Annotated in this window: 95 protein-coding genes and 7 pseudogenes (1 of these 102 running past the window's edge); 58 read left to right on the top strand and 44 right to left on the bottom strand. The window is 68.0% G+C overall.

Going from position 1 to position 95,534, the window contains the following annotated elements:
- The 3 genes in view from zwf to tkt are tightly spaced (at most 4 nt apart) and all read right to left on the bottom strand, a layout consistent with a single transcriptional unit that may run on beyond the window.
- Nucleotides 1–1,455, bottom strand: the 5' portion of a protein-coding gene (zwf, locus tag ABZ909_RS24220; protein WP_357003311.1) for a glucose-6-phosphate dehydrogenase. 108 nt of this gene lie to the left of the window's left edge; the window shows 1,455 of its 1,563 coding nt (coding positions 1–1,455); it begins with the start codon at nucleotides 1,453–1,455; its stop codon lies beyond the left edge, outside the window.
- A 2-nt stretch (nucleotides 1,456–1,457) separates the two neighbouring features.
- The gene (tal, locus tag ABZ909_RS24225) at nucleotides 1,458–2,588 is read right to left on the bottom strand and encodes a transaldolase (RefSeq protein WP_357003313.1); all 1,131 of its coding nucleotides are present in this window, start codon (nucleotides 2,586–2,588) and stop codon (nucleotides 1,458–1,460) included.
- A gap of 4 nt (nucleotides 2,589–2,592) precedes the next feature.
- Nucleotides 2,593–4,737 (bottom strand): transketolase, encoded by a 2,145-nt coding sequence (gene tkt, locus ABZ909_RS24230; RefSeq protein WP_357003315.1) that lies wholly within the window; start codon nucleotides 4,735–4,737, stop codon nucleotides 2,593–2,595.
- 430 nt (nucleotides 4,738–5,167) lie between these two features.
- Here tkt and ABZ909_RS24235 point away from each other — a divergent pair, with 430 nt between their 5' ends.
- Nucleotides 5,168–6,106: a heme o synthase gene (locus ABZ909_RS24235; protein ID WP_357003501.1), complete on the top strand. Its 939-nt coding sequence runs from the start codon at nucleotides 5,168–5,170 to the stop codon at nucleotides 6,104–6,106.
- Between the two features lie 104 nt (nucleotides 6,107–6,210).
- Nucleotides 6,211–6,420: a dihydrofolate reductase family protein gene (locus ABZ909_RS24240; protein WP_357003317.1), complete on the top strand. Its 210-nt coding sequence runs from the start codon at nucleotides 6,211–6,213 to the stop codon at nucleotides 6,418–6,420.
- A gap of 42 nt (nucleotides 6,421–6,462) precedes the next feature.
- Here the strand turns inward: ABZ909_RS24240 and ABZ909_RS24245 are convergent, their stop codons facing one another.
- The gene (locus ABZ909_RS24245) at nucleotides 6,463–7,059 is read right to left on the bottom strand and encodes a helix-turn-helix domain-containing protein (protein WP_357003319.1); all 597 of its coding nucleotides are present in this window, start codon (nucleotides 7,057–7,059) and stop codon (nucleotides 6,463–6,465) included.
- A 71-nt stretch (nucleotides 7,060–7,130) separates the two neighbouring features.
- Between ABZ909_RS24245 and ABZ909_RS24250 the strand changes: the two genes are divergently transcribed.
- Both ABZ909_RS24250 and ABZ909_RS24255 read left to right on the top strand, forming a co-directional pair.
- The gene (locus ABZ909_RS24250; protein WP_357003321.1) at nucleotides 7,131–8,084 is read left to right on the top strand and encodes a TauD/TfdA family dioxygenase; all 954 of its coding nucleotides are present in this window, start codon (nucleotides 7,131–7,133) and stop codon (nucleotides 8,082–8,084) included.
- Nucleotides 8,085–8,401: 317 nt separating this feature from the next.
- Nucleotides 8,402–9,631, top strand: a complete 1,230-nt coding sequence (locus tag ABZ909_RS24255) for an FAD-dependent monooxygenase (RefSeq protein ID WP_357003323.1) — start codon at nucleotides 8,402–8,404, stop codon at nucleotides 9,629–9,631.
- Nucleotides 9,632–9,636: 5 nt separating this feature from the next.
- On the opposite strand, the gene ABZ909_RS24260 is transcribed toward ABZ909_RS24255, so the two are convergent.
- The 3 genes from ABZ909_RS24260 to ABZ909_RS24270 form a co-directional block, all read right to left on the bottom strand.
- Nucleotides 9,637–10,503 carry an alpha/beta hydrolase gene (locus ABZ909_RS24260; RefSeq protein ID WP_357003325.1) on the bottom strand — a complete coding sequence of 289 codons (867 nt, stop codon included), beginning with the start codon at nucleotides 10,501–10,503 and terminating at the stop codon, nucleotides 9,637–9,639.
- A 421-nt stretch (nucleotides 10,504–10,924) separates the two neighbouring features.
- Complete coding sequence (locus ABZ909_RS24265) at nucleotides 10,925–12,310, bottom strand: hypothetical protein (RefSeq protein ID WP_357003327.1); 1,386 nt, start codon at nucleotides 12,308–12,310, stop codon at nucleotides 10,925–10,927.
- 214 nt (nucleotides 12,311–12,524) lie between these two features.
- Nucleotides 12,525–13,991: an FAD-dependent monooxygenase gene (locus ABZ909_RS24270; protein WP_357003329.1), complete on the bottom strand. Its 1,467-nt coding sequence runs from the start codon at nucleotides 13,989–13,991 to the stop codon at nucleotides 12,525–12,527.
- 80 nt (nucleotides 13,992–14,071) lie between these two features.
- On the opposite strand from ABZ909_RS24270, the gene ABZ909_RS24275 reads away from it, so the two are divergent.
- Nucleotides 14,072–14,680: a TetR/AcrR family transcriptional regulator gene (locus tag ABZ909_RS24275; protein ID WP_357003331.1), complete on the top strand. Its 609-nt coding sequence runs from the start codon at nucleotides 14,072–14,074 to the stop codon at nucleotides 14,678–14,680.
- Nucleotides 14,681–14,688: 8 nt separating this feature from the next.
- On the opposite strand, the gene ABZ909_RS24280 is transcribed toward ABZ909_RS24275, so the two are convergent.
- Entirely contained in the window at nucleotides 14,689–15,654 is a 966-nt protein-coding gene (locus tag ABZ909_RS24280) for a quinone oxidoreductase (RefSeq protein WP_357003333.1), read from the bottom strand.
- A gap of 107 nt (nucleotides 15,655–15,761) precedes the next feature.
- Here ABZ909_RS24280 and ABZ909_RS24285 point away from each other — a divergent pair, with 107 nt between their 5' ends.
- Both ABZ909_RS24285 and ABZ909_RS24290 read left to right on the top strand, forming a co-directional pair.
- Complete coding sequence (locus tag ABZ909_RS24285; protein WP_357003335.1) at nucleotides 15,762–16,112, top strand: hypothetical protein; 351 nt, start codon at nucleotides 15,762–15,764, stop codon at nucleotides 16,110–16,112.
- Nucleotides 16,113–16,165: 53 nt separating this feature from the next.
- Nucleotides 16,166–16,864, top strand: a complete 699-nt coding sequence (locus tag ABZ909_RS24290; RefSeq protein WP_357003337.1) for a GntR family transcriptional regulator — start codon at nucleotides 16,166–16,168, stop codon at nucleotides 16,862–16,864.
- Between the two features lie 84 nt (nucleotides 16,865–16,948).
- Here ABZ909_RS24290 and ABZ909_RS24295 read toward each other — a convergent pair whose 3' ends face one another.
- Together ABZ909_RS24295 and ABZ909_RS24300 are read right to left on the bottom strand one after the other, a co-directional pair.
- Complete coding sequence (locus ABZ909_RS24295) at nucleotides 16,949–17,398, bottom strand: PTS glucose transporter subunit IIA (protein WP_357003338.1); 450 nt, start codon at nucleotides 17,396–17,398, stop codon at nucleotides 16,949–16,951.
- A 5-nt stretch (nucleotides 17,399–17,403) separates the two neighbouring features.
- Nucleotides 17,404–17,634 (bottom strand): PTS glucose/sucrose transporter subunit IIB, encoded by a 231-nt coding sequence (locus ABZ909_RS24300; protein ID WP_354846627.1) that lies wholly within the window; start codon nucleotides 17,632–17,634, stop codon nucleotides 17,404–17,406.
- Between the two features lie 125 nt (nucleotides 17,635–17,759).
- Here ABZ909_RS24300 and ABZ909_RS24305 point away from each other — a divergent pair, with 125 nt between their 5' ends.
- The 5 genes from ABZ909_RS24305 to nagB are packed head-to-tail and all read left to right on the top strand — an operon-like array spanning nucleotide 17,760 to nucleotide 22,881.
- Nucleotides 17,760–19,043, top strand: a complete 1,284-nt coding sequence (locus ABZ909_RS24305) for a PTS transporter subunit EIIC (RefSeq protein WP_357003341.1) — start codon at nucleotides 17,760–17,762, stop codon at nucleotides 19,041–19,043.
- Nucleotides 19,040–19,303, top strand: a complete 264-nt coding sequence (locus ABZ909_RS24310; protein WP_357003343.1) for an HPr family phosphocarrier protein — start codon at nucleotides 19,040–19,042, stop codon at nucleotides 19,301–19,303. Before ABZ909_RS24305 ends, ABZ909_RS24310 begins: the two co-directional genes overlap by 4 nt.
- Nucleotides 19,293–20,948 carry a phosphoenolpyruvate--protein phosphotransferase gene (gene ptsP / locus ABZ909_RS24315; protein ID WP_357003345.1) on the top strand — a complete coding sequence of 552 codons (1,656 nt, stop codon included), beginning with the start codon at nucleotides 19,293–19,295 and terminating at the stop codon, nucleotides 20,946–20,948. Before ABZ909_RS24310 ends, ptsP begins: the two co-directional genes overlap by 11 nt.
- Nucleotides 20,945–22,111 carry an amidohydrolase family protein gene (locus ABZ909_RS24320; protein WP_357003347.1) on the top strand — a complete coding sequence of 389 codons (1,167 nt, stop codon included), beginning with the start codon at nucleotides 20,945–20,947 and terminating at the stop codon, nucleotides 22,109–22,111. The genes ptsP and ABZ909_RS24320 overlap by 4 nt, the downstream gene beginning before the upstream one ends.
- Entirely contained in the window at nucleotides 22,099–22,881 is a 783-nt protein-coding gene (gene nagB / locus ABZ909_RS24325; protein ID WP_357003349.1) for a glucosamine-6-phosphate deaminase, read from the top strand. Before ABZ909_RS24320 ends, nagB begins: the two co-directional genes overlap by 13 nt.
- A 125-nt stretch (nucleotides 22,882–23,006) precedes the next feature.
- Here nagB and ABZ909_RS24330 read toward each other — a convergent pair whose 3' ends face one another.
- A complete protein-coding gene (locus ABZ909_RS24330) occupies nucleotides 23,007–23,915 on the bottom strand; it encodes a sigma-70 family RNA polymerase sigma factor (protein ID WP_357003351.1) in 909 nt (302 codons plus the stop codon).
- A 170-nt stretch (nucleotides 23,916–24,085) separates the two neighbouring features.
- On the opposite strand from ABZ909_RS24330, the gene ABZ909_RS24335 reads away from it, so the two are divergent.
- Both ABZ909_RS24335 and ABZ909_RS24340 read left to right on the top strand, forming a co-directional pair.
- Nucleotides 24,086–24,610 (top strand): cupin domain-containing protein, encoded by a 525-nt coding sequence (locus ABZ909_RS24335; protein ID WP_357003353.1) that lies wholly within the window; start codon nucleotides 24,086–24,088, stop codon nucleotides 24,608–24,610.
- 7 nt (nucleotides 24,611–24,617) lie between these two features.
- Nucleotides 24,618–25,490 carry a class I SAM-dependent methyltransferase gene (locus tag ABZ909_RS24340; protein ID WP_357003355.1) on the top strand — a complete coding sequence of 291 codons (873 nt, stop codon included), beginning with the start codon at nucleotides 24,618–24,620 and terminating at the stop codon, nucleotides 25,488–25,490.
- Nucleotides 25,491–25,496: 6 nt separating this feature from the next.
- Here ABZ909_RS24340 and ABZ909_RS24345 read toward each other — a convergent pair whose 3' ends face one another.
- The 3 genes from ABZ909_RS24345 to ABZ909_RS24355 form a co-directional block, all read right to left on the bottom strand.
- Nucleotides 25,497–25,883 (bottom strand): hypothetical protein, encoded by a 387-nt coding sequence (locus tag ABZ909_RS24345; RefSeq protein WP_357003357.1) that lies wholly within the window; start codon nucleotides 25,881–25,883, stop codon nucleotides 25,497–25,499.
- Between the two features lie 446 nt (nucleotides 25,884–26,329).
- On the bottom strand, nucleotides 26,330–27,295 hold the full coding sequence (locus tag ABZ909_RS24350) for a DUF1152 domain-containing protein (RefSeq protein ID WP_357003359.1): 966 nt from the start codon (nucleotides 27,293–27,295) through the stop codon (nucleotides 26,330–26,332).
- 352 nt (nucleotides 27,296–27,647) lie between these two features.
- A complete protein-coding gene (locus ABZ909_RS24355; RefSeq protein ID WP_357003361.1) occupies nucleotides 27,648–28,463 on the bottom strand; it encodes an alpha/beta hydrolase in 816 nt (271 codons plus the stop codon).
- A 173-nt stretch (nucleotides 28,464–28,636) separates the two neighbouring features.
- On the opposite strand from ABZ909_RS24355, the gene ABZ909_RS24360 reads away from it, so the two are divergent.
- Nucleotides 28,637–29,185: a TetR/AcrR family transcriptional regulator gene (locus tag ABZ909_RS24360; RefSeq protein ID WP_357003363.1), complete on the top strand. Its 549-nt coding sequence runs from the start codon at nucleotides 28,637–28,639 to the stop codon at nucleotides 29,183–29,185.
- 382 nt (nucleotides 29,186–29,567) lie between these two features.
- Here ABZ909_RS24360 and ABZ909_RS24365 read toward each other — a convergent pair whose 3' ends face one another.
- The 5 genes from ABZ909_RS24365 to mptB all read right to left on the bottom strand — a co-directional run bounded on the left by ABZ909_RS24365 (nucleotide 29,568) and on the right by mptB (nucleotide 34,360).
- Nucleotides 29,568–29,816, bottom strand: coding sequence for a hypothetical protein (locus ABZ909_RS24365; RefSeq protein WP_357003365.1), 249 nt, complete (start codon nucleotides 29,814–29,816; stop codon nucleotides 29,568–29,570).
- Between the two features lie 65 nt (nucleotides 29,817–29,881).
- Nucleotides 29,882–30,859, bottom strand: coding sequence for a heme A synthase (locus tag ABZ909_RS24370; RefSeq protein ID WP_357003367.1), 978 nt, complete (start codon nucleotides 30,857–30,859; stop codon nucleotides 29,882–29,884).
- A 110-nt stretch (nucleotides 30,860–30,969) separates the two neighbouring features.
- On the bottom strand, nucleotides 30,970–31,752 hold the full coding sequence (locus tag ABZ909_RS24375; protein ID WP_357003369.1) for an ABC transporter permease: 783 nt from the start codon (nucleotides 31,750–31,752) through the stop codon (nucleotides 30,970–30,972).
- Nucleotides 31,749–32,681, bottom strand: a complete 933-nt coding sequence (locus ABZ909_RS24380; protein WP_357003371.1) for an ABC transporter ATP-binding protein — start codon at nucleotides 32,679–32,681, stop codon at nucleotides 31,749–31,751. Before ABZ909_RS24380 ends, ABZ909_RS24375 begins: the two co-directional genes overlap by 4 nt.
- Nucleotides 32,678–34,360, bottom strand: a complete 1,683-nt coding sequence (gene mptB, locus ABZ909_RS24385; protein WP_357003373.1) for a polyprenol phosphomannose-dependent alpha 1,6 mannosyltransferase MptB — start codon at nucleotides 34,358–34,360, stop codon at nucleotides 32,678–32,680. The genes ABZ909_RS24380 and mptB overlap by 4 nt, the downstream gene beginning before the upstream one ends.
- A 164-nt stretch (nucleotides 34,361–34,524) precedes the next feature.
- On the opposite strand from mptB, the gene ABZ909_RS24390 reads away from it, so the two are divergent.
- From ABZ909_RS24390 to ABZ909_RS24415, 6 genes are all read left to right on the top strand, one after another.
- Nucleotides 34,525–36,678 carry an MMPL family transporter gene (locus tag ABZ909_RS24390; RefSeq protein ID WP_357003375.1) on the top strand — a complete coding sequence of 718 codons (2,154 nt, stop codon included), beginning with the start codon at nucleotides 34,525–34,527 and terminating at the stop codon, nucleotides 36,676–36,678.
- A gap of 98 nt (nucleotides 36,679–36,776) precedes the next feature.
- Nucleotides 36,777–37,046: a metal-sensitive transcriptional regulator gene (locus ABZ909_RS24395; RefSeq protein ID WP_357003377.1), complete on the top strand. Its 270-nt coding sequence runs from the start codon at nucleotides 36,777–36,779 to the stop codon at nucleotides 37,044–37,046.
- Nucleotides 37,047–37,107: 61 nt separating this feature from the next.
- Entirely contained in the window at nucleotides 37,108–37,344 is a 237-nt protein-coding gene (locus ABZ909_RS24400) for a DUF2892 domain-containing protein (RefSeq protein ID WP_357003379.1), read from the top strand.
- The gene (locus tag ABZ909_RS24405; protein WP_357003381.1) at nucleotides 37,344–37,739 is read left to right on the top strand and encodes a DUF302 domain-containing protein; all 396 of its coding nucleotides are present in this window, start codon (nucleotides 37,344–37,346) and stop codon (nucleotides 37,737–37,739) included. The genes ABZ909_RS24400 and ABZ909_RS24405 overlap by 1 nt, the downstream gene beginning before the upstream one ends.
- Nucleotides 37,740–37,798: 59 nt before the next feature.
- On the top strand, nucleotides 37,799–38,401 hold the full coding sequence (locus tag ABZ909_RS24410; protein WP_357003383.1) for a TetR/AcrR family transcriptional regulator: 603 nt from the start codon (nucleotides 37,799–37,801) through the stop codon (nucleotides 38,399–38,401).
- Between the two features lie 31 nt (nucleotides 38,402–38,432).
- On the top strand, nucleotides 38,433–39,452 hold the full coding sequence (locus ABZ909_RS24415) for an alcohol dehydrogenase catalytic domain-containing protein (RefSeq protein ID WP_357003385.1): 1,020 nt from the start codon (nucleotides 38,433–38,435) through the stop codon (nucleotides 39,450–39,452).
- Here the strand turns inward: ABZ909_RS24415 and ABZ909_RS24420 are convergent.
- On the bottom strand, nucleotides 39,442–40,338 hold the full coding sequence (locus tag ABZ909_RS24420) for a sigma-70 family RNA polymerase sigma factor (protein ID WP_357003387.1): 897 nt from the start codon (nucleotides 40,336–40,338) through the stop codon (nucleotides 39,442–39,444). The genes ABZ909_RS24415 and ABZ909_RS24420 overlap by 11 nt on opposite strands.
- A 29-nt stretch (nucleotides 40,339–40,367) precedes the next feature.
- Here ABZ909_RS24420 and ABZ909_RS24425 point away from each other — a divergent pair, with 29 nt between their 5' ends.
- The 7 genes and pseudogenes from ABZ909_RS24425 to ABZ909_RS24455 all read left to right on the top strand — a co-directional run bounded on the left by ABZ909_RS24425 (nucleotide 40,368) and on the right by ABZ909_RS24455 (nucleotide 44,205).
- The gene (locus ABZ909_RS24425; protein ID WP_357003389.1) at nucleotides 40,368–40,799 is read left to right on the top strand and encodes a DoxX family protein; all 432 of its coding nucleotides are present in this window, start codon (nucleotides 40,368–40,370) and stop codon (nucleotides 40,797–40,799) included.
- A 47-nt stretch (nucleotides 40,800–40,846) separates the two neighbouring features.
- Nucleotides 40,847–40,918 (top strand): annotated as a pseudogene (locus tag ABZ909_RS24430) (hypothetical protein); the annotation flags it as partial.
- A 1-nt stretch (nucleotide 40,919) separates the two neighbouring features.
- A pseudogene (locus tag ABZ909_RS24435) lies at nucleotides 40,920–41,096 on the top strand (hypothetical protein); the annotation flags it as partial.
- Complete coding sequence (locus ABZ909_RS24440) at nucleotides 41,033–41,353, top strand: FAD-binding domain-containing protein (protein WP_357003503.1); 321 nt, start codon at nucleotides 41,033–41,035, stop codon at nucleotides 41,351–41,353. The pseudogene ABZ909_RS24435 and the gene ABZ909_RS24440, both read left to right, overlap by 64 nt.
- A gap of 116 nt (nucleotides 41,354–41,469) precedes the next feature.
- On the top strand, nucleotides 41,470–43,212 hold the full coding sequence (locus ABZ909_RS24445; RefSeq protein ID WP_357003391.1) for a pyruvate dehydrogenase: 1,743 nt from the start codon (nucleotides 41,470–41,472) through the stop codon (nucleotides 43,210–43,212).
- Nucleotides 43,213–43,281: 69 nt separating this feature from the next.
- A complete protein-coding gene (locus ABZ909_RS24450) occupies nucleotides 43,282–43,851 on the top strand; it encodes a peptide deformylase (RefSeq protein ID WP_357003393.1) in 570 nt (189 codons plus the stop codon).
- Between the two features lie 56 nt (nucleotides 43,852–43,907).
- A pseudogene (locus tag ABZ909_RS24455) lies at nucleotides 43,908–44,205 on the top strand (antibiotic biosynthesis monooxygenase).
- Nucleotides 44,206–44,233: 28 nt separating this feature from the next.
- Here the strand turns inward: ABZ909_RS24455 and ABZ909_RS24460 are convergent.
- The 3 genes and pseudogenes from ABZ909_RS24460 to ABZ909_RS24470 form a co-directional block, all read right to left on the bottom strand.
- Nucleotides 44,234–44,509 (bottom strand): annotated as a pseudogene (locus tag ABZ909_RS24460) (DUF418 domain-containing protein); the annotation flags it as partial.
- Nucleotides 44,510–44,913: 404 nt separating this feature from the next.
- The gene (locus ABZ909_RS24465) at nucleotides 44,914–45,921 is read right to left on the bottom strand and encodes an LLM class flavin-dependent oxidoreductase (RefSeq protein WP_357003395.1); all 1,008 of its coding nucleotides are present in this window, start codon (nucleotides 45,919–45,921) and stop codon (nucleotides 44,914–44,916) included.
- Nucleotides 45,922–46,052: 131 nt separating this feature from the next.
- The gene (locus ABZ909_RS24470; protein ID WP_357003397.1) at nucleotides 46,053–46,880 is read right to left on the bottom strand and encodes an NAD(P)H-binding protein; all 828 of its coding nucleotides are present in this window, start codon (nucleotides 46,878–46,880) and stop codon (nucleotides 46,053–46,055) included.
- A gap of 146 nt (nucleotides 46,881–47,026) precedes the next feature.
- Between ABZ909_RS24470 and ABZ909_RS24475 the strand changes: the two genes are divergently transcribed.
- Genes ABZ909_RS24475 through ABZ909_RS24505 form a run of 7 tightly spaced genes read left to right on the top strand, consistent with a single transcriptional unit; the run spans nucleotide 47,027 to nucleotide 53,381 of the window.
- Complete coding sequence (locus ABZ909_RS24475) at nucleotides 47,027–47,869, top strand: metalloregulator ArsR/SmtB family transcription factor (RefSeq protein WP_357003399.1); 843 nt, start codon at nucleotides 47,027–47,029, stop codon at nucleotides 47,867–47,869.
- Complete coding sequence (sufB, locus tag ABZ909_RS24480) at nucleotides 47,866–49,302, top strand: Fe-S cluster assembly protein SufB (protein ID WP_357003401.1); 1,437 nt, start codon at nucleotides 47,866–47,868, stop codon at nucleotides 49,300–49,302. Before ABZ909_RS24475 ends, sufB begins: the two co-directional genes overlap by 4 nt.
- A complete protein-coding gene (gene sufD / locus ABZ909_RS24485; RefSeq protein ID WP_357003403.1) occupies nucleotides 49,302–50,480 on the top strand; it encodes a Fe-S cluster assembly protein SufD in 1,179 nt (392 codons plus the stop codon). The genes sufB and sufD overlap by 1 nt, the downstream gene beginning before the upstream one ends.
- A gap of 37 nt (nucleotides 50,481–50,517) precedes the next feature.
- The gene (gene sufC / locus ABZ909_RS24490; protein ID WP_357003405.1) at nucleotides 50,518–51,291 is read left to right on the top strand and encodes a Fe-S cluster assembly ATPase SufC; all 774 of its coding nucleotides are present in this window, start codon (nucleotides 50,518–50,520) and stop codon (nucleotides 51,289–51,291) included.
- A complete protein-coding gene (locus tag ABZ909_RS24495; protein ID WP_357003407.1) occupies nucleotides 51,292–52,545 on the top strand; it encodes a cysteine desulfurase in 1,254 nt (417 codons plus the stop codon).
- A 3-nt stretch (nucleotides 52,546–52,548) separates the two neighbouring features.
- Entirely contained in the window at nucleotides 52,549–53,022 is a 474-nt protein-coding gene (gene sufU / locus ABZ909_RS24500; RefSeq protein ID WP_357003409.1) for a Fe-S cluster assembly sulfur transfer protein SufU, read from the top strand.
- 2 nt (nucleotides 53,023–53,024) lie between these two features.
- Complete coding sequence (locus ABZ909_RS24505; RefSeq protein ID WP_357003411.1) at nucleotides 53,025–53,381, top strand: metal-sulfur cluster assembly factor; 357 nt, start codon at nucleotides 53,025–53,027, stop codon at nucleotides 53,379–53,381.
- A 644-nt stretch (nucleotides 53,382–54,025) separates the two neighbouring features.
- Here ABZ909_RS24505 and ABZ909_RS24510 read toward each other — a convergent pair.
- On the bottom strand, nucleotides 54,026–55,210 hold the full coding sequence (locus tag ABZ909_RS24510) for an ADP-ribosylglycohydrolase family protein (protein ID WP_357003413.1): 1,185 nt from the start codon (nucleotides 55,208–55,210) through the stop codon (nucleotides 54,026–54,028).
- 106 nt (nucleotides 55,211–55,316) lie between these two features.
- On the opposite strand from ABZ909_RS24510, the gene ABZ909_RS24515 reads away from it, so the two are divergent.
- The 4 genes from ABZ909_RS24515 (at nucleotide 55,317) to ABZ909_RS24530 (ending at nucleotide 58,250) form a co-directional block, all read left to right on the top strand.
- Nucleotides 55,317–56,291 (top strand): nitronate monooxygenase, encoded by a 975-nt coding sequence (locus ABZ909_RS24515; protein ID WP_357003415.1) that lies wholly within the window; start codon nucleotides 55,317–55,319, stop codon nucleotides 56,289–56,291.
- Between the two features lie 53 nt (nucleotides 56,292–56,344).
- Complete coding sequence (gene lexA / locus ABZ909_RS24520; protein WP_357003417.1) at nucleotides 56,345–57,007, top strand: transcriptional repressor LexA; 663 nt, start codon at nucleotides 56,345–56,347, stop codon at nucleotides 57,005–57,007.
- Between the two features lie 52 nt (nucleotides 57,008–57,059).
- A complete protein-coding gene (locus ABZ909_RS24525) occupies nucleotides 57,060–57,515 on the top strand; it encodes a DUF4189 domain-containing protein (RefSeq protein WP_354846753.1) in 456 nt (151 codons plus the stop codon).
- A 111-nt stretch (nucleotides 57,516–57,626) separates the two neighbouring features.
- Nucleotides 57,627–58,250: a hypothetical protein gene (locus ABZ909_RS24530; RefSeq protein WP_357003419.1), complete on the top strand. Its 624-nt coding sequence runs from the start codon at nucleotides 57,627–57,629 to the stop codon at nucleotides 58,248–58,250.
- A 2-nt stretch (nucleotides 58,251–58,252) separates the two neighbouring features.
- Here the strand turns inward: ABZ909_RS24530 and ABZ909_RS24535 are convergent, their stop codons facing one another.
- From ABZ909_RS24535 to ABZ909_RS24555, 5 genes are all read right to left on the bottom strand, one after another.
- On the bottom strand, nucleotides 58,253–59,245 hold the full coding sequence (locus ABZ909_RS24535) for a hypothetical protein (protein ID WP_357003421.1): 993 nt from the start codon (nucleotides 59,243–59,245) through the stop codon (nucleotides 58,253–58,255).
- A 102-nt stretch (nucleotides 59,246–59,347) separates the two neighbouring features.
- Entirely contained in the window at nucleotides 59,348–59,842 is a 495-nt protein-coding gene (locus ABZ909_RS24540; RefSeq protein WP_357003423.1) for a hypothetical protein, read from the bottom strand.
- Between the two features lie 30 nt (nucleotides 59,843–59,872).
- Nucleotides 59,873–60,127: a hypothetical protein gene (locus ABZ909_RS24545; protein ID WP_357003425.1), complete on the bottom strand. Its 255-nt coding sequence runs from the start codon at nucleotides 60,125–60,127 to the stop codon at nucleotides 59,873–59,875.
- Nucleotides 60,128–60,202: 75 nt separating this feature from the next.
- Nucleotides 60,203–61,102, bottom strand: a complete 900-nt coding sequence (locus tag ABZ909_RS24550; RefSeq protein ID WP_357003427.1) for a Ku protein — start codon at nucleotides 61,100–61,102, stop codon at nucleotides 60,203–60,205.
- Nucleotides 61,103–61,328: 226 nt separating this feature from the next.
- A complete protein-coding gene (locus ABZ909_RS24555; protein ID WP_357003429.1) occupies nucleotides 61,329–61,793 on the bottom strand; it encodes a YbaK/EbsC family protein in 465 nt (154 codons plus the stop codon).
- A 111-nt stretch (nucleotides 61,794–61,904) separates the two neighbouring features.
- Here ABZ909_RS24555 and ABZ909_RS24560 point away from each other — a divergent pair, with 111 nt between their 5' ends.
- Nucleotides 61,905–62,243 carry a hypothetical protein gene (locus ABZ909_RS24560; RefSeq protein ID WP_357003431.1) on the top strand — a complete coding sequence of 113 codons (339 nt, stop codon included), beginning with the start codon at nucleotides 61,905–61,907 and terminating at the stop codon, nucleotides 62,241–62,243.
- Here the strand turns inward: ABZ909_RS24560 and ABZ909_RS24565 are convergent.
- The 3 genes from ABZ909_RS24565 to ABZ909_RS24575 form a co-directional block, all read right to left on the bottom strand.
- On the bottom strand, nucleotides 62,161–63,150 hold the full coding sequence (locus tag ABZ909_RS24565) for a diiron oxygenase (protein WP_357003433.1): 990 nt from the start codon (nucleotides 63,148–63,150) through the stop codon (nucleotides 62,161–62,163). The two genes, ABZ909_RS24560 and ABZ909_RS24565, sit on opposite strands and share 83 nt — an antisense overlap.
- 146 nt (nucleotides 63,151–63,296) lie before the next feature.
- Nucleotides 63,297–63,467, bottom strand: coding sequence for a hypothetical protein (locus tag ABZ909_RS24570; protein WP_357003435.1), 171 nt, complete (start codon nucleotides 63,465–63,467; stop codon nucleotides 63,297–63,299).
- 423 nt (nucleotides 63,468–63,890) lie between these two features.
- Nucleotides 63,891–65,450: an MFS transporter gene (locus ABZ909_RS24575; RefSeq protein WP_357003437.1), complete on the bottom strand. Its 1,560-nt coding sequence runs from the start codon at nucleotides 65,448–65,450 to the stop codon at nucleotides 63,891–63,893.
- Nucleotides 65,451–65,540: 90 nt separating this feature from the next.
- On the opposite strand from ABZ909_RS24575, the gene ABZ909_RS24580 reads away from it, so the two are divergent.
- Complete coding sequence (locus tag ABZ909_RS24580; RefSeq protein ID WP_357003439.1) at nucleotides 65,541–65,972, top strand: MarR family transcriptional regulator; 432 nt, start codon at nucleotides 65,541–65,543, stop codon at nucleotides 65,970–65,972.
- Between the two features lie 159 nt (nucleotides 65,973–66,131).
- On the opposite strand, the gene ABZ909_RS24585 is transcribed toward ABZ909_RS24580, so the two are convergent.
- Nucleotides 66,132–67,640 carry a PucR family transcriptional regulator ligand-binding domain-containing protein gene (locus tag ABZ909_RS24585; protein ID WP_357003441.1) on the bottom strand — a complete coding sequence of 503 codons (1,509 nt, stop codon included), beginning with the start codon at nucleotides 67,638–67,640 and terminating at the stop codon, nucleotides 66,132–66,134.
- Between the two features lie 164 nt (nucleotides 67,641–67,804).
- Between ABZ909_RS24585 and uraD the strand changes: the two genes are divergently transcribed.
- The 10 genes from uraD (at nucleotide 67,805) to ABZ909_RS24635 (ending at nucleotide 77,660) form a co-directional block, all read left to right on the top strand.
- Nucleotides 67,805–68,320 (top strand): 2-oxo-4-hydroxy-4-carboxy-5-ureidoimidazoline decarboxylase, encoded by a 516-nt coding sequence (uraD, locus tag ABZ909_RS24590; protein ID WP_357003443.1) that lies wholly within the window; start codon nucleotides 67,805–67,807, stop codon nucleotides 68,318–68,320.
- Nucleotides 68,317–68,616 carry a hydroxyisourate hydrolase gene (gene uraH, locus ABZ909_RS24595; protein WP_357003445.1) on the top strand — a complete coding sequence of 100 codons (300 nt, stop codon included), beginning with the start codon at nucleotides 68,317–68,319 and terminating at the stop codon, nucleotides 68,614–68,616. Before uraD ends, uraH begins: the two co-directional genes overlap by 4 nt.
- 42 nt (nucleotides 68,617–68,658) lie before the next feature.
- Entirely contained in the window at nucleotides 68,659–69,531 is an 873-nt protein-coding gene (locus tag ABZ909_RS24600; protein WP_357003447.1) for an FAD binding domain-containing protein, read from the top strand.
- Nucleotides 69,531–70,001: a (2Fe-2S)-binding protein gene (locus ABZ909_RS24605; protein ID WP_357003449.1), complete on the top strand. Its 471-nt coding sequence runs from the start codon at nucleotides 69,531–69,533 to the stop codon at nucleotides 69,999–70,001. The genes ABZ909_RS24600 and ABZ909_RS24605 overlap by 1 nt, the downstream gene beginning before the upstream one ends.
- Nucleotides 69,998–71,404 carry an 8-oxoguanine deaminase gene (locus tag ABZ909_RS24610; protein WP_357003451.1) on the top strand — a complete coding sequence of 469 codons (1,407 nt, stop codon included), beginning with the start codon at nucleotides 69,998–70,000 and terminating at the stop codon, nucleotides 71,402–71,404. Before ABZ909_RS24605 ends, ABZ909_RS24610 begins: the two co-directional genes overlap by 4 nt.
- Nucleotides 71,401–73,734, top strand: coding sequence for a molybdopterin cofactor-binding domain-containing protein (locus tag ABZ909_RS24615; protein WP_357003453.1), 2,334 nt, complete (start codon nucleotides 71,401–71,403; stop codon nucleotides 73,732–73,734). The genes ABZ909_RS24610 and ABZ909_RS24615 overlap by 4 nt, the downstream gene beginning before the upstream one ends.
- Before the next feature lie 134 nt (nucleotides 73,735–73,868).
- Nucleotides 73,869–75,305: an NCS2 family permease gene (locus ABZ909_RS24620; protein ID WP_357003455.1), complete on the top strand. Its 1,437-nt coding sequence runs from the start codon at nucleotides 73,869–73,871 to the stop codon at nucleotides 75,303–75,305.
- Nucleotides 75,306–75,307: 2 nt separating this feature from the next.
- Complete coding sequence (locus ABZ909_RS24625; protein ID WP_357003457.1) at nucleotides 75,308–76,447, top strand: XdhC/CoxI family protein; 1,140 nt, start codon at nucleotides 75,308–75,310, stop codon at nucleotides 76,445–76,447.
- A gap of 35 nt (nucleotides 76,448–76,482) precedes the next feature.
- Nucleotides 76,483–76,866: a gamma-glutamylcyclotransferase gene (locus tag ABZ909_RS24630; RefSeq protein WP_357003459.1), complete on the top strand. Its 384-nt coding sequence runs from the start codon at nucleotides 76,483–76,485 to the stop codon at nucleotides 76,864–76,866.
- The gene (locus ABZ909_RS24635; RefSeq protein ID WP_357003461.1) at nucleotides 76,863–77,660 is read left to right on the top strand and encodes a TIM barrel protein; all 798 of its coding nucleotides are present in this window, start codon (nucleotides 76,863–76,865) and stop codon (nucleotides 77,658–77,660) included. Before ABZ909_RS24630 ends, ABZ909_RS24635 begins: the two co-directional genes overlap by 4 nt.
- A 178-nt stretch (nucleotides 77,661–77,838) precedes the next feature.
- Here ABZ909_RS24635 and ABZ909_RS24640 read toward each other — a convergent pair whose 3' ends face one another.
- The 5 genes from ABZ909_RS24640 to ABZ909_RS24660 form a co-directional block, all read right to left on the bottom strand.
- Nucleotides 77,839–78,129, bottom strand: coding sequence for a hypothetical protein (locus ABZ909_RS24640; protein ID WP_357003463.1), 291 nt, complete (start codon nucleotides 78,127–78,129; stop codon nucleotides 77,839–77,841).
- A 278-nt stretch (nucleotides 78,130–78,407) separates the two neighbouring features.
- Complete coding sequence (locus ABZ909_RS24645; protein ID WP_357003465.1) at nucleotides 78,408–80,051, bottom strand: glycosyltransferase family 39 protein; 1,644 nt, start codon at nucleotides 80,049–80,051, stop codon at nucleotides 78,408–78,410.
- Nucleotides 80,048–81,643, bottom strand: coding sequence for a glycosyltransferase (locus ABZ909_RS24650; protein ID WP_357003467.1), 1,596 nt, complete (start codon nucleotides 81,641–81,643; stop codon nucleotides 80,048–80,050). The genes ABZ909_RS24645 and ABZ909_RS24650 overlap by 4 nt, the downstream gene beginning before the upstream one ends.
- A gap of 263 nt (nucleotides 81,644–81,906) precedes the next feature.
- Entirely contained in the window at nucleotides 81,907–82,854 is a 948-nt protein-coding gene (locus tag ABZ909_RS24655; protein WP_357003469.1) for a glycoside hydrolase family 6 protein, read from the bottom strand.
- An 80-nt stretch (nucleotides 82,855–82,934) separates the two neighbouring features.
- Entirely contained in the window at nucleotides 82,935–84,095 is a 1,161-nt protein-coding gene (locus tag ABZ909_RS24660; protein WP_357003471.1) for a lycopene cyclase family protein, read from the bottom strand.
- Nucleotides 84,096–84,183: 88 nt separating this feature from the next.
- On the opposite strand from ABZ909_RS24660, the gene ABZ909_RS24665 reads away from it, so the two are divergent.
- Complete coding sequence (locus tag ABZ909_RS24665; protein WP_357003473.1) at nucleotides 84,184–85,152, top strand: hypothetical protein; 969 nt, start codon at nucleotides 84,184–84,186, stop codon at nucleotides 85,150–85,152.
- 66 nt (nucleotides 85,153–85,218) lie between these two features.
- On the opposite strand, the gene ABZ909_RS24670 is transcribed toward ABZ909_RS24665, so the two are convergent.
- The 3 genes from ABZ909_RS24670 to ABZ909_RS24680 all read right to left on the bottom strand — a co-directional run bounded on the left by ABZ909_RS24670 (nucleotide 85,219) and on the right by ABZ909_RS24680 (nucleotide 87,195).
- Complete coding sequence (locus ABZ909_RS24670; protein ID WP_357003475.1) at nucleotides 85,219–85,983, bottom strand: SDR family oxidoreductase; 765 nt, start codon at nucleotides 85,981–85,983, stop codon at nucleotides 85,219–85,221.
- Nucleotides 85,984–86,047: 64 nt separating this feature from the next.
- Entirely contained in the window at nucleotides 86,048–86,707 is a 660-nt protein-coding gene (locus ABZ909_RS24675) for a site-specific integrase (RefSeq protein ID WP_357003477.1), read from the bottom strand.
- Between the two features lie 104 nt (nucleotides 86,708–86,811).
- Complete coding sequence (locus ABZ909_RS24680; protein ID WP_357003479.1) at nucleotides 86,812–87,195, bottom strand: hypothetical protein; 384 nt, start codon at nucleotides 87,193–87,195, stop codon at nucleotides 86,812–86,814.
- 211 nt (nucleotides 87,196–87,406) lie between these two features.
- Here ABZ909_RS24680 and ABZ909_RS24685 point away from each other — a divergent pair, with 211 nt between their 5' ends.
- Complete coding sequence (locus ABZ909_RS24685) at nucleotides 87,407–87,952, top strand: hypothetical protein (RefSeq protein ID WP_357003481.1); 546 nt, start codon at nucleotides 87,407–87,409, stop codon at nucleotides 87,950–87,952.
- On the opposite strand, the pseudogene ABZ909_RS24690 reads toward ABZ909_RS24685, so the two are convergent.
- Nucleotides 87,858–88,934: pseudogene (locus ABZ909_RS24690) on the bottom strand (RNA polymerase sigma factor); the annotation flags it as partial. The gene ABZ909_RS24685 and the pseudogene ABZ909_RS24690 overlap by 95 nt on opposite strands.
- 785 nt (nucleotides 88,935–89,719) lie before the next feature.
- On the opposite strand from ABZ909_RS24690, the gene ABZ909_RS24695 reads away from it, so the two are divergent.
- From ABZ909_RS24695 to ABZ909_RS24710, 4 genes and pseudogenes are all read left to right on the top strand, one after another.
- Nucleotides 89,720–89,938, top strand: a complete 219-nt coding sequence (locus ABZ909_RS24695; protein ID WP_357003483.1) for a hypothetical protein — start codon at nucleotides 89,720–89,722, stop codon at nucleotides 89,936–89,938.
- A 27-nt stretch (nucleotides 89,939–89,965) separates the two neighbouring features.
- A complete protein-coding gene (locus ABZ909_RS24700) occupies nucleotides 89,966–90,295 on the top strand; it encodes a hypothetical protein (RefSeq protein WP_357003485.1) in 330 nt (109 codons plus the stop codon).
- 662 nt (nucleotides 90,296–90,957) lie between these two features.
- Complete coding sequence (locus ABZ909_RS24705) at nucleotides 90,958–92,370, top strand: wax ester/triacylglycerol synthase family O-acyltransferase (protein ID WP_357003487.1); 1,413 nt, start codon at nucleotides 90,958–90,960, stop codon at nucleotides 92,368–92,370.
- Between the two features lie 118 nt (nucleotides 92,371–92,488).
- Nucleotides 92,489–93,045: pseudogene (locus tag ABZ909_RS24710) on the top strand (TetR/AcrR family transcriptional regulator).
- Nucleotides 93,046–93,351: 306 nt separating this feature from the next.
- Here the strand turns inward: ABZ909_RS24710 and ABZ909_RS24715 are convergent.
- A pseudogene (locus ABZ909_RS24715) lies at nucleotides 93,352–94,122 on the bottom strand (integrase core domain-containing protein).
- A 64-nt stretch (nucleotides 94,123–94,186) separates the two neighbouring features.
- A complete protein-coding gene (locus tag ABZ909_RS24720) occupies nucleotides 94,187–94,522 on the bottom strand; it encodes a hypothetical protein (RefSeq protein WP_357003489.1) in 336 nt (111 codons plus the stop codon).
- Between the two features lie 444 nt (nucleotides 94,523–94,966).
- Between ABZ909_RS24720 and ABZ909_RS24725 the strand changes: the two genes are divergently transcribed.
- On the top strand, nucleotides 94,967–95,230 hold the full coding sequence (locus tag ABZ909_RS24725; RefSeq protein ID WP_357003491.1) for a hypothetical protein: 264 nt from the start codon (nucleotides 94,967–94,969) through the stop codon (nucleotides 95,228–95,230).
- The last annotated feature ends 304 nt before the right edge of the window (nucleotides 95,231–95,534 follow it).

Raw genomic sequence — 95,534 nt, forward strand, 5'->3', positions numbered from 1 at the left:
CGCGAGCGCGGGATCGAGGATGCGCCAGGACAATTCGACCTCCTCGTTGACCGGGAACAGCGACGGCACCCCGAGCAGCACATCCAGGATGAGCCGTTCGTAGGCCTCGGGGGAGTCCTCGGTGAAGGCTTCGCCGTAGCTGAAGTCCATGTTCACGTCGCGCACCTCCATCGACGACCCGGGCACCTTGGACCCGAATCGCATGGTGATGCCCTCATCCGGCTGCACCCGGATGACCAGCGCGTTCTGCCCGAGCTCCTCGGTCATGGTCTGGTCGAACGGCAGGTGCGGGGCCCGTTTGAACACCACCGCGATCTCGGTGACCCGGCGGCCCAGCCGTTTTCCGGTGCGCAGATAGAACGGCACCCCCGCCCAGCGGCGGGTTTCCACGGCCAGGGTGATGGCCGCGTAGGTCTCGGTGCGGGAGTTGGGGTCGAAACCCTCCTCCTGCAACAGGCCCACCACCGGCTCACTGCCCTGCCAGCCCGCGGTGTACTGGCCGCGCGCCGTCGTCTCGTCGAGCGGCTCGACGAGTTTCGTCGCCGAGAGCACCTTGATCTTCTCGATCTGCAGCTGCTTGGGCTGGAAGCTCACCGGCTCTTCCATGGCCGTCAGCGCCAGCAGCTGCAACAGGTGGTTCTGGATGACGTCGCGCGCCGCCCCGATGCCGTCGTAGTAGCCCGCGCGACCACCCAGGCCGATGTCCTCGGCCATGGTGATCTGCACATGGTCCACATAGTTGGCGTTCCAGATGGGATCCCACAGCTGGTTGGCGAAGCGCAGCGCCAGAATGTTCTGCACCGTCTCCTTGCCCAGGTAGTGGTCGATGCGGAACACCGAACGCTCCGGGAACACCGTGTTCACCAGGGCATTGAGCTCCTGGGCGCTCTTCAGGTCGTGTCCGAAGGGCTTCTCGATCACCACCCGCCGCCACGGTTCGGGCTGTCCGGCGGGCGAATCCGCCGGCTGGGCCAGACCGTTCTTGGACAGCTGCTCCAGCACGATCGGGAAGTCACTGGGCGGAATCGACAGATAGAAACCGGTATTGCCGCCGGTCCCGCGATCCCGGTCCAGATCCTTGAGGGTGGTGGCCAGCTTGTGGAAGGCCGCGTCGTCCTCGAACGTGCCGCGGACGAACCGCAGGCCCTCCTTCAGCTGCTGCCACACCTCCTCCCGGAAGGGAGTGCGCGCCGAGGAGGACACCGACTCGTGAACCAGGTTCGCGAAGTCCTCGTCGGTCCAGTCCCGGCGCGCGAAGCCGATCAGGGAGAAACCCGGGGGCAGCAGCCCCCGGTTCGCCAGGTCGTAGATGGCCGGCAGCACTTTGCGCCGCGACAGGTCACCGGTAACGCCGAATATCACCAAGCTGCACGGTCCAGCGATGCGCGGAACCCGGCTGTCGCGTGTATCGCGCAGCGGGTTCGGCGTCGCGACCGTCGTCGCTGCGCCTGCCACCGTCAGTTTCCTCCCGCCACCTGCAGCTTTTCGGTGGTGGCCGCGAGCAGATCGTCCCAGGAGGCGACGAACTTGTCGACACCCTCGGTCTCGAGGACACCGAACACGTCGGCCAGGTCGATGCCCGCCGCGACCAGCTGGTCGAACACCTGCTGCGCCTCGGCGGCCAGGCCCGCGAGCCGATTGCCTTCCAGCACACCGTGATCGGCGAAGGCCTCGAGGGTCTTCTCCGGCAGCGTGTTGACCGTGTTCGGGCCCACCAGTTCGGTGATGTACATGGTGTCCGGGTACTCCGGGTTCTTCACACCGGTCGAGGCCCACAGCGGACGCTGCGCGTTACCGCCCGCGGACGCCAGCTTGCCGTAGACCGAGGCGTGCGCACCGCCGTCGAACACATCCTGGTAGGCGGCATAGGCCAAGCGCGCGTTGGCGATTCCGGCCTTGCCGCGCAGGGCGAGCGCCTCCGCGGTGCCGATGCCCTCCAGCCGCTTGTCGATCTCGGTGTCCACGCGGGAGACGAAGAACGAAGCGACGGAATGGATTCCGGCGATGTCGTGCCCGGCGGTGTGCGCGTTGCGCAGACCGTCGAGGTAGGCGCCCATCACCGAGATGTAGCGCTGCACCGAGAAGATCAGCGTCACGTTCACGCTGATGCCCTCGGAGATCACCCGGGTGATGGCGGGCAGACCCGCCTCGGTGGCCGGGATCTTGATCAGCAGGTTGGGCCGGTCCACGATCTTCCACAGCTCGATGGCCTGGGCGACCGTGCCGTCGGTGTCGAAGGCCAGGCGCGGGTCCACCTCGATGGAGACGCGGCCGTCGACGCCCTTGGTCTCGGCGAAGATGTCGGCGAAGAGGTCGCAGGCCGCGCGCACGTCATCGGTGGTGATGGTGCGAATGGCCGAATCGACGTCCGCGCCGCGGGCGGCGAGCTCGGTGACCTGCTCGTCGTAGGCGTGGCCCTTGGCGAGCGCGCCCTGGAAAATGGTCGGGTTGGTAGTGACACCGACGACATTGCGAGAGTCGATCAGGCCCTGGAGGTTTCCGGACTTGATGCGATCGCGCGACAGATCGTCCAGCCACACCGATACCCCGGCGGCCGACAGGGCCGCGGTGTTCGTGTTCTGGGTCATGGACTTATCCCTTCACCTTGGCAAGCGAGCGGGTGGCAGCGGCGACGACGGCATCAGCGGTGATGCCGAACTCGCGGAACAGCGTCTTGAAGTCGGCCGAGGCACCGAAGTGCTCGATGGACACGTTCTCACCGGCGTCACCGGTGAAACGGTGCCACGGCATCGCGATACCGGCCTCCACCGAAACGCGGGCCCGCACCGACGGCGGCAGGACCTCATCGCGGTAGGACTGGTCCTGCGCGTCGAACCACTCCACACACGGCATGGACACCACGCGGGTACCGATGCCCTGTGCCTCGAGCGTAGCGCGCGCCTCGACGGCGAGCTGCAGTTCCGAACCGGTGGCGATCAGGATTACCTGCGGTGCGCCGGTGGAGGATTCGGCCAGGATGTAGCCGCCCTTGCGGACGCCCGCGTAGCTGGTGCCCTCCTGGATCGGCAGGTCCTGGCGGGTCAGGGCCAGCGCGGACGGGCCGTCCTGGTGCGGCGGCTCGGAGACCAGGAAGTGCGAATGCCGTTCGGCGCTATCGCGTTCCAGGATGGTGCGCCAGGCGTAGGTGGTCTCGTTGGCGTCGCCGGGACGGACCACGTTCAGGCCCGGGATGGCGCGCAGGGCGGCCAGGTGCTCGATCGGCTGGTGGGTCGGGCCGTCCTCGCCGAGGCCGATGGAGTCGTGGGTCCATACGTAGGTGACCGGGGTGCGCATGAGCGCGCCCAGGCGCACGGCCGGGCGCATGTAGTCGGAGAACACCAGGAAGGTGCCACCGTACGGACGGGTCGGTCCGTGCAGCGCGATGCCGTTGAGGATCGAACCCATCGCGTGCTCACGCACACCGAAGTGCAGGGTGCGGCCGTACGGGTTGGCCTTCCACGCACCGGTGGAAATGGACTCGGGGCCGAAGGACGGCACACCCGGCATGGTGGTGTTGTTGGACTCGGCCAGGTCGGCCGAACCGCCCCACAGCTCCGGCAGCACCGGAGCCAGCGCGGCGAGCACCTTGCCCGACGCCTTGCGGGTGGCCATACCCTTCGGGTCCGCCTCGTAGGTCGGCAGGGTCTCGGCCCAGCCCTCGGGCAGGCGGCGCTCCTGCATGCGGTCGAACAGCGCCTTGTTCTCCGGGTTGGCGGCGGCCCAGGCGTCGAACTGCTCCTGCCAGACGGCACGCGCGGCCTTGGCGCGGTCGGCGACATTGCCGCGCGAGTGCGCGACGACCGCGCCGTCCACGTCGAAGCTCTTCTCCGGGTCGAAGCCCAGGATCTTCTTGGTGGCCGCGACCTCGTCGGCGCCCAGTGCGGCGCCGTGCGAAGCGCCGGTGTTCATCTTGTTCGGGGCCGGGTAGCCGATGATGGTGCGCAGCAGAATGATCGACGGCTTGTCGGTCACGGCCTGCGCCGCGGCGATGGCCGCCTCGATGGCGGTCACGTTCTCGCCGCCGTCGACGGTCTGCACGTGCCAGCCGTAGGCGCGGTAGCGCGCGGCGGTGTCCTCGGTGAAGGCGATGCGGGTGTCGTCCTCGATGGAGATCTTGTTGTCGTCGTAGAAGACGATGAGGTTGCCCAGCTGCTGGGTGCCCGCCAGCGAGGACGCCTCGGAGGTGACGCCCTCCTCCATGTCACCGTCGGAGGCCACCACATAGATGAAGTGGTCGAACGCCGACTTGCCCTGTGCCGCTTCGGGATCGAACAGCCCGCGCTCGCGCCGCGCCGCCATCGCCATGCCGACCGCCGACGCCAGGCCCTGGCCCAGCGGGCCGGTGGTGATCTCGACGTGGTCGGTGTGGCGGTACTCCGGGTGGCCCGGGGTCAGCGAACCCCACTTGCGCAGGTGCTCGAGGTCGGTCAGCTCGAGACCCATGCCCGCCAGGTACAGCTGGATGTAGAGGGTGAGGCTGGAGTGACCGCAGGAGAGCACGAAACGGTCGCGGCCCGCCCAGGCCGGATCACTCGGATCCAGCCGCATCACACGCTGGAACAGCGTGTACGCCAGCGGGGCCAGGCTCATCGCGGTGCCCGGATGGCCGTTGCCGGTGTTCTGGACCGCATCGGCGGCGAGGACCCGGGCCGTATCGACGGCTCTCGTGTCCAGATCGGTCCAGTCGGTGGGGTGGTTCGGCTGAGTGAGCGCGCGGATGTCGTCTGTGACTGACACGACCGAGGTTCTCCTGACCTTCTCGTCAACGATGCGGTTGGGCGGCGGGGATTCGCTGCGTTCGATCCGAGTGCGACGCGGCCGCACCGATCTACAACCACCCTAAAGGGCGGCGTTTCGTGGTCATACGGGAACCCGCAATCACCGCCCGCCGTGTCTCTGGTTCGTGGCGTTTCCCGGACCTGTTCGTGACTGCCCGGTGTACGCATCGCGAACCGGTCTCGGGCCGCGCCGGGGTGGACCTGGTCGGGAGCATGGTCGCCGTGGGTCTACCATGCTCTGTAGTAGTGGCCGCGCCGCACTGGGCTGTGTCTGGAGATCGGCAGAGCGCGCTGCTAGTTCCAGACCGGATCGGATAGTGCACGGCGTGCGAGGAGAAACAGTGGGGATTGGGCAACAGCCGGGTGGCGCTCATGGCTCCTCCGGGGCGGTGCTCGCCGACCGCGTGACGGGCAGCGGCCCGCTGGCGGTGGCGGCCAGGCGGGTGCTCGCCTACATCGCGCTGACCAAGCCCCGGGTCATCGAATTGCTGCTCGTCGCAACGATTCCCACCATGCTGCTGGCCGCCCGCGGCCACGTCGACATCCGGCTCATCCTGGTCACCCTGTTCGGCGGCTGGATGGGCGCGGCCAGCGCCAACACCCTCAACTGTGTCGCCGACGCCGATATCGACAAGGTGATGAAGCGGACCTCCAAGCGTCCGCTGGCCCGCGAGGCCGTGCCCACCCGCAATGCCTTCGTCTTCGGCGTCACCCTCGGCCTGGCCTCCTTCGCCTGGCTGTGGTGGCAGGCCAATCTGCTCTCGGGCGCGCTGGTCGTGGCGACCATCCTGTTCTACGTCTTCGTCTACACCCTCGGTCTCAAGCGCCGGACCTCGCAGAACGTGGTGTGGGGCGGAGCCGCCGGCTGCATGCCCGCCCTGGTCGGCTGGTCCGCGGTCACCGGAAACATCGGCTGGCCCGCCATCGTGCTGTTCCTGGTGATCTTCTTCTGGACGCCGCCGCACACCTGGGCGCTCGCGATGCGGTACAAGGAGGACTACAAGGCCGCGGGCGTGCCGATGCTCCCGGTCGTCGCCACGGAGCAGGCGGTCACCAAGCAGATCGTCATCTACACCTGGCTGACCGTCCTGGCCACCTTCGCCCTGGTCCCCGCCGCCGGTGTGATCTACGCCGCCGTCGCGCTGGTGGCGGGCGCATGGTTCCTGCTCATGGCCCACCAGCTGTACTCCGGTGTGCGCAAGGGCGAATCGGTCAAGCCCCTGCGACTGTTCCTGCAGTCCAACAACTATCTGGCCGTCGTCTTCTGCGGCCTGGCCGTCGACTCGGTGCTCGGCTGGCACACCCTCGGCCACACCCTCTTCGGCTGATCCTGATGCGCGTGTCGATTCGACTCACCGCCGTTTCGACTCGCCGCCGTTCGATGACCGGGTAGGGGCGGAACCGCCGCCCGCTCACCCGAGAGGACCGCGTCATGCCGAAACTTCGCGTCCACAATTTCGTGGGCGCCATCCGGCAGTTCCTGGCGGCGGGCCTGATCGACGAGCTGCACGTGGTGCTGGTCCCGGTTCTGCTCGGGTCCGGTGAACGGCTGTTCCAGGACCTCGGCACCCGGCCCGGCTACCGCCTGTCGGACATGATCAGCACCAAGGCCGTCACCCGCCTCTGGTTCACCCGGCAATGACCCCAGGCCGGCGCGCGGGCCAGGACCTGTTCGCGCACCGGCTCATTCGCTCGCGGTGGTGGGGCCGGGGAGCGGACCGCGCAGGATCGACGCCGCCTCGGTGCCGATGGCGTGTCGCAGTTGCTCGTTCGGCATGTCGTCGAGTCCGGCGGCATTGCGCAGGAACGGTTCGAACAGCTGCCAGCCGAGCATGAACGCGGCCACATTCGCGACGGCCAGAGCGGCGTCCTGGTCGTCGGCGTGCTGCGTCCGAGCCTGATCGATCAGGGATTCGATGACCGGGAACCGGCTCTGCATCTGTCCGACCGGGTAGCCGTCGAGGATCGCGCGGGCCAGCACACTCCAGTGCCGGCGCAGGCGCGGGTCGTCCGGTGAGAGCGCGCCTGCCGCGGCGAGTGCCGCGGTTTCGGCGGCCAGGTGATCGAGCACAGCCGTCACCACCTTGTCCTTTGCCCCGAGGTGGCGGAAGACCAATCCGTGGTTGACCCCGGCCCGGTCGGCGATGTCGCGGATGGAGGTCGCGGCCGGACCGCGCTCGGCGAACAGGTCGGCGGCGTGGGTGAGCACGGCCGAGACGACGGCGTCGCGCCCGAGCGGTCCGCGTTCGTCCGACGAAGTCCTTGCGGCGGGTGCAGTCATGCGACTACAGTAGCGCCCACCAGGTGTAGTCAATTGACTACAGTCCGTTCGATCAGCGAAAGAAGACCGTCATGACTGTGATCGCCGACAAAGACCCCGCCGCCGATTTCGCGCCCCGAACCGTTCAGCTCCCTGGATATCCGGTGTGGTCGGGCCCGTTCACCCACCTCGCCGCCGAGCGCGACCGGCTGGCAGGGCTGCGCTGGCAGAGCTTCGACGCCCGTCCCGTCGGTGCCACGCTCGGCGCTGAGATCTCCGGTGTCGATCTGGCTCGTGAGCAGCCGGATGCGGTGATCGCCGAAGTGCGGCGCGCGCTGCACGAATACAAGGTGCTGTTCTTCCGTGACCAGCCGCTGACCCCGCAGCAGCAGGTGGCCTTCGCGCGCCGCTTCGGCGAGCTCGAGGTCCACCCCTTCATCCCCTCCAACACCAGCTGCCCCGAGCTGGTCCGGTTCGAGAAGAGCGCTCAGGTCAGCGGATTCGAGAATGCCTGGCATCACGATGTCACCTGGCGCAAGCAGCCGTCGATGGGCGCTGTCCTGCACGCGATCTCGGTTCCCGCGATCGGTGGCGACACCCTGTTCGCCGACATGTACGCCGCCTACGACGTACTCGACGCCGAGACCCGGGCCCGCATCGAAACCCTCGACGCCGTCCACGATTTCACTCGCGCATTCGGCCACGCGCTCAACGACGAGCAGCGGGAGAAGATGCGCGCGGAGCATCCGGCGGTCCGCCACCCCGTGGTCTGCACGCACGCGGTCACCGGCCGCAAACACCTCTACGTCAACCGCGTCTTCGCCGACCATATCCACGGTCTCGATCTCGACGAGAGCCGCGCCCTCATCGATCGCCTGTGCCGCACCGCCGATGCCCCCGAACACCAGGTTCGCCTGCACTGGGAGCCGCACACGGTCGCCTTCTGGGACAACCGTGCCGTCCAGCACTACGCCGCCAGCGACTACTGGCCGCAGGTGCGGATCATGGAGCGCGCCTCCATCATCGGCCCGCGCCCCAGCCGCTGACCCTGCGATCGCCCGCCGATCGGGGGCGACCGGCGACACCACGAATGGCCTCCCCGACGACTCGCCCGGTATGTGATCGATAGCAGCCCTTCGCTTTTCGAGCCGATCATCCCGTCCGGCCCTGAGTATCAGGAGTCGTCCCAATGCCGGTGGTAGCTCTGCGGAGGCAGGCGTGTCCGAGGGAGCGGCCGGTGCCGGTGCGGCGAGGGGAGCGGCGGATAATCGATTGATCCGATTCGGAATTCGCTGGAACACTGGCTTGGCTCGACTCCTGGAACGTCGGCTTCACCGAAAAGCACTGTGAGGGAGGGTTCGGAATGTCTCGGTCGGTTCGCATTCTGGTGTGTGGCGGCGGGATCGCGGGGAACGCGGTCGCGTTGGAGCTGTTGCGGGGCGGGATGGCCGTCACCGTCGTGGAGCGGGCGCCGGTCCCGCGGCCGGGTGGGCAGGCCGTCGACCTGCGCGGGCCCAGCCGCAAGGTGGCCGAGCGGATGGGGCTGATGCCCGGGATCCGCCGGCGGCAGCTCGACGAGCGGGGGATGGTGTTCGTCGACGAGGCAGGGCGGCAGCGGTCCCGGATGCCGGCGGAGATGTTCGGCGGTCAGGGGTTCGTCGCCGATATCGAGATCGCCCGCGGCGAGCTCAATCAGGTGCTGCTCGACGAGATCGCCGGTCTGCCCGCGGAATCCGGTGCCCTCGACTATCGATACGGGGAATGGGTCGAGGCGCTGGAGCAGGACGGCGACGGGGTGAAGGTCCGGTTCGCCTCCGGCGCGGCGGACGAGTTCGATGTCGTGATCGGCGCGGACGGCCTGCATTCGGCCCTGCGGGAGCGGGTGTTCGGCCCGGAGGAGCGGCACTGCGAGTATCTCGGGGCCTACATCGCCTTCTTCACCGTTCCGACGCCGCCGGGTACCGGTCTGGAAACCGGCTGGGTCGGGGTCCTGCCGGTGCCGGGCAGCATGGTCGCACTACGGCCCGATCCGGATCCGGCGACCTCGATGGCCATCTTCTCCACCCGGGTACCCGCCGATCCCGCCCTGCGCGGGAATATCACGGTGCAGCAGAACCTGATTCGCGAACGGTTGACCGGTCACGGCTGGGTGATTCCGGCGATTCTGGACGCCATGCCCGCGGCGCCCGACTTCTACTTCGACGAGGTGACCCGGGTCCGGATGCCGCGCTGGTCGCAGGACCGGGTGGTGCTGCTCGGCGACGCCGCCTACTGCGGATCGCCGATGACCGGTATGGGCACCGCGCTCGCACTGATCGGCGCGTACCTGCTCGCGGGTGAACTCCTCAGCACGCCTGCGGATTTCGAGCGGGCCTTCGATCGATACGAGCAGATCCTGCGGCCGCTGGTGACCGAGGTGCAGAAGGGCACCGAGACATCGGTGCGGCTCCGCCATCCCGAGACCCGTCGCGGCGTCGCGATCATGCAGACCCTGATGCGGGTGCTGGTGTCGCGACCGTTGCACCCGGCGCGCGCCCTGCTCACCCGTCTGATCGGCAAGCAGGGCGAATATCCGCTACCGGACTATGCCTGAGCCTGTCAGCTCTCGTCGAGGACCTCGCGCAGTCGCTCGGCGAAGGCCTCCGGCTGCCCCGGATACCCGCCGTCGGGACCGGTGAATCCGCCGTGGTGACTGGGGAATACGACCGGGCTGCTGCCCAGGACGGCCGCGGTGGCCTCGGCGGTGCGGCCGGTGAAGACGCCCTTGGACTCCTCGCCGACGGCGATCAGCACCCGCGTGCTCGCGGCCTGCAGCGCCGCCACATCGGGGGCATAGTCGGTCACCGCCCAGGAGGCCTCCGACAGCAGCGGGTCGTCGCGGGTGCCGTCGTCGATGGTGGGCATGCCGAACATGGCCGGATCGGCCGGCGGCTGGGCGAAGTAGGCGTCGGTGAGCTCGCCCTGCCAGGACGTCCAGGCGATGAACGCCGCCATGCCCGCGAAGGATCCCTTGGCCTGGTACGCGTCGCGGACCGCGGCACGGGCGCGCTCGGCGGCCGCCGCGTCGGGCAGCACCGGGATCATCGGCGGCTCGTGCGCCACCAATGTGGCGACATCGTCCGGATGCGCGGTGACCAGGGCCAGTGCGGTGACCGCGCCGCCGCTGCTGGCGAACAGGTCCACCGGACCCACGCCGAGCGCGGTGATCAGCGCGTGCACATCTTCGGCCTGCACGGTCGGTGAATTGTCGGTGCGCCCGTCCTTGCGGACGCTCCGGCCGAGCCCGCGCGGATCGTAGGTGATCACGGTCCGCTCCGGGAAATACGAAGCCAGCGTGGCGAATCCGTCGGCGGTCATGGGCTGGCCGATCATCATGAGCGGCCGGTGCGGGCTCGCAGCCGGTGCGGGTCCCAGCAGGTCGTAGGCGAGATCGACTTCGGGCGTTTCGAGGATGTGTTCGGTCATATCGGTAGTGACGGTACCGCGCGGCGGAATTCATCGGTGCCTCCTCGGCGGTGTGTCACGATGGCGGAGTACAGCCGGGCCGGTCGCGGGTGATGTGGCCTACCTGCCATGTGCCAACGGCACCATGGCGATTCGCGTGACCGCAACGGACGCTGCCGCGGTGCTGTGGCGCACCACCGCTCCCGCGAATGGCCCGCCCGCGGTCGCCGCCGGGCGTGTCTGGGCGACCGATTGGCACGCCGGCACGTTCTACGCCCTCAACCCTGCGGTCGGAAAAGCGCTCGCCCAGTACGGAACCGGGCCGCTTCCGCACTTCGTCACCCCCGCGGTCGGACACGGCGTGCTCATCCTCGGCACCATGACCGGCGCGGAGACCTTCCGGCTTCCCTGGCCCCGCACCGGATTCCGGGGCGGGGAGCGGTCAGTTGCAGGGCTGCAACGGGAAACAGGCGGGCGCGATGGTGGTCGACGGCAGCGTCGGGTCGACCGAATGCGTCGAGGTGGTCGCCTGGACGACCGTGGAGTGCGGCGGCTGTTGCTTGCTGGGCGTCGGGGTGGTCCGGCCCGTGCAGGCGATGGCGATCACCAGGATGATCACCGCCAGTACCAGGCCGCCGATGATCGGCAGATCCTTGCGCCGCTTCTTCCCGGTCCCGCTCGTGGCCTGCCGCTCGTTCCACAGTGGGAACCTCTCGCGTTCCTGCGACGGACCGGAAGCACCAGGCTGCGGCCAGGATTGGGGGCCCGGCCCGAAACCCGGCGGCGCGGGTTGACGCGGCTGCGGCGGTTGCCCGAATTGCGGCGCACGGGGCGGTACGGGCAGGGGCTGGGTCGGTGCGGGCGGTGTCGGCCGCCCGGCCGGGGCGGCGCCCGGGATCGGTGTCGGAGGCGGTGGCGTGCCCCGGCTCGGCGCCTGCGGCTCGGACCTGCCCGCCAGCGCTCGGTAGGCCCGTTCGGCCACGCTCGCCGAGGTAGCACCCGCGATCGCGGCCGCGGCGGCACTGCCTCGGCTGGTGCGGGGAGTCGGATCCTGCTGTACGACAGGACCATCACCCCCACCCGCCGATTCGGCAGCGGGTCCTGGCTCGGTCGCGCCGGGCGCGCCCGCGCCCTCGGCGGAGTGGACGGGCACCGACGGAACCGACGGCACCATCACCTCGGTCGGCCGGTTCGCGAACGGCAGCGGAGCGTCCCGTGCCGAGTCCGGCACGGGGAATCCCTCCGACACCAGATCGGAATAGGTTGCGGCGGCCGCGAACCCGAGCGCCCCCAGCGCCTGCCCGACCTGTCCCGCATCCCACGACGCCGGGGCGCCCTCGGCGAGCGTGGTGAAATAGGCGCGCAGCGAGGACGGCCCGTCACCGATCAGTACGTCGATGCCGGTGGGCAGCGCGCCCTTCTCCAGCTTCACGCGACTGCCCAGCTGCGGCACCAGCAGCACCAGCCCGCTGACCGGTACCTGCTCGCGTCCGGGCGCGGAACGCAATTGCCCGGCGAGGTCCACGGTCTGGCGGCGCACCCGCTCCAGCGGATCGGCGTCCCCGTCGATGGGTGCGGGCTTGCCGTCCACGGTCCACGGCTGATCCTGCGCGCATGCCAGGGTCCCGGTCACCCGCTCGGTGAACCCGTGCACACCGACCACCACACAGGTCTGCGGCGTCCACACCACCACATCGGCGTCCTGGCACTGCACGATGGCGATACCGGGTACGGCGTGCGGTCCGCTCCAGGATTTGAGCCAGTTCACCACGGTGCGTTCGGTACTCGACAGCCGCGACGGGTCGTCGTTACGGACCTTCACCAACATCCCAGAACCACCTCTGACCGATGCGCCTCTACCTGCCGGCCGCCCGAACCCTCGCCGCGACCACCATACGGGGTCGCGGCACCCTCGTGTGGCCGAAAATGTACAGTCACATCGAATCGTCTTGCGCGGCAGCATGATCATTCTGCACCGTGGGCCCCGGACTCGGGATCCCAGGGGCTTCGGCCCGTTACGCCCGGAATGCGAACTCCCGCAGCTACCGCTCGGTAGGCGTGCTGCGCGATCCGACATACCCGTCGGGGCGGACGACCACCCAGCTGCCGTCGGCCGCGTCGTAGGCCCGCCGCGCGTCCCCCGCGGCGTCGGTGAATTCACCATTGCCGGAGGCGGATTCCGGCCGGACCACGCGCACGGTCCGCAGGTCTGTCGCGGGGGATCCGGCCTGATCGGCCGTCGTGTCCGGGCCGAACAGCAGCAGCGTGGCCCGGGGGCCGCGGAACAGGTCGAACAGCCGCACGGTCTTTCCGTTGGCATCGACCAGGGGTGCGTCGGGGGCGCGATCACCGGCCCGGAGCCTTGCCGCGTCGTCGCCGCTCTCCCGGTAGCCGATGTCGAGCTGGTGAGTGCCCTCGCGATCCATGGCATCCGGATCGCCCTTCACGGTCTTGTCGAGCAACTCACTGCTCAACCCGAGGATCCGCGCGGCCACGGTGCGGCGCTCGGTCTCGTAGCTGTCCAGTAGCGCCTCACTCGCGGGCCCCGGATGACGCAGCGCGGCTTCGAGTTTCCAGCCGAGGTTGTAGGCGTCCTGCACGCCGGTGTTGAGCCCCTGCCCGCCGGTCGGCGGATGCGCGTGTGCGGCGTCTCCGGCCAGGAACACCCGGCCCGACCGATACCGCTGTGCGAGACGGACATTCGGCCGCCACACCGTCGACCAGGTCAGGTCGCTCAGGATGATGTCGTCACGGCGGGAACGCCGCGTGAGGTGGTCCTGCAGATCCGCCAGCTCGGTGCCGGACTCGGTGGTCAGGCCGGTCGCGAACTGGAACTTTCTCCCACCCGGCAGCGGCATCAGCGCGATGCCGTCCATGGGGGAGGAGGTGTCGGCGAACCAGTACCCGGCCGAGTGATCGAGTGCATCCGCGCACACGTCGCCCAACAGCATGCGGATCGACTCGTCGGTGGTGCCCTCGAACGGAATCCCCAGCGTCTTGCGCACGATGCTGCGGCCGCCGTCCGCTCCGACGAGATAGCCGGCCCGCACAGTCTCGGTCGCACCCGCGTGCTCGAGGATCACGGTCACTCCGTCGGCGTCCGCGTTGAAATCGACCACGGCCGTGGCGGTTTCGACGCGTACCCCGAACTCGGCCAGCCGCTCGCGCAACACCCGCTCGGTATCGGCCTGGGCCAGTACCCACGGATTCGGATGCGGCACCGCGGATGTGGGCTCCCGCCAGGCGCTCATCCGCCGCTCCATCACGAACTGCCCGTCCAGGTGCACCAGCAGCGGCGCCTGCGGCGCGCCCTGTGCGAGTACCGCGTCGAGTACCCCGAGATCGTCGAACACCTCGAGGGTGCGCGGCTGCAGCCCGTCCCCGCGCGACCCGGCGAAGAACTCCCCGGCCTTGTCGACAATGCGGACCCCGATGCCGCGACGCGCCAGATCGATGGCGAGGGCGAGCCCGGTCGGACCGGCTCCCGCGACGAGGACCTGCGGATTCATGGCAACTCCAATACTGAATCGAAATTCACTGAATGTTGATTCAGTATTCTGGGTGGTACCTTCCGCTGTCAAGGAGGTGGATGGTGGCAGCCCGCCGCAGTGCGAAGTCGGCCGAGACCGAACAGGCGCTCAAGCACGCCGCCCGGCAGCTGTTCGCCGACCGCGGCTACCTCAATACCAAGATCACCGACATCACCGCGGCCGCCGGCCGGGCCGCGGGCTCGTTCTACAACCACTTCGCGAGCAAGGAGGAGCTGCTCCAGTCGCTGCTGAAAGACCTTGCCGACGAGAGCGATACCTCCGCCGAGGACCCGGCGCACACCGCCGACTTCACCGACCCGGAGTCGGTGCGATACCACATCGCGAGCTACTGGTCCTTCGCCCGCACGAACTGGCCGGTCCTGCGCGCCGTCCAGCAGGCGGCCCTGGTCAATGACGACTTCGCCCGCATCGCAGCGCGATTCGCCACCGAGCAGCGCGACGAGGTGGCCGACCACCTCGACGGCTTCGCCCCCGCCGGCCTGCGCCTACCCGGCTCGGCCGACGCCAGCCTGGCCATGATGTTCCTCGCGGCCACCGGCCTGTTGCAGGCGGTGGAGGAGGGCGGCCTGGCGCTCACCGACGAGCAGGCCGTGGACGCCCTCACCCGATTCGTCTACCGCGGCCTCACCGGCCGCGATCTCGGCTGACGAAAACCTCAGGGCACCAACACGATCGAACCGGTGGTCCGGCGCCCCTCGAGATCCCGGTGCGCCTGCTCGGCCTGCGCGAGCGGATAACTGCCGCCGATCCGGATGTGCAGCGTGCCGTCGGCGATCGCGTTCATGATGTCGCCTGCGCGCCACAGCAATTCGGCGCGATCCCGGGTGTAGTGCGCCAGCGTCGGACGGGTCACGAACAGTGAGCCCAGCGGATTGAGTCGCTGCAGATCGAACGGCGGCACCGGCCCGCTGGCCGCGCCGAACAGCGCCACCGTGCCGCGAATCCGGGTGGCCGCCAGGCTGGACTCGAAGGTGGACGCGCCCACGCCGTCATAGGCCGCGGCCACGCCCGCTCCGTCGGTCAGCTCCCGCACCCGCGCCGCGATGTCCTCGTCGTAGCGCAGCACCTCGGCCGCCCCGGCGTCCCGCGACAGCTTCTCCTTGTCGTCGGTCGACACCGTGGTGATCACCCGGACCCCGCGCGCCGCCAGCAGCTGCGTCAGGATCAGCCCGACACCGCCGGCTCCGGCGTGCACCAGCACGCTCTCGCCCGGCTCGGGCCGGTAGATGGACTCGATCAGATAGTGCGCCGTCATGCCCTGCAACAGCGCCGACGCCGCCACCGGCGCGTCCACCCCGTCCGGCACCGGAATCGCCACGGCCGCAGGCACGACCACCTGCTCGGCGTAACTGGCCGGCGCGGCCGCCCATGCCACCCGATCCCCGACCCGGAACTCGGTGACCTCGGGTCCGACCGCGGTGACCACACCGCTGCCCTCGGATCCCGGAATGTAGGGCACCGCCTGCGGGTACCGCCCGGTCCGAATGTAGGTGTCGATGAAGTTGATTCCGCTCGCCTGCGTCCGCACCAGCAACTGCCCGGGTCCGGCCTGCGGGTCCGGCACCTCCACGTACCGCAGGACTTCGGGACCGCCGTGCTCGGAAACCTGGATGGCGCGCATGGAATCAGTCTTACATCGCCGCGGCCACGCGGTGCGCGGCGGCTCGCGGAGTGTGAGATGTGCGGCGGTTCATGGACGCTGAATTACCCGTGGGTAAACTGCAGCGCATGAGCGCTACCACCGCCCCGGCATCCGAGAAGCTGTCGCCGTCCGTCGTGGATTCCGTGAAGGGATTCGTCGCCGAGCATGGCGGCTCCGCGACCGCGGTACTGCAGCCCATCGGCCGAGTCGGCGTCCGCATCACCCTGGTCGGCGCCGACGGCACCCTGGGTGACCGCGTCGTCGGGTCCATGGCGGCCGCCAAGTCCCTCGTGGAGACCGTGAACGGCCTGTCCGAGACCGAGGAGTGGGACCGCGAGCTCATCTCCAAGGTCACCCCGGCGCAGGGCCACTGGGCCAAGATGGCAGGCTGGGTCGCACACCAGAAGCGATTCCCCAAGGCGCGCAACGAGAAGTGACCGCGCCCGCAGCCGGCGGGGGCGGAAAGGACCGGATCGACGTGTCAGGGCGCGTGACCAAGCAAGCGCAACTGCGTTCGGCGCTCACCACCCTGTGCGCGAATCTACGTCCCGGCGAAATGCTGCCCAGCGAACGCCAGTTGTGCGACGACTACCGGGTCAGCCGCATGACCGTGCGCGAGGTGCTGGGCCAGCTCGAATCCGAGGGCGTCATCACGCGCGTCCCCGGCAAGGGCACCTTCGTGGCCGAGCGGGTGGCTCGTTCCCGGCTGCACATGGCCTCGTTCACCGACGACATGCGCCGGCTGGGCCGCACCCCGAGCACGGTGGTGCTGCATACCGATCATGCGGTGCCGCCCCCGGCCTCGGCGACCGCGCTGGGGCTGACCGCGAATACCAAGGCGTACCACCTGGTTCGCCTGCGGCTGGCGGACGGACTGCCCATGTCCATCGACGACGGCTGGTACCGCGCCGATCTGCTGCCGGAGCTGCTGGATCACGAACTGACGCAGTCGCTCTACGCCCTGTTCTCCCGCGAGTACGACTGCCCGATCGACCGGGCCGAGCAGAGCGTGCGCGCGGTGGCCGCCGACGAGCGGCACGCGGGCTGGCTGGGCACCGAAACCGGTTCGCCGCTACTGGCTTTCGACCGGATCTCGTATTCGCGCGACCGGGCCGTGGAACACGCGCAGTCCTGGTACCGCGCCGATCGCTATCAGGTCTACATGACCGTCTCGGCCGAGGACAGCTGACCGGCCTACCGGCGATGAATGAGCCGCCGCCCGATCGGGCAGCGGCTCAATTCTTTTCCCGTCTTGCGTGGAATCCCTCCCGTCTCACATGGAGAACAACACCGAGCCTGTGGTGACTGGGCCGGTGAGGGCGTTCCGCGCCGATCCCGGGCTGCTGTCCATGACCACCACCGGCACGGCCGCGCTCAGGCCGCGGCGGCGAACGGCGTTGGGGGAGAAGGTGATCAGCGGATCACCCGCGGTGATCCGATCGCCCTCGGCGGCCTTCATCTCGAAGAGGTCCGGCTTGCCGACGGTGTCGATGCCGACGTGCAGCAGCACGCCGGTGCCGTCGTCGGTGACGATGACCGCGGCGTGCGGGTGCAGCTTCACGATCGATCCGGTGACCGGGGCGACCACGGTGGTGGCGGCATCGGTGTCGAGGGGTTCGATGGCCACGCCCGCGCCCACCATCTCGGCCGAGAAGACCGGATCGGGGACTTCGGACAGGGGCATGGCACGGCCGTCGAGCGGCGCGAGAATCTCGGTGCTCACGGCGGTCAGATGAGGTCGTTGATGTCTTCTGCCAGGGCGTCGGCGCTGGGTCCGACCACGACCTGAACCGCGTCACCCATCTTGACGACGCCGTGCGCACCGGCGGCCTTCAGTGCCTTCTCATCGACGAGGTTCGCGTCCTTCACCTCGCAGCGTAGGCGGGTGATGCAGCCCTCCACCTCGACGATGTTGTCCGCGCCACCCAGTCCGGCGATGATCTGATCCACCTTCGACATTTTTCCTCCGTGCGTGTCGAGTAGACAAAGCTGGTTATAACCAGTATATGTCTGGTTATAACCAGTGACGCTAACTGATCGTGAACAGTACGCGTGACTCCATTCACAGACTGAGGACCACTTTCATGGCCGATGCCGTCGAGAGCTCCCGCAAGAAGCTCGATCTATCCGGACTGCAGAAGCTCGGCCGCAGCTTGATGCTGCCGATCGCCACGCTACCCGCTGCCGGACTGTTGCTCCGGCTAGGACAGGACGACATGCTCGGCCGGTTCTCGCCGCTGCGGTCCGTCGCCGCCGTGCTCGCCGGCGCGGGCGGCACCCTCATCGACAATCTGCCGCTGCTGTTCGCGGTCGGCATCGCCATCGGCTGGGCGAAGAAGGCCGACGGTTCCACCGCGCTCGCGGCGGTGGTCGGCTACCTCGCCTTCACCGGTGTCCTCAAGGCCATGTCACCGGTGGTGCTGGACGGCAGCTGCGGCCCGATCCTGGGCTGGCTGTTCCGGGCGGCGCACTGGAACTGCCCGGTCGTCGACGTCGCAAAGGCCCCGGCCGCACAGCTCGTCAACTTCGGCGTCCTCGGCGGCATCGTGATGGGCCTGACCACGGCCGCGCTGTGGCAGCGCTTCCACCGCACCCAGCTACCCGACTACCTGGGCTTCTTCTCTGGCCGCCGGCTGGTGCCGATCCTGACCGCGTGCGCGGCCGTCGTGATCGGCGTGCTCATGTCGTTCATCTACCCCGCCTTCAATTCCGCGCTGACCTGGCTGGGCACCACCGTCGCCGACAACTCGGTCGTGGGCGGCGGCATCTTCGGCTTCGCCAACCGCATGCTGCTGCCGCTGGGCCTGCACCACATCATCAACTCGGTGGTCTGGTTCGTCATCGGCGACTACCACGGCGCGCACGGCGACATCCCGCGCTTCCTGGCCGGCGACCCCTCGGCCGGCACCTTCATGACCGGCTTCTTCCCGATCATGATGTTCGGCCTGCCCGCCGCGGCCATCGCCATCTGGCGCCACGCGCGCCCGGAGCACCGCAAGATGATCGGCGGCATCATGCTGTCCACCGGCCTGACCGCGTTCCTCACTGGCATCACCGAGCCGCTGGAGTTCTCGTTCATCTTCGTGGCCTGGCCGCTGCTGGTGATCCACGCGTTCTTCACCGGTACCTCGCTGGCGCTCACCAATGCGCTCGGGATCCACGACGGGTTCACCTTCTCGGCCGGTGCCATCGACTTTCTGCTGAACTTCGGCAAGGCCACCCATCCGCTGCTGCTGATCCCGATCGGACTCGGCTACGCGGCCCTGTACTACGTCACCTTCAGCTTCATCATCAAGCGCTGGAACCTGCCGACACCCGGGCGGGAACCGGACGAGTCCGAGATCGAGAAGGAGAACATCGCAGCATGATCACCCGCACCGCCGTAGTCGCGTCCGAGACCGGACTGCACGCCCGGCCCGCTGCCCTGTTCGCCAAGGCCGCCGGGGAAGCCGGTGTGCCCGTACAGATCTCGGTCGGCGGCAAGGACCCCGTCGCCGCCAACAGCCTGCTGCAGGTGATGACCCTGGGCGTCAAGCAGGGCGACACCGTCACCCTGCACGCCGAGGACGGCGCCGACGCGGCCCTCGATACGCTGGTCGCGATGCTGGAGACGGATCTTGACGCGTGAGGTGCGCGGTGTCGCCGCCGCCCCCGGGATCGCCGTCGGATCGGTGAAGTGGCTGGCGCCCGCGCCGGTCACCAGCCCGGACGACCCACCCGGGAGTGACGTCGAGGCCGAAATCGCCCGCGCGGAGGCCGCTTTCCAGACGGTTGCCGGCCGGTATTCCGCGCAGGCCCTCGAGGCACAGGGCCCGGCGGCGGACATCCTGTTCATGACCTCGGCGCTGGCCGCGGACCCGGCACTGCTGGATCAGGTGCGCACCGAGATCCGGAGCGGGACGCCGACCGCGCACTCGGTCACCGAGGCGGTGGCGCACTTCGGGGCGCAGCTGGCCGCGCTCGGCGGCATGATGGCCGAACGGGCCGCAGATCTGCGGGACGTGGGCCAGCGGGTGGTGGCCGAGTTGCTCGGGGTGGATCCGCCCGGGATCCCGGACAGTGCAACGCCTTTCGTGCTCGCCGCACAGGATCTGGCGCCCGCCGACACCGCGACGCTGGACCCGGAGCGGGTCATCGGGCTGCTCACGGTCGCGGGCGGGCCGACCTCGCACACCGCCATTCTGGCCAAGGCGCTGGGGATTCCGGCCGTGGTCGCCGCACCGGACGCGGCCGGGATCGCCGAGGACACCGAAGTCGTGCTGGACGGCACGGCCGGCGTGGTCGAGGTCGAGCCGACCGCCGCGCGTCGCGAGGAAGTGCGCGCTCTGCGCGCCCGGCAGGTGGACACGCCGACCGGTCCGGGTCGTACCGCCGATGGCCACGCCGTACCGCTGCTGGCCAATGTCGGCTCCGCGGCCGATGCGCGGCTGGCGGTCGAACTCGGCGCCGAGGGTGTCGGCCTGTTCCGGACCGAATTCCTGTTCCTGGACCGCAAGTCGGCCCCGACGGTGGCCGAGCAGACCGAGAGGTACGCCGAGATCTTCCGTGTCATGGGCAACCGGCCCGTCACGGTCCGCACCCTCGATGCCGGATCCGACAAGCCGCTGCCGTTCCTCGACCTGCCGGACGAGGAGAACCCGGCGCTGGGCGTGCGCGGTCTGCGGTTGAGCAGCGTCGATGAGGGGACGCTACTCGACCAGCTCACGGCCATCGACTCCGCGGCAGAGCAGACCGGCACGCCGGTTCAGGTCATGGCGCCGATGGTCGCCACCACGGAGGAGGCGGGCTACTTCGCCGCCCGCGCCCGGGACGCCGGGATCGACACCTGCGGCATCATGGTCGAAATCCCCGCCGCCGCACTGCGTTCGGAGCAGCTCGGTGCGCAGGTGGCCTTCTTCTCCATCGGCACCAACGATCTGTCGCAGTACCTGTTCGGCGCCGACCGCATGGCGTCGTCACTGGCGGCGCTGCACAATCCGTGGCAGCCCGCGCTGGCCGCGACCATCGCCTTGACGGTGACCGGCGCGGGTAAACACGGCGTCAAGGTCGGCGTCTGCGGCGAATCCGCGTCGAATCCCGAATTCGCCTGTGTACTGGTGGGTCTCGGCGTCGAGACGCTGTCCATGGCGCCGCGCTCGATCGGCGGGGTCCGGGCCCGGCTCGCCGAGGTCACCCTGGAGCAGTGCAGAGCGGCGGCGGCAGCGGTGCTGTCGGCCCGCACCGCCGACGACGCGCTCCAGGCCGCGCGCCGGGCATTGGGGCGGGACAAGTGACGACCACCCTGCGCGGCCGGGTCGTCACCCTCACCGAGGCGGGCGAGCTCGCCGACGGGGTGGTTTCGTTCGACGGGGCGCGCCTCGACTATGTGGGCCCGGCAACGGGATTCGGCGGCGACCTGCCGGAACCGGCGGACGAGCCGCCGATCATCCTGCCGGGGCTGATCGACGTGCACTGTCACGGCGGCGGCGGATTCGGCTTCCCGGAAGCCGATCCCGAGGGGGTGGCCGCCGCGGCGAACTTCCACCGTGGCCGGGGCACCACGACGCTGCTCGCCTCCCTCGTCTCCGCCACCGAGGCCGAACTGCGCGACCGCATCGACGTACTCGGCAAGGCCATCGACGACGGCCTGCTGGCGGGCATCCACCTCGAAGGCCCGTTCATCAGCGAGCACCGGCGCGGAGCCCACGATCCCGATCGGATCATCGCCGGTGATCCGGCGCTGCTGGAAAGGCTCCTCGACTACGCGGGCGGCCGCATCGTGTCGGTGACCGTGGCCCCGGAAACGGCGAACTTCGACGCCCTCGCGGACGTACTCGCCGACGCGAATGTGATTCTCTCCCTGGGACACACCGCCGCCGACTACGCGCAGTCCGTGCACGCCATGCGCCGCGGCTGGCGGGTGTCCATCACGCACCTGTTCAATGCCATGCCCGAGCTGGCGCACCGCGACGCCAACTTCCTCACCGCCGCCATGGCCGCGGCGGGACGCGGGGATGTGGTGGCCGAGGTCATCGGCGACGGCGTGCACCTGGCCGACGGCACCGTGCGCATGGTCTTCGACACCATCGGCCCCGACAATCTGGCCCTCATCACCGACGCCATGGCCGCCGCCGGGCAGCCCGACGGGCGCTATCAGCTCGGCAGCCTGGATGTCGTGGTGCGGGAAGGCATCTCGCGCATCTACGACCCGGACCGGGAGGGCGCCATCGCCGGCGGCACCGCCACCGCCGCGGAAGTGCTGCGCCGCACCGTCTTCCACGCGGGCGTCGACCTCACCGCGGCGGCCACTGCCGCGTGCGCCACCCCGGCCCGCCTGCTCGGCGTGGCCGACGACATCGGCGCGCTCGCTCCGGGGATGCGCGCCGACATCCTGGTCGCCGACCACCACCTCAACCCCGTGACCGTGTACAAGGATGGAGCGCCATGGAACTCGTGATCACCGACAACGCGGCCGAGGCGGGTGTGCTGGCCGGCCGCATCATGGCCGACCACGTGCGCCGGGGCGCTCGCGCGATCGGGCTGGCCACGGGCTCCTCACCGCTGGGCGCGTACCGGGAGCTCATCCGGCAGTATCGCGAGGAGGGCCTGAGTTTCGCGGGCGTGCAGGCGTTCCTGCTCGACGAGTACATCGGCCTGCCGCCGGGACATCCGCAGTCCTACCGGCAGTTCATCCGTGACGAGTTCACCGCGCACGTCGACTTCGCCGACACCGACGTCCACAGCCCCGACGGCAATGCCGCCGATATCCCGGCGGCCGCGGCCGCTTACGAACGCGCCATCGCCGAGAACGGGCCCATCGCCGTGCAGATCCTGGGCATCGGCGCGAACGGGCACATCGGCTTCAACGAGCCGGGCTCCTCGCTGCGGTCGCGCACCCGGGTCAAGACCCTGACCCCGACGACCCGCGAGGACAACGCTCGCTTCTTCGACGACGACCTGGCTCAGGTGCCCACCCACGTCCTCACCCAGGGCCTCGGAACCATCGGCGACGCCGGCCATCTGCTCATGATCGCCACCGGTGCGGGCAAGGCGGAGGCGGTCGCCGCCGCGGTGGAGGGCCCGCTCTCCGCGTTCTGCCCGGCGTCGATCCTGCAGATGCACCCGCACGCCACCGTCATCGTGGACCCGGAGGCGGCGGCGCGCCTGCAGGCCGCCGACTACTACCGGTTCGCGATGGCGAACAAGCCCTCCTGGCAGAGCTTCTGACAGCGTGATGCCGGTGTAGCACGCCTTTCGCGCACCCCGTCCGCGGTGATTCGGAAAAGCCTGTGCGGGTTCGTGATCGAGCAGCTCGACGCAGTCCGGTCACATGCTCGGTGTCTGGCGTGCCATCAGGTGATCCGGGATAGCTTGTGCGGGTTGGTGATCGAGTAGATCGTCTGGATTCGGGTGCCGGCCGGGTCCAGGTCGACGACGACGGCCGCCAGCGGGCTCTCGTCGGAGAACACCAGGACGCAGGGGTCTTCGGCCACCCAGCGGTAGCGAATGGCTAGGTGCCCGGCGGGGAGGTCGGCGGCCACGGCCATGAAGACCGCGGCGACTCGGTCGCGGCCGTGGACGGGTTCCAGGCTCTGGGCCCGGCCCGCGCCGCCGCTATCGGTCCACAGGGTGACGTCGGGGGCGAGGACCTCGAGCACGGTGGCGAGGTCACCGCGCAGGGTGGCCTCGGCCAGGCGCTCGCTCAGCCCGGCCTGGAAGTGCTTGTCGCGCTGGCGAGGCCGGCGCTCGTGGATGTGCTTGCGGGCGCGGGAGGCGAGCTGGCGGATCGCGGCGGGGGAGCGGTCGAGCATGGCCGCGATCTCGGGGTGGCCGAAGCCGAACACATCGTGCAGGACGAAGACCGCGCGCTCCAGCGGGGACAGGGTTTCCAGGACCACGAGGACGGCCATGGACAGTGATTCCTTGCGTTCCACGACGCCGGACACCTCGTCCTCGGTGGTGACCAGCGGTTCGGGAAGCCAAGGGCCGACGTAGGTTTCGCGGCGTCTGCCGATCTCGGTGCGCCGCGCCAGGGCATGATTGGCGACCACCCGGACCAGGTAGGCGCGGGCATTGTCGACCGGTGCCGCGGCGGGGTCCCGGTGCCGTGCCGCCCACGCCAGCCATGCCTCCTGGAGCACGTCTTCGGTATCGGCGACGCTGCCGAGCATGTTGTATCCGACCGCGAACAGCAGTTCGCGGTAGTCGAGAAAGCGCGCGGTGACCTCGTCGGAGGCCGCGTGCGGTGGCTGTGCCGTCATGACTCGTCTCCCTTCTCTCGCCACCGAAGAGCCGGGCGGCCCGGAAACTGTGACATGGTGGCCCGGATCGTGTTCCGTGTCACCGAAGCCCGCTCCCATGTCACTGTTCGCGGTCACCGTGCCTCTGTGTTGTCGTCCGGGGAGGGTCCCCGGGGCCGAGGAGACCGACCATGACCACCACACCCTCCGGCGCGGACCGCGCCCTGTTCATCCGGGCCGGCGAGGCCGAACAGCTGCCGGGCCTGGGCGTGCACCTGTACGCCGACCACGATATGACCGGCGGAAAGCTCAGCGCCAACCGCGCGGTCCTGCCCGCCGGCACCGACGGCCCGCCGCCGCACTTCCACACCACATCCGCGGAACTGTTCTTCCTGCTGGGCGGCACGCTGCGGGTACTGGCCGGGGAGGAGATCCTCACCATGGGCGAGGGGGATTTCCTGCTGGTGCCGCCCGCCATGGTGCACGCCTGGGCCGCCCCCGCCGATTCGGCGGCCGATGTGTTGATCGTGTTCACGCCCGGCATCGAACGCTTCGAATACTTCCGGATGGGTGAGCGGCTCCGCCGCGGCGACGGCGATCCGCTCGAAATCCTGCGCGCCCAGGAGCGTTTCGACAACCACTTCGTCGACAGCCCGCTCTGGCGCGAATCCCGGATCGATCGGGCGGCGGGCGAACTATGGCCGCCGCGCCGATAATGAACCCGTGACCGAGCGTGCAGCGAGCCGGACAGCGGTCCTGGTCTGCCAGGGCCGCGCCGTGGCGGACGGGCGAATGGGCGTCGGGCGGTTCTCCGACCCGGTCGCGGTCGAATTATTGGTCGACGGCGAACGCGCACTGGTTGATCTCGTGCGCGCCGGCGCTGCGCCGAAGGGGGTCGGGGCGCGGATGGAGTACGAATTGCTCTCCGCCACTTCGGAAGTGCTGGCGGCCCGCACGGTCGCCATTGACGATGCGGTGCGGGAGAGTGCGCATCTGCAGCTGGTGATTCTGGGCGCGGGGCTGGACGCGCGCGCCTGGCGCATGCCCGAACTGGCGGGAGTCGCCGTGCTCGAGGTGGATCATCCGGCGTCCCAGGCCGAGAAACGGGAACGGCTGGGGGAGCGGGAGGCCCTGGCGGACGTCCGTTTCGTCCCCGTCGATTTCGGTAGGGACTCCCTCGGGGCCGCCCTCACCACGGCCGGTCACGATGGGACGCGGCCCACCACCTGGATCTGGGAGGGCGTCGTCCCCTATCTGACGCCCGCCGAGGTCGCCGAGACAGTCATCGAGGTGGCAAAGCACAGTGCCCCCGATAGCCGCCTGATCATCACCTACCCGACCCCCAATCGGGTGTACCACTACGGCCGCAAGGCCATGGAGCTCTTGCTGTCTGTCTCCGGCCGCACCAATCCGATGGCCGGTGAACCGCAGCGTTCGAACTGGACCCCCGAGGCGATGGCCGCGCTGCTGGCCGAGCACGGCTTCTCGGTCACCGCCGACCGCGACCTGCAATCGGTCGCGGTCGAGGCGGGAATCGAGGGCAAACGCACCTCCGTCCGCGCCGACGGTCACATCGTCATCGCCGATCGGCGCTGACCCTGGTCAGTTCAGCGTGACGACCCAGGATCCGTTGCAGCCGCGGTTGGTGTCGCGGTTCGGATCGTAGTTCCACACCGTCTGCAGGTCCGAGTCCTTCTGAATGTCGAAATCACCCGTCGGCGACTGCACCGGCTGGCCGTTGTAGAGCAGCAGGCTCAGGTCGTTCGGGTAGATCGTCCACGACCCGTTGTAGCCCGCCGGGTAGTTCATGGTCACCGTGGTGGTGCGGCCGGCGTGGTTCTGCACCACGATGCACGAATTCGGATGATTGGACTGAGCCTCGGCCGGTGCCGCGGCCAGCACGATGGCCGCGGCACCGACCGCGGCAGCGGCCACCGGTGCCGCTGCCTTCGCCACCAGACCCCGTCCGCCGTTGGGAACGTTCCACATGATGCCTGACCTCCGTTTGAATTCCACCGCCCGAATGGCTGATTGGATGAGACGAAGTTATCCACGGCACCCAGCGGGTTACTTATGAAATCCTTGTCGCCACGGCCCGGTGGTTGTCGTCCGCTTCCATCGGATCGGCAGCGATCAGGACCAGCCGCTCCCGCACCCCGGGACCGAGATATCGGCGTACTCGATCGCGATCTCGCGGGTCCGTTCTTCACAAACCGTCAGGCATAAGCACATGGTTGTTCTGAGCTGAGCCGCAACGTGATTCGCGGGCAGACCGAGTACGCCGACCTGCTTCCGGTTCGGTGGGCGTGGCCTCGGTCGAGTGTCGGCCATCGCGGGCACACGTCTCGATTCGAGCGTCGGCCATCGGCTCTACCAGACGATGGCCTGACGGCCATTGGCCGATCGGCTGTTCTGGTGAACCGGGACGTCGATCGTCATACGGGGATCGTTCGGCGAGGCCGCAGGGGCGTGCGGTCGCGGAACGCTTCTATAGCCGCGGCAACTTCGAATGGTGTTGTGGCGTGCGCGATGTCGTCGCGGTAGAGCACCCGCTCGGCGACGGCATACAGGTCGAATCCCCAGACCATCGACATGAGGGGATTGACGAAGAGTTCGGCACCCTTGGCGCGGGTGCGGGCCAGGCAGTGGTGATCACCGAATTCGCCGCGGGCGGCGTCGGTGATCGACGCGCAGACGATGCTCTCCCTACCCGGGGTGTGCTGCTGAACCCAGTCGACGGCCGCCAGCCAGGCATCGACGGCCGCGATGCCTGGCGTGAGAGCGAAGACGCCGTGATAAGCGCCGAGTCTGGCGAGTGCGGCAACGTTTTCCAGGAAATGCGCGTGGCAGACGCCATGGTGGGCATCGACGCCGAACCCCACACAAACGGCCAGCTTGACGGGCAGGTCGAGCGCCTGCGCCGCCAATAGGCTGGTCACATCCTCGACCGGTGTACCCAATCCGGCTTCATCACCGGTCATCAGCAGATCCGTACCCCCATCGACCAACACCACCCCATCCAGCCGGAGTTCGCGCGCCAACCACGCGTAGGCCGCCCGGACATCGGCGGGCCCACCCTTGCGAATCAGGAACACCCGATCCGGAAACCCGTGGTCACGCAACCACGCCGCGAGGTGCTTCTCGGGAAAGTACGCGTCCGAACCCTCGGTCTCAGCATCGATTTCGAACAACCCCGGCCCGACCTGCCGGGCCGTGGTCCGCGTGACCGGTGTGAATGTGAGATTCGCCAGCACCACCGACTTGCCCTGCTCCTGCAGCGCGAACGCCATCGGCAATCCACTGAGCACGTCGAACCCGCCCCCAGCGCCAGCGACCAGGACCCGCGAGCAATCCCGCAGTCGATGCAGTGCCGGTGTGTCGAACAGCGAGAGCGCACCCATCCGTCGAAGTATCCAGCACTCCCGCCGCCGGCGCCCGATCTCGCGGGCGGATCAGCCGACTGCCATACCCGAATTCGACTGTGCGACTCCGCTGCTCACCCATGAGCTCGCCTCCGAGGCCGAGAACTGCCAATTCACGGTGTCCGACTGGACGACGGTCGGAGTTCTCGCTCGCGAAGTCCTCGAGCGCTTCATTCACGCTGCCTCGCGGCGAACCCTCCCTGCCGACCGAATCCGCCAATCGGATCATCGCTGCCGGACCATCAGACTCCAGCAGGATCGGGAGTCCTCACCGTGGCTACCCGGACGAATTCCGCGCCGAGAGCTCCCTGATCTTGATGGGTGCCACACTTCATCTCGGTGACGGGTTGGCTCCCGGTGTCGCGTATGCGGATTTCATGAATGGGCGGACGATGTCCAGGAATTGCTCGGGGGCGGAGGAGAAGGGCAGGTGGCCGGTGGGGAGGACCTGCAACTCGGAGCCGGGGATCAGGGCGTGGGCTGTCCTGGCGTAGCGGAGGGGGAGGACCGGGTCGCGGCGGCCCCACACTATCAAGGTCGGTGCCGCTATCTCGGTTGCGTGACTGGTGAGGTCGTAGCGGGGATCGTTGAAGCTGTGCCACAGAGCGGAGTAGGTGGCGCGGCCGATCTCGGTGCCCGCCACGCGGATCGCGCGCTCCACGACGGCGTCGTCGTGCGGGCTCGCGGGCTTCATGTAGTTGCGGATGCTGTGCGGCAACCAGCGGCGGGCCATCAGGTTGGAGCCGTAGAGGTTGCAGTAGGCCCGGGTCAGCGGTGTCTGCCGGACGAAGCCGCCGGTGTTGACGAGGACGAGCCCGGCGACGCGCGCGGGCTGCTCCAGCGCCAGGCGGGCGGCCGCGAATCCGCCCACCGAACTGCCGATGAACACCGCGGGATCCAGCTCCAATGTCGTGACCACCTCGGCGAGCGTGTCGGCGATCGCGGCGGCGGAGACGGTCGAATTCGGTTCGGACGCACCGTGTCCCGGCCAGTCGATGGCGATCACCCGATGCTCCGCGGTCAGCGCCGGGAGGATCGGATCGAAGTCGTGGTGGTCGTGCAGGGTGGCGTGCAGCAGGACCACCGTGGGCCCCGTGCTGATGTCTTCGTAGGCCAGTTGTCCGGCCGACGTGCGCATGATGTGCATACGCAACAACCCTTCATTCGATTGTGGTGACCGACCGGTCGTTCACTGACCAGTCGGTCGGTCAAGTATGATGTGACCATACAATCGGTCCGAAACACACGCAAGGGGACGCCGAATCGCCTGTCGCGCAACACAGGGCGAACCGGCACCACCTCTGGTGAGGGTTGAATCTGATGAATCTGCGGGAGGATTCCGCCGCGCGCACCCGCGCCGCGCTCGTCGACAGCGGCCTGGTGCTGGCCGAGCGGCTGGGACTCGGCGGTGTCAGCGTGAACGTCCTGGTGGCCGAGCTCGGCGTCTCGAAAGGCACGTTCTTCCACCACTTCGGTACCCGCGCCAACTACCTGCTGGCCCTGCATCGCGAATTCCACGAGCGCCTGCAGGTCGAAATCGACTCCGCCACCGCCGGTCTCGCCCCGGGCCGGGACCGCCTCCTGGCCGGATCCACCGCCTACCTGAACGCCTGTCTGCGCGACCGCGGGGTCAAGGCTCTGCTGCTCGAAGCCCGGGCCGAACCCTTGATCGTGGACGAGGTCACGGCTCGCAACACCCACAACGCCGCGCTGATCGAACCCGATTTCAAGGTCCTGGGCTGGCCTCACCCGGAGGCAGGCGCCCGACTGTGGGTCGGCGTGGTCGCCGAAGCCGCCTTGCTGGAATTGCAGGCCGGCCATGAGCAGGGGTCGGTTCGAAGCGCCCTGTGGCAGTTCCTCCCCGCCTGACCCGCCTCCACGGCAGCGTCCAGGGCGCGCCCGACCCTCGCACGCGCAGGTGCCGACAACGGCCCTCCCGGCTGTCGCACCCCATCATCACCGCGGGCCCCCCACCGCGCAGACTGCTCCGGCGACCGCGACAGCAGCGGCAATCCGGCGAACGAGCCTCATATGCTCCACTTCCGGCGTAACGGCCGCGAGTGCTCGGCCGGAATGTGCTGCTGCGCAGCTGGATTCGCCGCTCATGGAGGTCAATCACCGGATGGTGGCTGCGGGGCAGCGATCCGGGCATCGGCCGCAGCGCTCACCCGAGCTCATCCCTGAGGCGTAGCGCTGGTCAGGGAAGACCCGCTGTCTCGTCATGTGGGAGCGAGCCTCGATCGGTGCGCCGTCAGAGCTGGTAATGAGAGGCGACGGCGTCCTGGCCGGTGTAGTTCGGGCCGTCTGCCTCGAAAAGGGCGTGGGCGTTGCCGCATCCGATATCCAGCCAGCGCCGGAGTGCGGGACGGGACGCCAGCCGGGCAACGGGATCGAAGCCGAGTTCGCGACGGTAGGCGGGCAGCCGGCGGCCACGGTTCACGGCGGAGTTCGCCACTACCGCAGCCTGTTCCAGCTGGGTGTCGTCGAGTGGTTCGGGCACGCGGGACGTCCTGCCGGGTGTGGTCGGCGGCGTGTGCGGAGCCGCTGACCGCGAGCCGGGTGGATTCAGGCGGCGGCCTGGTCGGCCGCTGCCGGGGCCGAGGTGGGGAGGGGTTCGCGGGTGCGCATGGCGGCCCAGAGGGCGGCGGTGGCGGCGGTGCAGGCGGCGGCGCCGCCGACGTGGACGGCGACCAGGGCGGCGGGCACGTGGGTGAAGTACTGGACGATGCCGACCAGGGCCTGGGAGCACACCAGGGCGATCACCAGGATGAGGCGGTTGCGGATGGTCTTGTTCATGCCGACCGCGGCCAGGCCGCAGGCGAGGCCGACGAGCAGGGCCAGGTACGCGACCAGGAGTTCGGCGTGCAGGTGGACCAGAGTGACGATCTCGACCTGCAGGCGTTCGACCGGCTTCTCGACGCTCTTGTCACCCGCGTGCGGGCCCGCGCCGGTGACCAGGGTGCCCGCGATCAGGGTTCCGGTGAGGGCCAGACCGGAGAGGGCGGTCAGCAGCCGCAGTGGCTTGGGAACCGGGACCGTGTCGATGCCCTCGTCGGGTTCGCCGACCTTGGCCCACAGCAGTGTCGCCAGCCACACCATCAGCATGGATGCCAGCAGGTGCACCGCGACCGTCCACCACAGCAGCCCGGTGCGCACGGTGATACCGCCGATCACGGCCTGCAGCACGGTGCCGCCGGGCATCAGCCATGCGTACACCTGGACTTCGCGCCGCCGCCGCGCCCGGGTGACCGCGAGCACGATGGCCGCCGCGGCGAGCGACACCACGAAAGTGAGCATGCGGTTGCTGAATTCGACCACCTGGTGCAACACCGGCACCTCGGCCACCGCGGTCGGCACGAAGCTGCCGGGGAAGCACTGCGGCCAGGTGGGGCAGCCCAGACCCGAGGCTGTGACGCGGACGACCGCGCCGGTTACCGAGATTCCGGCCTGGGACAGGATGACCAGGAAGGCGAGGAGTCGCTGCACCCGCAGGGAAGGCATCGGGAACAGGTCGGCAAGTCGCTGGAAGGCGCGAGACAGCACGCACCGATGGTAGCGGGGCCGCATTTCGCCCCGTCACCCGCCCTACTACAACGTGTCGTTAAACACCCGGGTGGGCGCGAACTTTCGAGGTGACCGCCGCCCGGTCGGCCTCAATCGAACTTGAAGAAGCGGGTGGCCAGCCACCCCGCGAGCCCGCCCCAGCCCGCCAGCACCGCGAGCCCGTACCAGTCGATGCTGGTGCGCATCGCCTGCTCCAGGCACTCCGACAGCGCCCCGGACGGAATGATCCGCGCGATCAGGCTCACCGCGTGCGGCAGGTCGTCGGACATGAACACCAGGCTCGCGGTCCCGAGCATGACGAACCAGAGAATGTTGGCGAGCGCCAGCACCACCTCGGCCTTGAGCGTCCCGCCCAGCAGCAGCCCCAGCGCCGCGAAGGTCGCGGTCCCGAGCGCGATCACCACCGCACCCAGCAGCAACCCGGTCAGCGCCGGCCGCCAGCCGAGCGCGAATCCGATGGCTCCCAGCAAGACCGACTGCAGCACCACCACGAGCAGCACCGCCGAGCACTTGCCCGCGACAATGCCCCACCGCGGCAGCGGCGTCGCCCCGAGCCGCTTCAATGCCCCGTACCGCCGATCGAAGCCGACGGCGATCGCCTGTCCGGTGAACGCGGTCGACATGATCGCCACCATCATCACCGCGGGCACGACCCGGTCCACCCGGTGCTCGCCGAGCCCGCTCACGGGCAGCAGGGTCAGCCCGATCAACAGGGTGATCGGAATGAACATGGTCAGCAGCAGCTGTTCCCCGTTGCGCAGCAACAGGATCAGCTCCATGCGGGTCTGCGCCGCCAGCATCTTGGCGCGCGTTGTCGGTTGCGGCGCGGGGGAGAAGGTGCCCGCCGCGAATCGGTTCACGGTCTCGGTCATCCGCGCAGCTCCCGCCCGGTCAGTTCGAGGAACACGTCTTCCAGTCGGCGCTGGTCGATGCGAATGTCGGTGGGCAGCACGTCGATTCGCGCGCACCACGCGGTCATGGTGGCCAGCACCTGCGGGGTGATGTCGCCCTGCAGCAGGTACGAACCGGGCGCGGTCTCGCGCGGGGTGAACCCTTCCGGCAGTGCGGCTTCCAGCAGCGACAGGTCCAGTTTGGGCGGCGCGGTGAACGCCAGCCGCCCCTCGGCTCCGTGCGAGGTGACCTCGGCGGGCGTGCCCTGCGCGACGACCTGCCCGTGGTCGATGATCACCAGCTGATCGGCCAGCTGCTCGGCCTCGTCCATCATGTGCGTGGTCAGCAGCACGCTGACCCCGTCGCGGCGCAGCGCGTCGATGAGCTCCCACACCAGATGCCGTGCCTGCGCGTCCAATCCGGCGGTCGGCTCGTCGAGGAACACGATCTCCGGCCGGCCGACCAGCGCGCACGCCAGCGCGAGCCGCTGCTGCTGCCCGCCCGAGAGCCGCCGATACGGCGTCCGCCGAGCGTCTTTCAGCCCGAGCGTGTCCAGCAGCCAGGCCGGGTCCAGGGGGTTCGCCGAATAGGACGCGACGAGATCGAGCATCTCCCCGGCCTTCGACCCCGGATACGCGCCGCCGCCCTGCAGCATCACGCCGATGCGCGGTCGGAGCTGATCGGAGTCGGCGATCGGGTCCAGGCCCAGCACCCGCACGGTTCCGGCGTCGGGAACGACGAAGCCCTCGCACATCTCGGTGGTGGTGGTCTTGCCGGCGCCATTGGGTCCGAGCAGGGCCAGCACCTGTGCGCGTTCGATATCAAAGCTGATGCCGTCGACCGCGGTGGTCTCGCCGTAGCGTTTCACGACGCCGTCGACGCGTACGGCGGGTCCGGAAGCTGCGGTCACGATGAGACACCGTAAGGCGTGGGCTGCTGTGACCGAGCCGACACCCCCGGCTGATTGCGCCACGGCAGCACATTTCGGGTGAGGAAGATCAGCGACAGGCCCACGATGACGGTGGCGATGGCGGATTCGACGATCTGGAAGACATAGAAGTCCGCGCCGCGCGGCATGACCATCACCGACACCACGACCGACAGCACCACCGCGGGCACCCGGAACGCGGGCCGGTTGGCCCACGCGGCGAGGGGCACGATCGCCCACAGCAGGTACCAGGGTTGCACCACCGGGAACAGCAGCACGATCGCGCCGAGCGAAACACCCAGCGCGCCGATCGCATTCAAGCGCCCGGTCCAGGCGGCGATGAGCATGCGCAGAGTGACGAAGCCCGCGACGAGTTCCGCGATGGGCCGGGTGATGTCGAGCAGGGCGGTGGTGTGGTCACCGAGTCCGAGCAGCACGCCGCCGAACCCGGTGATGATCCCGACGGCGGTCGGCAGCGAGAGGTAGCTGCGCACGGTGGTGGCGGTGCCGACGGTATTGACCCAGCCGAATCCGAGGCCGCTGGCATAGCTCACGGAAAGCGTCGTGACCACGGCTATGGCACCGAGCACACCGCCGGCGATGAGCACGGGTTTGAGTCCGCGCCCCCATCGCCGCGCCAGCGCCATGCCGACGAATCCGAGGCTCACCAGCGAGGTGATCTTCACCGACGAGGACAGCGTGATCAGCACGGTGCCGAAAACCAGCAGCGCCCAGGCTCTTTGATCGAAGTGCGGGGCATCGTCGATGGCGCGCAGGCAGAATTCCAGGCCCGCCAGCATGAGCCCGAGCATGAGCGCGTCATTGTGCACGCCGCCCACCAGGTGGAACAGCACCAGCGGGTTGGCCGCGCCCAGCCACAGCGCGCTCACCGGCGCGACCCCGCAGCGCCGCGACAGCCGCGGCAGCGCCCACACCATCAGTGCCACGCCCGCGAGTGCCAGCAGCCGGTGCAGCCACACCCCGAGCACGATGTTGTCACCGGTGATCTGCGCGATGCCGCGTCCCACCCACAGGAACAGCGGCCCGTACGGCGCGGAGGTGGACCGCCAGATATTGGGCACGTTATTGGTGAGCACGTTGTCGAGCCCGAGCCCGTCCACCGGTCCGACCGAATACGGGTCCATGCCCCGGGCCGCGATTTCGCTCTGTGCCAGATACGAATACACGTCGTTGCTGAACATGGGTGGCGCGACGCTGAGCGGAATGATCCACAGCAGCAGCGTCCGATCCATCTGGGAGCGGCTGAGCCGGTGGCGTGGATCACCGCCCCATCCGCCGACGGCGAAGCGGCCCAGCAGCAGCCACGCCATGATCACCAGGACGGTGCCGATCATGCACATGGCCAGCGTCGAGGTGCCCGCGCGCGCGAAGAACCCGAGCACCCGCATGCCGGAGATCGGATTCTGGTGCACCGGTTGCGCTCCGACACCGAGCGCCGATACCGCCATGATCACGGCCCCGGTCGCGCCGAGTAGGCGGATCCGCAGCAGTTGCAGGGTTTCGCGCCGGTCCAGGCCGGGCCGGTCGGCGTCGATGCTGTGCAGGACGGCGACGGTGTGATCGGCGGCAGGAACGTCCAGGCCCAGGGCCCGGCGTCCGATATCGATGACTCTGCGCCGCGCGCCTTCCACTACCGCCACATCTGCGAAGCCTAGTCCGGAGCCGCGGGTCGGACGCCGATCGCATGGCCGTAGCGGGGGTTCGCCCGGTGTGCTCGCGAGTTGCCGATCGGCACCCACACTTGCCATTAATACCCCTGGGGGTATAGTCGTGACATACCCCAGGGGGTATGGAAGGAAGTCAGATGCGAAGTACCACAGTCGGCGTCGCCGACGCTTCTCCGATCACGACCGCCCCCGGCGGTCTGCTGGGCCGTCTCGGCGCCCACATGGCCGATCACGCCCGCTGGGTGTTCGGCTTCTGGTTGATCCTGTCGGTCGCCCTCGGTGCGGCCGCGCCCGCGGTGTTCGACTCGCTCGCGGGGGCGGGCTGGCAGGCCAATGGATCAGAGTCCGTGCAAGTCCGCGAACTCGCCCAGGAGCACTTCGGCGGCAACTCGGCCACGGCGGTGCAGGTGGTGATCCACTCGGACACCGCGACCATGGACAGTCCGCAGGCTCAACGCCTGGTGGGGGATCTCACCGGAATCCTGCAGGCCGACAGCCGATTCGGCGCGATCGTCGCACCCGTGCCGGGGCAGTCGGTCAGCCGCGACGGCCACACCGGCATTCTGCTGGCGGGCGCGAATGCGAACACCGACGAGATGGTTGCTGCGGTCACCGACGTCGGCCCGAAACTGAAGGCTCTCTCATCCGACGGCTTCGAGATCTATCCGACCGGCGCCTCGGCGCTGTGGAGCGACTTCAACAAGGCCAATCACGAGGCGATGATGAAGGCCGAGATGTTCTCGTGGCCGGTCACATTGGCGATCATGGTGCTGGCCTTCGGTTCCCTGGTGGCGGCCGGACTGCCGCTGCTGCTGACCCTCACCGGGCTCATCGCTTCGGCGGGTGGCCTGGTGTTGCTGAACCATGTCACGTCGATTTCGGTGTGGGCCATGAACTTCGCCATGATGTTCGCCCTCGCGCTCGGCATCGACTACGCGCTGTTCCTGGTCTCCCGCTTCCGCGACGCCATCCGCGGTGACACACCACCGCGCATCGCCGTCGCCATCACCATGGCGACCGCCGGTAAGGCCGTGCTCCTCTCGGGCCTGACCGTGCTGGTGAGCCTCTCGGCCGTGCTCGTGGTGCCCGCGCCCGCGGTGCGGACCATGGCGGTCGGCATCATGTTCGCGGTCTCGTTCGTGCTGCTGGCGACGCTGACCCTGCTGCCCGCCGTGCTCGGCGTGCTGGGCCGGCGCGTGAACGCGGGCTCGCTGCCGTACGTGGCCCGGCAGCAGCATCGTTCGCCGGTCTTCGCGAAGTGGGGACGACTGCTGCACAGCCACCCGTGGCCGTTCGCCGTCGGCTCTCTGCTGGTGCTGATCGCGCTCGCGATTCCGGTGACGAGCCTGAAGGTGGCCATGCCGTCCATCCAGGTGGTCCCCGCGGACGCGTCCGTGCGTCAGGGCTACGAGCTGGTCCAGCGCGAATTCGGTCGGGGCGCGCCCGGCATGCTGCAAATCGTGGCCCCCGCCTCGGACGGCGCGGACGTCCAGCGAATCGTGGCCTCGGACAATCGGATTGCGATGGTCACCCCGCCGCAGCCCGCCGCCGACGACAGTGGCCTGGTCATGCTCCAGGCGACCCCGACGGTCGACCCCTCGGACCCGGCCATGGGCGACATCGTCCATTCGCTGCGCGCCGCACTCCCGGCGGGTGCGCTGGTCGGCGGGGCGGTCGCCGAGAACCTGGACCTCCAGCAGGCTTTGAACGACTACCTGCCCCTGGTGGTCGGCATCATTCTGGTGCTGGGCTTCCTGCTCCTGCTGGTCGCCCTGCGTGCTCCGCTGATCGCCCTGCTCGGCGCGGGTGTCAGCCTGCTGTCGACCGCGGCGGCGTTCGGTGTGGCGAAGCTGGTGTTCCAGGACGGCCACGGCGCGGGCCTGCTCGGTTTCACGCCGCAGGGCTTCCTGGACGGCTGGGGTCCGGTGTTCTTCTTCGCCATGATCTTCGCCATCGCTATGGACTACACGGTCTTCCTGCTGGCCACGGCGAAGGAGCACTACGAGCGCTCGGGTGACCCCGAGGTGGCCCACATCGACGGCATCGCCCACTCGGGCCGGGTGATCGCGGCCGCGGCGGCGGTCATGGTGGCGGTGTTCTTCACCTTCGCACTGGCCGATCCGCTGCCGCCGAAGGAGATGGGCATCATTCTCGGTGTCGCCGTCCTGCTGGACGCCGTGCTGATCCGCCTGATCCTGCTGCCGGTGCTGCTGCGCCTGACCGGGCACGCCGCCTGGTGGTCGCCGCGCTGGCTGCGCAGGGTGCTGCCGGATATCAGCTTCGCGCACTGACGGGTGGGGTCGTGGGAAAGGGTGAGCCCTCTCTCATGACCCTCCCATACCCCCAGGGGTATACTGAAGTCATCGGACTCAGGGAAGGAAACCCCCCAATGATCGGCGACGAAGACAGCATCGCACTGGTCCTCAACCGGCTACGCCGTGCGCACGGACAGCTCGCGGGCGTCATCTCCATGATCGAGCAGGGCCGCGACTGCAAGGACGTGGTCACCCAGCTCGCCGCGGTCTCCCGCGCTCTCGACCGCGCCGGATTCAAGATCGTCGCCACCGGTCTGCGGGACTGCCTGACCGGGGAGCAGGCCGAGAACTCGGAGCCGATGACAGTCGAGGAACTGGAAAAACTCTTCCTGGCGCTGGCCTGAGGCTCTTCGGGCGATCTCGTCCGAGCGATCGCCCAGCGCCGGGAGTGAAAGGAATTTGTTGATGATCACGATCCGCCGCTGGTCCATCGACCGCATCGTGCCGGCCCTGGCCGGCACCATGGTGCTGCTCAGCCTAGCGCTGGTGCTCGCGTTCTCGCCCTGGTGGCTGCTGCTGACCGCCTTCGTGGCCGCCAATCTGCTGCTCTTCGGGCTCGTAGGCTGGTGTCCGACGACACTGCTCCTGCAACGCCTGGGCGTGCCCCGAACCGGCGGCTCCGCAACGGAAAGGAATTCGTGATGACCCTCGCCCTCTCGGCCACTCTGCGCACCAATTTCGCCGACGCGGTGCAACGCACCCGGAAGGCCCTGTCCGAGCAGGGATTCGGCGTGCTCACCGAGATCGACGTGACCGCGACCATGAAGCAGAAGCTGGACGCGGACATGGAGGACTACTTCATCCTGGGCGCGTGCAATCCGTCGCTGGCGCACGCCGCCCTCGGCGTGGATCGTCAGATCGGCCTACTGCTGCCGTGCAATGTAGTTGTGCGCGCCGATCGTTCGGACGCCGGCGCGGTGATCGTGGAGGCCATGAATCCGGAGGTGATGGTGCAGGTCGCGGGTGATCCGGCGCTGCAAGAGGTCGCCGACTCCGCCACGGAGAAACTGCGCGCGGCCATCGCGGCGCTCGGTTGAGCCACTGCCCGAACACGATTCGCGCTGCCCCTGTCGGACCCGGCTCATACTCTGGATGAATGGTGTCCGATTCGAAACGGCGAATCGAGGTGGCTGCGGCCGGGCTGCTCGCCCGGCACGGCTATCACGGATTCGGGCTGAAGAAGTTGAGCGAGGCGGCGGGGCTGCCGTATGGGTCGATCTACCACCACTTCCCGGGCGGCAAGGAGGAGATCGCGGTCTCCGCCATCACCGGCACGGGCGTGCTGGTGGGGCGCATGATCCGCCAGGCCCCGGGCGATGTGTTCGGTACGGCGGCAACGCTGTTCGACTTCATGGCCGCCAAACTGGCCGAGAGCGACTGGGCCGCGGGCTGCCCGGTTGGGACCCCCGCCCTGGACGGCGGCAGTGATGTCGACTCCGTGCGCGCCGCGTGCGTGTCGGCCTTCGAGGCGATGACACACGGATTCGCCGAACTGTTCACCGAGCTCGGCCTGGCGCCAGGGGAGGCCCGCGATCTGGCCACCACGGTGGTCGCGGCCTACGAGGGCGCGACTGTCCTGGCCCGGGTGCGCCGCACCGATGACCCGCTGCACACGGTCTCCGCGGCCATGGCCCGGTTGATCCGGATGAGCCTCGCGGAAGTCGCTGCTGCCGAGGTGAATTCACCCCAGGGGGGTTGACTGGAAAGAATGTTCTAGCGACGATCGATCAATGAAGCGACTCGTGCTCGACGGCCCGCACGCACTGCGCTGGGAAGACGCCGCCGAACCCACCCTCGATGCCCCCGATCAGGCCCTGGTCCGCCCCATCGCCGTGGCCACCTGCGATATCGACCCCGCGATCCTGCAGGGCCGGTTCCCGCTGGCGGGCCCGTACCCCTTCGGCCACGAGGGGGTGGCGGAGGTGGTGGCCGTCGGCGACGACGTCACCACCGTCCGCCGTGGCGACAAGGTGGTGGTCCCGTTCCAGATCTCCTGTGGCGCCTGCGATTCCTGCCGCCGCGGCCATACGGGCAACTGCACCACCCACCCGTTCATGTCCAGCTACGGCCTCGGCCCGATGGGCGGGCTGAGCTGGGGCGGGCTGTGGTCGGACCTGGTGGCCGTCCCGCACGCGGACGCCATGCTGGTCCCGCTGCCCGCCGGAGTGGATCCGGCCGCGGTCGCCAGTGCCAGCGACAATATCGCCGACGCCTACCGATCGGTCGCCCCGCAGCTGGCCGCCCGCCCCGGCGCGGAAGTCCTGGTCCTGAGCGGTCCGGCCGCACCGTCCATCGGTCTGTATGCGGCCGGTCTCGCGGCGGCGCTCGGTTCCGCCCGGGCCGTCTACCTCGACACCGACCCCGAAAGGCTCGCCATCGCAGCCGAACTCGGCGCCGAGCCCGTCGAGGGCAGGCCGACCGACCGGATCGGCCGATTCCCGGTCACCGTCGAAGCCGCGGGCGGCTCCCAAGCGCTGGTGGCCGCCATCCGTGCCACGGCCAATGACGGTATCTGCACCAGCGTCAGCGTCCAGACCCAGGATGTCGCCCTGCCCATGCTCGAAATGTATTCGCGCTGCTGCACTTTCCACACCGGCCGGGCGCACGCCCGCCCATCGATCCCGCACATTCTGGATCTGGTGGCGGCCGGGCGTTTCGATCCGAGCGTGGTGACCACCCGCACCGTGGCCTGGGAGGATTCGATCGACGCCCTGCTCGAGGCGCCGGTCAAACTCGTCGCTACGCGCTGAAGCCGGATACCGAGAGTGGTAGTCGCGCCAGCGTTTCCGGCTCGGCGAGCACGTCGATCCGGACGATGCGCTCGCCCTCGACGGTGAACGACATGATCGCCGGTGGCTCGTCGCGGCCGGCGACCAGCGCTCCCGGCCGCCCGTCGACCAGGACCATCGCCGAGAAGTCGGCCCGCGCGGCGAACCCGGCCGCCAGCCGCGCCACGATCGGTGCTCCCCGTGCGGTGACCGGTACCCGCCCCGGCGCGGCGGTCCGGTCCGCGGACACGGTCACGTCGGCGGCCAGGACCGCCAGCACCGCGGCGATGTCTCCGGCTCGGACCGCGGCCAGGAACGCCCGCACGATACGGCGTTCCCGCAGCGCGTCCGGCCGGAGCTCGTCGGAACCGTCGATCACCCGATGCCGGGCGCGGCTGGCCAGCAGCCGGGCCGCGTTCGGGGACCGCTGCAGGATGTCGGCGACCTCGTAGAACGGCACCGCGAACATGTCGTGCAGGACGAAGGCGACCCGTTCGGCCGGTGGCAGCCGCCGCAACAGCACCAGGACCGCCCGTTCCAGTTCGTCGGTGAGCACTGCCTGTTCCTCGGGTTCACCGGCGGTGGCAGTGGAGGGGAGCGGTCCGGGCACGACGTCGCCCAGCGGGCGTTCGGGGTTGGTCCGGCGGGCGCGCAGCCGGTCCAGACAGATCCGGGACAGTGTCGTGGTCAGCCAGCCGTCCAGATTGCGGATGTCGTCGATGTCGGTGCGGTGCAACCGCATCCATGTCTCCTGGACCGCGTCCTCGGTCTCGCTGGATGCGCCGAGCAGGCGGAATGCCAGCGCGTTCAGTCTGGCGCGCCGCTGTTCGAAACGTTCTACCGGGAATCCCGAGTCGGTGTCCGACATATTTCGCGCTCGCCGAACGTCACGGTGTCATGACTACACGAACCATCGTCACACGAAAAGCTCTCGACCGCTCGATGCTCTACTGGACCGCCACCGTGCTGGTCGCGGCGGAACTGGTGGTCGGCGGGTGGTGGGACATCACCCGCTACTCGCAGGCCCGCGACACCATCGTGCACCTGGGCTATCCGACCTACTTCCTGGTCCTGTTGGGCGTCTGGAAGCTGCTGGGCGCGCTCGCGCTCCTGGTTCCGGGATTTCCCCTGGTCAAGGAGTGGGCCTACGCGGGCGTCGTCTTCCTGGACAGCGGCGGCATCGTCTCGCACCTGACCGTCGGCTATGCCCGCGGCGAGGTGGCCGTGCTCGCGCTGCTGCTCGTGCTCACGGTCGTCTCGTGGGCGACGCGTCCGCCCGCGCGGAAAGTCCGGGACCAGCTGATAGGTTTCCGGCCGAATCTCCCATAGAACACCGCGTTCCCGTTCGACCCGTTCGATCCGAAAGCGAGTGTTCGATGCAGGTGGCGATCGCCCTGTTCACCCATGACCTGCGGGTGCACGACAATCCGGTACTGGCGGCGGCCGCGGGTGGGGCAGTGGTGCCGCTGTTCGCACTGGACGCCGGGATCATCGAGCGAAACCCGGTCGCGCCCAACCGGGCTCCGCTTCCTGACGGCGGCCCTCACGGACCTCGATGCCGAATTACACGGGCTCGGCACACCATTGGTGATCCGCCAGGGCCCGGTCGTCGACGAGGTGGCCCGGGTGATCGCCGAAACCGGCGCGACGAGTGTGCATGTGGCCGCCGATGTCAGCCGTGGGCCGCGGGCACCGACACCCGCCCGAACCGGGTCCTCAACCCCATCCGCCAGGCCGAGCGTTTCGATCCCGATGGCGAGTACGTCCGTCGCTGGCTCCCCGAGCTCGCGCAGCTGCCCGGTGCGCGCATCCACAAGCTGTGGCGCGCAACACCTCCCGTGCCCGGCTACCCGGCGCCGCTGATGGAGTTCAACGGCATGTGACCACCGGTCCGATTCGCGGTATAGCAACGATGCGGCAACTCTAGCTGTCCGATTTCGGTACAGTGCGACAGTGGCCTCCGGTCATGCTCGGTCTCGGCACTGCGAACGGAGCGATCATGGGTCGGAATTCGGTCGCCAGCCAGTTGGTCGACGCGCTCGTCGCCACCGGTGTCCAACGGGTGTACGGACTGGTGGGGGATAGTTTGAACCCCTTCGTCGACGCCGTGCGCCGGACCGAGGGCATCGACTGGGTGCACTGCCACAACGAGGAGGGCGCCGCCTTCGCCGCCGGCGCGGAATCGGTGCTCACCGGCCGGCTGGCGGTCTGCGCGGCCAGCTGCGGGCCCGGCAACACCCACCTGATCCAGGGGCTCTACGACGCGCACCGCAATGGCGCCGCCGTGCTGGCTATCGCCTCGCACATTCCCAGCCGTGAGATCGGCACCGGCTTCTTCCAGGAAACCCACCCCGAGCGACTCTTCGTGGAGTGCTCTCACTTCTGTGAGATGGTCGGCACCCCCGAGCAGATGCCGCGGCTCGCCTACATCGCCATGCAGACCGCACTCGGTCAGCATGGCGTCTCGGTGCTGGTGGTGCCCGGTGACGTGCTCAGCGCGGAGGCCGAGAACCGCGGCTGGCAGTCGGATCTGGTGGCCGAAGCGCCGACTGTTGTCCCGCCCGCCGCCCAGGTGGACCGCCTCGCGGAGGCCCTCAATGACGCCGACACCGTGGCCCTGTTCGCGGGCGCGGGTGTGCGTCGTGCCCACGCCCAGGTCATGAGCCTGGCCGAGCGACTGCACGCCCCGATCGGCCACGCGCTCGGCGGCAAGGAGTGGATCCAGTTCGACAACCCGTACGACGTCGGCATGAGCGGCCTGCTCGGCTATGGAGCCGCCTACGAGGCCACCCACGAAGCCGACCTGCTGTTGCTGCTCGGCACCGACTTCCCCTACGACACGTTCCTGCCGCAGAACGGCCGGATCGCCCAGATCGACCGCGACCCATCCCGCATCGGGCGCCGCGCCGCCGTCGATATCGCCGTCAATGGCGACGTGGCCGCCACCATCGACGCTGTCCTGCCGCTGCTGCACCAGAATCCGAGCCGCGCCTTCCTCGACGACATGCTCCGCCGGCACGCCTCCGCGCTGGAGAACGTGGTGGACGCGTACACCCGCGATATCGACCACCACACGCCCATCCACCCCGAGTACGTCGCCTCGCTCATCGACGAAATCGCCGACGACGACGCGGTTTTCACCGTCGACACCGGCATGTGCAATGTCTGGGCGGCACGGTACATCAACCCGAACGGCCGCCGCCGCATCATCGGCTCGTGGCGGCACGGCACCATGGCCAACGCCGTCCCGCACGCCATCGGCGCCCAGACGGCCTACCCGGGCCGGCAGGTGATCTCGCTGTCGGGGGACGGCGGTCTGGCCATGCTCATGGGTGAGCTGCTCACCGTCTGGCGGCACCGGTTGCCGGTGAAGATCGTGGTGTTCAACAACTCCACGCTCGGCATGGTGAAGCTGGAGATGCTGGTCGACGGCATGCCCGACTACGGCACCGATCAGGAGCCGGTGAACTACGCCGATATCGCGGCGGCCGTGGGCATTCCGTCGCTGCGGGTGACCGACCCGTCCGACGTCCGGGCCGCGCTGACCGAGGCGTTCGCCTCGCCCGGGCCGATGCTGGTGGACGTGGTCACCGACCCCAATGCCCTGTCCCTCCCGCCCCGGATCGATGCCGCGCAGGTCAAGGGGTTCGCCCTGGCCGCGGGCAAGATCGTGCTGGCCGGCGGTGTCGGCCGCATGATCGATATGGCCCGCAGCAACCTGCGCAATATTCCGCGCCCGTAGCGGGTCGCGAATTCCCGCTGCTGGACCCCGGCGGAAACCGGTCGGCCTGCTTCTGGAAGAAATAGGGACATGGCTGTTCGACCGATCCTCATCGCCGGTGACCCCAGACTGTCCACCCCGGCCGTGCCCGTCACCGAATTCGACGCGGAACTGGCCGCTTTCGTCGAGGACCTGTTCGAGACGAACACCGCGGCCCGGGGCGCGGGCCTGGCGGCCAATCAGATCGGCGATCCCCGTGCGGTTTTCGTATACGACCTCATGACCGGCGACGGCCGGCGACGCGGGTACGTCATCAATCCGAGCATCGAGACCTCCGAGATCCCGGAGACCATGCCCCACCCCGACGACGACGCCGAAGGCTGCCTCTCGGTGCCGGGGGAGTGGTTCCCGACCGGGCGCGCCGACTGGGCCGAGGTGTCGGGCGTCGACATCCACAACCAGCCGGTCATCGTCTCCGGCACCAGCTACCTGGCCCGCTGCCTGCAGCACGAGACCGATCACCTGCTCGGCCATCTGTACCTGGATCGTCTCATCGGCCGCAATCAGCGCGCCGCCAAGAAGATGATCAAGGCCAATGGCTGGACCGAAGCGGGGCGGTCCTGGCTGCCCGGCCAGGACGCCGACCCGTTCCACGACTAGGAAGTGTCTCGAAGTGCGTGATGGGTTGGCACGCGGTGCGGTACCGCCCCATCAGCATGTTTGGTGAAAGCTGTTGCCCATGTTGGCATATACCCGAGCTGGAGAAGCGCTTCGCGCACCCGGACACGCGGTCGAGAACTCGCGCGGGTTCCTGAGCTTCCAGCTGCTGCTCCCCGTCTCCGGAGACAACCGGTACTTCGTTGTCACCCAGTAGGATTCGGAGGAGGCCTGCGCCGCGAGGCGTGACTGTCCGGTGCGCGAGGCGCAACCGGGCAGGCCCGCAAGCCGGTCTCCACGGGCGCGTCGCTGCTGGAGTTCGAGGTCGTCCTGGATGTGGCGGGGAAGCACGCCTGACCAGAGCGTTCGTCACACCCTGAGTGATGGTGTGGAGCAGCCGTTCCGCCGGACCGCGACGGAACCGGCTGCGCCACAGGGTCGCCGGCACCAGGGAACCGATGGCGAGTAGTGCCAGTAGTTCCCAGCCCGGGCCGTGGATGCCGCCCGGCACCGCGGCCGCGTTCTCGTCGGGTATCGGCACCAGGGCGCTGACCACCACCGCCTGCAGGATGTAGAGGCTCAGCGCGCAGGAGCCCGCGGCTATCAAGGGCCGCAAGGCGATACCGGCACGCGGGACCAGCGCCATCAGGACTCCGATCACCAGGAAGCCAGCCTCGTCGATGCCAGACGCCTTGCCGACCAGGGTCAGCTTGATCTTGGAGATGTCCTTTCGTGGAGGGGGAACGCAACTCTCGGGGCTATCAGGGGCTACGCCCCCGAACCGCCAATAAATCGGTACTGGTCGAACCTACTCCGCTCGAAAGCGTGGCGGGCTCATGATCATTCGGTGTTCATCCCTCAGACCGCCGCGGCCGTGCGGTGGTCCCAGTGCTCGAGCACCCGCGGCCACGACCTCTCATGCCGGTCCCGGGGCCCTTTCGCCCTCTTCGCCCACAATGCCTTTATCTGGCTCGCCCTGGCCCTGTTCGCGGTTACCGTTGTCGCTCTCCGGCGAAATACCCCGGCGGAGAGTGACGGGTCGGCAAAGCGGTCGGCCGATGCCCTTCAGCGCGTGACGGATTCGCGTGCGTCCATCGCCGCGCCGGTCAGCTCGATCGAGCGCACCCGGTCGTCGATGTTCTGGGCGTGGTGGGCCGTGATGAGTTCGTCGGCCTGGATGTCCGCCGCGAAGTCCTCCAGGTACGCCACGACGTCGGCGGGTGTGCCGACGGCCGTGTACGTGGTCATCCTGGCCAGGTGACGGCCATTGGGCGAGGCCTGGAAGGCGTCGATCTCCTCGTCGGAGAAGTCCATGCCCGCCGCGCCGCGCTTGATGAACGCGCGGGTGCGCGCCCGGTAGGAGACGGTCTTCTGCTCCTCGGCCTGCGCGCGGTCCTCCGCCGCGAACACATTGACCCCGGCCATGACATAGGGCTCGGCCAACTGTTCGGAGGGCCGGAAGCGGTCGCGGTACTCACGGACGGCCTCGTGCAGGGAGTCGGGCGCGAAGTGGGAGGCGAAGGCGTAGGGCAGGCCCAGGTGCGCGGCCAGCTGTGCGCCGAACAGCGACGACCCCAGAATGTAGAGCGGCACAACGCCTTCCGCCCGCGGCACGGCCTGAATGCCCGGAATCCGCGAGTTCCCGGTCAGGTACCCCTGCAACTCCAGCACGTCCTGCGGGAAGGTGTCCGCCGAGGACGGGTTACGCCGCAGCGCCCGCATGGTCTCCTGATCGCTGCCCGGCGCGCGACCCAGCCCGAGGTCGATGCGACCCGGGTACAGCGATTCGAGGGTGCCGAACTGCTCGGCGATCACCAGCGGCGAGTGGTTCGGCAGCATGATCCCGCCCGCCCCGAGCCGGATGGTCCCGGTATGCGCGGCCACGTGGCCGATGAGCACGCTGGTCGCGCTGGACGCGATCGAGTTCATATTGTGGTGCTCGGCATACCAGACCCGCCGGTACCCGCTGCGTTCCGCCGCCTGCGCCAGCGCGACGCTGTTCCGGAAGCTGTCACGCGCGGTCTGACCGGGCGCGATCACCGCCAGGTCGAGGAGGGACAGTGCGATGGGCATGCTGGCACCGGCTTTCGTGGATGTCGTGGTCTGGACGGCGGGCGCTGTGGCACCCGCACCCCCAGTGACAATTCGATTGTCATCGAACTTATGCCCGCGCCGCGCCGGGCCGCCATCGGGCGACCGGTCGGCTACCGGAATTTCTCTGCGTGCTCCGCGGCCCAGTCCCGGACATCCCGCGCCGGCCGCCCGGTGAGGTCGGCCACGGTCGTCGTGATCAGATCCGAGCGTGGCCGGAATTCGGCCATCGACAGCAGTGATTCGATCAGCCGCGCCGGCAGTCCGGCCCCGGTCATCGACTCCCGCGCCACCTCCAGCGGCAGCGCCTCGAACCGCAGCGAGCGACCCAGGACCTCGCCAATCGCCGCGACCTGATCCGCGCGCCCGACCACCCGCGGCCCGGTCACCAGGTACTTCCGCCAGGTGTGCGAGTGATCGGCGAGCAGTCGCGCCGCCACGGCCGCGATATCGCCCTCGTGCACCACCGCGCTCGGCGCGACCTCGGTCCCGCGCACCACGTCACCGGCGCGAATCTGCCCCGCCCAGGCCAGCGCATTGGAGGCGAGGGTGTCCGCGCGCAGCATTGTCCACGGCAGCCCCGAGGCCTCGATGAGGCCCTCCATCTCGGCATGCAACTGTGGAATCAGATCCGATTGCGGCCCTCGGTCGTTCACCGTCGTGGACGACAGATACACGACGCGCTGGGCGTGCCCGGCGAGCACCTTCAGCACCTGTGCCGCGCCCGCTGTCCCATGGAACGGCCAGACCAGGAACACCGAGTCGACCCCCTCCGCGGCCGTGGCCAGGGATTCCGGCTCGGCCAGATCCCCGCCCACCACCTCGACTCCGGGCGGCAGGCCGGCGGTCTCCGGATCGCGAGCCAGCGCCCGTGTCCGGACCCCTGCCGCGACCAGTTGGGCAACTACCTGCCGGCCGACGTTTCCCGTCGCACCCACCACGAGCACACTGTTCACGTCTTCGGAAACCGGCCACGACCGGGCCGAATTTCCGAAATGCCCGGATATATATGGTGGCCCGGATCACACCAGACCCCATCGCCCCAGGTCGCGAAGATCAGGTCAGGTGACCCTTACTGGAACGGGGGATGGAATTCCGTCACACTGATGTTGTGAAAACCGTGGGTTTGCGGAACGCGGAACAAGCCGGGCACCAACACGAGGGTGCCCGGTCCGTTGTCGTGCCCGTGCCGGCGGGTGAGGGTCACACCCGGGAAGCCGTCATCAAGCTGCTGCTGGAGGAGGGCCCGATCACCGCGACCGCCATCGGCGAACGCCTGGGCCTGAGCCCGGCGGGCGTGCGCCGGCATCTGGACGCGCTCATCGAATCGGGCGAGGCCCGCGCGACGCGGTCCGCGCCGTGGCAGCAGAAGGGCCGTGGTCGTCCCGCCAAGCAGTTCCAGCTGACGGCGACCGGCCGTGGCCGCCTGGGGCACGCCTACGATGACCTCGCCGGAGCCGCCATGCGGCAGCTGCGGGAGATCGGCGGGGACAAGGCCATCACCGAGTTCGCGCGCAAGCGGGTGGCGACCATCGTGTCCGGGGTCGGTGAGCTCACCGGGCACACCCCGGCCGAGACCGAGGCCAAGGCGGAGGAGATCGCGGACGCGTTCACCGACGCCGGATTCGCGGCCTCGACCCGGAAGGTCGGCGCGGGCGTGCAGATCTGCCAGCACCACTGCCCGGTCTCGCATGTCGCCGAGGAGTTCCCGGAGCTGTGCGCGGCCGAGCTCGAAGCCTTCCGGGAAATTCTCGGTACGCACGTGCAGCGCCTGGCGACCATCGCCAATGGCGACTGCGCCTGCACCACGCACGTCCCGCTAGTCGCAGTGCCCACCGTATCGAATACCGCCCAAAAGAATTCCGCATCGACCCCCGTTGCACAGCCCGCAACGACGTCTACACATGACTCCGGAAGGAGTGCCGAATGACGACGACCACCGACCAGGTGCAGCCGCTGTCCCAGGAAGAGACCATCGCGTCCCTGGGCACCTACGAGTACGGCTGGGCCGACAAGGATGTCGCCGGTGCCAGTGCCAAGCGCGGCCTGTCCGAGGACGTCGTTCGCGACATCTCGGCGAAGAAGAACGAGCCCGAATGGATGCTCGGCTTCCGTCTGAAGGCACTGCGCATCTTCGACAAGAAGCCCATGCCGAGCTGGGGCTCCAACCTCGAGGGCATCGACTTCGACAACATCAAGTACTTCGTGCGCTCGAGCGAGAAGCAGGCCGCGTCCTGGGAAGAGCTGCCCGAGGACATCAAGAACACCTACGACAAGCTGGGCATCCCGGAGGCGGAGAAGCAGCGGCTGGTCGCGGGTGTCGCCGCGCAGTACGAGTCCGAGGTCGTCTACCACTCCATCCGTGAGGACCTGGAGAAGCAGGGCGTCATCTTCCTCGACACCGATACCGGTCTCAAGGAGCACCCGGAGATCTTCCAGAAGTACTTCGGCTCGGTCATCCCGTCGGGTGACAACAAGTTCTCCGCGCTGAATTCGGCGGTGTGGTCGGGTGGTTCGTTCATCTACGTGCCGCCGGGCGTGCACGTGGACATCCCGCTGCAGGCGTACTTCCGCATCAACACCGAGAACATGGGTCAGTTCGAGCGGACGCTGATCATCGTCGACGAGGACGCCTATGTCCACTACGTCGAGGGCTGCACCGCGCCGATCTACTCCTCGGATTCGCTGCACTCCGCGGTGGTCGAGATCATCGTGAAGAAGGGCGGCCGCTGCCGCTACACCACCATCCAGAACTGGTCGAACAACGTCTACAACCTGGTGACAAAGCGCGCCAAGGCCGAGGCGGGCGCGACCATGGAGTGGGTCGACGGCAATATCGGCTCCAAGGTCACCATGAAGTACCCGGCCGTGTGGATGACCGGTGAGTACGCCAAGGGCGAGGTGCTCTCCATCGCGTTCGCGGGTGCCGGCCAGCACCAGGACACCGGTGCGAAGATGCTGCACCTGGCGCCGCACACCTCCTCGACCATCATCTCCAAGTCGGTGGCGCGCGGCGGCGGTCGCGCCTCGTACCGCGGCCTGGTACAGGTCAACAAGGGCGCGAACGGCTCGAAGTCGACTGTGAAGTGCGATGCGCTGCTGGTGGACAACGTCTCTCGTTCCGACACCTACCCGTACGTCGACATCCGCGAGGACGACGTGACCATGGGCCATGAGGCCACGGTGTCGAAGGTGTCCGAGGACCAGCTGTTCTACCTGATGAGCCGCGGCCTCACCGAGGACGAGGCCATGGCCATGATCGTGCGCGGCTTTGTCGAGCCGATCGCCAAGGAGCTCCCGATGGAGTACGCCCTGGAGCTGAACCGCCTGATCGAACTGCAGATGGAAGGAGCCGTCGGCTGATGACGGTCGAGAATGTTGCCGTTGCCGCCGAGGGCCGTGTGCCGGCGATCAACAAGGGTGAGGTTTTTGCGTCCTTCGACGTGAACGCCTTCGAAGTGCCGTCCGCGCACGACGAGGTGTGGCGCTTCACCCCGTTGCGTCGCCTGCGTGGCCTGCACGACGGCACCGCCGTTCGTGACGGCCGGGCCGTCGTCGAGGCGAACGCTGTCGAGGGCGTGACGGTGGAGACCGTCGGCCGTGACGACGCTCGCCTCGGTGTCGCCGGTACCCCCACCGATCGCGTTGCCGCGCAAGCGTACTCGGGTTTCGAGCATGCGACCATCGTGTCGATCGGCGCGGAAACCGAAGTGGCCGAAGCGGTCGTCGTCACCATCACTGGTCCGGGAGAGGGCAAGACCGCCTACGGGCACACCCAGATCCGACTGGGCAACTTCGCCCACGCGAACGTGGTCCTCGACCAGCGCGGCAGCGGAACCTACGCGGAGAACGTGGAATTCGTGCTCGGCGACAGCGCCAAGCTGAATGTCATCGTCATTCAGGACTGGGCCGACGACGCTGTGCACGCGACCGCGCACCACGGCAAGCTGGGTCGTGACGCCACCCTGCGGCACACCAATGTCACCCTCGGTGGCGATCTGGTGCGCCTGACCGCGACTGTCCGCTACGACGGTCCGGGCGGCGACGCCGAGCTGCTCGGCGTGTACTTCGCCGATGACGGCCAGCACTTCGAACAGCGCCTGCTGATCGATCACGGGGTGCCCCATTGCAAGTCGAACGTGCTGTACAAGGGTGCGCTGCAGGGCGATCCGTCCTCCAGCAAGCCGGACGCGCGCACCGTGTGGGTGGGCGATGTGCTCATTCGCGCGGCGGCCGAGGGCACCGACACCTACGAGGCCAACCGCAACCTGGTGCTCACCGATGGCGCGCGCGCCGACTCGGTGCCGAACCTGGAGATCGAGACCGGCGAGATCGTCGGCGCCGGACATGCCTCGGCCACTGGGCGTTTCGATGATGAGCAACTGTTCTACCTGCGCTCGCGCGGTATCAGCGAGGAGGCGGCGCGGCGTCTGGTCGTGCGCGGCTTCTTCTTCGAGATCATTCAGAAGATCACGGTCCCCGAGGTTCGGGAGCGGCTCGAGGCGGCCATCGAGGCTGAGCTCGCCGCTGTCGGCGCCTGACACCAACTTCCCATCCCCGCAAAGGAATTCGAATTCGATGACCACCCTGGAAATCAAGGACCTGCACGTCGAGGTCGCCAACCCGGACGAGAACGCCGAGCCCATCAAGATCCTCAAGGGCGTCAACCTGACCGTGAAGTCCGGTGAGACCCACGCGATCATGGGCCCCAACGGCTCCGGCAAGTCGACCCTGTCCTACGCCATCGCCGGGCACCCCAAGTACACCGTCACCCAGGGCACCATCACCCTTGACGGCGAGAACGTGCTGGAGATGTCGGTCGACGAGCGTGCGCGGGCCGGCCTGTTCCTGGCCATGCAGTACCCCGTCGAGGTCCCGGGTGTCTCGGTCTCGAACTTCCTGCGCACCGCCGCCACCGCCGTCCGCGGCGAGGCCCCCAAGCTGCGCACCTGGGTGAAGGAAGTCAAGGAGGGCATGGCCGAGCTGGACATCGATCCGGCCTTCGGCGAGCGCTCGGTCAACGAGGGTTTCTCCGGCGGTGAGAAGAAGCGCCAGGAGATCCTGCAGCTGAGCCTGCTCAAGCCGAAGATCGCCATCCTCGACGAGACCGACTCGGGTCTGGACGTGGACGCGCTGCGGATTGTTTCCGAGGGTGTGAACCGTTACAAGGAGCGGGAGACCGGCGGCATCCTGCTGATCACCCACTACACCCGCATCCTGCGCTACATCCAGCCCGACTTCGTTCACGTGTTCGTGAACGGCCGCATCGTGGCCGAGGGCGGCTCCGAGCTGGCCGAGGAACTCGACGCGAATGGCTACGTGCGCTTCACCTCCGCTTCCGTAGGAGCCTAAATGACCAGCACCGTGGGGACTCTCGACATCGCCAGGATCCGGGCCGACTTCCCGATCCTGAGCCGGACCGTGCGCGATGGAAAACCGTTGGCGTACTTGGATTCCGGTGCGACGTCGCAACGTCCGCTGCAGGTGCTCGACGCCGAGCGGGAATTCCTGCTCGAACACAACGCGGCCGTGCATCGCAGCGCGCACCAGCTCGCCGAGGAGGCCAATGAGGCCTACGAGGCGGCGCGCGCGGCGATCGCGGCGTTCGTCGGCGTCGGCGCGGACGAGATCGTGTACACCAAGAACGCGACCGAGTCGCTGAACGTGGTGGCCTACGCCTTCTCCGATGACCGATTCCCGTACCGCGTCGGGCCCGGCGACGAGATCGTCATCACCGAGCTCGAACATCACGCGAATCTCGTGCCGTGGCAGGAGCTCGCGCGCCGGACCGGTGCGACGCTGAAGTGGTACGGCGTCACCGACGAGGGTCGCATCGACCTGAACTCGCTGGAGCTGTCGCCGGCCACCAAGGTGGTCGCCTTCACCCACCAGTCGAACGTGACCGGCGCGGTCGCGGATGTCGCCGAATTGGTGCGCCGCGCAAAGGAAGTCGGCGCGATCGTGGTGCTGGACGCCTGCCAGTCGGTGCCGCACATGCCGGTGGACTTCAAGGCGCTGGGCGTCGACTTCGCCGCATTCTCCGGCCACAAGATGCTCGGCCCCTCGGGCGTCGGCATCCTGTACGGCCGCCGTGAGCTGCTCGAGGACACCCCGCCGTTCATCACCGGCGGTTCCATGATCGAGACCGTGTACATGGATCACTCGACCTTCGCCCCGCCGCCGCAGCGGTTCGAGGCGGGTTCGCAGATGATCTCGCAGGTCGTCGGATTGGGCGCGGCTGTCCGGTATCTGAGCGAGGTCGGCATGGAAGCCGTTGCGGCGCACGAGCACTCGCTCATCAGCGCGGCGCTCGAAGGCCTGGACGCGCTCGACGGCGTCCGCATCATCGGCCCGACCGAGAACGTGAACCGTGGCGGCGCGGTGTCGTTCCTGGTGGACGGTATTCACGCCCACGACGTCGGCCAGATCCTCGATGACCAGGGTGTCGCCGTCCGCGTGGGCCACCACTGCGCGTGGCCGCTGCACCGGCACTTCGGTATCGCCGCGACCGCGCGGGCCTCGTTCGCGGTGTACAACACCCTCGACGAGGTCGATCAGCTGGTGGCCGCCGTGCGGAAGGCCCAGAGCTTCTTCGGAGTTGCATAAAACATGCGCATGGAGCAGATGTACCAGGAAGTCATCCTGGACCACTACAAGCACCCGCACCACCGAGGGCTGCGCGAGCCCTTCGGCGCCGAGGTGCACCACGTCAACCCCACCTGTGGTGACGAGGTGACGCTGCGTGTGCATATCGACGGCAATGGCGACGTCAAGGATGTGTCCTACGACGGCCAGGGCTGCTCGATCAGCCAGGCGTCCACCTCGGTGCTCACCGACCAGGTCATCGGCCTGCCGGTGCAGCAGGCGCTGAAGGTGGTCGAGGCGTTCGACGAGATGGTCACCGGCCGCGGCACGGTCGAGGGCGACGAGGAGGTGATCGGCGACGGCATCGCGTTCGTCGGCGTCGCCAAGTACCCCGCCCGCGTGAAGTGCGCGCTGCTGGGCTGGATGGCGTTCAAGGATGCCGTGGTGCGGATAGCCTCGGCCGAGGAAGCCAAGAAGACGATGGGCAACGGGGAGTAGAGATGAGCGAAACCGACCAGCAGGCCAAGGAACTCACCCCCGAGGAGATCCAGCACCTCGAGGACATGGAAGAGGCGATGCGCGACGTCGTCGACCCCGAGCTCGGCATCAATGTCGTCGACCTCGGCCTGGTCTACGGCATGACCTTCGAGGGCGGCATCGCCAAACTCGACATGACCCTGACCTCCCCGGCCTGCCCGCTGACCGACGTCATCGAGGACCAGTCCCGCAACGCCCTCGTGCGCTCCGGCCTGGCTGAAGACCTCCAGATCAACTGGGTCTGGATGCCCCCGTGGGGCCCCGACAAGATCACCGACGACGGCCGCGAACAGCTGCGCGCGCTCGGCTTCACCGTCTAGCGGGTCCAATGGATCCGCCGACGATGCGGACCGATCCGATGTGGATCGGTCCGCATCGTCGTTTTCGGCTCGAGTCCATATACATTCGGCTGACCGAGCTGCAGCCGGTCATGGCCGCCTACATCTGACCGCGCGTCGTGCCCAGACCGCGCACATGCTGTGGGCCATGCCTTTGCTGCAAGCCCGCCTGAAGGCCGTCTCGGGAGGACGCACCGCGGCAACCTATTTCGGCAGCGGAACTCGTGGATGACACCCTGGCGCGCATGCCCGCCTACGCGCTCAGGAAGCCGGACATGTCGGAGGATTTCGAGGTCGATATCGAGCCGAAAGAGCTGCTCCGGCAGCTGCTGTGCGGAGAGCCGCCCGTGAGGGCATCGGTTTCGCATACGGGTACGCGCTGGAAGTCTTCTCTCACCTATGGCGGCGTCCCGGGGTCGATGGCGCGGATCGACGATTTCCGGTGCACAGGATCACTCGAGGTGGACGGGGTCGATTCGCTCGCAAGAACTTTCGACGCGGTCGAGCTGGATCGTCGAGCCGACCCGGGCGTTCGGGAGTCGGTCGACCAGATCCGGGACTGGCTACAGTTCTGCCGCAACCGGCGTGTCGGCCTGGTGTGCTTCTACTACCGAGGTGATGCCCGATCACTGGTCGAGGCCTCGGTCGAGGGGGTACCGGTCGGCCAGGGCCGTACGATCGTTGTAGAAGAAGTTGAGGACGAGATCGTCAGCGACCCGGAACAATTCGTCGCGGCCCTCGACGGCGGCCACCCATTCCATGGGCAGGGCCTCGAGGCCGTGGATGGCGCCGATGAGGTTGCCGGCCACCGCGCCGGTGGAGTCGGAGTCGCCGGAGTGGTTGACCGACAGCAGCAATCCTGCGCGAATGTCGCCGGTGCGGTAGGTGTGCAGCGCGCAGTACACGGCGATGGCCAGGCACTCCTCGGCGCACCACCCCGCGCCGATTTGCTCCAGCCGCTCCGGGGTGGGGTCACCCAGGTGCGCGGTGGTGAGGGCGGCGGCCAAGGCAGTGATCGTTTCGGCACTCGCGGGCATCGGGGCGAGCCGGGAGATGGTGTCCCGCACCGCGATCGGTAGTTCGGTTCCGGACAGGACGCTGTCGATCAAGATGGCGAAGGCGCCCGCCGCGAGGTAGCCGGTCGGGTGGCCGTGGGTCAGCTGGGCGCATCGCATGGCGGCATAGAACGCGCGGTCGGCGCCGAATCCGGCCAGCCCGAACGGTGCCGACCGCATCACGGTCCCGCACCCCTTCGACTTCGGATTCACCGGCCCCGGCTCCCCGAACTCCAACGGCGGCACGAACTCTTCGGCCTGCCGCCGCAGCCCGGTCAAGCAGGCATTGCCCGGAGACCGCATGGCATACAGGAATTGGTGCCCCGCCAGCCACCCGTCCACATCGGCCGCGGGTTTCTCCTGCTGTTGAGTATCCCGCCATCGCAGATACGCCCGCCGCAACACCGGCGCCGGATCCGCGCCCGTCGGACACCGCAACAACCCTTCAGCCGTGAACAACGTCATCTGCGTGTCATCGGTAATCTGCTGTGCCGCACCCGCGATCGGCCCCGGCAAGAACCCGCCGACGCCGTTCTCCCCATACCGCTGCCGGATCTGCGCGAGGCTGAGGAATTCGATGGGCCACCCCAACGCATCCCCGATGGCTCCACCCAACATCGCCCCACGAACCCGATCGAACAACCTCTCGTGATCCTCCACGCCACCCACCCTATGCGCGTCGATCTCCGGGACGTCGCGCTGCGCAGTATCCGCGCCCAGGGCCATCGGGATCGTGCGCCCGGGCCGCGAAGGCATGACCCCGCTTGTCCTGACCAGTCTTGCCGGATTCACCCGTGGCGCTAGCGTGGGAGTCGGCGTGGGCGGCTCGCGGCCACGCGTCGGTGCGGAAGCGGAGGGGCCCATGGCATTACGTACTGCGTTCACCGAGCTGGTTGGGGTGCGGTATCCGATCGCATCTGCGCCGATGGGTGGGTCGGCCGGTGGGGCTCTGGCCGCGGCGGTGTCCGAGGGGGGCGGGCTTGGACTGGTCGGGGGCGGCCGTGGCGAGGCCGAGTGGGTCGATCGGGAGCTGCGGATTGTCAGCGATCGCACCGAAAATCCTTGGGGGATAGGCTTTCTTGCTTGGGGTGCGTCCCGGTCGGTGGTGGAACTGGCGCTGACGTACCGGCCGCGTGCGGTGATGTTGTCGTTCGGGGATCCGCGGCCCTTGGTCGAGCCGATCAGGGCGGCGGGCGCGATCTTGATCATCCAGGTGACCGATATGGCCGAGGCGGAGCGGGCGGTGGCCGTGGGCGCGGATGTGATCGTGGCGCAGGGGACCGAGGGTGGCGGTCACGGTGCGCGGCGCGGGCGTTCGACGCTGAGCTTCGTGCCGGCAGTGGTCGATCGGGTGGGGCCGCCGATTCCCGTGCTCGCGGCGGGTGGTATCGCCGATGGGCGTGGGCTTGCCGCCGCGCTGACCCTGGGTGCGGCGGGGGCGCTGATCGGTACTCGATTCCAGGCGAGCATCGAGACTTTGGCGGATCCCTTCGTCGGCAAGGCCATCATCGAGGGCGGGGGCGAGAACACCGAGCGCAGTAGCGTGCTGGACATCGTGCGTGATGCGAACTGGCCGTCGGAATACACCGCGCGCACGCTTCCGCACCCGATTCTCGACCAATGGCGCGGACGCGAATCCGAACTCATCGGTGACGAGGGTGCCCGGCGGGCCTACCGCGCGGCAGTGGCGAGCGGCGAACTGCCGCCGATTCCGGTGTGGGCGAGCGAGGCGGTCGATCTCATCGAGAGTGTCCAACCTGCGGCAGACCTGGTCGGCGCTCTCGCTGCCGAGGCCGAGGCGGCACTCGCGCGGGCCACGGCCGGTCGTGACCGGTAATGACACGGCCGGTCGTGACCGGGAACAGCCGGTCCGGACCGTAGGATTCTCCGGTGACCTATGACGACTTCGACGGGTTCGAGCATCTCGACACCTCCACATTGCCGGAGCGGCAGCAGCGGATTCTGTGCAGTATTCGCGATTGGGTGCAGCGGCACGGGTACTCGCCGAGTACGCGGGAGATCGGCGATGCGGTCGGGTTGAAGTCGGCTTCGTCTGTCTCGCGGCATTTGCGCGAATTGGAGGAGCGGGGGTTTCTCAAGCGCAGTGAATCGGTGACCCGGCCCATGGATGTGCGGCTGTTCCTGCGGGCGGCCGGGCCGCAGTGGAAGCAGGACGAGAATTCGGTGCCGGTGCCCGTGGTGGGCGATATCGCGGCCGGCACGCCGATTCTGGCCGAGGAGCACACCGACGATGTGCTGTCGCTGCCGCGCGAGCTGGTGGGCCGCGGCACCGTCTTCGGCCTGCGGGTTCGTGGTGACTCCATGGTCGATGCCGCCATCTGCGACGGCGACATCGTGGTGGTGCGCAAGCAGCAGGAGGCGCACACCGGTGAGATCGTGGCCGCCATGATCGACGGCGAGGCCACGGTCAAGGTCTACCGCCGCGCCAACGGCCATGTGTATCTGGAGCCGCGCAATGCGGCTTACCCGGTGATCGATGGCGACGATGCCCAGGTGCTGGGTAAGGTTGTCTCGGTCATGCGCCGGGTCTGAGCGTCTGGCATGATGACGGCCGTTATCACCTTCCATCCCCGGGGAGTATCGAATGTCGTTGCTGCGCAAGGCCGGTGTAGGCCTCGCCGTTACGTCGATGGCCGCGATCGGCACCGTGGCCGCCGGAACCGCCTCCGCGGCGGACAGTGAACCGGTCTTTGTTGCCACCTCCGGTGACCTGTACGGCGCGCTGGCGCTGTCCAAGAGCACCGGAAACGTCGCCTATGCCGTGAACTACGGCAGCTGGGACAGCGCGGACAGCACCGCCGTGGACAAGTGCGGCGGCGGCGACTGCGCGGTCGTCGTGCACTTCGCCAATGCCTGCGGCGCGGTCGCACAGGGCGCCGACACCCGCTTCGGCTGGGCGTGGGCCCCCTCCAAGGTGGAGGCCGAGTCGGCCGCCATCAATGTGCTCGGCAAGAGCGCCCCGGGTTTCCCGGACACGGGGTCGTCCTCGCCGCGCCAGGCGAAGGTCATCTTGTCGGCGTGCACCGACAACGCGAGCTGACCGACCGCGAATCACCCTGGCGCCACACCGGATTCGTCCGGTGTGGCGCTGTTTTGTTTGCCGGAGTCCATTTTCCAGCAACATGCCCGGCCGGACGGAGATGATTTCCCGGTGGACGACATCACCTACGAGGACACCCGGTTCGCGATGCACGCGGCGGCCGAATTGCTGATTGCCGGCCCGCAGTACCGCCGATTCGGCAGTATCCGCATGCGTATCGTGCTGGGGGGCTTCACCGGCATCAAGTGGCCGGTGTCGGTGACGGGCACCGATCTGGTATGGCCACAGGGCCGAATCCGCCTGCACGGCACCTACAGTGACCTCGCCTCGACCGCCGGATTCGCGGCCGACGCCCCACCCGCGGGCCTGTATTCCGATGGCACCCGCATGGATCCGGACGAACCCTTCAGCGTCGACGCCGACGCCGCCACCACGGTGCACGACTGGTTCGCGGTGGGAGACACCGCACTACGGCGCTTCGCCGAGGAACAACCGGTGCTGTGGCCCGAGCACTTCGATCTGTCCGTCGCGGTCGACGACGTGAATTACGGTGTCTCCCCGGGAGACTGGGACAACCCGAAGCCCTACGCGTACGTCGGGCCGTGGACCCGGCGCGAGGGCGGGTTCTGGAACGCCTCCTTCGGGGCGATGCGCCCGCGCGCCGAGGTGGCGACGGTCGAGGGCCTGCTGGAGTTCTTCCGGGAGGGAAGAGCCCGTGCCGCGCAGGACAATTAACGTCAGCGCAGGTGCGCCTTCAGCACATCGCCGCCCTCGGTGCCGAGGATGAAGGTGTGGTCGTCGGACGGGTCGACGGCCACAGAGGTCAGCGGCTGTCCCGAAAGCAGCGTACAGCTGGTGTGGGTGACCGGATCGGCCCGCACGAATTGCCCACTGCCGGTGGCGATGTAGAGCAACCCGTCGGCGGCGATCGCCAGATCGTCGGGGAGCAGCGGTCCGGTGAGCGGTGCGGGCGCCAGATCGACGGCGACGTCGGCCCGGGCCGGATCGTCGATGGGTAGCGCGACGATGCGCGCCGTAGGGCTCTCCAGCAGGGTCACATAGAGGATTTTCCCGGCCGCGGCGATCCCGTCGGCGCCGGATCCCTTGGCCGCCAGCGCGTTCCGGGCCCGCTCGGTCCACTCGGTGTCGAGGGTCCCATCCGGCCGGATCCGCTCCACGGTGTCGGCGGTGGTGTCGGCGACGAACAGATTCCCGGCCGCATCGAAGGCGGCCCCATTGGCCTGGCCGAGCCCGGAAGCGAAGACCTCGGGCTGCGGAACAGCCGCGTCGGGATCGAATCGGAGCACGCCGCCCTGCCCGGCGAGCCCTGCGAACGGTGAATTGCCGTATGTCACATACATCAGCCCGTCCGGGCCGAGCCGGACCGCGCCCGGGCTGGACACCGGCACGCTGACGACGAGGTGACCGTCCCGGTCGTACCGCTCGACCGCATTGCGGAAGGTGCGCGCCACCCAGAGGTCCCCGGCCGCGTCGAATCCCAGATTCTCCGACCAGTCGACGACCGGCGTGCGGGTGGGCAGTTCCACCGCCGGTTCGGCTGGGGAGCAGGAAACCGGCGTGGCCGTGCCGGGTACGTCGGCGGCGGCGGGACCGGTCATCGCGACGGGTCCGCCCGTGGCGACGACCAGCAGGAGGGTCACGCCCAGTCCGGCGCGTCGCCCCCTGGGATCCGCTTGCGGCGCAGCTACTTCGGGTCGCGGCTGCGGCATCGAGGCGTTCCCTTCGCTGGGCGGTGGTCGCGGCCAGCGTATATCGCCTGGTCCAGCCCGGCAATGATTACCGGGCCGACATGCTCGAAGGTTCCACGGCCGCTATGACGCGGCGGGGTGCGTGGGTAGCTGCTCGGTGGAGCGTTCCGCCAGTGCCGCTTCGACATTCGCGATGCCAGCCCGGACTCCGAGCCCGTAGCCGTCCTCGTCGAGAGCATCGAGCCGGTGACGGGCGTCGTCGAGGTGGCGCTGGGCGGTGTCGAAAGCGCCCAGGCGGCGGTAATTGTCGGCGAGATTCAGGTGTAGCGACGGATAGAAACCCCGGACACTCAACCCCGCATGGTGGGCCTGGGCCCGCTCATCGGTGAGCGTGTCGGCGGCGTCGAGGGCGCGGATATCCCAGGTGAGCGCGTCCGCTGCGTGCGCCTGGAGGTCGGCCAGGAAATGGGCGAGCGAGACCCGGTGCAGCGGGTCGCCGCCCGCGCCGATGGCGTCCCACAGCGCGGTCAGCTGCTTCCGCGCCGTCGCCGTATCACCTTGGCGGCCAAGGGTTACGGCGTCGTTGATGGCGATCATGGTCTCGTCGACGGCGGTCATGCCCGCGACCGTAGCGCGCGGGTCCGACAACTAGCGGGCGGGCCGTCCGTGCCGTCCGTCCCCGGTGATCCGACTGCGTCCGACCACCCGATCCGAATCCACCGCCACCCAGCAGGACCGGCCAGCACTGTCGAGGTGCTCGGCCACCGAGGTCAGCGACCATGAGGTGTAGGGCTTGGCCTGGGTGTCGAACACCTGGTAGCCGAGGTCGATGACCTGACGCAGATGCCCGAGCCCCATGGGCACGACGGCGATATCCGGATGGATGGATATGTCGGAATCCATGCCCGTCAGTTTGCCAGGTGGGTGCTGGCTACCCGGGGTCCCGCCGGGTAGCGAAGCCACGCAGGTGGCGTGCTATCACGCGCCCTTGCGGGTCTGCTTGGCCGGAGCCTTCTTCGCGGCCTTCTTGGCGGGCTTCTTCTCCGCGGTCGCCTTCGCCGCCTCGGTGGCCTGGGCCGGTGCGGCGCTCGCCTTGCGTCCGGAGGCTTCGAGACTGCGCTGCAGGGCCGCGACCAGGTCCACCACCTCGGCATCCATTGCCGGAACCGCCGCCTCGGGCGCCCGGGTGACCTTGCTGGAACCGCTGGCGATCGCCTCGTCGAGCAGTTTCTTCAATTCGATCTGATATTCGTCCACGTACAGGCTCGGATCGAAATCGTCGGACAGCGTGTCGACGAGCGTCTCGGCCATCTGCAATTCCTGGGACTTCGGCTCGGTCACGCCCTCGAGCTTGTCGAACGCCACCGCCCGCACCTCGTCCGGCCACAGCAGCGTCTGCAGCACCAGCACCCCGTCGCGCACCCGCAGCGCGCCGAGCCGGGTCTTCTGGCGCAGCGTGAAATGCACCAGCGCCACCCGGTCCACCCGTTCGAGGGTCTTCGCCAGCAGCACATAGGCTTTCGGTGTGGTCGAATCGGGTTCCAGATAGTAGCTCTTGTCGAAGAGAATCGGATCGATCTGCTCCGACGGCACGAATTGCAAGACGGGAATTTCGTGTTTCTCGGCCGCCGGAAGTTTGGCGAAATCCTCTTCGGTGAGAATCACCCGATCCCCGTCGGGTGATTCGTATGCTCGGTCGATATCGGAATACTGCACGGGCTGCCCGTCCACCGTGCACAACCGCTCGTAGCGAATGCGTCCGCCATCGGCGGCGTGCACCTGGTGGAACTTGATGTCGTGGTCCTCCGTGGCGGTGTAGACCTTCACGGGGACATTCACCAGTCCGAACGCGATGGAGCCCTTCCAAATGGACCGCATTTGGCCAGAGTACGTCGTCCCAGGTCAGCGTTCTACCGCACCGCGCCGGGACCTGCCTGTTCGCCCTGGTCGTTGTGGCTGCCGGTGAGCGTCCGACGGCTTGTGGACGGCTTGGGCTCGCGGACGCGTGCAGTCCGGCCACCGTGCTCGCAGGCTCTCGGGAACGGCCGGGAGCCCGGTCCACTGCTTGCGGTCATGCACTGGTTGCCGCTCGGGACACGATGCCCTACATCCGGTACGAAAAATGCGCGACCTCGGCCGTTTCCATCAGTGACAGGAATTCGTCCTGCGCCATATGGATGAGCGCCTCGTGATCGCCGGCCTCGAAATAGACCTCCGGCTCCAGCGCCAGATCCTCCTCGAGGAAGGTCTGCATGCCGTAGGCCATGCAGATCGGCGGCAACGCGCCCGTATCGCAGTCCTTGAACAGCTCGCGCAGCTCGGCTTCCTTCGCGAGCACCAGATGCCGGCCGGTCCGCGCCCAGAGATCGTCCAGGCGCACCGCTTGCGTCGTCGGCAACACGGCTGCGACATAGCCGTTGTCGTCTTCGAGCAGCACAGTTTTCGCGAGGCGATCGCCGGGGATGTGCGCCGCCGCGGCCGTCTGCAGGCTCGTATCGCTATGAGGGTGGTTCACGACTTCGTACCGCGAGGACTTCTGACGCAGACAATCCTGCAGGGTGGGAGACATGGACATGGCAGACCTCGTCTCAACGTCTCGGGTGAATGCTGTGTTTGTGGGTGAATGCTGTGTTTTTGCCGGTGTCTTTCAGCATAGATCGCGGTTGATGGACGACATGCCTTGCGGCATTACTTCGCCTCGATGGCCCTTGCTGATGGGGTATCGATTCGGGAGTTCGCAGAGTATCTCGGCCATCGTGACGCGTCGGTCACGTTGCGCTACTACGCCCACCCGGTGCCGTCCTCGCATGAGCTGCGTGTTTGTCGGTCCTGGTGTGGGCCTTCGGTATTCGCGTTGTCGCGCTGCCGAAAGCCCTTCCAATGGACCGCATTCCCGATCGTACTTCGGACGGGTGATTCCGTGGGTAACCCCGGGGTCAGGCCGCCCGGCGTTCGGGCTCGCTGCGGTAGCGGGATTGGTCGCCGTCGATGTGCAGGAGCTTCCACAGCCGCTTGGTGACCGGGTTCATCAGGCCCAGGTCGTCGGCGAGGGAGCGCATGTCACCGAAGTATCCGGAGAGGATTTTCGAGGCGGTCGGGGAGCGCCAGAACGCCTCCTTGATGACCTCACGGGGGATGTCGAAGGTGCGGGCGAATTCCGGTGGGGGAGCCATGATCTCACCGGCCAGCCACCGCATGGCGAGCGGGAAGGCGATACCGCAGACATTGCGATACAGCGGATTGAAACCCGGCACGTGCTCTTTCAGGAACTCGTTGGCAAAGGAGATGTGCCGCGCCTCCTCGGCGATATGGATCTCCATGCAACGCACCACCGCGGGTGGCAGGTGCGCGCCATTGCGGATGACCGCCTTCTGATAGTGGTCGATCGGTTCCTCGCCCCCGAGAATGCCGATGAACAGTATCGGCCACGCGTAACCGCCGGCCACGCCGATGAACGGCGACAGCGCCCGGAAGATGGGCCGCATTCCCGGGACGTCCACGCCGATCCGGTTGACCAGTTCCTGGAACATCTGGATGTGGTTGCACTCCTCGGTCATCTCGTGGAGGCAGTAGCGGAACTCCGGCGACCCGTTGGGCAGCTTCATGATGTACTGCATCATGCCGCGGATCAGGATGCTCTCGAAGGCCGCGCCGACCTTGATGGCATTGGCGATCCGCCACCGCCCGATCTCGATCTGCCGCTCCACGGGCAGGTCCTGATACCACTGCGTCGCGCCGAGCGGATCGATGTCCGGTTGCAGCACCCACCGCGGGTCCTGGGGGTCGATCGCGAATTCCGGTGAGTCCCAGGCGATATCGAGATACGGATCGAATCGGCGATACACCGATCCCGCCGACAGGGTGTGCAGCACGTCCGCGTAGTCCCGTGCCGCCGGAACGGAGCCCGACATCGTCGTCAGAGCCATCATTGCCTCCTCGTCTCTGTGCCGCGCCGCCCGGAAGCCGAAGCCGCTCCTGTGCGGTGCAACACACTCCAAGGTAAGTGCTAACTAGGGTTACAGACAACCCTGAAATGCCCGTGTGACCCAGGATTCGGGCGGTGTCCCGCTCGTCACCAGCGCTGCCGGTGCAGGACCCGATCACGCGGGACGCGGACCGCGGGCTTGAACTCGGTGCCGAGCGTGTAGGCCGGCGGCGAGAACGCGGCGAGCATGACCTCGTCGTAGGGCACGCCCATGATCGCCGACAGTTCGCGCTCGAGTGGAGCCTGGGCCGTGCTCATATGGTCCGGAGGTCGCTGGGCGCCCGGCGGGCGCCTTCGCCGCGCTCGCTCCCGAGGAACGGGTCCAGCTGACGACCTTGCTCTGGAAGCTTCTCGCTACCTGAGGGGCATCCGAGTGGTCACGTTTCCGCGCTGCGCGTGCGAGATTCACGTGTGGAGGGAATTCCGTCGAACCGGGTTGCGCGACGCGCTGAATTTCCCTGCCCCGGACCGTCTTACGAGGTAGGTGGTGCGGACACCGTGCCCTCGGAACAGAAGGAAACCGGCCATGTCGATCCGGAGATCGTTGCAACAAGCTCGGCGCGTGCACTCGAAATTGGTGCAGGCGCATCGCGGTCGGGACGATGAGCGCAGCGCCCTGCACCGCCGTCGGGTGGCGCAGGACGCGTGGCGTGGCGCTCGCTGAGAGCGGGGCCGATCGGCTCAGTCGTGACCGGCGGCCGCCAGGCTCGGCTCGGGCTCGGGTGCTGCCGGGGTGGGGCGGGGCCGCAGGGTCAGGGCCAGGACGGCGGCTCCCGCCAGCGCGAAGACCATGGTCCAGACACCGCCGACGTGCATGGCGTGGATGAAAGCGTCGTCTGCGGCGTGGGACAGGTCGGGGCGATCGATCGCGGCGGCCACATGGCGCGCCTGTTCGGCGGATACCTGGGCGGGTTCGCGGGCGGCGTCGGGCAGGCCGGTGAGTGCGGCCTGGATGCCGGTCCGGTAGGTGATGGCCATAATGGTGCCGCCGAGTGCGATACCCAGGACGCTGCCGGTTTGTCGGACGGTATTGGTAACGGCCGATCCCGCGCCGGCGCGGTCGAGCGGGAGTGTGCTCATGAGGGCGCTGGTGACCGAACCGATCACCATGCCGATCGAGAAGCCCTGTGCCGCAGCCAGTGCCACATTCCAGATGATGGGCGTATGCAGTCCGAAGAAGACCGCACTGCCCATGCAGAGCGCGCCGACGGTGAGGGCGGTCGCGGTCACCGCGCGCAGGGAGAAGCGGCGGACCAGACGGACGCCGAGCGGACCGCCGATGATCACGCCAACGGCGGCGGGGGAGTTGATCAGACCCGCCGCCAGCGGTGAGAAGCCGCGTGCGCCCTGGAGGTAGAAGGCCGCGTAGAAGCCGGCGGCGGTCATGGCCATGAACAGCAGGCCCAGGGCCGCGTTGCCGCCGCCGAAGACCCGCTGGGCAAGCAGTCGGGGATCGAAACTCGGCTGCCCGGAACGCAATTCGACGATCACGAACGCGGCGAGCAGGGCCAGTCCGGCCGCGATGGGCGCCCACACCTGCGCCGGCGTCCATGCGGCGACCTGGCCGGCGCGGATGAGTCCGTAGGCGAGTGCCGCCAATCCACTCACCGACAGCGCCAGCCCGCCGAGGTCCAGCGGCCGCGGCGTCGGGCTGCGGAAGTTCGGGACCAGTGCCGCGATCCCGATCAATGCGACCGCGACGACGGGCACGTTCACGAGAAACACCGAGCCCCACCAGAAGCGGTCGAGCAGCAGCCCGGCCAGCAGCGGCCCGGCCGCCAGTCCGACACCGGCGGAGGTGGAGAACAGCCCGATGGCCGACGCCCGCGCCGGACCGGTGAACGTCCAGGTCACCGTCGCCATGGTGGCGGGCATGATGAGCGCGCTGCCCACGCCCATGACCGCACGGGCGGCGACGAGCCCGGCGGGATCACCGGCGTAGGCCGCCCAGACCGAGGCAGCGGCGAAGACGATCAATCCGGTGACGAGCACGGTCCGGTGCCCGTAGCGGTCACCGAGCGCCCCGGCGGTGAACATGAGCGCGGCGAACACGAGCGTGTAGGACCCCGAGGCCCATTGCAGCTGAGCGGGATTCGCGCCCAGTCCGCGCACCGGATCGGCGAGGGTCTCGAGCGCGGTGGCGAGGATGGTGTTGTCCAGCCAGATCAGCAGGGAGGACAGCAGGAGAACGGCGAGGACGAGCCGCCGCCGGGATCTCGGCAGCGTCGCGGGCATGGTCATGGATGCCTTCGATAAGATTGGTAGGAACCTGACGATCGCCAGTGTGCGTGATTGTCAGGAACCTGTCAATCTTTGGAAAGGGTTGTCGCGGTGAGCTGTTCCGGATCGCAGGATGGATCCCTGACCTTCATGGTCCGCACGGTGTGGTTGAGCATGCGTTCCGCGATCGGTGAGGAACTCAAGGATTTCGGCCTCACGACCTCGCAGTATGCGACGCTGATGATGACGCAGGAACAGCCCGGGAAGTCGGTCACCGATATCGCCCGCGATGTCGGCAGCACCCGGCAGGCCGCGAACGAGATGCTCGGCGGCCTGGAGAAGGCGGGCCTGATCGAGCGCCGCGTGCACCCGACCGACCGCCGGACCCATCAGATCTACGTGACCGACGCGGGTCGCGCCGTGTACACCGAGGCCCATGCCGCCGTCGGCCGCCGCGAAGCCGAACTGGAAGCCGGATTCACCCCCGAACAGCGCGCCGCGGTCCGGGAATGGCTCAGCGGCATGGCCGAAGCCTGCCGCTGACCAGTGCCGATCCCGCCGCGTGCTGGGCGGCGGTGCACGCCCGGGAGTCGGGGGCGGAACTGGTACCGAGCGGATCCGAGCCCGGCAGGCCGCCGCCATCACCGCGGTCGGCCGGCTGATGTACCGATCCCCACTGGGTTCGGTGAGGGGGGATAGCGGTCACCGCAGCGCGAGGGCGAGGAAGAAATCGACGCGGTCCTCGAGCCGGGACAGGTCGCGGTTGGTGAGTTCCTCGATGCGCTGAATGCGGTAGCGCAGCGTATTCACGTGCAGGTGCAGCAGATCCGCGCACTTGGTCCAGGACCCGGACACTTCGAGGAAGGTCTCGAGGGTGTGCACCAGATCGGCGCGATTGTCCTGATCGTAGACGCGCAGCGGATCCAGTAGCCGCACCCGGAACATGCGCCGGACCTCGTCGGGGACGCTGGCCAGCAGCAGCATGTGGGTGGCGAGTTCGTCGTGGCGGACCACGCTGGTGGGCTGCTGCCGTTCGGCGGCCATGCGCCGGGCGTAGCGGGCCTCCTCGACCGCGCCGCGCAGCCCCTCGCCGTCGACCGCGCCGCTGATGCCGACCGAGAGCCGGCTCAGTTGCAGCCCGGGTTCGAGGGCTTCGATGGCCCGATGGATGCGGTCGTCCAGGGCCCTGTCGTCACCGAGGGCGACCAGCAGGATGACCTCGCCGTCGACCACCCCGATGGCAGGGCTTCGGCCGTAAAGGATTTCGCGCAGCACGGCGCGCAACTCACGGGGCCGCACGGCCCCGGAGTCCGCGGTCGCGGCGACCGCGAGGTACCGGTCGGACAGTCCCAGCCCGGTCAGCTCCAGCCGGGAGATGATGTCGGCGGATTTGGCGTCGGACATGATCAGCTCGATCAGTTCCTGGGCCAGTCGCCCCTCGGCACTGTGCCGATCGTCCTGCCGGGCTCGTTCCAGGGACACCACCGCGGCGAGTTCCCCGATGAGGGCCCGCCGCTCCTCGGGCCAGTCCTTGTAATCGCTCTCGAACACCAGGAACCAGTCCGCGATGCGCGAGGTCCCGTCCGCGTCCACCGCGAACAGCGAGTACCGCACCTGATCGTGGGAAAGCACATGCGGCAGCCGCCGCGCGCCCAGGAACGCCGACCGCACCTGGTCGGGCAGGTCCCGGGTCGGCCCGGCCACCACGCGCCCGAGTGCGGACACCACCCAGCAGCGCGTACCCAGCGTGCGATGCACCAGGTCGAGCACCGAATCCAGCCCGCCGCCGGACACCAGTTGCCGGTGCCGGTCCAGGATCGCGCTCAGGTCGGCGGCCCGTCCGGACGACAGTTTCCGGTTGATCTGCTCGGTGACGGTGGCGAAGGCGATCTGCTCCTCGACCCGGAACAGCGGGATTCGGTGTTTCTTACAGGCCGCGACGAGATCGTCGGGAGCTCCGCCGTACAGCGCGTCACCGGCGGCGAGCGCGGCCACCCGGGCGCGGGCGAGCGCGCTCACGAAGGTCTCACTGTCCTCGGGGGAATGCCGCCATTGCAGGCCGGTCAGGACGAATTCGCCGCCGGAGAGGTATCGACCGGGATCGAGCATGTCGGTGGTTACCACCCAGCGTACGAAGCGGTCCAGCTCGTCTTCTCCGGTGACGAGCCGCAGGCCCAGATCGTGCATGGTCAGCAGGGAACGTAACCGCATGATGCCCGAGGCTAACAGTCGGTGACGGCCCGGTTACCTAAGTTGGATGTAACTACGAACGCGCCCCTGTGAAGCAGGCCACAGGTTAGGAGGTCTCGTTCTTTCGGGCATGAGCACCCGCCGGGTTAAGTGGTTGACACACGCCAATGACGGATGGAGGTCGGATGTCGAGTCGCCTGGAATGGCTCGGTTCGCTGCCCCTGGAAGAGGCCGAGACGCAGCTGCTGACCTGCAATGCATCGCGAACCTGGGCGCGCAGGATGGTGGCGAACAGGCCGTACGCGGACGAGTCGAGTCTGATCGCCGCGGCGGTGACCGGGGTCACCGAGCTGAGTTGGATCGATGTCGAGGAGGCGTTGTCGGCGCACCCCCGCATCGGGGAGCGCACGGCCGCCGCCCACCAGTCCGAGCGTGAGGCGAAGTGGTCCGCCGACGAACAGTCCGGAGCCTCCGCCGCCGACGATCAGGTGAAGGCCGACTTGGCCTCCTGGAACGTGACCTACCAGGAACACTTCGGCCACGTCTTCCTGATCCGGGCCGCCGGGCGCAGCGCCACCGAGATGCTCTCGGAGCTCCAGCGCCGGCTCGGCAACTCGGTCGTCGACGAGCAGCTGACGGTCCGCCGCGAGCTCGCCGACATCACCGGCCTGCGGATACGGAAACTCCTGGAGGACAAGTGAGTTTGTCCACCCACGTGCTCAATGCCGCGACCGGACGCCCGGCCGCGGGCATGGCGGTGCGGCTGGAGAGCGCGGCGGGGGAGATCCTCGCCGAGCGCCACACCGATGACGACGGTCGGGTCGAGGATCTGCCCGCCCCGAGCGCCGGTGCGCACCGCCTGATCTTCGACACCTCCGGCGTCAGCCCGTTCTATCCCACGGTGACCATCGATTTCCTGGTCACCGATCCGGATGAGCACTACCACGTACCCCTGCTGTTGAGCCCCTACTCCTTCTCTACGTACCGGGGCAGCTGAGTGCTGTCGTACCTGCGTCGAACCGATATCTAGAGGATTGCAATGGATTTCCTACAACCGGGAAGCTGGGCCGAAGCGCTCCAGCTGAAAGCGGAACGCCCCGAGGCGGTTCCGATTCAGGGCGGCACCGACGTGATGGTCGAGCTGAACTTCGACCGGCACCGTCCGGCCGCCATTCTGGACCTGAACCCGTGCCGTGAGGTCTTCACCGTCGACGAGCAGGAGGACGGCCGGATCCGGCTGGGCTCCGGCGTCCCGTTCGTGAAGATCATCAACCGGTATCAGGACCGGCTGCCCGGTCTGGCCCAGGCGTCGCGCACCGTGGGTTCTCCGCAGATCCGCAATCGCGGCACCGTCGGCGGCAATCTGGGTGGCGCCTCGCCCGCCGGTGACGCCCACCCGGCCCTGCTGGCCGGCAATGCCGTGGTCGAGGTCGAGTCGGCCGCCCGCGGCACCCGCATGATCGACATCGACGACTTCTACGTCTGGGTCAAGAAGAACGCGCTCGAACCGGACGAGCTCATTCGCGCCGTGTGGCTGAAGCCCGCCAGCGGCCCGCAGTACTTCTCGAAGGTCGGCACCCGCAACGCAATGGTGATCGCCGTGTGCTCGTTCTCCGTTGCGCTGCACGCGGATTCGCGGACCGTCGGCGCGGGCATCGGCTCGGCCGGTCCGACCCCGATCCGTCCGGTGGAGGCGCAGGACTTCCTGGCCGCCAACCTGGACTGGGACAACGACGGCGTGCTGAACGACGAGCTGGCGCGCGAATTCGGCCGTCTGGTCGGCGCCGCGGCCAAGCCCATCGACGATGTGCGCGGCACCGCCGACTACCGCCGGCACGCGCTGTCGGTGATGGCCCGCCGGACCCTCGGCTGGGCGTGGAACGACTACACCGCCGAGAGGAGGGCGGCCTGATGCGTATCAACTTCACCGTCAACGGATCCCAGGAAACCGCCGACGACGTCTGGGAAGGCGAGAGCCTGCTGTACCTGCTGCGTGAGCGGGTCGGCCTCCCCGGCTCCAAGAACGCCTGCGAGCAGGGCGAATGTGGTTCCTGCACCGTCTATCTGGACGGCACCCCGGTCTGCTCGTGCCTGGTGGCCGCGGGCCAGGTGGAGGGCCGTTCGGTCCGTACCGTCGAGGGCCTGGCCGACGGCGACAAGCTGGACCCCATGCAGCAGGCCTTCGTGGAGGCCGGCGCGGTCCAGTGTGGTTTCTGCACACCGGGTCTGATCGTGCAGGCGCACGACCTGATCGATCGGGTGCCCAACCCGTCGGACGTCGAGATCCGTGAGGCGCTGGCCGGAAACCTGTGCCGCTGTACGGGTTACGAGAAGATTCTGGATGCCGTTCGTCTGGCGGCCGAGCGGAAGGCTGCCAAATGAGTGCTGCATCGCGAAGCGATTCCACCAGGGGCGGCAGTGGGGCGACGGGTGGGCACAAGCTGGTCATTGAAAACGCCTATATCGCACCGGTTGTCGGTGCGGAGATCCCGAACGGCTATCTGGTCGTCGGCGACGACGGCCGGATCGAAGCTCTCGGTGCAGGACCTGCGCCGATGGTGGTGGGTGCTGAACGCCTCTCCGGCACCGGCTGCCTGGTGACCCCGGGCCTGGTGAATACCCACCACCACCTCTACCAGTGGGCCACCCAGGGCCTGTTCCAGGACGCCACCCTGTTCGAGTGGCTGACCGGCCTGTACCGCCTGTGGGCCACCATGGACGCCGAGATCGTCTACGGCGCGGCGTCCGCCGGTCTGGGCTGGCTCGCGCTGACCGGCACCACCACCTCCACCGATCACCACTACGTGTTCCCCAAGGGCCGTGGTGATCTGTTCGAGGCCGAGGTGCGCGCCGCTCGCGAGCTGGGCATTCGCTTCCATCCGTGCCGCGGGTCCATGGACCGCGGCCAGTCGCACGGTGGCCTGCCGCCGGACGAGGTGGTCGAGAACCGCGAAGAGATCCTCCTCAACACCGAGGAGATCATCCGCATGTACCACGACCCGTCCTTCGACTCCATGTTGCGCGTGGCCGTCGCCCCCTGCTCGCCGTTCTCGGTGTCCGAGGGTCTGATGGTCGATTCGGCCGCGCTGGCCCGCCGGCACGGCGTGCGCCTGCACACCCACCTCGCCGAGACCCTGGACGAGGAAGAGCACTGCATCGAGCAGATGGGTTGCACCCCGGTCGAATACATGGAGAAGCTGGGCTGGCTCGGTGACGATGTGTGGTTCGCCCACGCGGTGCACCTGCACGACAAGGACATCGCGGCGTTCGCGAAGACCGGTACCGGTTCGGCGCACTGCCCGACCTCGAATGCTCGCCTGGGCGCGGGCATCGCGCGAGTGATGGACCTGCTGGCCGCCGGCGCGCCCGTCGGCCTCGGCGTGGACGGCGCGGCCTCCTCCGAGCTCACCTCCATGGCCGGCGAAATGCGCCAGGCCATGCTGTTCCAGCGCGCCGTGCACGGCCCCCGCGCCATGACCGCGCGGCAGGCCCTCGAGGTCGGCACCCTGGGTGGCGCCCGGAACCTGGGACGGCAGAACGAGATCGGTTCGCTCGAGGTCGGCAAGCTCGCCGATATCGCGGTCTGGAAGGTGGACGGCTTCCGTGCCGCCATCGAGGACCCGGTGTGCTCGCTGGTGTTCGGCCCGCAGCCGCCGCTGGCGCGCCTGCTGGTGGGCGGCAACACCGTCGTGGAGAACGACGAGCTGAAGACCATGCCGCACGACGCGGTCGGCCGGGCGGGCGTAGCCGCGCGCAAGCGAATCATGAAGCAGGAGAACCGATGACCATCACACGCACCACTCGGTTCCCCACGGACGTGGCGGTCCCGGGCAAGGGCGGGATCGGCGAGAGCCCGCTCCGCCCGGACGGCACCCTCAAGGTGAAGGGCGAATTCGCCTACTCCTCCGACCTGTGGATGGACGGCATGCTGTGGGGTGCGACTCTGCGCAGCCCGCACGCCCGCGCCAGACTCGTCAGCGTCGACACCAGCAAGGCCCTCGCCATGACCGGCGTGCACGCCGTGCTCACCCATGAGGACGTGCCGGGCCGCAAGGTCTACGGCCTCGACCACACCTGGGACCAGCCGGTACTGGCCTTCGACGAGGTGCGCCACCACGGCGAGGCCATTGCCCTGGTCGCCGCCGACCACCCCGAGATCGCCCGGCGCGCCGTCGCCGCCATCGAGGTGGAATACGAAGTGCTGGAACCGATCACGGACCCGATGGCCGTGGTCGAGGACCCGGTCGGGCTGGCCGTGCAGTCGCGCGGCGGCATCGCCCGCTACCAGCCGGTTCGCTCCGGCGACATCGAGATCGGCAAGGCCCTCGCCACCGTCGTGGTCGCCGAGGAGTTCGAGGTCGGCATGCAGGACCAGGCCTTCCTGGGCCCGGAGTCCGGCATGGTCATCCCGAACGAGGACGGCTCGCTCGACTTCTATGTCGCGACGCAGTGGCTGCACTGGGACCTCACCCAGATCGGCCCGTGCCTGGGTCTGGACGAGGACCGGATCCGCATGACCATGTCCGGCGTCGGCGGCGCCTTCGGCGGCCGCGAGGACCTGTCCATGCAGATCCACGCCGGCATGCTGGCCATGCGCACCGGCAAGCCGATCAAGATGATGTACAACCGCGAGGAGTCGTTCTTCGGGCACGTGCATCGCCACCCGGCGAAGATGCGCTACGAATTCGGCGCCACCGCGACCGGAAAGATCACCTACGCAAAGGTTCTCATCGTTCTCGACGGCGGCGCGTACACCTCGGCCACCCAGAACGTGATCGGCAATGCCGCCTCGCTGGCGCTGGGCCCCTACGAGGTCCCGCACCTGGAGATCGATGCCTACGGTGTCTTCACCAACAACCCGGTCTGCGGCGCCATGCGCGGATTCGGTGTCGTGCAAGCGTGTTTCGCCCACGAGTCCATGATGGACAAGCTCGCCGAGGCCCTCGACATGGATCCGGTCACGGTCCGCCAGGTCAATGCCGTCTCTCAGGGTTCCACGCTCGCCACCGGCCAGGTCGTGCACGCGCCGACCCCGCTGAAGGAGATGCTCGACAGCCTGCGCGACATGGAACTGCCGGAGTCCGTGGACACCTCGGACATCCGCAACCTGCCCGGCGGTGCGTCGCAGACCACCCACGGCGAGGGGGTGTACCGCGGTGTCGGCTACGGCGTCGGGATCAAGAACATCTGCTTCTCCGAGGGCTTCGACGACTACTCGACCGCCCGGGTGCGCCTGGAAGTGATCGGCGGCGAGCCGGTCGCACTGGTGCACACGGCCGGCGCGGAGGTCGGCCAGGGCCTGATCACGCTCGAAGCGCAGATCGCGCGCACCGAACTCGCCATCGAGCGGGTGGTCAGCCACCCCTCCGACAACAATGTCGGCAGCTCGGGTTCGTCGTCCGCCTCGCGTCAGTCGTACATGACCGGCGGCGCGGTGATGACCGCCTGCCGGGCGGTGGCCGACGAGCTGTTCGTGTTGGCGCGCAAGAAGTTCGACGTGCACGGCTTCATGCGGCTCGAGGGCGGCAAGGTCGTCAAGAACAACGGTGAAGTGGTCGCGACCATCGAGGATGTGCTCGGCGACGACGTCATCGATCTGACCCGTGAATACCACCACCAGCCGACCACCGGTATGGACAAGGTGACCGGTCAGGGCTCCAGCCACACCCAGCTCGCGGTCTGTGTGCACCGGGCCGTGGTGGATGTCGACACCGAGCTCGGACTGGTCAAAGTCGTTGCCCTGGACGCCGTTCAGGACGTCGGCAAGATCATGAACCGGCTTTCGCTGGAAGGCCAGATCCACGGCGGCTCCATTCAGGGCCTGGGTCTGGCGGTTATGGAGGAAATTCAGGTCACCAACGGCAAGGTGCGGAACCCGTCCTTCACGGACTATCTGATTCCCACCATTCTCGATACACCCCCGCAGAAGCTGGAGATCCTGGAGAACCCGGACCCGCACGCCCCCTACGGCCTGCGCGGCGCGGGTGAACCGCCCACCCTCTCCTCCACGCCTGCGATCGCCGCAGCGATTCGCGATGCCTGCCGCAAGCGGGGCGGCACCGGAAACATCAACCGCGTGCCCGTGCGTCCGGAAGACATCATCCGGAACAGTTGATCAACAGGGGCAGATCGCGCTTCTCGAAATGGTGGAGCGCGATAGGGACCCCACAACAAGCATCACCGAATCCGCGGCCCGGGACACCCCAGCACCCCGGGCCGCTGGTCGGCTACGCCCATAGGAGGGCAGCCATGACCCAGACTCAGTCACCGATCACCACCCCGGAAACGCGGGGTTCTGCGCTCGAAAAGTTCTTCAGGCTATCGGAGCGCAGGACCACCATATCGCGTGAAATCCGTGGCGGCATCACTACATTCGTCGCTATGGCGTATGTCATATTGCTGGTCCCGCTAATTCTCGGCGGCGTCACCGACGCGCACGGGGACAAACTCAGCATCGCTCAGCTGACCACCACGACCGCCTTCTCCGCCGGCCTGACCACCGTCCTCATGGGCGTGGTCGGCAATGTGCCCCTCGCATTGGCCGCCGGCCTCGGTCTGGTCCCCGTCGTCGCCTATCAGGCCGCACCCCATATGACCTGGCCGCAGGCCATGGGCCTGGTGGTGCTGATGGGCATCGTCATCGTCATCCTGGCCGCGACCGGCCTGCGGACGATGATCATCAATGCCATTCCGCTGGCCATGAAGAATGCCATCGGCGTCGGCATCGGCATGTTCATCGCCATGATCGGCCTGGTCTCCTCGGGCGTGGTGGGACATGGTGCGCCCGGCGGGCCACCGGTAACACTGGGAGTCGAAGGGCATCTGTCCGGTTGGCCCACGGTGATCTTCGCGGTCGGCCTGTTGCTGATGCTCGCCCTGTTCATCCGCAAGGTGCCGGGCGCGATCCTGATCAGCATCGCCATCTCGACCGTGCTGGCGATCATCGTCAACGCCATGGCGACCATCGACCCCAAGTCGTGGGGCACCGTCGTACCCGAGAAGCCGAAAGCGCTGTTCGCTTCCCCGGATTTCGGCTTGATCGGCCACATCGACCTGTTCGGCGGCTTCGCCACCGCGGGTGCGGTGACCGCCACGGTGGTGCTGTTCACCCTGGTGCTGACCGGCTTCTTCGATGCCATGGGAACGGTTTTCGGCGTCTGTGACGAGGCGGGCCTGGTGGACGAGAAGGGTCAGGTGCCCGGCATGGGCAAGATCCTCACCACCGACGGTGTCGCCCAGATCATCGGCGGCCTGTCCGGCGGTGCGGGATCCACGGTGTACGTCGAGTCGGCGACGGGTGTCGGTGAGGGCGCCCGTACCGGTCTGGCCAGCGTCATCTCCGGCGGATTGTTCTGTGCCGCAGTCTTCTTCACCCCGATCGCGGCCGTGGTGCCGATTCAGGCCGCCGCTCCCGCCCTGGTGCTGGTCGGCGCGCTCATGATGACGCAGGCCCGCAAGATCGACTGGAACGATCTCGAGGTCGCCGTGCCGGCCTTCATCACGATCGTGCTCATGCCGTTCACCTACTCGATCACGAACGGTGTCGGTGCGGGCTTGATCGCCTACGCGGTGATCAAGCTCGCTCGCGGTAAGTACCGCGAAATCCATTGGCTGGTGGCCGTGGTGAGCGTCGTCTTCGTCGCCTACTTCGGTATCAACGGCATCGAATTGGCCCTGGGAGGCTAGTCATGCGCGACATCGCGGCACAACTCTTGGAATGGCATGCGGCGGGCAAGGATTACGCCGTGGCCTCCATCATCGGGATCGGCGGCTCCGCGCCCCGCCCGATCGGCGCGGCCCTGGCCGTGGATGCCGACGGCACCGTCATCGGGAGCATCTCCGGCGGCTGTGTCGAGGGTGCGGTCTACGAGTTGTGCCGCGAGTCGCTGCGAACGGGAGAGCCGCTCCGGGAGACCTTCGGCTACAGCGATACCGACGCCTTCGCGGTCGGATTGACCTGTGGCGGAACGATTCAGGTGTTCGTCCAGTCGGTGACCGAGTCCAATCGCGATGCGGTGGAGAAGGTCCTGCGAGCTGAGGGGGAGGCCGTGGCCATGGTCCGCGACCTCGACAGCGGCGCCGTGATGGCGCTGGGCACCTGGTGGACCTCCGGAGCCGAATTCGACGAACGGGTGGTGGCCGAAGCCCAGGCCATGCTCGACGCCGGCACGACCGCGGTGCGCACCATCGGGTGCGGCGCTCAGTCCGATGGGCAGCCCGCTGCCGCCGAGGTCACGGTGTTCGTGGAATCCCATGTGCCGCCGCCGCGGATGATCGTCTTCGGGGCGATCGACTTCGCGGCCGCGGTCGCCGGCATCGGCAAGTTCCTCGGCTACCACGTCACCGTCTGCGACGCGCGGGAGGTCTTCGCCACCCGCGCCCGCTTCCCCGACGCGGACGAGGTGGTCGTGGAATGGCCGAACAAGTATTTGGCGCGGACGCGGGTGGATGCCCGGACCGTGCTGTGTGTACTCACTCACGACGCCAAATTCGACGTGCCGCTACTCGAGGTGGCGCTTCGCCTGCCGGTGGCGTTCGTGGGTGCGATGGGATCCCGGCGGACGCACGAGGACCGTCTCCAGCGGCTTCGTGCGGTCGGGATGACGAATGCCGAACTGGCGCGGCTGAAGTCGCCCATCGGACTCGATCTCGGCGGGCGCACTCCGGAGGAGACAGCCGTCTCCATCGCCGCCGAGATCGTGGCGGTCCGCCGTGGGGGCACCGGAATGCCTCTGGGCACCTACGGCGGACCGATCCATCGCGACGCGATCGCGGTGCCGGAGGTGACCGTCCCGGACTCGCCGGACGCTCTGCGGCTCTCCGCCTGAAACTTCTATCGACCGAAAGGGACGGACCCACGGCCATGCCTTTGATCTTCCTGAATGGGGGTGCCATGCGCGGCGGACCCCTGAACCACCTGCTCGAGGGCGCGCCCTGCGCCGGGGAGGTCAGGACCGCGCCGCACTACCGGTTCTACTCGGTCGGCGACCGCTTCCCCGGCCTGCATCCGGTGGCCTACGGCGGCGCGCCTATCGCGGGCGAGCTGTTCGAGGTGCCGATGGAGGTGCTGCGCACCCGCCTGCTTCCGGCCGAGCCGCCGGAGCTGGAACTGGGTGTGGTTGCCTTGGACGACAACCGCTCGGTGCTGTCCATGCTGTTGCGCCGCCCGATCATTTCCTACCCGCAGCTCATCGACATCACCGATTTCGGAAGCTGGCACACCTATAGGGAGGAAACGACCCGATGAAGTACACCGCCGACGGGGCGCTGCGGAAATTCGACGTGCACTGCTCGATCCTGTTCACCGATCTGCCGCTGCTGGAGCGTCCGGCGGCGGCGAAGGCAGCCGGGTTCGACGCGGTCGAGTTCTGGTGGCCCTTCGGCGAGAACCCGGCGCCCGGGGACAAGGAGGTCGACGCGTTCGTCTCCGCGGTGTCCGACGCCGGGGTGCAGCTGGTCGGATTGAACTTCATCGACCTGGTGCCCGCCGGGCGGGGACTGGTGTCCGTGCCCGGGCGGGAGGCCGAATTCCGGGACAATATCGACGTCACCGTGGGGATCGCCGAGCGGCTGGGATGCCGGTCGTTGAATGCCCTGTACGGGAACCGGATTCCCGGTGTGGACCCGGCGGCGCAGGACGAGCTGGCTTTGGAGAACCTGCGGCTGGCCGCCCGTGCCGCCGCGGGCATCGATGCACAGGTGGTGCTGGAGGCTTTGAATTCCCTTGAGTCGCCGGACTATCCGATCGTCTCGGCGGCGCGCGCCGTGCAGGTTATCGATGCGGCGGACGAACCCAATCTCCGGCTCCTCTGCGATCTCTACCATCTCGCGCGTATGGGTGCGGATCTGTTCGGCGTGATCGCCGAGTACGCGCCCCGGATCGGGCACGTGCAGATCGCGGATGCGCCCGCGCGCAGCCGGCCCGGCACCGGAACCCTCGATTTCGAGGCTCTCTTCGCCGCCCTCGATGCCGCCGGATACGACGGCTGGATCGGGCTGGAATACCAGGACCCCGACCGTGATTGGAGCTGGATCGAGTGAGCGTCGTGCCGAGCGGGCCGGGATCGTGGACATCGCAGGGACACTGTGCGTCGGCGCTTCCGCCCGGCTGGGTGGTGGAGCGGTTCACCGTGCAGCTGCCGGTGAGTCGGACGCGGCCGGGGTCCCACTTCACGGTCCGGGAGCCGCTGACCGATGAGGGGCCGGCGGCTCCCGCGCTTCACTGCGTCAATGCCCGGTCGATGACCACGGCGTAGATTGCTGTCTCCCAGGGCTCCGGCTCGGCACCCATGAGGATCTCGTCCAGGAGTGGCGCTCGCGCCAGGCTTCCCGCGCCGTAGTGGCCGGAGGCGCGCGCACTGGCGATGACCGCGTAGACGACCGTGGCGTACACCTCGGCCCGCTCCGTGAGCACGACACCGTTCTTCGCCTCGAAACGCCGCAACCGATCCTCGACCGCGTCGATCACATCCCGCAGCGCTCGAATCTCGATGTCACTCTGGTCGTCCACGTCCCACCCCTTTCGGTCCGCGGTGCATCCTGTCGAATAGAGATGTCCTGGCCTGCAACTTGAGCGGGCAGATCGTGATCGGGCACTCGGCGTGCGCCTGCTGCGCGCCGAGCGCATCGGAACCGGTCATCCTCGGCAGCGCACGGTGACTGGATAGCGGAAGGTCGAACATCGTTGGAACCTCCCCATGTTCGGGATTGCGACCCCACCAGCAGACCATCAGCGACCGCTCCGGACCGGCAATTCGGGAGAATTCGGGTAGATCAAGTCCGAACCCACTACTTCCGTACCTCGAGAATCGTCACTTTGTCATTGTTCTGGCCGAACGTTGTCATGACATCGGCATTGTGGAGGGCCTTGAAGACCCAGGGCATCGTGGATTCGGATTCGGAGATGAGGGTGGTCTGGGAGAGGGCCAAATAGTCGATGCGAGTCCAGTTCCCGAGCCATTTCGTGACGGCCGGGTCGGAGTCGACCTTGTAGACCCAGACGTTGCCGTTCCCGGAGAAGCCGGCGTTGTGGAGGTCGAGCCAGAGTTCGCCCTCGGAGACGAGGACGGCGTTGTGGGGGATGTGGGTGGCGAGCCAGGTGACGACCTGGCGTTCGGGGCGGTCGGCGTCGGCGGTCCACTGGTAGCGGAGGGTATTGGTCCAGTGGTCGGTGAGGCCGGGGAGAACGGACAGGACCGAGGCGACGACCAGGACGGTGCCGAGCAGGGCGGTGGTGGAGCGCCGGGTGGCGAGATCGGTTCGGCGCGGACGTGATTCGAGGATTGCGCCGAGCGCGTCGGGGGTGAAGATGTCGCGGGGCCAGAGGGTGTCACCGAGACCCGCGAGGGCCAGGGCCATGAGGGGGAGCAGGGTGTCGATGTACATCGAGGGGAGGTAGCCGGTGCGCAGCAGGGTGGCCAGCTGGAGCAGCACGGCGAGCATGAGGGCTCGATAGCGGGTCACCGTGAGCAGGGCGACGGCGGCGAGGCTGCCGCCGATCGGGAGCAGGGTGTCGAGATTGAGCCAGCTGTCGACGAGGTTACGGGCATCGCTGTGGGGATCGAAGACACTGCCGCTGCCCTTGCGGGCGTGCAGCTGCCACTCGATGGCCTGGATCAGGGAGACGTGGCCGGGGCCGGGGATCAGCTCGTTCTTGAGGATCGCGTACAGCGGGTAGAGGGCCGCCGTCATGGTGAGGACAACCGCGAAGGACACCCACGCGTAGCGCCGATTGGCGGCCGGGCGGTAGTTCTGCCATAGGGCGTAGAGCAGGGCGGGAGCCACCACCGCGAGGGTCTCCTTGGTTTCCACCGTGACGGCGAAGCAGACGGCGGAACCCACTGCGGCACTCCACTTCCGGCGCGGGGACAGGGCCAGCAGGAAGGCGGCCAGCAGCCAGGGCAGCGCGATGTTGTCGAGCAGGACCAGGCGGCCGTAGTACATGGCCAGCGGGCTGAAGACGAACAGCAGCACCGCCGCGGCCGACCAGGCGCGGCGCATGCCCAGGCGGCGGGCCAGCAGGAAGATCAGCACGCAGGTCGCGACGCGCAGCACCACCATGAATTCGCGTCCGGCCACGGTGGTGTCGCCGGACCAGCGCTGCAGGCCGCGGGTCAGCTCGAACCAGATCGACATCTGCAGCCAGCCCAGCGGCGGATGGTCGTACCAGTAGGTGTAATTGGCGAGGGCGTGCAGGTTGGGGACGGCCCACGCCTCGGCCACGTAGACGCCCTCGTCCTTGAAGCGGAGGGGGTATCCGACGAGGTTGATCGAGGTGACCACCGCGCACCGTGCCGCCAGGGCGGTGATGAGGGCCAGGGTGAGCCTCCGGCGCTCGGTCAGCGTCGAAATATGCTGGCCCAGAGCGGAAATGCGCCGGCGCGCGGTGTATCCGGCGGCCTCCGGGTCGCGGGTGTCGACCGCGGTGCTCATGCGGCGTCCGAGGTCAGCGCCGGCTCACCGGCGGGGCTCTGGAAGTGGTCGCCGACGTGGGCGGTCTTGTCCCAGCCGAGCCGCCCGAGCGCGTACCACACCACCGATTGGATTGCGGCATAGGACAGGACGAGCTGGTACGGGTAGAAGGTGAGCGCGAACAACACGTAGACGTGCCAGGGGACCGGGCGCTGATATGTCTTGCCGAACTCGTGGAGGTGCAGCATCTGCAGGGCGACGGCCAGCGCGATCGGGATCGCCGGCACGCACATGGCGACCGCCAGCGGCGCGGGCGATTTGATCCAGAAGACGGTGGCCAGCGTCAGCGGCAGCACCGCGAAGGAGATGGTCTGGAACAGGCTCATGGACAGGATCTGCGCGGCGATCACCCGCTGCCCGAAGGTCGGCAGCGAACGCCAGTTGCCCGCGACGAAGCTCTGGAGGAAGCCGATGTTCCAGCGCCGGCGTTGCTTGATCAGCGTGGCCAGGTCGGGTGGTGTCTCCTCGCGGGTGGTGAGACCCGGGTCGTAGAAGGTGAGCGTGCGCGCGCCGTGCACAGCGGTCGCGCGGACGGCGAGCTCGCAGTCCTCGGTCAGCGACATGGGCCAGGCGCCGGTCTCGATGAGCAGGCCGGTGCGCAGGAACACCGTATTTCCGCCCAGCGGCATGAAGCCCCTGTCGGATTGGTAGCGCATCTGCGAGGAGAACCAGCGCTTGTACTCCAGCAGATTGTGCCAGGAATACCAGCGCAGCAGCCGCTGCCGGAAACGCTGGAGACGAGTGCCGGTGAACTGCGGATCCATCAGCTGGATGCCGCCCTGGATGATGGCGACACCGGGATGATCCTGGAAGGCTTGGTCGACCGCACGCAGAAGACCGGGCGCGGCAATGGATTCCGCATCGAGAACGGTGAAAACCGTGAATTCCGAGCGCAATCGCCAGAATGCGTGATTCAGCTGTTGCGGCTTGTTCGGCGGGCGATCGCCCAGCGGGTAGACGATGAGCCGGATCGGGCCGTCCGGGAGCGGGCCGGGCAGGTCCGCGGGCAACGGCTCAGCGGTGAGTTCGACGTCGAGGGTCCGGCGCATCTGCTCATACGATTCGCCCTGCGCCAGGCCGGTATTCACGATGCGACCGGTGATCGCCGCGACCTGGGCGGTCTCCGGGTCGTCGTCGTTGACCACCGCGATGACCCGGTGCCGGTCATGGTCGCGCTGCGTCCACACCGTAGTGAGCAGCGTGTGCGCGAGCACGTCCGTCTCGTGGCGGGCGGGAATCAGCACGGCGATGGACTCCGCCGCGGGCCCGCCCGGCGCGGCCAGCAGCAATTCCCGCTCCAGTCCGCCCTCGCGCTGCATGTACACCAGCGAGATCAGGAACCATGAGCTCATCACCAGCGCGAACGCCGAGAACGCGACGCTCAGCGCCACCAGGAAGGAGTGAAAACTCCCGGAGCACAGCAGGACGACCGCCAGGCTCACCGGTACCGCGCCCGCCGCGGTCAACAGCTGACCCCGGCCGATCTTCCGGCTGCGCTCCCCGTGCACGAGATGTGCTGCGCGCGTACGTGGTGGCGGCGCTTCAACAGACACGACGAATCCCTCACTGCGGCAATGCGAATCAATCAATGCCGAACGGCCACCCCCGACAGCAGCCCCCGAACTGCGAACCCGGGCTGCGGATCAGTGCCGTGGCGCCCGGGTCGTGAAACCGGCGACTCTGCCGGTGCTCCGGATCGTAGCAAAACCGTTGCGGGAGTGCGTGTCGGGCGAATCCGCGCTGTATCGGCCGTCGAATCGGTCACCCAGTATCGGTGCGGGTGCCCGGCTGTGCCGCTCGGTCGCCGGGTCGGGCCTCAGCGCGGAAGCTCGCGGCGTTTCACCAGGTCGTACGCGTAGGCGGGCCACCAGGTTCCGGCGCTGGGTTGCCCAGGAGCGCAGGATCCATCGGATTCGCCGGGCCGCTTGATCCACAGATCCGCGTCGGCCCGGGTCGAGCCGGTGACGATCGAGGGTGGCAGGCCGAGTCCCCGCTCCCAAGGATTGCACCAGCTACCAGGGCCTTCCGGCGGCGGCCCGGTGCCATTGCGGGAAGTATCCACGATGTAGTGCCCGAAGCCGAGCCGTGCGACGACCGCGTCTCCATACGCACGTTCGGTTTCCGTGCGATAGAAATTGGCGACATTCAAACTGAATCCCCGTGTGCGCCAGGCATGTACGGCCACGAGGCGGCGCGCGAGCTCCGCGGGCAGCCAGTGCGAGTTGCCGCCGTCGACGTAGACGGCGACGCGGGGATCGGCGGTGAGCCGGTCGACGGCGTAGACGAGCAGTCGCGTCCGTTCCGCCGCCTGCTCGGGGGTCAGGCACGAGGTGTGGGCCAGGGCGTCGGGTTCGAGCACCACCACCGTGTGCCGATGGCCGATGCCCGTCGCGAACCGGTCGATCCAGTGGCGGTACGCGCCGGCGTCGGCCGCTCCGGTGCCCGGTCCGGTCCCGCAGTCGCGATGCGGAATCGCATAGGCGACAAGAACTGTCAGCGCTGAACCGGCAGCGGAAACGTAATCGTCCACGGCGGCGGAGAGGCGGTCGGCGGGGATCGCGGAATCGAACCAGCGGGCCGTCGGCTCCACCGCGACGGCCCGCAACGGTTCCTGCCCGGGTTCGCGCGCCGCCGCCGCGGACTGAGCTCCGGGATCCACGTACAGGGCGTATCCGGCGAACGGATTCGGCTGGGCGGCAGGATGATCCGGCAGCGCGAAACAGGCGGCGAGCAGCAGCAGGCCGATCAGTGCCCTGGCTCGCATATCCACCTCAACCGGGAGTCGCGGAGAGACCGCCGTCGACAATGGAGGTGAACTCTACCGACAACCGTTGACCCGCTGCGCTACTCGGGATCTCCGGCGGACGCGAGCGCGGCTCGGGAGGCATCGGGTGGGCGGCGGATCGGCAGGGCCGCCGCGGTGGCGAGTGTGCGCCGTAGTCGCCAGGGGAGCGCTGCGAACAGCGACATCATGGCGGCGGCGGTGCCGCGCAGGTCGTCGCGGCCGGAGAGGTAGGCGCGCTGGGACTCGACGGGCAGTGCGAAGAAGGCCTCGAAGAACAGTGGCAGGTCGGCGGGCGGCAGCGCCAGCAGGGCCCGTAATCCGGCCTGGCGCAACAGGTGCACCGCCCGTGCCGTACCCGGCCACAGGGATTCCCCGGCTACGACGGCATCGGCCATCCGCAGCGAGGTCGCGACGCTGTACCCCGTCGCCGGATGCGTGAAAGCGCCCGCAGCGCCGAACGTGGAGGCGTTCGGCCGGCCGCCGTGCACCGGGAATCGGACCCGTTCGACCGGTTCGGTTCCGGTGAGAGCGATTCCCCGGCAACGCAATCGGTGCGTCAGCCGGTCGTGCAGCGTTCGCTGATCCAGCGCCGGGAGCCCGGCCAGGCACGTCTCCTCCAGCAGGACCCGCTCGTCGTCCAGTGGCACCGCGTACAGAAACGACCGGGGCGCATCGGTTTCCGCGCCGTTGTCCGCGCGCCAGTCCATGAAATACGTCTCCGGCTCCGGCAGCCGGGCCCGGTCCACGATCACCCCGAATGCCGTCTGCTCGGCCAGCCTGGGGGAGCGGGCGACCCCGCGCGCGTCGATGACCCGTCCGGCCGCCAGTACCGGACCCGACGCGAGCCGCACCGACGGCAGATCCAGTCCGTCGTGCCGGTAGCGAGCCGCGGGCGCGATCTCGGTCACGCGGTCCTGCCGGAGCCGCGCACCCGTGACGTCCAGCGAATCCTGTAGGCGTGCCGTATCGAAGACGAGGTAGCGGCGATCCAATTCGATACGGCGCTGCGCCCACGCGATCGGGCGGTCGACCATGGCCCCGACCGCCTCCGGGGCGACCCACTGCGGCAGCTCATCCGCCCAGGCCGCATAGGTGGCCGTCCATCGCCGCCAGGGGTGCGGATCGACGATCGTGACCGAGAGTCCGTGTGCCAGCGCGCGGTGGGCGAGGCCTCGCCCCGCCGGGCCCGCACCGCAGATGAGCAGATCGTCGGTCACCACGTGATTGGATCATGCCGGGTCGCCCGCCTACGCTTCGGGAATGATGCCGGGCCGGGGAGGGCTCGGGCAGGCCGCGAAAGGTGAGCAGATGACGTACCCCCCCGCCGGATTCGGCGGCGACCCCACCGTGCACGGGCAGCCGCCGCAGGATCCGGATCCGGCGTGGTGGGACCACCCCACTCAGCAGACCGGCGGCCAGCAGCAGACGCCGCAGACCGGCTGGTCGGGACAGCAGCAGGCCGACCCGGCGGGCTGGCAGCCGACGCAGACGAATTGGATTGGACAGCAAGGGTATCCGCAGCAGGCGGGGTATCCGCAGGATGCTGGTTACGCGCAGCAGCCGGGCTTCCAGCAGAACCCGGGCTTTCCGCAGCAGCCGGGCTTCCCGCCGCCGCAGCCGCCCAAGTCGAACACCGGCTTGATCATCGGCGTGGTGCTCGGCGCGATCGTCGTGCTCGCGGTCGCCGTCGGCGCGATCGTCCTGGTCTCCAAGAAGGACGACTCCTCGCAGGCCGACGCCACCACGACCACCACCACGTCGTTCGCCACCAGCGCCCCGGCTACCACCCGCAGTGCGCCCACCACCTCCAAGTCCGCGCCCGGCGGCAGCCGCTTCAGCTACACCGAATACGGCAAGGACTGGAACTTCAAACTGGGCGACGTCGCGCTGCAGGCCACCTACGTGTCCGGTCGCGACTACGACTCCTGCGCCCCGATCGAGGAGTCGGGCGCACTGACCGGCCTCGGGTGCACGCGCGCCTCGGAGATGGCGTGGAAGACCGAGAACGGCGCACTCATGCTGACTCAGCTGGTGCTCACCATGGCCGACGCCGACAAGGCCTCCAGCGCCGACGGCCAGTTCGACGACAAGGACGTGGTGCTCCCCGACGGCAGCTACATCAAGAACTTCGAAACCGGCAAATGGCAGGACGGCAACCAGGGCAAGTTCCTGGTCATCACCGTCGGTACCGCCACTCCGGCCGTCGACGAGGCGACGGTCGAGAAGTACGTCAAGTACCGCCACAACGACACCCTGGGTGCGCTGGCCTTCCGCTGAGCATTTCGCAACTCGCGCCCGGCGCCCACTCCTGGTGCCGGGCGCGAGTTTTCGATGCGTCCGGTGTCAGATGCCGCCGGTGGCCAGCAGGCCGCCATCCACCCGCACGGTCGTGCCCGTGATCCACGACGACTCGTCCGAGGCCAGGAATCCGATCAGCGCCGCCACATCCTCCGGCGACCCCAGCCGCTTCATCGGATAGACGCCCGCCGCGGCCTCCTCGTCGGCCGCGTACAGCGCGTCCGCGAACTTGGTCTTGATCACGCCCGGCGCCACCGCGTTCACCCGGATCTTCGGGCCCAGTTGCCACGACAGCTCCTCGGTGAGCCGGATGAGCGCGGCCTTGGACGCCCCGTACGCGGCGATCACGCCGGTGGACCGCAGCCCCGCGACGCTGGCCACATTCACCACCGCGCCCCCGTGCTCACCCATCCACGCCCGGTACGCCTCCTGCACATACCCCAGCGCCGCAACGACATTCACATCGAAGATCTTGCGCACGGCATCCAGATCGGCATCCATCAGCGCCCCGTACACCGGATTGATCCCGGTGTTGTTGATCAGCACATCCAGCGACCCGAACTGCGCCACCGCGGTGGCGACCTGCTCGGCCCGAGCCGCCGCATCGCCCGAATTACCGGCGACCGCGACCACCTGCCCCGCATACCCCAGCCCGCGCAGCCGCTCCGCCGCCTCCTCCAGCGGCTCCGGCTTCCGAGCCGAAATCACCACATTGGCACCCCGCCGCATCAGCTCCGCCGCCACCGCGAACCCGATACCCCGGCTGGCTCCGGTGACCAGCGCGCTCTTACCCGACAAGTCATCACTCATGTGACGGCACGCTACTTCAGTCACATGGTCGGGTCTAATCTGCCCCAGATTGGGGTTCATGCCGTCACACGGTACCGGTCGTGATTCCGGGCCGCACAGGGGTTTCCGGACCGATCGCTGCAGGGGTGCTCGAAGCAAGGGGGTGTGGTTCACCGGTGAGGAGCGACAGTGCCCGTGCCACCTCGGGCAGTGAGGCGCGGACATAGGTGTAGGTCGCCCCTGCGGCCCCGCCCGGCTCGCTGTGGCCGGCATAGGCCCGCGCGACGGCATATCCGCATTCCCGTTCGACGAAGGTCAGGGTCGTGTGACGGATCCAGTGCGCACTGACTTGCAGGGCGGCAGCCCAGGGCAGCTGTTCGCGAATCCGCTTCGTCAGATAGTCGTAGCGGCGGCGCCCCACCGGCCTTCCGCTGCGGTATCGCAGCACCCGCCGTGTGGCCTGTTCGCCACCGCGGAGAGCGACGTGCTCGACAAGTCGCACCATCAGCGTCGGAGACACCGGCTGCCAACGCTCGGTCTCACCCTTCTCGCGGAGTTTGACCAGACAGTCCTCGACATTGAGATCCGCGACTGTGAGGGCCAGCAGACCCCCACGGCGGCACGCGGTCTCGATATGCAGGCGCACGATCAACGCGTCGAGCTCGCAGTCGTCGCCGGTCGTGGAGGCGACCCGACCGATGTCGACGACTTGGTCGAGATCCAGGGCATGGCGGGTACTCGGCAACCGGCGCGGCTTCTTGACCTGCAGGGCGGGGTTGTCGTGGGGGTGAAGGATCCGATCCGCTTCGGCGTGGCTCGGGGTGGGTGGCCCGCAACTCGCGCCCGCAGTCAGCAGCGGTCGCGGGTTTCGACATCACCTTCAGCGAGCGGTCGCATCCGCAAGCCGGATTCGGCCAGCTGGTCGGCGGGCAGGAAGTAGAGGGGAGTCCAGGGGTCGCGATATTCCACCGAATCGGCGTGACGCATGCCTTCGACGGGCTGGGACTCGGTGTTGGCCTTGGTATCCCAATCGACGTGGTCGGGTGCACCGAGTTCGCCGGTGAGGGTGTCGACGAGTTGACCGTTCTCCTCGACATCGACGTACACCAGCCACTGGTGAGCGGCTGTGGCGATCAGGTCTTCGGTGACCGCAGCGGCATCGGCGGTCTCGAGCATGTCCGCCGGAAGGTAGTGCGGTTCGGGCGAACTGGCGTCGGGCTCGACGGTGAGCACTCCGAAGCCGAGGGCCGCATAGGTCAGGGCTGCTTCCAGGCGGGCGCGGGTTTCGCGTCGGTCCGCGGAGATCTGGTTGGCACCCCGTGTCGAGCGATGACCGCAACAGCCGGAACGTCGTTGTTCGGCTGTCTCGCTAAGTGAGGTTGCGTCGACGAACCAGGTGACCTTCTAAATCCTCGGCGCGATAGCCGAATTCGAGCACGCCCTGATGTCCGAACGCACCCGCGACGGCCTGGCCGCGGCCCGCGCCCGCGGACGCACCGGCGGCCAGAAACCCACACTCGGACCTCGCCAGGTGCAACTGGCCCAGCAGATGGACGAAGAACTCGACAACCGAGGCAAACGCCGCTACACCGTGGACCAGATCGCCGCCGAGTTCGGCGTCACCCGCCCCACGATCTACCGACACCTCAACAAGACGACCCCGCAGCCTCCGTGCCCGCGTCTCGATTTCTGGCGGGTTGCCGGTGGAGCTCATCTCGCGATGCTGCCCCCTCACACCCGCGGTCGAGCCATTTCGGTCATTTGCTCAACTCCGGGGAGTTACGGTTTCCCGACCGTCGCCGGCAGCTCGAACGGCTGCCCCGACCGGCTGGGCGGCCCGACTGCCCGCTGGGCCGAAACCCAAAAGCCGGCTGGGAACCGCACAGGCAGACCGGTCAGTCGAGGTAGCCCTGCAGGGCCTGTGAGCGTGACGGATGGCGCAGCTTCGACATGGTCTTCGATTCGATCTGGCGGATTCGTTCACGCGTGACGCCGTAGACCTTCCCGATGTCGTCGAGGGTCCGGGGCTGCCCGTCATCCAAGCCGTAGCGCAGCCGCACCACGCCTGCTTCCCGCGGGTTGAGCGTGTCGAGCACCGACTGCAATTGGCGCTGCAGCAGGATGAACGACACGGCGTCGATCGCGACGACAGCCTCGGAGTCCTCGATGAAGTCGCCGAACTGGCTGTTACCCTCGTCGCCGATCGTCTGATCCAGTGAGATCGGTTCACGCGCGTACTGCCGGATCTCCAGGACCTTCGCGGGTGTGATGTCCAGTTCCTGCGCGAGCTCTTCGGGCGTGGCCTCGCGGCCCAATTGCTGCAGCAGCTCACGCTGGACGCGTCCGAGCTTGTTGATGATCTCCACCATGTGCACCGGGATGCGAATGGTGCGGGACTGGTCGGCCATGGCGCGACTGATCGCCTGCCGAATCCACCAGGTGGCATAGGTCGAGAATTTGAATCCCTTGCGGTAATCGAACTTTTCGACTGCACGAACCAGGCCCAGATTGCCTTCCTGGATCAGGTCCAGAAAGCCCATACCCCGCCCGGTGTACCGCTTGGCGATCGATACCACCAGCCGCAGATTCGCCTCCAGCAAGTGGTTCTTGGCCTTGACGCCGTCCTGTACGACCCAGGTCAGGTCGCGGCGACGCGCGGCGGTGATGCCGGACCCCGATTCGAGTTCCTCGTGTAGCTTCTGCGCCGCATACAGTCCGACCTCGATCCGGATCGCCAGATCCACCTCTTCTTCCGCGGACAGCAGGGGAACACGGCCGATCTGCTTCAGGTACGCGCGTGTCGAATCCCCACCGGCCGTGAGCGCGGCTTCCTCGCGCGCCCGTCGCAGTGCCGGGGACTCGCTGTCATCCCAATCCGAATCATCCCCGGCGCCACCTCGCTCCGCTGCGTCGACTGCGACCTCGAAGGTTGAATCCTCTTCCGGCGCATCGGTTCCGACGCTCACCGGGGCCATATCGACATCCGAGGGAGGCTGGTCGGTCGTTCTGTCGGCGGAGGTTGCCATATTCGCCCTTTCGCGGGATCAGGGCGGCACCGCGATGTGGGATCCGCAGGGAGGCCTTGGGCGCCCTCGGCAATCACCGAAGCCGCTGGCCAGTGTACCGGCACACCGTGGCGGCATCCGGACAACCCGCGCACTGTCGACTCGCATCGGATGCGTCTTCTCGCATCCGATGCTGAGCAATCCCGAGGACCGAAAATTTCGGCGCACTGCCGGCCGGGACCGATCGTGCCTCTGCGACTCAATGATGTTGCCGAGCCAACGGTTTTTGTAACCGGCGTGGCTGCTGCCGTGGACACATTCCCAGGAGAAGGCGATACGGCGAGCCGAACGCATCCGACCAGAAGGTACATATTTCAGCCGCCACTCTGGACGAGAGTGGCGCCAGCGCGGACTACCGACACACGGGCAAGGATCTGAGCGCCCGCTGCTGGAAACGCGTTCTCTCCTGAAGGAAACCCGCTCTCTCAGCCTCGAATTGGAGAACCAGGCCGCGGCCCTCGCCCGAGCTGGAGCAGCAGGCCGGCAGCCGCTCGTCTACGTGGTCGTGCTGAAGGACGTCGACGAACTCATGCCGTGCTCCACTATTCGGCCCCGATGCTGCGCGGACTGCCGAAGACATCGGGTCCGGGTACGCGTCGCGGGGCCCAGGAGTTCCTCATCGCTGAGCGACGGGGGTGGGCGACCGATGAAGGATTCACACCTTGTCGGCGCCCCCGAGGAGATTGGCTGGCATGAGCGCCCCCGGCCGTCGCACACCACCACCCCGATTGCCCGGCGAACTGATCGTGCGCCTGGTCGAAGCGCACAAGCGCGGCAACCTGCATCTGCCGATGTTCCACGCCGACGACGTCCTGCCGCTGCTGGACGGAGACGAGCGCGAGATCGCCGCGGCAGCAGTGCTGTTGGACGCCAACCGCGTCTTCTACCCGGAATCGCTCGACGGATCCTGACAACCACCAGCCGAAAGGGAGGCCGCAATGCCTGAACCGCTGGGCTGTGACATCGAGATCGTCAAACGCTCCCGCCGCGACAGTGACCGGCTCGTCTGCTGGGCCGAGGTGACCGTGAACGGCATGCAGATGCCGGCCACCGGCGAGCCGCGCATCGTGCACACCCGGCAGGGAACGTGCATCGGGCTGGACCTGGCCGTACCGCAGGGCAGCACGCGGCACGTCGGTGGCGGCCGCTGGGGCGGGGGTACGAGACCCCGATCGGATCTGGACCTGGTGACGAGAGCTCCGCCCGCGTGTCCGCAATGCGGACCCTCGGGCTTCCGACGCTTTTCGAGCTCGGTCATGATCAGATGACGTGCTGGCTCACCGTGGACGGCTCGGTCGAGGAGTTGGGCGAACAGCTTGCTGTAGAGCGCGATCTCGCGCGGCTGGTCGACCGTCAGCTCAGCGCTCACGGTCTCAGACAGCACCAGCCGGTTGTCCTACATCACGGAGCCGTTGATAGCCGGACCGTCGAGAGCGAACCGCTCCGGCACGATCCCAAGGACGAGGCGCGGCAGGGACATCGCGCCGAGTAGGTGTTGCGATCGTCATACCATGACCGAGCTGCAGGCCACTGGGAGCCATTCGCGTTCGAGTGCCGTCAGGCTGGCCGCAGTGCGTTTCCAGGGAGCCCCTCGTTCCGACTACTCGCCGGTAGCCCAACGATGGCGACACTCCGCGGACGACCTTGCGAATCAGAGTTCTTGGACGTGCGATCAGTGTTTAGTGTTCGCGCACAATTAACGAGACGTAACGGTCGACCAAGGCCATGACGTGCCAACTGACACTACACTCGCATTCGCCCCTCCAGATCGAGGGCTTCACCGTTCGAGGCTGTCAGCGCCAACACGGTGTCGCGCTCCGTGCCGCGATGCACGGAATCACCAGACGTCCGGGATCGACGCGCTGAGCTGTTGGCATGCCCCTACCTGCCGGCGGCCGCGTCGGGCACCGACACGACCCGGGAGGAATCCGTGGGCCAGCAGCACACCCCTACCGCCATCTCGACCGCACGCGCCATTGGCCGTGTGAGACAGCTTGATTCGCTCGATCTGCACCTGCTCGATACCGAAACGCCCACTACGCCACTGCATATCGGCGCGATTATGCTGCTCGACTCCGCGTCAGCGCCGAATGGACCGCTCGATTCCGAAGCACTGCGACGGCTTTTCACACAGCGGCTGCCCCTCGTCGCGCCGCTCCGCCGCCGGGTGCGCACAGTCCCGCTCGGACTGGACCTGCCCTACTGGGAGGACTGTGCAGAGATCGACCTGAAATACCACGTCCGGGATATCCGGCTGCCGGACGGCACCGATGATCGAGAGCTCGCCGACTACGTCGCGCGCCGCCATGGTCAGCCGCTCGATAAGTCGCGTCCGCTGTGGGAATGCCACCTCGTGTCCGGACTCTCGGGCGGGCGGCAGGCCGTCTATATGAAGGTGCACCACGCGGTGATCGACGGCGTATCCGCCGCCGAGATCATGGCCGCAATACTGGATATCTGCGAAACACCGGCCGCCACACTGCCGTCGGCTCGGGAGGTACGTCGCGGCCGGACACCGTCGACGGTCGAGATGCTCGCGCGCAGCCTCCCGAACGCGCTCACTCGACCAGCAACCCGATTCCGTGCCGCCCTGCGCGCCGTGCCGACACTGCTGCGCTCGGCCGATGACCTACGCACCAAGCACCCCGACGTACCGTTCAACGGCCCGCTCACCAGCGCCCGTAGCGTCGCCTACACATCGCTGCCCCTCGATGCGGTGAAAACTATCAAGAACAGCGTTGATGGGACGGTCAACGATGTCGTGATGGCCTTGTGCACCACCGCGTTGCGGAGCTGGATGCGCGACCGGGGCTTGGCCACGGACCGACCGCTGCTGGCCGCCATTCCCGTATCGGTGCGCACGCCCGAGCAGTTCGGTACTGCGGGAAACCAGTTTTCACTCATGCTCACCACGTTGCCGATCTCCGAGACCGACCCTCGTCATCGAGTGAAACTCTTGCGGGACAATCTGGCTGTCGCCAAACAGCGTTTCCGCGCCCAGTCATCGAACCTGCTGCATGACGTCACCACACTGGCGACACCACTGCTGCACGGCATGCCCACCCGAGTTGTGATGCGGGCGGCTGCGTCCACTCTTCCTCTGGTCAACCTGCTCGTCTCGAACGTGCCTGGGCCACAGATACCGTTGTACCTCGCGGGAATTCGCGTGCTCTCAAGCCACCCCGTCTCAGTGCTCACCGAGCTGTCAGGCTGTGTGAACATCACTGTGATGTCCTACGACGGACACCTCGACTTCGGAATTCTCGCCTGCCCCAACACCGTTCCCGACGTCTGGGAAATCGCTCGCAATCTCGAGGACGCACTGGCCGAACTCCAGGCCTGACAGACCAAACAGGGCAGGACATGACCGCCGAACCTATCGATTACGAACCGACGACACTGTCCCGGCAGTCCGGCACATTCGACGTGATGCCAGGCGTGCGTAGCGGCGACGGCGCGCCGTGACAGCAGCGACCAAGGTCTACGTCGCACGCGGCTTTCACGCGGCCACGATGGATGAGATCGCGCTTGTGCGGGCTGGAGCAAACCGATTCTGTACAAGGAATTTTCGGGAAAGCTGGAGCATTAACTGGCGGTGTTGCAGCACCATATCGACGCATTGACCGACGGGGTGCAGCGGGCCCTGCGCTCGACCACCGCGAATCGGGACCGGGTCCGCGCCGCGATCCAGGCCTACTTCGACTTCGTCGACCATGAGACGCAAGGTTTTCGGCTGGTCTTCGATTCCAACGTACCGAGCGAGCCCTCGGTGCGCTGGCGAGTCGGACGCGCAACAGACGATTGCGTGAGAGCCGTCTCCACTGCCGTCGCGCGTGATTCCGGATTGAGCCCGTACCGATCCCGCATGCTCGCCGCCGGGCTGGTCGGCGCCAGCCAATTCGCCGCGCAGTACTGGCTCGACACCGGCCGTGCTGTCCCGAAGGCCGACGCCATCGCGGCGGTGATCACCCTGTGCTGGGGCGGATTGTCGTCCGTACCGCTGCAGTCGACCGAATGACTCCGCGCCCGCAAGGCGCTATGCCACGGGCACGACGATCTCGCCGTGCGAGCGCGCACTCGCGCGCCGCAGAGACCGAAAAGCCTCACCCCATAACCACTCTCGACACGACCAGATCTGAACCATCCGACACCCCGGCGCCGACGACACACGAACGTGCCGAGCAATCACAGACCGGCGCCGAACCTGCGACCGACAGCGGCGCCGATGACGGGGTGCCAGGTTGGCGGCGACAGCGTTGGTGCTCACTCGAATTGATATGTGGTGCCATCCGAGGTGACTGGGCCCCGATTACGGGTCCACCGATCATGTGAGTTTCAGTGGTTGGTTGAACTCGGTCGGTGACCATTGCTGGCGGAATGCGGTGGGGCTGAGGAAGTCCAGCGATCCGTGTGGCCGGTAATCGTTGTACTCGATGCGCCAGTCTTCGGCAAGGACTTGGGCCTCGGTCAGCGAACAGAAGACCTCGCAGGCGAGGAATTCGTCGCGGAAACGCCCGTTGAAGGACTCGCAGATCCCGTTCTGCCACGGTGATCCCGGGTCGATGAACGCCGGGTCGACGCCGGTGAACCGGCACCAGTCGGCCTTGGCGTGTGCGGTCATCTCGGTGCCGTTGTCCATGCGGATGCGCACGCGAGATCAGCCGCAGCCGCTGCCGCAACACCTTCTCGATTTCGTCGATTGCCGACGGTCGTCGTTGCACCGACCGCGACTGTCCGGCCACCCGGCAGGCACGGCGTTCGCAGACCCCGAACCGATCCCGCAGCGCCACAACAGCTCTGCGACGTCGGTCCGGGCTCAGAAGTTTCCCCGGGAAATCTCCTTGAGCATGTCGATGTCGAGGGCCTGCTCGGCGACCATCTTCTTCAGCCGGGCATTCTCTTTCTCCAGCTCCTCGAGGCGTTTGGCGTCGTCGGATTTCATGCCGCCGTACTGGTTCTGCCAGCGGTGCCAGGTCGCCTCGGCGATCTCCAGGTGCTTGCACACGTCCTCGACCGAGAAGTTCTGCCCGAGCAACTTCTCGCCCTCGCGCAGCTTGCGAATGATCTGCTCGGGCGTGTGCCGACGTCGTGCCATGGTGTGATCATCTCCTCCTGCACCCATTCTGGTGCATCGGAACTCTCACAACCGGCGGACCTGCTCACAGGGCTCCAGTCATCACCATGGTGGCCAACTTTCGACCGGCGACCGGCTGCACCGACCGAGGCACCTGGAACCACCAGTTATCCCAGTCGATGTCAGGAGGATGCCAGCCCGCGCGTAGTGCGAGCTGGTGCCCGGGATTGTGTAGCCCGGCGTTACGGTCCAGGTCGGCGTATGCGCCGAGTTCGGCGTGCAGCTTGTCTTCGGACTGAGCGAATTGGGCGAAGCCGGGCTGAGTGTCGGGTTCGTCGGTATCGATCAGAAGGATCGCCCCATCGGGGAGGATGGCAAACTGGTAGGCGAGTCCACTCGCGAATTCGTCCCAGCTGGTCACCGGAGCCCCTTGTCCAGCCATTCCAGCCGTCTCGTCCTCGATGACAAATAGCGTGTTGGCTTGAAGTCAGGCCCCGGCATCGAGTCTCCGATACATCGCGAGTTGTAATGTGCCGCAAAGACTACGAGCCTCCACTGACATTCCGCGCCTGGCCGACCTCGCAGGGGCATAGTGGTGAAGACTGGCGGAGCCAGAAACACTCGGAACTGTCGCATACCGCGCTGACCGAAACGGCCAGCACGGGGCGACGGAAGATCAACTGGCCGTGGCCATCTGAGGCCGGCTGAACGTCCTCTTCTGCCGATGATCGAGCACTCTGCGGGGCACGTACGCGCTGTCGCTTCCGAGAAGTTGTGCCCTCACAATTTGAAGCATGCTCGTTTCATCATGGCCGTGAAGGCGTATCGTCCGTCTGGCAAGTTGTCACGAGCAAAGGTAGTCGAAATGACCCGAACGCCGATGAAAATAGCTGCAGTAGTGATTATTTCAGCCGGAATCGGACTTTCCACCCTGGGTACGGCCGCGGCGGGTCCGTTGCCGGAAGTCGGTCCGATCGCGGACACCGGGAGTTTCCAAGGGGCCATGCAGCAGCAGGGGAGCTTCATCGGCACCGTGGCGTCGCTGCTGTGCGTATTGACTGGCGGTCACCCACATATGGGTATGGGCGGCCCGCTCGTCTGCTACGGCGGCCTATTGGGATCCCAATAGGCGATTCGCGGGCGAACCACTATGCCCCCAGTTTGATTCGGTCCCAGCGTCCTGCGGGGGACCGAACCCCACGGGTTCCCGCCACGTCGGCGAGCAGAGCGCAAGATCGACGAAGCAAATGTGGCCACACATCCGCACATGCCGCATGCCGCGCTGACCGAACCGGCCAGCGCGGGGCCGCCGGCGGCCGGAACCTGTTGCGGTGCACTACGTCCGCTACTGGCACCCCTCTATGTCAAGACGTGGGTGTGGGTGTGGGGTTAACCTGGTTTTCGGGTCCGGGATGTGGCTTGTCCGAAGGGTC

This window comes from Nocardia sp. NPDC046763, from assembly GCF_040645495.1.
Taxonomy (GTDB): domain Bacteria; phylum Actinomycetota; class Actinomycetes; order Mycobacteriales; family Mycobacteriaceae; genus Nocardia.

Excerpts from the sequence above, each read along its gene's own strand:
- tal (WP_357003313.1), bottom strand. The coding sequence starts at position 2,588 with ATGACCCAGAACACGAACACCGCGGCCCTGTCGGCCGCCGGGGTATCG.
- ABZ909_RS24240 (WP_357003317.1), top strand. The coding sequence starts at position 6,211 with ATGCCGAAACTTCGCGTCCACAATTTCGTGGGCGCCATCCGGCAGTTC.
- ABZ909_RS24245 (WP_357003319.1), bottom strand. The coding sequence starts at position 7,059 with ATGACTGCACCCGCCGCAAGGACTTCGTCGGACGAACGCGGACCGCTC.
- ABZ909_RS24250 (WP_357003321.1), top strand. The coding sequence starts at position 7,131 with ATGACTGTGATCGCCGACAAAGACCCCGCCGCCGATTTCGCGCCCCGA.
- ABZ909_RS24255 (WP_357003323.1), top strand. The coding sequence starts at position 8,402 with ATGTCTCGGTCGGTTCGCATTCTGGTGTGTGGCGGCGGGATCGCGGGG.
- ABZ909_RS24260 (WP_357003325.1), bottom strand. The coding sequence starts at position 10,503 with ATGACCGAACACATCCTCGAAACGCCCGAAGTCGATCTCGCCTACGAC.
- ABZ909_RS24265 (WP_357003327.1), bottom strand. The coding sequence starts at position 12,310 with ATGTTGGTGAAGGTCCGTAACGACGACCCGTCGCGGCTGTCGAGTACC.
- ABZ909_RS24270 (WP_357003329.1), bottom strand. The coding sequence starts at position 13,991 with ATGAATCCGCAGGTCCTCGTCGCGGGAGCCGGTCCGACCGGGCTCGCC.
- ABZ909_RS24275 (WP_357003331.1), top strand. The coding sequence starts at position 14,072 with ATGGTGGCAGCCCGCCGCAGTGCGAAGTCGGCCGAGACCGAACAGGCG.
- ABZ909_RS24280 (WP_357003333.1), bottom strand. The coding sequence starts at position 15,654 with ATGCGCGCCATCCAGGTTTCCGAGCACGGCGGTCCCGAAGTCCTGCGG.
- ABZ909_RS24285 (WP_357003335.1), top strand. The coding sequence starts at position 15,762 with ATGAGCGCTACCACCGCCCCGGCATCCGAGAAGCTGTCGCCGTCCGTC.
- ABZ909_RS24300 (WP_354846627.1), bottom strand. The coding sequence starts at position 17,634 with ATGTCGAAGGTGGATCAGATCATCGCCGGACTGGGTGGCGCGGACAAC.
- ABZ909_RS24305 (WP_357003341.1), top strand. The coding sequence starts at position 17,760 with ATGGCCGATGCCGTCGAGAGCTCCCGCAAGAAGCTCGATCTATCCGGA.
- ABZ909_RS24310 (WP_357003343.1), top strand. The coding sequence starts at position 19,040 with ATGATCACCCGCACCGCCGTAGTCGCGTCCGAGACCGGACTGCACGCC.
- nagB (WP_357003349.1), top strand. The coding sequence starts at position 22,099 with ATGGAACTCGTGATCACCGACAACGCGGCCGAGGCGGGTGTGCTGGCC.
- ABZ909_RS24330 (WP_357003351.1), bottom strand. The coding sequence starts at position 23,915 with ATGACGGCACAGCCACCGCACGCGGCCTCCGACGAGGTCACCGCGCGC.
- ABZ909_RS24335 (WP_357003353.1), top strand. The coding sequence starts at position 24,086 with ATGACCACCACACCCTCCGGCGCGGACCGCGCCCTGTTCATCCGGGCC.
- ABZ909_RS24345 (WP_357003357.1), bottom strand. The coding sequence starts at position 25,883 with ATGTGGAACGTTCCCAACGGCGGACGGGGTCTGGTGGCGAAGGCAGCG.
- ABZ909_RS24350 (WP_357003359.1), bottom strand. The coding sequence starts at position 27,295 with ATGGGTGCGCTCTCGCTGTTCGACACACCGGCACTGCATCGACTGCGG.
- ABZ909_RS24355 (WP_357003361.1), bottom strand. The coding sequence starts at position 28,463 with ATGCACATCATGCGCACGTCGGCCGGACAACTGGCCTACGAAGACATC.
- ABZ909_RS24360 (WP_357003363.1), top strand. The coding sequence starts at position 28,637 with ATGAATCTGCGGGAGGATTCCGCCGCGCGCACCCGCGCCGCGCTCGTC.
- ABZ909_RS24375 (WP_357003369.1), bottom strand. The coding sequence starts at position 31,752 with ATGACCGAGACCGTGAACCGATTCGCGGCGGGCACCTTCTCCCCCGCG.
- ABZ909_RS24390 (WP_357003375.1), top strand. The coding sequence starts at position 34,525 with ATGCGAAGTACCACAGTCGGCGTCGCCGACGCTTCTCCGATCACGACC.
- ABZ909_RS24395 (WP_357003377.1), top strand. The coding sequence starts at position 36,777 with ATGATCGGCGACGAAGACAGCATCGCACTGGTCCTCAACCGGCTACGC.
- ABZ909_RS24400 (WP_357003379.1), top strand. The coding sequence starts at position 37,108 with ATGATCACGATCCGCCGCTGGTCCATCGACCGCATCGTGCCGGCCCTG.
- ABZ909_RS24405 (WP_357003381.1), top strand. The coding sequence starts at position 37,344 with ATGACCCTCGCCCTCTCGGCCACTCTGCGCACCAATTTCGCCGACGCG.
- ABZ909_RS24410 (WP_357003383.1), top strand. The coding sequence starts at position 37,799 with ATGGTGTCCGATTCGAAACGGCGAATCGAGGTGGCTGCGGCCGGGCTG.
- ABZ909_RS24415 (WP_357003385.1), top strand. The coding sequence starts at position 38,433 with ATGAAGCGACTCGTGCTCGACGGCCCGCACGCACTGCGCTGGGAAGAC.
- ABZ909_RS24420 (WP_357003387.1), bottom strand. The coding sequence starts at position 40,338 with ATGTCGGACACCGACTCGGGATTCCCGGTAGAACGTTTCGAACAGCGG.
- ABZ909_RS24425 (WP_357003389.1), top strand. The coding sequence starts at position 40,368 with ATGACTACACGAACCATCGTCACACGAAAAGCTCTCGACCGCTCGATG.
- ABZ909_RS24445 (WP_357003391.1), top strand. The coding sequence starts at position 41,470 with ATGGGTCGGAATTCGGTCGCCAGCCAGTTGGTCGACGCGCTCGTCGCC.
- ABZ909_RS24450 (WP_357003393.1), top strand. The coding sequence starts at position 43,282 with ATGGCTGTTCGACCGATCCTCATCGCCGGTGACCCCAGACTGTCCACC.
- ABZ909_RS24465 (WP_357003395.1), bottom strand. The coding sequence starts at position 45,921 with ATGCCCATCGCACTGTCCCTCCTCGACCTGGCGGTGATCGCGCCCGGT.
- ABZ909_RS24475 (WP_357003399.1), top strand. The coding sequence starts at position 47,027 with ATGGAATTCCGTCACACTGATGTTGTGAAAACCGTGGGTTTGCGGAAC.
- sufB (WP_357003401.1), top strand. The coding sequence starts at position 47,866 with ATGACGACGACCACCGACCAGGTGCAGCCGCTGTCCCAGGAAGAGACC.
- sufD (WP_357003403.1), top strand. The coding sequence starts at position 49,302 with ATGACGGTCGAGAATGTTGCCGTTGCCGCCGAGGGCCGTGTGCCGGCG.
- sufC (WP_357003405.1), top strand. The coding sequence starts at position 50,518 with ATGACCACCCTGGAAATCAAGGACCTGCACGTCGAGGTCGCCAACCCG.
- ABZ909_RS24495 (WP_357003407.1), top strand. The coding sequence starts at position 51,292 with ATGACCAGCACCGTGGGGACTCTCGACATCGCCAGGATCCGGGCCGAC.
- sufU (WP_357003409.1), top strand. The coding sequence starts at position 52,549 with ATGCGCATGGAGCAGATGTACCAGGAAGTCATCCTGGACCACTACAAG.
- ABZ909_RS24505 (WP_357003411.1), top strand. The coding sequence starts at position 53,025 with ATGAGCGAAACCGACCAGCAGGCCAAGGAACTCACCCCCGAGGAGATC.
- ABZ909_RS24510 (WP_357003413.1), bottom strand. The coding sequence starts at position 55,210 with ATGCCTTCGCGGCCCGGGCGCACGATCCCGATGGCCCTGGGCGCGGAT.
- ABZ909_RS24515 (WP_357003415.1), top strand. The coding sequence starts at position 55,317 with ATGGCATTACGTACTGCGTTCACCGAGCTGGTTGGGGTGCGGTATCCG.
- ABZ909_RS24525 (WP_354846753.1), top strand. The coding sequence starts at position 57,060 with ATGTCGTTGCTGCGCAAGGCCGGTGTAGGCCTCGCCGTTACGTCGATG.
- ABZ909_RS24535 (WP_357003421.1), bottom strand. The coding sequence starts at position 59,245 with ATGCCGCAGCCGCGACCCGAAGTAGCTGCGCCGCAAGCGGATCCCAGG.
- ABZ909_RS24540 (WP_357003423.1), bottom strand. The coding sequence starts at position 59,842 with ATGACCGCCGTCGACGAGACCATGATCGCCATCAACGACGCCGTAACC.
- ABZ909_RS24545 (WP_357003425.1), bottom strand. The coding sequence starts at position 60,127 with ATGGATTCCGACATATCCATCCATCCGGATATCGCCGTCGTGCCCATG.
- ABZ909_RS24550 (WP_357003427.1), bottom strand. The coding sequence starts at position 61,102 with ATGCGGTCCATTTGGAAGGGCTCCATCGCGTTCGGACTGGTGAATGTC.
- ABZ909_RS24555 (WP_357003429.1), bottom strand. The coding sequence starts at position 61,793 with ATGTCTCCCACCCTGCAGGATTGTCTGCGTCAGAAGTCCTCGCGGTAC.
- ABZ909_RS24565 (WP_357003433.1), bottom strand. The coding sequence starts at position 63,150 with ATGGCTCTGACGACGATGTCGGGCTCCGTTCCGGCGGCACGGGACTAC.
- ABZ909_RS24570 (WP_357003435.1), bottom strand. The coding sequence starts at position 63,467 with ATGAGCACGGCCCAGGCTCCACTCGAGCGCGAACTGTCGGCGATCATG.
- ABZ909_RS24575 (WP_357003437.1), bottom strand. The coding sequence starts at position 65,450 with ATGACCATGCCCGCGACGCTGCCGAGATCCCGGCGGCGGCTCGTCCTC.
- ABZ909_RS24585 (WP_357003441.1), bottom strand. The coding sequence starts at position 67,640 with ATGCGGTTACGTTCCCTGCTGACCATGCACGATCTGGGCCTGCGGCTC.
- uraD (WP_357003443.1), top strand. The coding sequence starts at position 67,805 with ATGTCGAGTCGCCTGGAATGGCTCGGTTCGCTGCCCCTGGAAGAGGCC.
- ABZ909_RS24600 (WP_357003447.1), top strand. The coding sequence starts at position 68,659 with ATGGATTTCCTACAACCGGGAAGCTGGGCCGAAGCGCTCCAGCTGAAA.
- ABZ909_RS24605 (WP_357003449.1), top strand. The coding sequence starts at position 69,531 with ATGCGTATCAACTTCACCGTCAACGGATCCCAGGAAACCGCCGACGAC.
- ABZ909_RS24610 (WP_357003451.1), top strand. The coding sequence starts at position 69,998 with ATGAGTGCTGCATCGCGAAGCGATTCCACCAGGGGCGGCAGTGGGGCG.
- ABZ909_RS24615 (WP_357003453.1), top strand. The coding sequence starts at position 71,401 with ATGACCATCACACGCACCACTCGGTTCCCCACGGACGTGGCGGTCCCG.
- ABZ909_RS24620 (WP_357003455.1), top strand. The coding sequence starts at position 73,869 with ATGACCCAGACTCAGTCACCGATCACCACCCCGGAAACGCGGGGTTCT.
- ABZ909_RS24625 (WP_357003457.1), top strand. The coding sequence starts at position 75,308 with ATGCGCGACATCGCGGCACAACTCTTGGAATGGCATGCGGCGGGCAAG.
- ABZ909_RS24630 (WP_357003459.1), top strand. The coding sequence starts at position 76,483 with ATGCCTTTGATCTTCCTGAATGGGGGTGCCATGCGCGGCGGACCCCTG.
- ABZ909_RS24635 (WP_357003461.1), top strand. The coding sequence starts at position 76,863 with ATGAAGTACACCGCCGACGGGGCGCTGCGGAAATTCGACGTGCACTGC.
- ABZ909_RS24645 (WP_357003465.1), bottom strand. The coding sequence starts at position 80,051 with ATGAGCACCGCGGTCGACACCCGCGACCCGGAGGCCGCCGGATACACC.
- ABZ909_RS24655 (WP_357003469.1), bottom strand. The coding sequence starts at position 82,854 with ATGCGAGCCAGGGCACTGATCGGCCTGCTGCTGCTCGCCGCCTGTTTC.
- ABZ909_RS24665 (WP_357003473.1), top strand. The coding sequence starts at position 84,184 with ATGACGTACCCCCCCGCCGGATTCGGCGGCGACCCCACCGTGCACGGG.
- ABZ909_RS24670 (WP_357003475.1), bottom strand. The coding sequence starts at position 85,983 with ATGAGTGATGACTTGTCGGGTAAGAGCGCGCTGGTCACCGGAGCCAGC.
- ABZ909_RS24685 (WP_357003481.1), top strand. The coding sequence starts at position 87,407 with ATGTCCGAACGCACCCGCGACGGCCTGGCCGCGGCCCGCGCCCGCGGA.
- ABZ909_RS24695 (WP_357003483.1), top strand. The coding sequence starts at position 89,720 with ATGAGCGCCCCCGGCCGTCGCACACCACCACCCCGATTGCCCGGCGAA.
- ABZ909_RS24700 (WP_357003485.1), top strand. The coding sequence starts at position 89,966 with ATGCCTGAACCGCTGGGCTGTGACATCGAGATCGTCAAACGCTCCCGC.
- ABZ909_RS24725 (WP_357003491.1), top strand. The coding sequence starts at position 94,967 with ATGACCCGAACGCCGATGAAAATAGCTGCAGTAGTGATTATTTCAGCC.